Raw genomic sequence first — 115,343 nt, forward strand, 5'->3', positions numbered from 1 at the left:
GCCGCTTTTTTCGGAGCAACCTGCAGGGTGCAAGGCATATACTGATTCCGCTTGAGAAAGAAATCGAACATATTAGAGCTTATATAACGCTTGAGCAAGCTAGATTTCCAGAAAAATTCATGTTGCAGCTTGAGATAGAGCCGCGCTTGGAGCAGATACTAGTCCCGCCATTCCTGCTGCAGCCATTGGTGGAGAATAGTGTGAAGCATGGGTTTCGTGACACAGAAGCAAACGGAATAATCCTGGTCAGTATCAAAAGAAAAGAGGGTTATGTCAGCATTACTGTGAAGGATAATGGACGCGGAATCGAACAGGATAAGCTGAATCAAGCAGGTCAGCAGACTGTCGATTCGGTAACAGGAACAGGCACAGCACTGATTAATATACGTGAACGGCTGGAAGGTATTTATAATCACGAGGCAACTATGCTTATTACGAGTAAGCAGGAGGCAGGCACCTCGATTCGTATCCAGCTTCCAAATAATCAGAAAGGGGAGATACCATATGATGACAGCCTTTATCGTCGAGGATGAACCGCTCGCCCGGCAGGAGCTTGTCTTTCTTTTGGAAAACAGTGGGGAAGTCGAAGTTGTCGGGGAAGGATCTACGTTAACCAAAAGCTATGAAGCCATTCGTAACACAGCGCCAGATGTTGTCTTTTTGGATATAGAACTTGCTGAGGGAACTGGTCTGCAGCTGGCTGAGAAACTGCAAGAGCTGCCAAAATCACCATCCTTCGTCTTTGCTACAGCGTATGATGACTATGCTTTACAAGCATTTGAGCTGCACGCAGCGGATTACTTGCTCAAGCCGTTCGACGAACAGCGGATCAATCAATGCATTCACAAGCTTCAGCGTATGATCCCGGCTGTTCCAGAGCCTAAAACGCCAATTAAAAAGCTGCCAGTCATGGAGGATGAACGGATTTCCCTGCTGGACATCCAATCTATCCTATATATCACTACGCAAGGCGGTAAAACCCAGATTAAGACACTTCAGAAGCTCTTCCATTTGAATGAGCCGCTGGCATCTGTGGAAAAGAAGCTGACAGATTCAAGTTTTATGCGTGTCCATCGCAGTTACATCGTTCAGCTTGAACATGTCACTGCGCTAGAGCCATGGTTCAATTCCACTTATAATCTTGTGATGGAGGATGGCTCTAAAGTGCCAGTCAGCAGAACCTATGTTAGGGAAGTCAAGGAGCGATTTGGTCTATGAATGAGCTAACTGAGGCGATTAGTCTAAGAGAAGCAGGCAAGCTGACAGAAGCCAATGAAAGGTTGATTGAGTTGGCTTCTGCTTATCCGGATGATGCGGAAATACAGTACCAATGTGCGTGGAGCTTTGATGTGCTTGGAGAGGAAGCTAATGCTGTACCATATTATGAAAGAGCAATTGAAATTGGATTATCAAGTGAGAATGAAGAAGGAGCTTATTTAGGGTTAGGAAGTACATACCGAACACTCGGACATTATAAAAAAGCTGAGCAAATCTTGAAGGAAGCAATGAAGCTCTTCCCGAAAAATAATGCTTTTCCAGTTTTCTACGCCATGGTGAAATATAATCAGAAAGATCATGGTGTAGCAATGCAGATTCTCCTTCAATTGCTGGCGGATACCACCTCGGATCGTGACATCTTGGATTATCGGAAGGCAATTGCTTTTTATGCGGATAAGCTTGATATCGTATGGAGTTGAGAAGTAGTTAAAGCAAAAGAAAAGCCCCACTCACGATCAGGGAGAGGGGCTTTAAATATTATTGAGCTGTATAACCGCCATCAACAATCAAGCTGTTACCAGTCATGTAAGAAGAGTCGTCGGAAGCTAGGAATAAAACAGCTTTCGCCATTTCTTCCGCTTTACCAAGACGTTTCATTGGTGTCATCGTGGAAAGTGCCGCTTTGTCATCTTCTGGGATGATTGGTGTGTCGATGAAGCCTGGGCATAATGAGTTTACGCGGATGTTTTTGTCCGCATACTCAAGTGCAAGAGAACGTGTAAGGTTCACAACGCCGCCTTTAGCCGCATTATAAGCTGCAGATCCAGGTGAACCAACCCAGCCATACATGGATGCAGTGTTCACGATATTTCCGCCGCCGTTAAGAAGCATTACGCGAAGTGCTTCGCGGGCTACTAGGAAGACACCGTCCAAGTCCACGTTTACTGTAGTGCGCCATTCTGCATAATCCAATTCATGTGAAGGATGGACACGACCGATTCCGGCATTGTTGAATACAATATCAATCTTGCCATAAACAGAAACTGCTTGTTTGAATAAATCAGCTACTTCTTGTTCACTTGTAATATTTGTTTTGATGAAGACTGCTTCTGTACCAGCTGCTTTAAGCTCTTCCTCCACCATTTTTCCTTTTTCTTCGTTCAAGTCGACTAATACCAGCTTAGCGCCTTCTGCTGCGAAAAGCCGAGCTGTAGCAGCGCCAATTCCTGATGCTCCCCCTGTAATTAGTGCAACTTTATTTTGTAATTTCCCCATTTTTGTTTCCCCCAGTATAATAGAATTAAATCGGTTACAATTTAATTGTAATACTTTGGACACATTACTCAATCAGTAGCTGAAAAGCAGATGTTTATGTATTAGACAGAAATTCTTATACTGTCGGACTAAGGGGGGAGTTTATTATGGAACTGGAACAAGATTCGACATCAAAACGGCGTAATCGGACAAAAACGCATTTTCGTGAGGCATTAATCAAGCTGATTAAGAAAAAGGGATATCATGCTGTCACAGTGAAGGATATTGTCGAAGAAGCAGCATATAACCGCAGTACATTTTATTTTCATTACCAAGATAAGATTCAATTGGCAGAGGATTTGCTCGACAGAATGCTTGCAGGGTTAGAGCAGTCTGCAGGAATCACCTACACGCAAGGAAGAGAAACGTCGACAAAGGAACTGACTAATTCATCTTTCTCAATTATTGCTTACTTCTATGAAAACAAAAGCTTCTTTGATTTAATCAATTATGAGGACACGCTTCCAGGTTTGCACACACGTTTGCCAAATATGATTCGGAAAATTTATACAGAACAATTCGAATTCACTACTATAAATAATATGCAGGTGAATATGGACTATTTCAAAGTCTATGCAGCATTAGGTTTTTATGGCCTTATATGCGACTTGATTGCAGAGGACTTCCAAACACCAGAGGAACAGTTTGAAAAGGACGTTATTGAACTATCACAAACGCATATTCAATCAGTAAAATTTATCGGACTAAAATATGCCGATCATTAAAAAAAGCTCAGCCTCTACATATTAAAAGTGAGGCTGAGCTTTTCTGGGTGAATTGCCTGCGCGAGCGCTTATCAGACAGGTTTATTTTCATCTTGTTCTGTTTTCCACCATAGGGCATCCTCAGGATTTTCTACAGCCTCTTTATAATCAGACTTCGTAGCGACTGTTGGGTAAGATCCTTTTAAGGATTTCCCTGAAGTACTCTTGAACAAGAATAGAATCACTAGGAATCCAATGATACTCACGATTGTTAAATACCAGGCTGGTGCTAAATTATTCCCCGTTTGGTGGACGAGCCAGGTGGAAACTAATGGTGTCGTACCACCGAAAATGGAAACCGAGACATTAAACGTTACAGATAATGTCCGATATCGTATATCTGTGTAAAACAGCGTTGGCAATGATCCGGGGATAGACCCTTCATACGTTGCAAGCAGCACACCTAGAATGAGAATACCTATCGAAACATACACCAGCCCATTCAAGTTCACTAAATAAAAAGCAAACGCAGAAAGGAGTGTTAATCCGCCTAAACCAATTAAGAATACCGTTTTGTTTCCGATTTTATCACTGAGTCGGCCGAACAGTAATGTCAGTGGCACCATGATGATCATGACAAGTGTGATCAATACGGTACCTACTGTACTGGATAAGCCAATGATTTCATCTAAATAAGAAGGCATGTAAGATAACAGCATATAGTTTGTCACATTGAAGAATGCAACAGCTACGAAACAAACAATAATATCTTTTTTGTGGTTTTTCAGTATAGACAGGAAGCTTTCTTCCTCTTGTTCCTGTCCTTCATTACTCGAAAGTTCGTTTTCATAAATCGGCGATTCCTCTAAGCTCTTTCTCAAGTACAAACCGATAAGTCCTAACGGTAATCCGAGCAAGAACGGGATTCGCCATCCCCATGAGGCCATCTGTTCATCCGATAAAGCGATAAAGAGTATGCTGGCAACAAGTGAAGCCAATATATAACCTGTCAGTGTACCAATTTCCAATCCGCTTCCCAGGATATTACGCTTATTATCAGGAGAAGACTCGGCAATATAGACCATTGCACCAGCGTATTCACCACCAGTCGAGAAACCTTGGATGATTCTGGCGACTAATAACAATATCGGTGCTCAGATTCCAATTTGATCATAAGTAGGCAATAACCCGATGAGTAATGTAGAAAAGGCCATTAAAATAATCGTGGTTGTTAGAACGACTTTTCTTCCGGATCTATCACCGATTTTACCGAATATAATACCGCCTAAAGGGCGCATTAAGAAAGCAATTGCAAATGTCGCAAAGGTAAACACTAATTTTAACTCATCATTTTGTACAGCACTAAAAAAGTTTTGACTGATAATAACAGCCAAATAGGAATATAACCCAAAATCAAACCATTCCATCGCATTTCCTACTCCGGTAGCAAATACGCTTTTCTTCGCTGTTTGAATATCTACAACGTTGATTTTCTTCTTGTTAAATTTCATTTTTTTGTCAACTCCATGGTATACGGTTATACAAGGACAACAAATTCAGTTAAACTGGCATCAAAATCCTGCGTTTCGCTAAGGGCAACGGAAAGAACCAGCTAAGCTGTCATATGAGGAAAATGTATCTAACTGTTATCACCCATACTTCTTGATTTAAGGTTTAATCCATCGTTCTGCTTACATGTAACATATTGTGCGCAAAAGCTCTTTAACCATACTGAAATTTGATTTAAAAATGTAATCAAAAAAGCTTTCAAAGCGTATTTGAAAGGTTTTGGATCCAGTAAGTTGAATTGTATTAACCATAATAAATCAGCAAGTAAAGGGGAGTATATTCCTCCTTTCCTCTACACATATTTCCATCTATTCAGTGAATACACAGCCATAGTTATCATCCAACATAAGGATGATCCTTGTTATACACCGCTCTTATTTAACTCATATAAAATTACCCTGTTTGACTACAAACTAAACATAAAATTTTTGCAATGTACGATTTGCATGGTGAATTGATATATAACACGGTGTACTTCCCTGCATTTTTTCTATATAATACCGACATGAATTCATATACATGTCGCTACTTCGAGCAGAGACAATATAAGTGAAATTATAAGCAGTAAAGCAGACAGAAACAGAGGTGCCAGAAATGAAATTCAGTGAATTTGAAGCAGGACAGCGGTATGAAACGAAAAGCATCAAGCTTTCTAAAGAAGACATTATTGAATTTGCAAAAGTGTACGATCCCCAATATATGCATATAGACGAAGAAAAGGCCAAGCAAGGGCGCTTTGGTAATCTGATTGCGTCAGGAATGCAGACAATGAGTACATCCTTCAAGCTGTGGGTTGAGACTGGCGTTTACGGAGAGCATGTAGTCGCGGGGACCGGAATGAACAATATTCAATTCATAAAGCCGGTTTATCCAGATGATGAGCTTCGGGTTGTCGTTGAAGTGATCGAAACTGTCCCAAAACGTCGCGGCAATGGTATTGTGACGGTACAGTTAAGCACATATAATCAAGATGAAGTAAAAGTATTCCAAGCAGAGCTTAGCGCACTTATTGATAATTAGGCAAAAAGGAGGCATCTATAAAGATGCCTCCTTTTTGCTTCCGGTTATTTCATTTATAGCTTTTTCGAAGCAGATATTCACGGTCCGCTGGTTGGAACGGGTCCGATGCATAACACCAGCAGGGATTGTGAATAGGTCACCTGGCTGTAAGCTGACTGTCCTTTCAGCGAGGTCTATGTATAATTCGCCCTCGAGTACAAAGAACGCTTCATCACAATCATCATGCTTATGCCAATGATAGTCCCCTTCAATGACGGCTAGGCGTACGACATGATCATTCACTTCACTAACGATTTCATTCATATATGTCGAAGAGCTCTTTGTCAGGTTCAGCAAGCGCAGCAGCTCGAGCTGTCCGATTGGTTCAACTGCTGCGGAGGAACGAAATTCAGATTGAAGCAGACTGAAGAGAAGAACATCCTGAAACTTCCCATCCCATTTCCTTCCTTGACGAATGATGCCTTCCTGGCGGAAGCCTGCACGTCTGACCAAGCGCTGAGAAGGAATATTATCAGCATTGACCTTGACCTCGAGCCGATTCAGCTGCAATCTATCAAAGCCGATGTGCAAAAGTTCCTGGAGAGCTGCGGTCATGAAGCCTTGGCGCCAAAAGGTACTGCCGAGCTCGAATTCGATCTCCCCTGTTTCATGCAGGAAGTTCAAACGTTTGAATCCACAAGTGCCAATGACGGTCTGATCATCGTGCTGACGAATTGTGTACCGGCTAGTATGCTTCGTCTGTTCCAGCTGCTTGATACGGTTTTTCACTTCTGATAAAGATTGTAAAACAGGATAACGTGTCCATTTTGTTACTGCTGCGTCTGACCAGATCGGCAGCAATGCCTGGGCATCTTTTTCGGAAATCGGCTTTAGTAAGACTGAATTATGAGACATATGCTCCTCCTTATAATGATACTTCTGCCGTTTCTTGTTGTAATTTCCGTGGACTAGGATTGCAAAGCTAATTTGTAATAATAGATAGCCATATCGTCTTGTCCGGTTTCCGTAAAGTACGCTGCCAGTTCACTGGCATAAGTTCGGACATTGAACTTATCGCCTTGCTCTAAAAAGAAGTCAATTCCCTCTGTCCACACTGTTTCGAAATTTGCATGATCGACAAACTTCTTGTGCAGCATAGCAAATTCCCACTTGAATATATCATCTTTCTCCTCGATGCTAAGCTGGAATCCTTCCTGGTATGCATCCATTGCCTTGTCCTGCTGTCCAGTTTTCCAATAAGAATCTGCCAAGAGGAATAAGGTCTTCAAATAAGCAGGATATGTCCGATACTTCCGGGCAGCCATCAAATATGGGATAGCTGCTAATGGCATTTGCTGTGCAGCATATAAGTTCCCGATATTATGTTGAATTAATGCAGCCAAAGCACCTTCATTTTTGAAATCTGTATGAGAAAGGGCATCATTTAAAGCGTTCTCTGCTTGCGTGAATTCTTTTTGATCGATAAAGTTCAGTCCTCGCATTAAAAGACTGCGAGCAAGCAGATAGCGGTAAGCGGGGTGTTTTTCAAATACGTTCACTGCATATTCTGTATGGAAGACAGAAAGAGATGAAATGTCCAAGTAATAATACGTCATCGCTTTGCGGAAGTGGAAGTCGCCTTGCTCTACTTCATCATCAATAAACGGGAGATATTCCTCCGCCAGTTCAAAGGAAGCCAGTGCACACATATATTCCTTTTCCTCACCTAAGCGCATACCCTCAGCAAGATGATAATAATAATGTAATGCAGGAACAAAGGCATGCTTATACTTGCCTGCTTCCTCGTGATAATATTTACTTTTCTTCAAATCCGATACAAGCACATGAAACCTGCAGGAGAGCAGTAAAAAGACTATGTAAAGTGAATCCTCCTGTTTCAGTTTCTCTGCCCGGTTTGACAATTCATGATACATATCAGAGGCTTCTTGCCTTTTCCCAAGCCGGATATGCATATACCAATCCTCTAAAGCCGCTGTCAAATCTTGATCTAATACGAGCAAACTCCTATCCATATGCGTCCCCTTTATAGTCGTCTTTCGTTATATTTTACCATTTCCGTCGAAATTTGTAGATAAACATGCATAAATATGTAAGTTACAAGAAGATTACAGAATGTGCGAAGGGGGAAAGTATATACTATATCTCAGGAAGAGCGTGTATAATACTGCTATAGATAGAGAGGAAAAATTCACAGTAAGGTGATGAGGGACATAGCTAGTAAAGAAGAATTGCAGCAGGAAAATGAACAGCTGAAGAAGAAACTGGCAGAATATGAAGCAATGATCAAGGAATTATCCGCACCGATGATTCCATCCATCGTACCGAATACAATGCTCGTTCCGCTGACTGGTACATTTTCTGTAGAGCGTTTTACTCATATACAAGATAAAATCGTAGGCAGCGTCGTGGATGTTGATGCAGATACAGTCATCATTGATCTTACTGGCATCAACTACTTGGATATAGACACAATAGGCTACAGGGAGCTAAGTGCAAATATAAAGAATCTGACAGAGGCGCTGAAGCTGATGGGAGTCGAAACGATATTCGTCGGGTTTTCAGCTAAATTGGTTCAGAAGCTAGTCCTATCTAATTCTGGGTTCCAAGGATTCGAGTCGTATTCCACATTCCGCGCGGGACTCAAAAGCCTATTAAAGCGGAAGGGCATGGAAATTAGAAAAGTAGAAGAATAAGCAAATGGAAGCTCTCATTATGATGAGAGCTTTTTTACTATACTTTTCCATTATATTGACAGATTTCTTACAGTTGTCGTAAGGTGTTACCATTAGCGACATTACTGCTTACTTTCAATCTTGTTTTTTTGATATAATGCGAGGTAATCAAAGGTATTTATAAAGTTAGGTGATGATCATAAAAAAACTGAAGAACGTCCTATTCTTCCTGCTTGGAACCATCTTCTTAGGCTTCGGGATAGCAGGAATCGTTTTGCCGGTATTGCCAGGCGGCCCGTTCTTGATGATAGCTGCATTTTGTTATGCAAAAAGCTCCAAACGAATTGATGATTGGTTTAAAAGCACCACTTTCTATACTAAATATGTACTGGCTATCAAAGAAAAGAAAGGCATGACTCTGAAAGAAAAAATCCGAATCAACTTAATAGCGGATGCCTTCATTCTGTTTTCGGTATTTTATATTGATATATGGCTTGTGAAAATCGTATTAATTGTACTAGGTCTGATTAAGCATTATTATTTCATAAAGAAAATTAAAACAATAAAGCCCGAAGAAGTAAGCGGCGGCATTAAGAACCGTGCGTAATTTATATAGCTGTATATAAAGAAAGACCGTTTCCTGAATGGAACACGGTCTTTTCTTATGAGATCTTATGTCCCACAGCTATCCATCGGCTATCAATATCTTCAAAAACAAACTCCTTATTACCGTAGTCAGTAATCATTAATGGGCGGACGATAGTGATCCCTTTGTCTAAAAATTCCTGCTGCATTGCTGCCTGTTTGTCTGTAATGAAATACGCATCATATCCGTAGCCATACTGTATACGATTTGGGAAGATCTTATGAATTGCTGATTGTGTCAAAATCAGTTCGATAGTATCACGGTAGAGGCATATATGCGGCTCCATACTATTAAGATAAGGAACAGATCGGAATCCTATTTTTTTGTAAAAAGCTGCAGTTTTCTGTATATCTGGACATGGGAAAATCTGCAGGACATGGGAAAAGGATGCTTGTGTCATGAGGACGTACCGTTCAGGGCAGCAGTACACGCGAGCTGAGTATGAAATGATGTGAGATTGATATGTAAAGTGTTCATATTCTTTCCTCCTTCAATTATCTATACGCTTTTATCAGCTGATTTTCCTTCCTAGGGGACATAGGCTTCACATATACGTGATTCATCTACATAAAAGTAATATGGAGTTTAATCTCGATTAGCGACCTTTTCATCTATGCACGTAGTAAAAGAGCGATGGAAGAAAGATTGCTACGTTTAAAGGTCAGGAGAATTCTTATGATGGTAGGAGTACTTGTTTTACTTCTGGCGCTAATTTTACATGCTATACTTTAATGAGTTAGTTTAACAAATAATGGGATATTTGTGTAAGCATTATACTTCTGAAGCAGGGAAGGGGGCTGCGATTATGAACTTATTAAATAATTTCGTATTGCTGAAGGCTTCTATAACAGAAGAGGATTATGGAATAGGGAAAGTAGCGGCTTCCATTAGTGACTGGTTCGCGAGCTTTGAAGAATTTTTAGAAAGCCTTGTACGCATGTTTCTGCTTCTTAGCTCTGGCATTGTCTTGTGTATAGGTCTATTACTCTTTCTTGCCTTTTTCTGGTATGGTAACAAAAACGGCATTGTAAGGGGGAGTGGGATGAAAGTTTTTTCGCTTTGGCTGCGCATTGCTACCTTTGCTATCATAACTTTATGGCTAATAGCTCATTATTATCCGGAAATAAGCGCTCTGCGGTTTATGCAAAGCAGTTGGCTAGCTGCTGTTGCCGTTATTTTAGTAATTGGCGGAGCTTTGGCGGGGAGAAATTTGATTTATGATCTTATCTGTCTGGCAATCTTTCTCTTCTTTTTGACGGTGTTGAATATAGTAAGGCCTGCACAAGATACAGGATTTGGTTTCAATCAATTTTACTATTGGGGATTAACTTTCCTAATGATATGGCAAATGGTACTTATAAGAATTAGAAAAGCACGGCACGATGAAACAGCATGAAGAAGCACGGGCAGTCATTCTGTCCGTGCTTTTGTTTTCCATGAACAATAATAGCGGTAATATACTGCAGGGATGAAAGTACAAATACAAGGCCTAAGGCTAATATCGTCCAAGCCCCGGTGACAAATAGAAGATTGTATATATAGTTTCACATACACTTAGCATGACATTCCGAGTTAAATGGAAGCACAAATCATTTAAAGACTATTAACTTTTTGGTAGTCTATATTTCATAGCTCCTTTACCCTTCTCTTTTTTTACAATCGAAATAAAAAGGAACCCCCGATCTCAGGGATTCCTTCTACTAACTATTTTCACTACAATACAGGTCAGTACGCAGCAGTATGGGCATGGCGGTCTCTGATCACTTTATTATTGACATAACGATGGAAGAACCATTCGGCAATGCCAATTACCACTGTAGAAATCAAAGATGCCAACACAACATTATCATCAGGATTCAATAAAGCTTCCCCTAACGCCCAAAGAACGATGAAAGTCAGAACAGCATCGCTGATCGTAGCGATTGAATTTCGCTTTTTAAAATCGCCATCTGACTTATCACGATCACCTGCTTTTCTTAGAATCAGTAAGTCACCGATTACATACGCAGCGACTGTCAACACAACACTCATCAGCAGTGTATCACTGAATTCTGCGTCGAACATAAGGGTGAATACAATCCATAAAACAGCTAAAATCATGATGAATTTGATCAAAAGTGCTTTCACATGTTTCATTTATATCACTCCTTCTTTTTCATCTATATACCATTTGGAGTGGAGGGTTAAACCAATTCGTTTGTATTTTTCCATGATGTCAGACTATAGCATCTTCTGGTTCGGTTGAAGGTACTTTATTGTCAAGTTGGGTTCTTATTCTGTAAAAAGCAGATAGTGTCACAGCGGGATTATTGCATTTCAGCCTTCCAATCCTGCAATTCATCCGAAGATTTACGCTTTCTGTAATGTAAACGCTATCAATAGTTGGATTGTCCCGTATAGTGGAGGAGTAGATAACTTCTGCTTTGAGGGGGCGGAACAATATGAATGCGATTACAATGGTGATCGGGTCGATTTGTATTTTGATGATTGTGTACCGCTTATATGGAACATTCATGGCGGTAAAGGTGCTCAAGCTGGATGATTCAAAGAAAACACCAGCGCATGAGCTGGAGGATGGCAAGGATTATGTGCCGACAAACAAATGGGTGTCATTCGGACACCATTTCGCGGCAATTGCTGCGGCAGGTCCGCTTGTTGGACCGATTTTGGCAGCACAGTTCGGTTACTTGCCAGGTTTGTTATGGCTATTGATTGGTGCAGTTATCGGGGGAGCTGTCCATGATATGGTTGTCTTGTTTGCATCCATGCGGCAAAAGGGAGAGTCGGTTGCGGAAATTGCGAAACGGGAGCTTGGACCTGTTGCCGGGTTCTGTACAGGACTTGCCATGCTATTCATTATCACGATTACGATGGCGGGCTTATCCTTGGTTGTATTGCATGCTCTGGAAGAGAATCCGTGGGGGACATTCTCGGTTGGTATCACGATTCCGATTGCAATGGCTGTCGGTTTGTATCATCGTAAAACTGGTAATTTGAAGCTGGCTACTATCGTCGGTTTCGCGCTGATCATGGCTGGCGTATTTGTCGGACCGCTTATCGTTGATACGCCACTAGGGGACTTTTTAACATTAGATGTAAAGACATTATCCATTCTTTTACCGATTTACGCATTCTTTGCTGCTGCATTGCCGGTGTGGTTATTGCTGGCACCGCGTGATTATTTGAGCAGTTTCTTGAAGATTGGGGTATTCCTGGCATTGATTCTAGGGGTATTCGTTGTAAACCCAGCAATTCAGATGCCGGCATTCACCGAGTTCGTCAGTGGTGGAGGACCAGTAATGAATGGTCCCGTTTGGCCGTTCATCTCAATCACGATTGCCTGCGGGGCAATCTCAGGCTTCCACGCTTTTGTAGGTTCTGGTACAACACCTAAAATGATCAATCGCTGGAGTGACATCAAGCCGGTCGGTTTCGGCGCGATGCTTGTAGAGTGTGTAGTCGGAATCATGGCCTTGATTGCAGCAACAGCTCTTCATCCAGGAGACTATTTTGCGATCAACTCCACTCCAGCTGTTTTCCAGACGCTCAATATGAGTACAGTGAACCTGGCGAGTTTGAGCGAATCCATCGGACTTGATCTGGAAGGAAGGACAGGAGGAGCTGTTACGTTGGCGGTCGGGATGACGTTTATATTCACATCCATCTCCTGGTTCGACAATTTGGCATCGTTCTTCTTCCAATTTGTGATCATGTTCGAGGCATTGTTCATTCTGACAGCGATTGATTCCGGTACACGTGTCGCGCGCTACTTGATCCAGGATTTCGGCAGTGTCTTTTACAAGCCGCTTAAACGTGTCGACTGGCTGCCAGGTAATATTTTCGCCAGTGCGCTCGCCTGCTTCTTGTGGGGATACCTGCTGTTCTCCGGAGATATCAGCTCCGTTTGGGCATTGTTCGGTGTATCCAACCAGCTGATGGCTTCCATCGGATTGATTATTGGAGCGACCATCATACTGAAGATCGCAGATAAACGCCGCTATATGCTTACCTGCCTAATCCCGCTCGCGTATCTATACGTGACGGTCAACTACGCAGGGTATTGGATGGTAACGAATGTATACTTGAATGCAGAAGCAGCTGGCTACAACCTGCTTAACGGTATCCTATCGATTATCATGCTTGTCCTCGGACTTGTCATCATGGTGACAGCTATCCGCAATTGGATGCAGAACTGGAATCGACCGGATGTAGCGCTAAGAAGAGAGTCTGTATAAAAGGGGGAAAGACCGGTGCATTGTGCCGGTCTTTTGCGTTTAAAAAAAATAATGGGAATAACCTGTTGACAGGATAAATTAAACTGATATATAATTATCTCGAATTCGAGATAAAAAACTTCTTCTAGAATGCTCATATTTTTTTAGCCTAATATCTCGAATTCGAATTAAATGAAATTATATTTTTTTAATCATATATCTCGAATTCGAGGTAATGAGGAGATGAAGAAGAGATGGCAGATTTTATCGAGTTAGTAAATAAGCGGAGATCGGCAAGCAACTTTCTCCCGGACAAACCGATTACAAAAAAAGAACTTGATGAGATCTTCAATGTGGTGAAGCTAGGTCCATCAGCGTTCAACCTGCAGCACACGAATTACGTGGTTGTTTTAGATCCTGAAAAGAAACAAAAAATGAAAGATGCAGCAAATGGACAGTACAAGGTTGAGAGTTCTTCGGCAGTGATACTTGTACTAGGCGATAAACAAGCCTTCGAGCAAGCAGCCGACATTTATCAAGGCTTGAATTTATTAGGTGTCATCAATAAACAAGAATATGACCTTATGGTGACAGATACTGTTTCTTTCTATGAAGAACGAGGGCAGGAATTTCACCGGGACGAAGCAATCCGTAATGCGTCCCTTTCCGCTATGCTGTTCATGCTGGCGGCTAAGGAAAAAGGCTGGGACACTTGTCCGATGATCGGCTTTGACGCTGTCAAAGTTAAAGAGGAACTAAACATACCTGATCAATATGAAGCCGTGCTGATGATTACCATCGGCAAAGAAAAAACAGAAAGCAGAAAGCCAAGAGGATATCGCAGACCGACTAGTGAATTTGTTAGTTATCAATAAAAAAATAGGGAGTGAATAGACATGACAAAACAAACACAAGGAATTCACCATATAACCGCAATTGTAGGACATCCACAGGAAAACACTGATTTTTATGCTGGTGTATTAGGACTTCGTCTCGTGAAAAAGACTGTGAACTTCGATGACCCGGGCACATACCATCTTTACTTTGGAGATGAAAACGGTAAACCCGGCACGATAATCACCTTCTTCCCTTGGCCGAATGCGTATCAAGGGAGAATTGGTGACGGTCAAGTTGGCGTCACATCTTATGTGGTTCCAAAAGGTGCATTGACTTTCTGGGAGAACAGACTGGAAAAATTCAAAATTGCGTTTACGAAAGCAGAACGTTTCGGGGAGAAATACTTACAATTCGATGATGTACATGGACTGCATTTAGAAATCGTGGAAAGAGAAGCAGGCGAAACGAATACATGGACGTTTGGTGGTGTGACACCTGACGTTGCGATCAAAGGATTCGGGGGGGCGACACTTTACTCTAAGACTCCTGGTGCAACAGCAGAGCTGCTCGAGCAAATGGGATTGGCGAAAGTAGGAGAAGAGGGTGATTATGTCCGCTACCAAGCTATAGGCGATATTGGTAATATCATTGATATTAAACTCACAACGAGCGGAAAAAGCCAAATGGGCGTCGGTACTGTTCACCACATTGCATGGCGTGCAAGCGATGATCAGGATCAGCTGGATTGGAGTGAGTATGTGGATGGACTTGGCTATGGCGTCACACGCGTTCAAGATAGGAACTACTTCAATGCCATCTACTTCCGGGAGCACGGTGAAATTTTATTCGAAATCGCAACAGATCCTCCAGGATTTGCGATTGATGAATCACAGGAAACAATGGGTGAGAAATTGATGCTGCCAGCGCAGTATGAGCAGCATCGCAGTAAGATCGAAAATAATGTGTTGCCATTCGAGGTTAGAGTTTTAGATTGATGTCAGCGAAACATGTGGTTTTGTGCCAGCAACAGGGGAGAGCATCGCGGAGAGATGAGCAGGTAAATCTTTAGTAAGATCGGCGAAATCATCTACTGAATGGCCAAAAAAAGTCGCTATCTCATGGAGGAAGGATTGAGAAAAATGCTTCAAACAGCGGGAATCCACCATATCACCTCAATGGTTAATGACGCACAAAGAACAGTTGATTTTTATGCAGGTGTTCTTGGTTTAAGACTCGTGAAAAAAACGATCAACTTTGACAGGCCGGAGGTATACCATCTCTATTTTGGAAATGAGCTAGGCAGTCCCGGTACGATCATCACATTCTTTCCGTGGCCAAAACAGCTCAAGGGTCGTATTGGGAAAGGGCAAGTCGGCGTAACTAGCTACAGCATCCCAGATGGAGCTCTTCCGTTCTGGGAGCAGCGGCTGAAGCAATATGAGATAGTGACAGAATCTGCTGTTCGCTTCGGCGAAAGGTATCTGCACTTTGTTGATCCGGACGGTCTTCGCCTGGAGCTGGTGGAACGGATACAGGGGCCAGTGAACAGCTGGAGCTTTGGCAGCATCACATCAGCAGTTGCGATAAAAGGATTTGCCGGTGCGACATTGTATTCGGCGGCGCCTCATCAAACAACTGATATTCTGGAGAACGTTCTGGGGATGACCTGCATCGGCCAGGAAGGGGATTATCTCCGATTCCGGGCTGAATCTGACATTGGCAATACCCTCGATATTCAGCTCACACCTACAGCCCGTGGCTTAATGGGTGCTGGAACTGTTCACCATATTGCCTGGCGCGCAAAAAGCGATGAAGAGCAGAAGAAGTGGCGCGAGCTTTTGGAAGAGAAAGGTCATTATCCGACGGAGATAACCGATCGAAATTATTTCAATGCATTATATTTCCACGAACCTGGCGGTATCCTTTTCGAAATCGCGACAGATCAGCCAGGCTTTTCCGTGGATGAACAAACGGAACAGCTGGGAGAAAAACTGATGCTGCCAGCCTGGTTTGAATCCAAACGTGATGAATTGGAACAAACACTGCCGGACATCACAGTTAGAGTTTTGGAGGGAGATAAACAATGAAGCACTTTTATCATAAAGGAAAAGATAGCACCAAGCCGACCTTCCTGCTGCTGCACGGAACCGGCGGAAATGAATTAGATTTATTGCCGCTAGCGGGAAGAATCGATGGAGATGCTTCCGTACTGAGCGTGCGGGGAAACGTCTTGGAAAATGGCATGCCGCGCTTTTTCAGGCGTTTAGCGGAAGGTATTTTTGATGTGGAGGATCTTGTATACCGTACAGAGGAATTAAATAAGTTCCTTGATGAAGCAGCGGCTGAATATGATTTCGACCGGGATAACGTCATCGCAATCGGCTACTCAAATGGCGCCAATATCGCTGCAAGCCTGCTGTTCCATTATCAGAATAGCTTAAAAGGTGCCATTCTCCATCACCCTATGGTGCCAAGAAGAGGGATCGAGCTTCCGGATCTAACCGGCAAAAAAGTCTTTATTACCGCCGGGACGAATGATCCAATCTGTCCACCGGCGGAATCAACGGAACTGGTAAAGCTGTTGGAAGAAGCACATGCAGATGTTCAGCTTCATTGGGAAAACAACGGACATCAGCTAACAAACACAGAAGTGGAAGCAGCTCGCGAATGGTATGTTGACTAAACAGTTAAAAAATTGACAGCGCGAGTGTATATCAATAGATAGGGTTGATTCTAAGCAAGCATGAAAGCAATACATGACACATGAGGAGTGCTAACACAAATGGGATTTTTAGATAAATTATTCGGAAAAACAAAGGAGAATGAAACAATGGAAAACGTAAAATTAGCAGTAGTTTATTACAGCATGGGTGGCACGAACTATCAAATGGCGAAATGGGCTGAAGAAGCAGCAAAAGAAGCAGGCGCAGAAGTAAAAGTACTGCAAGTGCAGGAACTTGCACCGCAATCTGTCATTGATGCGAACCCAGCTTGGAAAGCACAAACAGAAGCAACAAAAGACGTACCTGTTGCGTCTTCTGCTGATTTGGAATGGGCTGATGCAATTATATTCAGCGTGCCAACACGTTTCGGTAACATGCCATCCCAAATGAAGCAATTCCTTGATCTCCAAGGCGGTCTATGGGCAACCGGCAAAACAATCAACAAAGTAGTCAGCGCCATGACATCTGCGCAAAACCCGCACGGCGGACAAGAAGCAACATTGCTTTCCCTTTACACATCCATGATGCACTGGGGTGCAATCATTGCAACACCAGGCTACACAGATCCAGTTCTATTCGCAGCTGGAGGCAATCCTTATGGTACGAGTGTAACAGTGGGTCAAGACGGTAAGATGATTGAAGATGTAGAAGCAGCTGTGAAGCACCAGGCAAAACGTACTGTGTCTGTTGCGGAATGGGTTAAGAAAGGAAATCAATAATAACTGTATTATATAGAACACTTCTCGCAGAGAAGTGTCCTTTTTTAGTTAGACCGAATTAAGTCAGTTAATTGGTACACCCATCTGTTTTCTCGCCTGATCAAGTATTTCCATGGTAATAATTGAATTTTCCCATGTATTGACCGAAGACTGCAGCGTATTCGTTTGGATGAGCTGGATGAACTCGGCTATTTCGTAGCACATCGGGTCATAATCCTGCAGTCTGCTAATGTCTTCACTCGTTCCGTCAGGATAATGTATTTCTGCACCTTTTGGACTGGAGATATGGTCAACTACAATCGTACCTTTTTCACCGATGATTTCCGTAGGAAGATAGGAGTTCGTGATGCAGGAGAACATGACACTCGCTTTGACTTCATCATAGTCAAGCAGCATATGCCCTTGTCCGTCGACGCCTGATTCCAAAAGGGTGCCCGTCGTTTGGATTGATGTTGGTCTGCCAAACAGTGCAACCAATGGTGCGATAGTGTAAACACCAAGATCCATTAAAGCTCCTCCAGACAAGGCTGGATTGAATAGGTTTGGCAGCGACCCGTTTTTTAAATCGTCATAGAATACAGAGTACCGGCAGCTGGAAGAAAAGTAAGATCGTACCGGGCCGATTTTATGCAGATGTTCTTTGACGGAAAGGAAGTTGGGCATGAATGTAGATTTCATAGCTTCCATGAGAACGACGCCTTCTTGTTCTGCTTTTTGGATCATTTGTGATACTTCCGTGCTGTTGGAGGCAAAAGGCTTTTCGCAAAGAACATGCTTGCCACTCTCCATAAACAATAAGGCTTGCTCCGCATGAAGGGCATTGGGACTGGCTATGTAGACGGCGTCTATTCCATCATGTTTAGCCATCTCGTTTATATTTGTAAAGGCGAATTGAAGCTGATGTTTCTTAGTAAATGCTTGTCCTTTTTCTTCCGATCTGGAAAAAACAGCTGTGACTTTAAAATCCCCATGCTGTCTGCCAGCTGCAATGAATCTCTCGGTAATCCAATTTGTTCCGACAACACCGAATCTAATCAACTTGCATCCACATCCTCTCTAGGGCGGTATACTATTTCACTTATAAGACAATATTACTCCATATCAGCGTTAAATAGCAGAGAGATCTTTGACTAGAGTAACGTTCGAACATATTTCTTAGGACCTTATTAAGAAATTAGATGAGAGGTTAGGGTGACTTTTTTGAAAATCATAGCTGCAGTTACACATGCGCAAGGAGAAGATTTCAAGATCGAGGAAGTGGATTTGCAGGAGCCAAAAGCAAATGAAGTATTAATCAAAGTCGTGGCTTCTGGTGTTTGTCATACAGATGCAGTTGCAAGGGATGCGGGGTTATCACCTTTTCCGGTAGTACTGGGGCATGAAGGGTCCGGTGTTATCGAGAAAACAGGCAGTGGTGTCCGCAATCTTGAAGCTGGTGATCATGTTGTTTTGTCGTTCGCATCCTGTGGAGAATGTGAAAATTGCTTATCTGCACACCCAGCAGCTTGTGTGCGTTTCAATGAATTGAACTTTGACGGCAAAATGGAGGATCATACACATCGACTTCATCAGCATGACCACGAGGTTTCTACATTTTTCGGACAATCCTCCTTTGGTACATATGCCATCGTGAATGAGCGTAATGTCGTGAAAGTGGACAAAGATGTTGATCTAGCATTGCTCGGACCGCTTGGCTGTGGAATTCAAACGGGCAGTGGTACTGTTCTGAATAAATTGAAACCAGAATTCGGTTCAACAATCGCTATTTATGGCTGCGGAGCAGTTGGCTTGAGTGCTATCATGGCTGCCAAAATTGCTGGCTGCGAGCGAATCATTGCTGTTGATGTACATGACAGAAGATTGGAGCTGGCGAAGGAATTAGGCGCTACAGATGTATTCAATGGTTCAAAGGTTGATGTAGTTAAGGAAATCAAGGCTATTACAAATGGCGGTACAAATTATGCAATTGATACAACGGGTGTACCTCCAGTTGTCCGCCAGTCCTTGCATGCACTTCGCCCGCTTGGAGTAGGTGCTATCGTAGGGGTGACGCCGACAATGGAAATCGATGTGCATAATGACATTATGGCCGAAGGCAAAGCCATGATTGGTGTTATTGAAGGAGACGCAGTACCGAAACTGTTCATTCCAAAACTCATTGATTATTACAAGAAGGGATTATTCCCATTCGACAGACTGGTGAAGTTCTATGATTTCGACCAGATTAACGAAGCCTTTGCTGATTCAAAGGCTGGAGTTGCATTGAAGCCAGTTTTGAAGATCAGCTAAGAAATGATAGCCTTGTATCCTCCTGGAAAAAGAAGTTCTCAAATGAGAAACGGACATCAGTATCATATGATGTCCGTTCTTTAATTTCGTAAAGTGTTTATTTATCCTTTAAGAGAAATACTGTACTGCCAAGATCGGTTGGCTTTTCTGTAATTCTATGATGATTTGCATATCCGACTAAGCTACTTATAACAATAGTACCTATCAGTACCAATGAAAAGATAACCTTCTTCAAACAAATCCTCCTCTTTTTATGTAAGAGTTAACAGATAGTATTTCATTGCAAGATCATGCTGATTGTTATCTGCATAGTATTGCGCTAGTTCTTTCGAAAAAAGCCTGACGTTATAATTATCTTCTACTCTTTGAAAATAATTTATCCCCTCCTGCCAGACAATCTCAAAATTCAGCCTGTCTTCATATTTTTTATGCAGCATTGCGAATTCCCATTTCTTTGTCATATCATTTTCTTCAATGCTTGCTTGAAATCCTTCTTTATAGCATGCTATCGCTTTAGAAGGTTGATTTGTTTTCCAATAACAATCAGTTAATAAGAATAAGATTTTTAATTCAATTCGTTTTTGTTTTCCTTGCAATGCTGCATTAAGATAGGGAATTGCCATAGCCGGCAAACCACGCTTCACATAAAGCACACCTAGATTAAGATTTGTAGAAGAGATAAAATTTTGATTTTCTTTTTCCTCGAAAATTGTTAAAGCTTTGAGAAGAGATTTTTCAGCTGAGTCGTAGTTGAGCTGATCTATGTAATTCAATCCCTGCAGCATGTGTGTCCGTGCAAGCAGGAATTCCAGTCTTTTCGTAGATTTGAATATTTTTGAAGCTCTTGCAGTGTGAAGAACAGACAGGTTGGTAATGTCGAGAAAATAATAGGTCATGGCTTTTCGAAGGTGGAATTCACCTATGCTTATAGGATCATCCAGGTGTTCGATGTAATGCTCAGCTTTCTCAAAATAATGAAGTGCAATTTGGTAATCTCCTTCATCATAGAAAAGAATACCTTCTGCTAAGTGCAAGAAATATCGGTGGGTATCATGGAAGTGGTCTTGGTGTGCTTTTGCATTATCAAGTGATACAACGCTATTTAAAGCGTCTTTTAATATCAAATAATAGCGGCTCTCAAAGAGGTGATATGTGATAAGCGTCTCGACATCAAACTCGTTGATATGTTTCCTAAGCTCTTGATGGATAGTTGCAGCAGTACCTTTTTTATCAAGCTGAATACTGACAGACCAATTATCCATCAAAGCCGCAATATCGAAGTGATTCGGGAGATTGCGTCCCATAGTGAAAGGCTCCTTTTATAAATATTATTATCAGATACAATTCTACCATTTTTTGTTGATTGTTGAATTGGAAAACTAGGGATTGGAAGGAGATATTAGTAAGATTAAAGTATTTCATATCCTGGAACAGAAATAAAGAATAATGAGACAGAGCTGATGATCTAAAATATACAAAGAAAAAGCTCTCCTTCTTAGGAGGGCTTTTAGTGTAGACGTGATCATTTTGTTTTTCCATGCAGCAGAAAATGCAGCACAATGAAAAATAAGCCGATTATCCCAGCAATAATGGGAAACCATAGGGAACCGGTTTGATAATACCCTTGCATCACATCTTCATCAGATAGCATTACTTCATGCGGAAAAGCCCTAGAAAACAAATCAACGAAAAAGAACATTACAATTGAAATGGCAATAAAAATGATTCCGGAAATAAAGTACATTGATCTCAATTCTCCTTTAAGTAATGATATAAATAATGAGCTTTGCAGCAGGATTCCATCAAATAAGCTGGCATCTAAAGCAGGATGCTATTATTTATGAAGGCTGTCATAATTTATAAATAAGATTTAGTAAATCAGGCATTTATTCCTTTAAGAAAATATTATATTTTTTTAATGTAAATATAAATCTCTATAACAGATAAACCTGCTTTTAGACAGGTTCTTATAAGATTCGGCGCCTATCCTATGGAAGGCGTCGTTTTGTGTTAGCCTAATTAATCAAATCTTTACAAGAAACGTGCTGAGAGAAAATCTATGTTTGTTACATTTATATTAGGGTACAAAGAAGTGAAATACTGCGATTGCGCTATTAATTATTTTAGAATATTTCCTTGGAAACTAAAATAACATGAGTTTGTTTAGAGTCATGAAAGAGATCAGATGGAAATGGATGAAGAAATAAACTATCAGACTATTATTCTAAGATGCGGGGTGTATTATGGTCAAAGATACGTTGGAAATTTTAAGTCAATTCATTTTCTTCATAGGATTATTATTTACATTGGTATTTGTTTATAAAGTAGTCTACATAATTGTTGCCTTTAAAGCGAGAAAAACCAAAGAATCAGGTGAGAAAGAAGTTCCTCTTCGTAAATACGCTTTCTTAATTCCGGCTCGAAATGAAGAGCTCGTTATCGGACAGTTGATCGAAAGTATAAAAAACCAGAATTATCCTAAGGAGTTATATGATATCTTCGTCATTGCTGACAACTGTACGGATAATACAGCCCACATTGCCCGGGAAGCAGGAGCGATTGTCGCGGAACGCTTCAATGATAAGCTGGTTGGGAAGGGATATGCGCTTAAGCATATACTTAATATCATTGAAATGGACTATTCATCTGAAAATTACGATGGATACTTTGTATTTGATGCGGATAATCTTCTTGATGAGAATTACATTCTTGAGATGAACAGAACCTTTAATAAAGGATACAGGGTTATAACGAGCTACAGGAACTCCAAAAACTATGATCAAAATTGGATTACATCTGGATATGCACTTTGGTTTTTGTATGAAGCAGAGTTCCTTAACCGTCCAAGGATGTTTCTTAAAACAAGTTGTGCCGTTTCAGGAACCGGATTCTTAGTGAATGCTGATGTTTTTAAAGAAAATGGCGGCTGGGTCCATCATCTTCTTACAGAAGACATCGAATTCACAGTCGCTCAGATTATTAAAGGTGAAAAGATTGGATATTGCAGCAGCGCAGTATTTTATGACGAACAGCCTTCAACATTCAGTCAATCCTGGAAACAGCGTTTGCGTTGGGCTAAGGGATTTTACCAGGTCTTCATGAAATACGGTAAAGAGCTATCTTATGGTATGTTGCGTGGAAAAGGCAATAGATTTTCATGCTTTGATATGATGATGACGGTGCTGCCTGTAGTGATTGTTTCTATTCTCTGCCTTATCGGTAATGTACTGATACTTTTACTAGTATCCTTAGAAGGAAAAGGACTGTTTGAGACCTATCTTATAGGCGGAGCTTTAGGGGTTCTGTGGATTTATGGATTGCTGTTTGTACTTGGGCTTATTACGACCATAATGGAGTGGAGTAAAATCCGTTGTCCAAACTGGAAGAAAATCTTTTATCTGTTCACTTTTCCGCTCTTTTTGTTTACCTATCTGCCAATCTCCATCGTGGCGTTGTTCAAGAAAATTGAATGGAAGCCGATTCCGCATACAGTTGTGAAATCGCTCGATGACCTGCGCCAACGATCTTGATTTGTTAATGTTCATTTAGCAGTACTGTAGATTAAATTAATATCTCAAACTTGAATGCTAACCTTGCTACTCGTCTTATTTTGTTATTGGATTCTAATGGAAGCAAAAATCCCCCTCTATCTTTAAAAGGAGGGGGATTTACGTTCTATAATCTATTTAATCGCTTTACTCACTCTTAACTTTTTCCCTTTGATAGTCGTATTTTCCATGGCTTGTAAGACAATTGAGCCCTTTCCATTCAGAATATCGACATATGACATTTGATCCTGGATAGTTATAATGCCGATATCTTCTGCTGAGACTCCAGGGATTTTTGCGATCGTTCCAACAAAATCAACAGCACGAATTTTCTTCTTTTTACCACCATTGAAATGGAGCTTCATAATATCTTGATTAATTCGGGCTGTTTTATTATTTCTTACAATGCGTTTGCTGCTGAGTTTTTCTTCAAAAGCGTCTTTTCCCTCAGCAACCTCAAGGCGATCGGGAGCTTCTGTAGTAGGTATGTCAAAGCCGATGTATCTTTCAATCGCTTTTATGAATCTTCCTTCATAAGGAGTCGAGAACGTGATGGCTTTTCCTTTATTTCCGGCACGGCCGGTTCTTCCAGTTCGGTGTACATAAGCTTCTTTTTCCATCGGAACGTCATAGTTGATGACAAGTTTCACATTATCAATGTCAATACCTCGGGCAGCTACATCGGTTGCCACCAGATATCGGAATTTTCCCGTTTTGAAGCCTTCCATAACAGCAAAACGGTCTTCTTGTTCTAGTCCCCCGTGGAGCCTCTCACAAGGATAACCAGCTTCACTCAGCTCATTATATACAGTATCTACGTGTTCTTTCGTTCGGCAGAAAATGAGGCAGCTGTCTGGATTTTCTACAACTGTGACGTCTTTGAGAAGTGAAATCTTATCTTCTTCTTTTGCTTCGATTAATAAATGTTCAATGGTATCGGCTGTGACTCCGGTAGATTCAATCTCAATACGCGCAGGGTCTTTCATATATTTAAGGCAAAGATTTTCAATATCTTTAGGGAAGGTAGCAGAAAAAACCATGGTTACTCGGTTAGAAGGCAGCTTTTTAATGATCGCTTCCACTTCATCAATGAAACCTCTATTTAGCATTTCATCAGCTTCATCTATGATAAGATACTTTATTTGATCCAAGACTAAGGTCTCGCGTTCAATATGATCCATGACCCTTCCAGGCGTGCCAACGACTACATGTGTTTTTTGTTGTAATTCATCCTTTTGCTTCTTAAAAGGTTCTTTTCCATAAACAGCTACTGCTTTAATACGTTTAAACCGACCGATATTCGTGATATCTTGACGGACTTGAACCGCAAGCTCCCTAGTTGGGGTAAGGACTAAGGCCTGTGGTTTCTTTTCCTCCCATGCCACCATATCGGAGACGGGAATACCAAAGGAGGCAGTCTTACCGCTTCCTGTTTGAGCTTTTACGAGAAGATCTTTATTTTCCAATGCTAATGGAATGACTTCACTTTGAACCTCTGTTGGAGTTTCGTATTTTAACACATCTAGTGCTCTTTTTATTTCTTCACCTACATGGTAATCCGCAAAACTACTTTTACTCATTTTTTAACCTCGTTTTTTGATTTCGTCATATATATAGTATTATTTCCAACAAATATTATATGCACTATCTGAATAGGCTTTATTATACTTGAAAAGTGAGGGGCATATCGGTTTTTATTTTAGATTGTAAAAGTATTCAAGGCATGTATCCGGTGATACCGGACAACATGCCCTAATTACATACATATCTAAACTTTGTTGGAGTTCTAGGATATTCCTTTAATATAATTTAATTGGATTTCTATTCTTCTTCAGGCGCAGTATGCTCGTAGTAGTACGTAAGAGCACGATTGGCAATATTATATGTTATTGGATACTGATTTCCGCCACTGATAATGCCTAGGTTTGGCACTACGATAGCGAATGCGATTTCAGGATTGTCTGCATCTGCATAGCCGATCAATGTCCAGTTTTCCAAGTCCGTACCATTTTTACTTGTTTGTGCAGTTCCTGTCTTACCAGCGATATTATAGCTTTTTGCCTTATCCGTAAGATGACGATAAGCAGTACCGTCCGTTGTTTGGAAGACCCTCTTAAAGCCAGTCTTCACTTGTTCAATTTGTTCATCAGTTGCAGTAATCTTGTTCAGTACTTCGGGAGACACTGTTTCTGTTAGCGGACCTAATTTGTCTTTTTCATTAGAGGGATCATGTATTTCACTAACGAAATGAGGCTTAATACGGTATCCCCCATTTGCGATCGTTGAGATATACTGAGCTAATTGCATGGTGGTATACGTGTCATACTGACCTATCGAAAAGTCCATCAGGTTACCAGCTAAACCTGCGTTCCCTACGTAACCGGTAGATTCAGAAGGCAAGTCTATACCGGTTTCCACACCTAATCCCACTTGATTATAATAGTTGCGCAATACCCGGAAAGAATCAGGATCAAATGACACACTTTGGTTGTATTTGTAATGGTATTCGCCGCCTAGGCGCAGTGCGATATTGAACATATATACGTTGGAAGATTTCTGTAAAGCCTGCAAGTCAGAGGTGGGACCCATATCTTTATAAGATCCTTTGGGCTCTGTACCTGCAATTTTCATTTTTTTATCGATGAATACATCTCCCATATTCACGACGCCCTCTTGATAACCGGCAAGCAAGGTCGCTCCCTTAACAGTTGACCCGACTGCGTTCGCGCTAAAGACAGTGTTCGTATCGGCAGATTCATACTTATTGTTTTCCCGGTTATAGTGCTGTCCGCTGGCAGCATAAATTTCGCCGGTGTTTGGGTTGAGCATGACTGCCATCGCATCTTCCACGTAACGGTTTAATCCCGGATGCCTATTGATAGCACCCTTCAGTTCATCCCGTACAATCTTATCCAATTCCTTTTGGAAATCCATATTGATAGATAACTGAAGATCCTGACCGCGCTGTCCTTCAGAAATTACTTCTTGGGAAACAATGTTGTTATTATTATCCGTTACATAACGTACGCGTTTTTTGTCACCTTTCAGGAGGCTTTCATATTCCATCTCCAGACCACTTGTGCCGATCCGGTCGTTCAATTGATAGTTACGTGATTGATAATAATCCTTTTCTCCTTCTGGGATACCAGTCTTGATACTGCCAAGAATACCTTGAAGAGAACCGTCATACGGATAATGACGTATCCAATCGATTGTCACATTGATACCGGACATGTCACCCATATTCTCAGCAATCGTCGCATATTCCCTTTCACTTACGTCCTTGTTCTTGATGACATGTGGAACAAGTTCGGTCGCACTATCCAGCTCACGCTTGATGGCAATGATCTGTTTCGCATTCTCATCATTTTCAAGCTCTTTATAATCTTTCTCTGTAATACGCTTAAGTGTTGTGTCGTACACTTCCGTATCATCTAGTGATGCTTTTTCAGAAGCGGTTATGCGTTTATTCGCTTCTTCTGTATTCAATAAGAACCAATATTCCTTGTATTCACGCTCAGAGATTTTTTCTGTGGATTTATCTTCCATTTTAATGATGCCGGCGAGTTTGGTGGCGATATCTAGCCGCTTGTCAGCAGGGTCTCCGTTCTTTGGCGGGGTGTATGTAATCGAATATACTGGTTCATTCCCTACTATTACATTTCCTCCACTGTCATATATCATACCGCGCGGAACTGAAATCTCAGCGATATCATTCGTTGTCTCTTCCAACACTGCCTGATGTTCTTCGCCATTGATGATTTGTACAACTCCAAGCTGCAGAACTAAGGCAGAGAATAGCAGGAAAACAATCCCGAATAAAATATTAAGACGGAAAGGAAGCAGTGCACGTCTTTTCTTCCTTTTTTTAGTCATATTGTTCTTCGTCTCCTTTTTTTCCATATAGATTCCATTATAGCATTGGCCTTGTATTGCTTCACCATAGTTTGAAGTACTTTTTGCATAAACTAGCATTGCATGTATAATTATCATTAGTAAAAGAATTGGGGGAGATCAAATGGTTCAGTCAATCAATACAAAAGTCGATCTAGTTGTTGATGCAACCTCACATAAAATGTCGGAATATGGGAAGATCATGATCGGAGATAAAGGATTTGAATTCTTTAATAATCGTGATGCGCGTAAGTTTATTCAGATTCCTTGGGAAGAAGTTGATCTTGTGATAGCTTCTGTTCTGTTGAAAGGGAAATGGATTCCGCGTTATGCCATCAAAACGAAACGTAACGGGACATATACATTTTCTTCTAAAGATCCAAAAAGAGTTTTCCGAGCGATTCGTGAATATGTCGATCCGAATCATATGGTGAAATCATTAGGATTCTTTGATGTCATCAAGCGTGGGATAAAAAGTAAAGTTAAAAAGTAACAATATCTAAAATTGTTATCTGGTCAGAATGAACTAAATTTTTGACTTAATAGTCTTGTAAGGGGAAAAATGGTGTGCTACAATATTTTTGGAAGCTCACTAAAGAACTCAAGTGCTTTATTTTTTTAATGCATAATTAAAGCGCTTGCAAGATAAAATTAAATAGCTATCGCAATTATTTTTTACGTGTTACTGATTCGATCAGGCATGAGTAAAAAAGCATGGATTAAAACGAAGTAAAGGGTCCTTCTATACCTACATCTTCCATTAATCTGCTTTTTACTCATGCCTTTTTTATCGTTTTCCATCGAATAAGTGATCGCTTTAGGCGAGCTGAACCATGTGTATTCCAGCTTTAACAATAATGCTAATAGGAGGTAAAAAGATGGTAGGGATTATCATTGCCACGCATGGTGAATTTGCTACTGGTATCTTGCAATCCGGGACGATGATCTTCGGAGAACAGAAAAATGTGGAAGCTGTTACATTGATGCCAAGCGAAGGACCTGCTGATGTAAAGTTAAAAATGGAAAAAGCAATCGCCTCTTTCGACAACAAGGATCAAGTATTATTTTTAGTCGATCTTTGGGGTGGAACTCCTTTCAACCAAGCCAACAGCTTGATTGAGGGGAACGAGGACAAATGGGCGATTGTAGCTGGCTTAAACCTGGCAATGCTGATTGAAGCTTTTGCATCGCGCTTCTCCATGGAGACGGCGCATGAGATTGCTTCGAAAATTCTTAGCACTGCGAAAGAAGCGGTTCAAGTGAAACCGGAAGCATTAGAGCCAGCAGCTCCTGCTGCAGCTGCTGCGGCAGGACCATCCAATGCGGGTGCCCCTGGTACATTCGATTACGTATTGGCCCGGATCGATACTCGTTTGCTTCACGGTCAGGTAGCAACTGCTTGGACGAAGAATACAAATCCTACACGCATCATCGTCGTCTCTGATGAGGTAGCAAAGGATGATCTTCGTAAGAAGTTGATCCAGCAGGCTGCTCCATCAGGTGTAAAAGCACACGTTGTTCCAGTCAATAAGATGATCGAACTTGCAAAGGATGATCAGCACTTTGGCGGTCAGCGCGCACTGCTTCTCTTCGAGAACCCGCAGGATGCGCTCAGAGCAGTAGAAGGCGGCGTACCACTCGAAACAATCAATGTTGGTTCGATGGCCCACTCACCTGGTAAAGTGCAGCCTAATAAGGTACTTGCCTTCAGCCAGGACGATATCGATACGTTCGCGAAGCTGAAAGAAAAGGGTCTCAAATTCGATGTACGTAAAGTGCCTGGCGATTCCAAAGGCAATATGGACGAGATTTTGAGAAGGGCTCAAGCAGAGTTAAACAAACAAAGGTAATCCTGACAATCAGATAAAAAGGAGGATGAATGATCATGGATTTGACGATGATTCAAATCATATTAGTTGTTATCGTGGCATTTTTAGCCGGTGTCGAAGGAATCTTAGATGAATTCCACTTCCACCAGCCAATCATTGCCTGTACGTTAATCGGCTTAGTTACAGGAGAAGTAGTTCCATGTCTTATACTGGGCGGAACCCTTCAGCTGATCGCTTTAGGCTGGGCAAACATTGGGGCAGCTGTAGCACCGGATGCTGCATTGGCCTCGGTTGCATCTGCAATTATTTTAGTTTTGGGTGGTCAAGGTGAAGAAGGTGTTACTTCTGCAATCGCGATTGCAGTTCCACTTGCAGTTGCAGGTTTGCTTTTGACAATCATCGTTCGAACGCTGGCAACAGGTATTGTGCATCTGATGGATGCAGCAGCGAAGGAAGGGAACTTCAGAAAAATTGATATGTGGCATATCATCGCAATCATCATGCAGGGTCTGCGTATTGCGATCCCGGCTGCATTGATTGTAGCGATTGGCGCAGCGCCGGTTAGAGACTTGCTTACAGCGATGCCAGCATGGCTGACAGACGGCTTGGCAGTCGGCGGTGGAATGGTAGTAGCGGTTGGTTATGCAATGGTTATCAACATGATGGCAACAAGAGAAGTATGGCCATTCTTCGCGATTGGTTTTGTATTAGCTACAATCCCGTCCATCACACTTTTGGGTCTTGGCGGTATCGGTGTAGCACTTGCACTTATTTATCTAGCACTTACGAAACAAGGCGGTTCAGGTGGTGGCGGAAACGGAAACACTGGAGATCCGTTAGGCAAGATCATCGATGACTATTAAAAAGGAGGAGGAGAAAAAATGGCTGAACAATTGAAGTTATCCAAAAAAGATCGCGTTGCTATTTGGTGGCGTTCCACTTTCATTCAAGGCTCCTGGAACTACGAGCGTATGCAAAACGGCGGCTGGGCATTTTCCATGATTCCCGCAATCAAAAGATTATATAAAACGAAAGAAGACCGTGCTGCAGCATTGCAGCGTCACTTGGAATTTTTCAATACACATCCATATGTTGCTTCACCGATCATCGGAGTAACGTTAGCGCTTGAAGAAGAACGCGCTAATGGTGCCCCAGTTGACGATAAGGCTATTCAAGGTGTTAAAGTCGGAATGATGGGACCATTGGCAGGTATCGGGGATCCAACCTTCTGGTTCACGGTGAAACCGATTCTTGGTGCATTGGCTGCTTCTCTTGCTTTGACTGGTAACATTCTCGGCCCAATTCTTTACTTTGTTTTATGGAACCTCATTCGTATGGGATTCACTTGGTATACACAGGAACTTGGCTACAAAGCTGGTTCCAAAATCACCGAAGACTTATCTGGCGGCTTGCTGCAGGATATAACCAAGGGCGCCTCGATACTCGGGATGTTCATATTAGGGTCCCTCGTAAACAGGTGGGTATCCGTTGCATTCGCGCCAACTGTATCTGAAGTTCAGCTCGACGAAGGTGCTTATATCGATTGGGATGAATTACCGGAAGGCTCGGAAGGCATCAGGACGGCTCTGGAACAGCAAGCTGCCGGCCGATCGTTAAGCGAGACCAGTGTAACGACTTTACAAGATAACTTGGACAGCTTGATCCCTGGTTTGGCAGGTCTATTGATCACACTGCTTTGCATGTGGCTGCTTAGGAAGAAAGTTTCTCCGATTGTCATGATCCTTGGATTGTTCGCAATCGGTATTGGCTTCCATGCTATCGGCTTGATGTAATAAGTAATTCTATATGAATTGAGAAGTACCTCCTGGTATGATGAACTTATCCATCCTAGGAGGTATTTTTTCATACGACAATATGGAAATCTAGGACAAATCAATAAAAAAGTACATATATTCATTTTAGGAGGATGCTCATGCTTACTATCGGTTATATCGGAAACGGGAAAAGCACAAACAGATATCATCTGCCATTCGTTCTGCAAAGAGAGAACATCAAGGTCAAAACAATATATAGAAGAAATCCAGATCGTGATAATTGGGATAAGATTGCAGGAGTAACCTACACTTCTGATTTGGATGAACTATTGCATGACAAGGACATCCAGCTTATTGTGATTTGTACAAAACATGACAGCCACTTTGAGTACGCCAAACAAGTATTGGAACATAATAAACACTGCTTGGTCGAAAAGCCATTTATGGAAACCTCCGAACAGGCGAAAGAAATATTTGCACTGGCAAAACAAAAAGGATTAGTTGTACAGGCATATCAAAACAGACGGTTTGACAGTGATTTCTTAACCGTTCAAAAGGTAATTGAAGAGGGTAAACTAGGGGAATTGCTTGAAGTGGAAATGCATTATGACTATTTCCGTCCTGAAGTACCCGAGTCCGCACACTCCTTCGATCCTGCAGAATCCTATTTGTATGGACATGGCTGCCATACACTAGATCAGGTTATCGGCTATTTTGGCAAGCCAGATCATGTCCACTATGATGTACGGCAATTATTGGGACAAGGAAGAATGAATGATTATTTTGATTTGGATTTATATTACGGCACGCTAAAGGTATCGGTGAAATCCAGTTACTTCAGACTGAAAGAAAGACCAAGCTTTGTTCTGTATGGCAAAAAGGGAAGCTTTGTCAAGCAAACGAAAGATCGTCAGGAAGAACATTTGAAGCAATTTTATATGCCTGAAAACAAGGACTTTGGAGTCGATACATTAGACCATTATGGTGTACTGACTTACATTGATGAAGACGGTACAATCCACGAAGAAAAAGTGAAATCTGTAGATGGGGATTATGGCAGGGTCTATGACGACTTATATGAAGCTGTCATAAATGGTAAAGATAAGACCATTACGGATGAACAGACTGTGCTGCAGATGGAAATGCTGGAGACTGGGGTTAAGAACTTAAAGTAAAATGAAGTACTTATAATGTGCTTAAAAGGAGTTAGCATCAGCTAACTCCTTTTAATTATGTATTGAACGGCTCCTTCACATCCTCGAAGAATCTTTTCCGCATATAAGCAGATAATAACTCCATACATCACGACTTTGAGGAGAAAATCATGGAGAAAAAAGGTAAAGGTTTGTCTGCTACACAGTTAACGATGATGGCGTTGGGGAGCGTGATAGGGGGTTCCTTTTTCCTTGGTTCGTCGGTAGCCATCCGGGCAGCGGGACCTTCCATTATAATTGCTTATATTTTGGCGGGTGTGCTGGTTTACTTTATCTTGTATGCTCTGTCAGAGATGACGGTGGCCAATCCTTCTATGGGGTCATTCAGCACCTTTGCAGCCCAGAACCTGGGGCAAGGGGCAGGGTTTGTAGTTGGCTGGCTTTATTGGACAGGCACCATATTGTCTATGTCCAGTGAAGCTACTGCCATTAGTATTTTGTTCCGGCAGTGGTTCCCGAATATCTCGATTGCGTTGCTCGGGGGATCCGTTATTATTGGCGTGACGCTTATTAATTTATTGGGTGCTGATAAGCTTGGAAAACTGGAGAGTGCGCTTTCTGGTGTGAAAATATTTGCCATCATCTTCTTTATCGTTACAGCTGTCGTGTTGATCTTTGGATGGCTTCCGGGATCAGGACCAGTTGGGGCAGGGGCGCTGGCGGATGAACCACTGATGGCAGGCGGACTTCGAGGACTTGCCGGAAGTATGCTGCTGATCGTTTTTGCTTATGCAGGTTTTGAAATTATCGGGCTAGCTGCCTCAGAAGCAGAGAATCCACGTGAAACAATTCCCAAAGCGATCCGCTATACAGTTTTTTCGCTGGTTGGTCTTTATGTCCTCTATGCTGCTGTATTGCTGCCGCTTATTCCAACTGCATCACTGAATGAAAACACCAGTCCAATGGTCGCTTCCCTTAATCGCTGGGGCATAGGCTGGGCAGGGACTGCAATAAACATTGTTCTAATTTCGGCCATTTTATCAGCGATGCTGGCTGCCATCTTTGGACTAGGCAGAATGATTCGATCCCTGACCGATGAGAGACATGCGCCGAGCTGGTTGAGAGACAAGGGGGATGTTCCTTATCGCGGGATTCTGTTTTCCGGACTCGCCATGCTGCTGGGACTGGGATTCGGCCTTCTATTTCCAAGAGCATATTTGGTGTTGATCAGCACCGGGGGATTTGCATTGATCTTCACTTACGCCGTCATTATGGCGAGCCATATCCGCCACCGCAAAAAGCATGGCTGTCCGCCGAATGGCATTTGCCAAATGCCGGGATTTCCCTATAATTCCTGGATTGCTTTAATAAGTATGATTATCGTTTTACTTTGCATGCCTTTTGTTCCAGGACAGGAAACCGGCTTGATTTCAGGAATTGTCATGGTTGTATTCTATACACTCATCTACTTGGCTGTAAAATCCCGCAATCGAAGGAAAGCAGCATTTGGTCCGCCTCTTCAAAACCTGGTAACGGAATTTTCGGAGGAATTGACCACAAGTGAAGAAGGAAAAGAAAAGAAATAAATGGAATTAAAAGAAGCTGCCGTATCCTAATAGATACGGCAGCTTCTTGCCTTAATATAGTCAAAAATAGACCATTAAAGCTAGCGATACAAGAATACGTTTATATTTTCATTTTTATCAGTTGTGGCAAGTAATACATCTTTCACTTCAGTCTGATACGTATTGCTTAGATAGGACACAACCCACGCTTCATCCTTTGTGGTTTCTGCCAGTTCTTCATAAATAATTTCCCCATCTTTTATAATCGTTCGCGGCAAGTAAAAAGGCTGCATATTTATCTGCATCGTCTCTGGTGTGACAGGTTCATATTTAGGATCTAAAAAGAAAGATATTCTTCCTTCCGCTTCCCAAAGCGCTAAAGCCACTTTTTTTACGTCCACTACTTTTCCTTTTCGTAACTCTTCTAATAGAACATCAATCGATATTCTGGCATGGCGCAAGCCTTTATAGAGAATTTCTCCATCCCGGACAACTGGGATAGGCTTATGATTGATTAACTTCCGAAACCAAGGCCACTTCAGAATAAGGAAGATTCCTGAAAGGTATAAGAGCACCAATACAATAGTTGTGATGAGGGAGCCTTTCAGACCGAGTTCTTCGTCAGATAATGGATGGGCAATAATATTCCCAATAACTAAAGCAATAACAAAATCAAGAAGCCTTAGCTGTGAAATAGAGCGCTGTCCCAGCACTTTAGCGACTATCAATAAGAAGGCAAAAGCAACAACTGCTCGAAGAACCCATTCAATAGAAGTAAGTGTTTGCTGGCTATGAAAAAAATCCAAATAAGGCACATCCTTTGTATAAGTGGAATATCTAGGTAGTAATTTGTTTTCAATCGTTATTACTATTATTTCCCAAACAAACCTTTGGTATCCTTTAAAGGATACATATTCGCAACTATTCTATACACTATTCATTAACTGAAGAGATCATAGCTATACCATGATATCAAGGTCTGCAAAGAGGTTTTTTGACTAGCGTACTTCACGCCATAGTAGCCTTAACGCAATTCTTAATTTGATTTCCTAAATCAAGAAACCTACTAGTGAAAACTATCAATTCAGCTGACTTTTTAAGGATATTATTCCCAATATATTATTTTACAAATAGTGGTAAAGTGGTTGTATAATAAATAGTAAGGGAGGTTTGTATATGGAGCGTCTTGATGTAGCAGGTCATCTGGATAATTGGTCAGTGAGTATTCGACTCAACAAAATAGAAGCTGCACGCAGCATTTACGAAGAGTTGAGTAAACACACGATTGATTATGATTCAGAAACATTTATCACATTTTCATTAATGGAAAGCCGTTACCATTCTATGCTTGAAGATTTTCAGGAAAGTAAGCATTCGTTAGCGAAAGCCCGAGAGCACGAAGAGAATTTCACAGAGCTACATAAATACCAGCTTTTCTTTGCTGAAGGGATCATCCACTATTATGAAGAGCAGTTTCAAGATGCACTAGTTAGTTTGGAGCAAGCCGAAAAATATATTACCCCCTCCATGGAACCAGCAGTAGTAGGAGAATTTCATCTTATTAAGGCGATGGTCTATTATTTCCTCGATATTACAACTCTATCTGCTGTACATGCAGCAACGGCAGTAGAAAAGCTAAAGTCAATTGAAGCATTTAATTTCCTGCTGGCTCGATCAGAATTAATCCAAGGCATGAACTACTTGGATTTGTCTGATTTCGAAATGGCGGAAGAATATCTGCACAAAGCATTATCAACTTGTAAAAGAATTGAAAATCAAAGTCTTTTAGCTTCCACAAACCTGAATCTAGGACTCTTGTATGTCACACGTGAACTGCCCGCAACTGCTATTCGCTATCTGGAAGATGCATTAGCGGGAAAACAAGAGCGTATCGAATTGAAAGTTTTATATCTGTTAGCCGACTCTTATTGGAAAACCAATCAAACCACGAAGGCTATGCACGCATATAAAAATGGATTTGATAAGAGTATTGATAGTGATAATACTAATATGAAATGGGAATTTGCCATGCTGCACAAGAAATATGAGGATAGAATTAATTTCGAGAGTGTTTGGCAAGAAGGTATAGAATATTTTCGAAAAATTAACGATTTATTCAATGTTAGGCACTATTCAAGGGAACTAGCTCAGTACTATACTGATAGTAAGCAATATGAGCTTGCGACGAAGTACTATATCTTGACTCTAAAATAAGGAGACGATTTCATGAAAAAAGTTGTATTTTCAGTAATACTAATTGGGACAATCGTTATCAGTGGTTTAGTCGGGTATGGTAATCAAGAGGGCTTAGCAAGTAAAAAAGGTGATTTTGGCAGCGTTATATCTTCTTTGAATTTACTAGATAAATAATGGACAAACCTTCCTTTGAGGAAGGTTTGTTTTTTTTCAGATTCTCTCTTCAAATACACATACGACACCTTCCTAGAAACTAATTAACATGCTTTTATCAAGAAGTAATCTCTCTTGATGATTTTTAGCTAGATAAAAAAATGTTGACGCTTACATTTTTGTGTTTTATACTGAAGTCAGTTAAATAAAACCATTAGACATGTGACTGGTAATGCAGGCAGGATCTAATACGGCAAGTTTTCTTCATTTGCCGTATTGGGTCCTTTTTTGTTTTCTTTCTACCCGTCGCATCGAGGAAGAGAGGGTTAGGAATGGATTACAAACAAGTCGCAACAGACGTTTTGCAGCATATTGGGGGCAAGGAGAATATCGCGCATCTTGGACACTGCTCGACGCGTCTGCGTTTCTCACTCGTCGATAACAAGAAGGTCGATATCAAAGCGCTGGAAAGTACGCCAGGTGTCATCGCTGTCCGCATGACAGCACAGTGCCAGGTTGTTATCGGGAATGATGTTGTCGAGGTGTATGAGGAGCTGCAGAAGCTTGTTGGAGACGTTGGCCGGGAAGAAGCAGCTGATCAGCCAAAAGAGAAGAAAAAGATCGGCGCTACCATTCTTGATTTCATTGTCGGTGTGTTCCAGCCGCTAGTACCAGCCATCGCCGGCGGCGGTATCCTGAAGTCACTATTACTCTTGCTTGCTTTGATAGGGGTCTTGGATAACGAAGGCCAGACGTATCAGATCTTGAACATGGTCGGGGATGCACCATTGTACTTCCTGCCATTGCTAGTAGCCGTCACAACGGCTAACAAACTGAAAGTTAATCCTCTTGTAGCGTTATCAGCAGTTGGTGCTCTTATTTTACCTAACATGACAACGATGCTAACAGAAGGTGCACAGCTGTTTTCATTCAATTTGCAAAATATCGCGTATGCATATCAAGTATTCCCGGCAATTCTTACAGTCTTGTTCTACGCACAGATGGAAAAGCTGTTCACGCGCTTCTCGCCGAAGCCGATTCGGATATTCTTCGTACCGATGATGTCACTAGTAATAACGGTGCCGATTGCGCTGCTATTGCTCGGTCCTGCAGGTTTCACATTTGGTCAAGGCTTCGCAGCTGTCATTCTATGGGTGTATGAATATGTTGGCTGGCTTGCGGTTGCGTTACTAGCCTGTGTGCTGCCATTCATGGTTGCAATGGGAATGCACAAAGCGTTGCTGCCTTACGCATTAACAACTTTGAGTGGCACTGGTCGTGAAGCACTTTATATGCCAGCTTCTCTTGCGCATAACATCGCAGAAAGCGGCGCCTGCTTTGCCATTGCATTGCGCACGAAAGATAAACGACTTCGTACAACTGCTGTATCTGCCGGTATCTCTGCATTCTTTGGAATTACAGAGCCTGCATTGTACGGTGTTACATTACAAAACAAAAAGGTGCTCGCGAGTGTTATGATAGGGGCATTCGTAGGCGGTACATTTGTTGGTATCGTTGGTTTGCAGGCATTCGTTATCGTTGGTCCAGGACTTGCCAGCATGAGTATGTTCCTGTCCGAAGATCTGCCACGTAACATGCTGTATGCAGCAGTTGGATTTGTCCTATCGTTTGTTGTCGCATTTGTCGCTGCTTTCATCCTTGGTAAAGACAAAGAACAAGTGCAGCCAGAGGAAGAGAAATTTTCTGAGAAAATCGGGAGAGGTGAAACTTTCACCAGTCCAGTAGCCGGAAAAATGATACCGCTATCACAAGTGCAGGATGAAGTTTTCTCTTCCAAAGCAATGGGGGATGGAATCGCAGTTGTCCCATCTAAAGGAGAGCTATACGCACCGGTAGACGGCGAAATCTCGATGATATTTGAAACAAGCCATGCACTTGGCATGAAAACAGAGACAGGGGCTGAAATATTGTTCCACGTGGGACTAAATACAGTTCAGCTAGGCGGCGAGCACTTCACTCCACAGGTCAAAGTTGGAGATCAAGTAAAAGAAGGCGATGTGCTGCTAACATTCGATCTTGAGAAAATCAAAGCAGCCGGCTTTGATCCTGTCACACTCGCAATCATTACCAATACCGACAAATATGATGTTCAAATCAACAAGCAAGAAAACGTTACCCGTCAGGATAAGCTGATGGTCATTACCCAACTAGGAGGCTGAAACAGATGACATTTTCTAAAGATTTCTTATGGGGCGGCGCTATTGCCGCCAATCAGGCAGAGGGTGCTTGGAATGTAGACGGAAGAGGCATGAGCGTAGCGGATGTAGCGAGCTACCGTTCCGACCTGAGTCTTGATGATTATGAAGGCCACGTAGCAATCAGCTCAGAAATTGTTCAAAAAGCAATGGATGATCCGACTGATAAATATTATCCGAAGCGCCGCGGTATCGATTTCTATCATCATTACAAAGAGGATTTGGCACTATTCGCTGAAATGGGCTTTAAAGCACTGCGTGTCTCCATCGCCTGGAGCCGTATCTTCCCAACAGGAGAAGAGCAAGAGCCGAACGAAAAAGGTCTGGAGTTCTATGACAACCTGTTTAAAGAAATGAAAAAGTACAATATTGAGCCGATAGTAACACTATCTCACTATGAAATGCCGTTGGCACTCAGTGTGAAGTATAACGGCTGGGTCGAGCGCAAAGTGATTGATGACTTTGTCCGCTTCTCCAATGTGTGCTTCAACCGCTATAAAGATTACGTGAAGTACTGGCTTACTTTCAACGAAATCGACAGCATCAATCGTCATCCGTTCACAACTGCAGGCATTATTCCAGACCGCTGCCCGGAAGGTAAGGAAGAAGAACAGGTATATCAGGCGCTGCATCACCAGTTCGTCGCATCTGCTCTAGTTACAAAAGACTGCCACGAGATCATCCCTGGCAGTCAGGTCGGCTGTATGCTGACAAAGCTTACGACATATCCCAACACTTGTAAGCCAGAAGATGTGGAAATCACGCTTAAGAAGAACCTGCAGAACTACTTCTATGCTGATGTACAGGTATTCGGAGAGTATCCGCGCCTGACATTGAAGAAGCTGGAGCGTAAAGGTATCCACATTCAAATGGAAGAAGGCGACTTGGAGATTCTGAAAGAAAACACAGTCGACTATTTATCCTTCAGCTACTACATGTCCTTAACAGAATCGGTAGAAGATGGTCTGGAAAAGACAGCTGGCAACACTGTAAGAGGAGTTAAAAACCCATATCTTCCGGCTACTGACTGGGGCTGGCAGATTGATCCGATCGGGTTGAAAATCAGCTTGCTGGAACTTTATGATCGTTATAGATTACCACTGATAATCGTTGAAAACGGCATGGGTGCCAAGGATGAAGTCGAAAGCGATGGCAGTATCCATGATGATTACCGGGTCAACTACTTCCGTGAGCATTTCCGTCAAATGAAGGAAGCTGTCGAAGAAGGTGTTGAGCTGTTTGGTTATACAAGCTGGGGGCCGATTGATATCATCAGTGCCGGCACATCCCAAATGTCGAAGCGATATGGCTTCATCTACGTAGATCAAGATGACGAAGGCAATGGCACGCTCGAACGTAAGCGCAAAGACTCCTTCTATTGGTACAAAAAAGTGATTGAAAGCAATGGGGAAGACCTCGACTGATAGATACACCGCAGAGGATAGGTGAGGCCGATGATTAAGATCAAAAAAGTGCTCAATTCCAGCGTCGTGCTGGTAGAGGGCGAAGAAAGACAAGAATATATCCTATTCGGCAAAGGAATCGGCTATGGGCAAAAAGCTGGCAGCATCATCAAAGAGGACCAAGCTGACCAGACTTTCATGCCGATAGAAAACGCCAAAGCCAAAGAGTTCCTGCGCCTGCTGGACTCCATCCCGCAAGCATTTATCGACCTGACACAGCAAATTGTCCAGCATGCCGAGCAGCAGCTCGGCACAAAGCTGAACACAGGTATCTATTTCACGCTAATGGACCATTTGCATTTCGCGGTCGAACGCTATAAAAAGAATATCAATATCACAAATAGGGTGTTCTGGGAAATCAAGAATTTCTATCAAGAGGAATTTGATATCGGTACGTACGCCCTGAAGCTGATCAACAAACAATTCCAAATCGAGCTGCCGAAAGAGGAAGCAGCCAATATCGCCTTCCACTTGATCAATGCCCAAGGCGAAAAGCAGGAATCAAACGACGGGATGAAATATGCAAAAATGATCGGCGGCATCGTCAACCTTGTCCGCTACGCCCTGCAAATCAAAATGGACACCGACAACATCCATTACGGCCGCTTCATCACGCATGTGAAATTCTTTGTCGAACGCTTCTACGCCGACAGCATGCTCGACGACCCGGAAAATCTATTGTTCGAACAAATCGCCAACCTGTACCCGCAAGCCATGGACATCGCCTTTAAGATTGAGAACTACATCTCACAAGTCCACGGTACAATGCTGCCGAAGGAAGAGCTTGCGTATCTGGCAGTGCATATTCATCGGTTGGCGTCTTATCAGCAGTTGAAATAAATAAGAACAGTAAACCAGAAACCCGATCTAATGCAAATCTGCCCATACAGATTTGTAACATAGGTCGGGTTTTCTTTTTGTTGGAATGCTTTTATCCCAGTCTCTTTTCGATGAAAAGTAAACATAATCCACGACACATCCATAGAATATAATACAGCTTATTTAATCAGTGTGTGCGATAGCAGAGATCTCGATCAACTGCTCCGGAAATGCCAGGTAGGTGACGCCGATGAGGCTGCCTGCTGGACGATGAGTATCTAGATATTCCTTGAAAAGGGTAATAACGGACTCAGTATGCTCCTGGGGATTAGTCAAATAGACTTCCACATAAGCAAGGTTGGACTTTGTGACATCAAATTCCTTTAGTACACGATCAAGGTTTTCGAGTGTTTGTCGCGTCTGTGCTTCAATATTATCCTCGCCAATGAATGTGCCTTCTTCATTATGTGAAAATTGGCCTGAAACGTAAATCGTACCGTTCACGCTGTAGCCTTGACTGATACCATGATCCCAAAGGTCATGGTTATATGTTTTGATATCCTTCATGTTTTTCTCTCCTTTTATTTGAATTAAGGTAAGTATAAAATGAATAGAAAGAGGAAAATAGTACGCACTTTTTTGATAGATACTACCGGAAAGGATAGTGTTCATATGGGGATGGCTGATTATAAAGGGAAGGGGAATGTCCGGGAGACGCCTTTTGGTTATACACTTTCCGTTGTTGGAGGTAAGTGGAAAATGCTCATCCTTTACCTATTGGCAGAAAATCAACCCGTTCGTTTTAATGAAATGAAAAGAAAGCTAGAGCCAATCACTTTTAAGATGTTGAGTTCCCAGCTTAAAGAATTAGAAGCAGATGGGATGGTCAGACGAAAAGAATATCCTCAAATTCCTCCTAAAGTCGAGTACAGTCTTACCCCTAAAGCGGAAACGCTATTACCTGTTTTGGAGCAATTATGTGAATGGGGAGAAAAAAATCGTCATAATTAAGTCCATTCTGCATAGCTGTACAGGTATTGTTTTAAAAGATTGAGTGAAGCTGATAAAAAAGTAGCAAACCACATCCTATAGAAAGAGAACAGCCCCTTCTGTGAGAGCAGAAGGGGCTGTTTGTTGACTGACGGCAGGGAATATAATGTAGCCTTTACCTTAGAAAAAGACTTTGCTGCCTGTATGATTAAAAGGGAGCCCTCTACAATTACCATCGAAGCAATGGAAGACAGGACAGTTATTCAAATACCCTATGTGTTACTGCAGAGTAACCATTGAATCTTCAACTTATAATTCTGAACACCAGATCTTTGTTGTTCCTAATATACAAAGGAACAATAGAAAAAAGTTTTTGTTTAGTAAGCATTTTTCTCTCTATCATTATTTTGTTCAATAATATCTGATATAAAAGTATATATATTCGGAGGATACTCAGCAATCCGATGAACTAAATACAAATACCACTCACTGCCGTATGTTACGTAAACTTTAGCCTGGATATTATCCTCTTTTAATGATTTTAAAAGGTCAGACTGAACCCCATCCAGCATCTCTACTTCAACATTCGGACTATAAAGAAAACCCTTCGCTTTTAGGTCCATCAATAAACTTTCATCATGTGTAGCAATAGACAATGGATGATTACTATCGATACACTTGGATACAAATTCTGAATACCGTGTATTTAACTCCTCGGATCTTGGTATATATATACCTTCCGGCTCTTGATAAGCTCCCTTTACTAAACGTATTCTGCCTGTCGTTTTCAGTAGGTTATTAAGGTCATTGTATGAACGCTTCAAATGAACTTGTAATGTTATCCCAACATTTGAGAAAATTTTCGATATCCTTTTATATAGTGATAAAATCGTATCTGTTTTTTGCGATTCTTCCATACTTATCATAAGTTGAATATTACGCTTTTGTGCTTCATTTGCTAACTCTTCTAAATTAGCAAATGCAATCTTCTCAGAAATCATCATCCCGATATGAGATAGATCTAATGATACGGTAGCCGCCAGTTGATTATTTCCTAGATCTTTTATTAATTCTATAAATTCATTTTTGGCAATCATACATTCTTTTTTAGACGTTGTGTTTTCGCCGATAAACTCCAATGAAACCTGATAGCCTTTATTATAAAGGCTTATGACACGGCTCATTCCTTCCCTGCGTGTTTCTCCAGCTACAAAACGGTCTGCACCTTTAATGAGAAAGGGATAAAGCACTTCTGAATTTTGAAGATAGGCTTTTATTTCTTGGTCTCTAGCAATCGACTTGAGAGCTTTTGAAAAGCGAATCTCTTCACTAGACATAAAACATTCACTCCTTGTTTTCTCAGTTTACTTTTTAATTTTTTTATAGCGGATTATCTGTCATTCGGAATAAAAATATTCCTGTATTGACCGGGCGTTAATCCAATATAAGCTAAAAAGGAATTGCTAAAATGACTCTGATCTGCAAAACCTGTCTCTATTGCGGTATCTACTGGTTTTACTCCTTGTTCCAATCGTTTTTTTGCTTCATTAATACGAACTGTTTGCAAGTAACGATGTGGGGTTATACCTCTAAATCTAGTAAAGGAACGTAATAAAGAATATTTGTTCATATTCGCTATTTTTGCTAAATCTTTTAATGCAATATGTTCCGCATAATGTTCTTCCAGATAGCGACAGATATTTTCGATTTCTTGTTTCATAGCTTTTGGTTCATTATCTTCAATGGCTTTGGTATATTCTTCAATAAGCTGTTGGATCAGAAAATAAAAAGTTTCTTCTTTCTCAAAATCTGATATTTCGTCCATGATCATTTGGTGGAGGTTATGTAATAATTTTGCTTTTTCACTCTGGTAGGTAACAGGAGAAATAAAGTTTGGGAGATAATCCTGCCCTGTAATCTCTTTTGTCACTTTTTGCATGATTTCAGGTGTGATATTCAAGCAGCGATAGTCTAGAGTTTGGTTATCAATTGATTCACAGGCATGATTGTCAAAGGGGTTGAAAAATATAATATCACCGGCACCTATTACATATTCTTTCTTCTTACATAACAGTCGTCGTTGCCCCTTCTCTATAAAACCAATCACATAATATTCATGGAAGTGGTTCGGGAATTTCTGCATGATTCCTTTAAAACGATATGCTTCTATTTTTAAATCGTGGTCAAAGCGTACCGTTCTTTCCTCTTGACCCATAAGAAAAACCTCCTAGTGATCTCTAATATTTAATGTAACACATGAGGTTAGGGCTCTCTTGTAGAATATTGACTTTATAGAGAACTTCTAAAAGGTGTTTATTAATTTATGAAGGTGGTAAGTGTAAAAGGCACCTTTCGACTTTTACATATATAATGTAAGATTTCATTGTTTGATGTAAAACACTCTTCCAGCAAAGAAATACTTTTAACACAGGTGGGATAATATGAAAAAGTTAATTATGGCAGGCGCTAGCCTTGCAGTCATTCCGGCTTTATTGTTAGCGGGCTGTTCGCAGGAAGCAAATACACAAGACCAAGAGCCGAAGTCAAAAGAAAAGTCAGAGGTGAGCTCGGATGAGCAGGCAGCAAAATCTCCGGAACCTGCGTCTCAGCCAAGCTACCAAGCTATTGAACCTTCTGAGGCAGCTCAATCGCTGAAAAGTCATTACACAGAAACACAACTGGCGGAAATGCCAAAAACAGAGGCGCACGGGGATGACACGGAAAGAAGTGTTCCTTTAGGTCAAACGTTGGAAAAAGGAATGGAAGATAAGACAGAAGGACCGCTTCAGAAAAATAGAATCGTTTCTTATTATGGTCATCCTGATTCTACTAGCATGGGGATTCTGGGAGAGTACAAACCAGAGGAATTAATGAAGAAATTGAAGGACCAAACCAAGGCTTATTCCGAACTGGATCCTGAGAGACCGGCTATCCCGGCTATTGAATTAATCGCAACGGTTGCCCAGCGAAATCCTGGAGAGGACGGGCTTTATATGCATGCGACAGCTGACGAGGATATTGAAAGATATGCAAAGTTAGCCGAAGAGAATAATGCGCTGCTTATCTTGGATGTTCAATTGGGTCAAGATACTATTATGAATCAAGTAAAATCATTGGAGAAATATTTGAAATTGCCTTATGTCCATTTAGCCATTGATACGGAATTTCATGTGAAAGAGGGACAAGTTCCTGGAGAAGATTTGGGACATGTCGATGGCGAGAATGTCCAAGAAGCTATTGATTATGTATCAAATCTAGCATCTGAGAATGGGCTTCCTGATAAGGTTGTCGTCGTCCACCAATTTGCAGACATCATCATCAACAATAAAGAAGCAATCCAGCCCACAGAAAATGTGGAAGTGGTGCTGAACAATGATGGCCACGGCATTGCAGCTTTAAAACGATCTGGGTATCATCAGCTTGTACATAATCAGCCTATCCAATATGGAGGATTCAAGGTGTTTTATAAGAAAGACGAACCTGTCATGACACCGGAAGAGGTTCTGGAACTAGATCCTGCACCAGCGTTTGTTAATTACCAATAAGGTTGAGATAATACTATTGAAACAAAGCAAGCCATATCATAGGTAAGGTGGATATACATATGCTTAAAGAAGTCTGTGTAGAGAATTTTACGAATGTCCCCGAAGTTATCGCTAAAGGTGCTGACAGGGTTGAACTTTGCGACAACCTTGCAGCTGGGGGGACAACCGTAAGTCACGGTGTAGCGGAAGTGACTATAAATTATTGCCATGGTAAAGACATTAAGGTTATGAGTATGATTAGACCAAGAGGCGGAAATTTTGTTTTTAGTAAAGAGGAAGTGGACATGATGAAGCGAGATCTTGTCCATTTAAGGGAATTAGGAACAGATGGCGTAGTACTGGGTTGTTTAAATGATACTGGCTGGATTGATGAAGACGCCATGGTCCCTTTATTGGATGTAGCAAAAGGACTGGAGATAACCTTTCACATGGCGTTTGACCATATAAGCCCTGAAAATCAGCTTAAAGCGATTGATTGGCTGGTGGAACACGGGGTACACCGAATCCTAACCCATGGAGGCCCGTTAGATACGAGAGTCGAAGATAATCTAGCCAGGTTGAAGGAATATATTGAGCATGCAAATGACAGGATCATTATCCTTCCTGGTGGAGGAATTTCTAGTAAAAACCTTAACTTTATCACTTCTGAACTGAATGTTAGAGAAGTTCATGGGACAAAAATAGTTGATTGAGAGCGACACGAGACTCTCAGAATGATACCTCTAAAAGATAAAATAATATAATCAGAGTTTATGAGCCTTTTCTGTGAAAGCAGAAGGGGCTCTGTTTCATATGAAGTGAAATCACCAAGCATATAGACATACCCGCCTTCTTCGTTTCTGCTTAGATTTGGAGATTGGATACATAAACAAAGAGGACGTAAACCTACGTCCTCTCAACTATCCACTTATGAAAATAATCCAAAAATAAAATCCCAAAGCCCAAGCACATCTAAAAAGACAATAATAATAGCGATTGGCGTGACATATTTTAATAAATAATACCAGACATTAAAGAAGCTCCTGCCAACATTCGATCCAAGAGCCAATTCTTCAAAAAGCTCGCTTTTCTTTATTTTTAGCGGGACAAAGAGTGAAATAAGCAATGCTCCCAAGGGCATTAATATATTGCTGACTGTATAATCGAACAAGTCAAATATTGTCTTGTCGAATATAAGGAAGTCAGACAGCACGCCATATGACAGACAGGACGGAATTCCGACCAAGAAAATCAACATGCCGAGCTGCCATGATCGTTTTGTGCGCTTGGTGTTGTCTTTTTTTGTCGTGGCAGCCACAAAGATCTCCAGCATTGAGAAGGCGGAGGTTAAAGCGGCAAACAAGAATAATACCAGGAAGAAGATGAAGAATAGGGTACCGAATTGCATGTTGCTGAATACTGCTGGCAAAACTGCAAATATCAGTACCGGCCCTGCATCAGGTTCCATCCCGAAGGAGAAGACTCCTGGGAAAATAGCCAAACCTGCTAAAAGCGCTACAAAAATATTAATAATAATGATAGAAAAAGCCGCTTGCGGTAGATGCTGCGTCTTTGGCAAGTAGGAAGCATAAGTAACCATGACGGATACACCGACGGATAGGGTGAAAAATGCTTGCCCAAGTGCGAATAATACGGACTCAGAAGTCAGATTAGAAAAATCAGGAACCAGCAGGAACTTAATTCCTTCCATTGAGCCATCCAGGCTGACAGAGCGAATGACTAAGATAAGGAATAAAAGAAACAGCGCCGGCATCATGATTTTACTTGTTACTTCAATCCCTTTTTGCACCCCTTTAGCAACCACAAGGATGGCAATCAGCATAAAAAGAAACTGAGCGAAGAGTGTCGGGCCAGGGTTAGAGATGATGTCATTAAATAACGTGCCATAACCATCCTGTGAGAGCCCATTGAGGCTGCCGCGGATTGCTTCAAATAGATAAATAATAATCCAGCCGCCAACAACGCTGTAAAAGGATAATAAAATAAAGCATGTGACGACACCCAGTCTGCCGATGACAGTCCAGAATGACCCAGGTGCAATCTTTTGATAAGCAGATACAGCATCAAGCTTTGTTCTGCGGCCAATGATAAACTCCCCTAACAAAAGCGGCGCGCCAAGTATTACAGTAAAAAGTAAAAAGATTAGGAAGAAAGCGCCGCCTCCGCCAGTACCTGCGATATAAGGGAATTTCCAGATGGCTCCCAATCCGATAGCGGAACCAGCAGCTGCCAAGATAAAACCTAATTTGGATTTCCAGTGTTCTTGTGACATTATGCAACTCCTATTCAAATCAAAAATATTAATAGGAGAATAGTAGCACAATTATCTAGTGAATGGACAGATAATTTTAAAAAATATCATAATAACAAAGAGACAACTGAATAGAGAGTATATGTACAAGTAAAAGCCCCTCCTGGATAGCAGGAGGAGCTTTATCTGTTAATAACATCTCTGTCCAAACTTTATAGTTCTACAACGAATTTTAAACTGCTCCAATAATAACTCGCACCGCTTCTTCCAAATCCTTCACTGACCAAGAAGGCAGCTTAGGGTTGCTCAATGCCAATTCATGATGTGCTGGTATATGCACGAATCCTGACATCATATCGAGCTTATTTGTTTCGATATGATGTCTGACTGTGTACATTGTTTGGTTGCACAAATAAGTACCGGCGGTGTTAGAAATCTTCGCTGGCAGATTATGTTCCAGCAGTTTCGCCACCATATCTTTAATAGACAAGGTCGAGAAGTAGGCATCAGGTGCATCCTCAAATATCTTTTGCCCGTCATACTGATTTCCAGCATTGTCTGCTTCTCCGTCCATACAGTTTATCGCAATTCTTTCCGGGGTGATTCTATTTCTGCCAGCTGCCAGTCCTAAAGAAATGACAGCAGAAGGCTGGTATTCGTCGATATGTTCTATGATAACGCTGGACGTTTTCTTGAAATCTACAGGGAGCACCTTGCCGATTATCCTTTTCCCATTTATCGTTTCTCCGTCCAAGCTGCGTACAATCACTTCTGTAGGATTTGATGTCATCCCTAAAAAAGCTTCAAATCCTGTGAGTAAGATGTTCAAATCTAATTCTCCTTTTTATTTCAAATACTGATCGAACCAGTTCGTTATTTCAGTAAGACGAATAATGCGCAAACCTGGATCTCCGCTTCGGGACAGCTCATGATTTGATTCTGGGAAACGTACAAAACGTGTAGGTTTCTTTTGCTGTTTTAATGAGATATACAATTGTTCGGCTTGTTCAATCGGGCAGCGATAATCGTTTTCGCTATGCAAAATAAGCAGTGGTGTTTCCACATCTTTTACATAACGGAGCGGAGAGATTCTCCACAGCTCCTCGGGGTCTTTCATCACAGTTGTTTTGTGTTCCCATTCGGTGAAGTAGTAGCCGATATCACTCACGCCATAGAAGCTGAGCCAATTACTGATCGAACGCTGTGTAACTGCCGCTTTAAACTTATTTGTATGGCCGACGATCCAATTCGTCATGAAGCCGCCATAGCTTCCGCCAGTTACACCTAAGCGGGAAGGGTCAATCCAATCATAATTCTCCAAAGCATAATCTACAGCGACCATCACGTCATCATAGTCAATACCGCCATAGTCACCGCGCACTGCATCGACAAACTGCTGCCCATAGCCATGACTTCCTCTTGGGTTCATGAACAGGACACCATAGCCTTTACCAGCAAGCACCTGGAACTCGTGCATGAAAGCATGACTGTACATCGCATGCGGACCGCCATGAATTTCTAGGACAAGTGGATACGTTTCGCCATCCTTGAAGCCTGTTGGTTTCATGATCCAGCCTTGCAGCTCGGTTCCATCAGTCGCTTTGAAGCGGAAGTCCTCCGGAATTGATATTTCTTTCGTTTCAAGAAACTGCTCATTGATTGCTGTTAAACGATGCTCTTCCCTTCCAGAAAAGGTTGATACAAAAAGATCGCCAGGAATACCAGTCTGACTTACCGCATATACAAGTCGGTCTTGTTCCTTATCTATACTAAATGCATAAACCTGACGTTTCCCGCCAACAACGTTGGTGATTTGTTTATCTAATGTTACTTTGTATAGGTTAGTTGAGCCTAGTTCACTTGCTAAGAAGTATAGGGCAGCGTTTGTTTTGCTCCAGATGGCGCCATCACCAGCAGTTCCTGTGCCCATATCATTGATAGCGACATCATTGCACTCTACATCCCATTCACTCGTTAAACAGGTGAGTTCTTTTGTCGCAAGATCCAGGGTCCAGACTCTAGTGAGCGTTGCTCCTGTGTATTCCATATCATCACCCAATAAGGAGAGCTTTGTTCCATCAGGTGAGTAGTTTGGCGTATAGAATCGTTTGTCGCTGTTCGTAAGTTTTTCTGTATCATTTGTAGTTAAATCTAACTGATAGATATCTGAGAAAAATGTCTGTTCCGGATCCTCTGAACGGTTGGCGCTATATGCAACATGCAAGCCATCTGGAGAAAATGCCGGCGAATGATGGTTATATTGCCCATCTGTTAGTAAGGAGGCTGTACCAGTTTCCAACTCTATTAATACGAGATGATCGAAGGTTTCGTCTGAAAAGCCTTTTGCATCCGACTTGTAAACCAAGTTCGTGGTGATATATGGCTTTAGTTTTTCCTCCGTCTTTTCCTCTTTCGTTTCCTTGTCTTCCAAATTGTCTGATGCGGTCAGCGGTACGGTAACGATAAGCTTCTTCCCGTCTGGTGACAAAACGGGCTGAGATGCACCTCGTTTAAAAGTGGTAACCTGACTTGCCTCACCACCGTTAAAAGCAATATTCCATATTTGCTGCTTCTTGGAGCGATTAGACACAAATAATATGTACCGTCCATCAGGTGACCATCTCGGCTGCACATCTGAGAAATCACCTTGGGTAAATTGTGTAATTTCCTTTGAGTCCACATGCATCAGGAATAGATTTGATTGATATTTTTCTTTCTCGTTGATTACTCGCTTCACAAAAACAACCCAATTGCCATCTGGTGATAGCTGAGGATCCGATAAGAAGGAGAATTCGAATAGATCTTGTGCTGAAAGACCGTTTGTTGTCATAGTTTGCTGCCTCCTGTCATGGGACATCTATTTATTTGTCATGATATGGGGCAAGTTTCTCCATATAAGCCTGGTCTATTAAGAAACCTGCCGTGCATTCTTATACTAATTCGCCGTTTATATAGGTTTGCACTGCTTTGTTCCTCAAATCAAATGGGTTGCCGGTCCAGAGGACAAAGTCAGCATCCTTGCCAGCTTCAACAGAACCGACTCTATCATCTACGCCTAGATGCTTCGCCGCATTTAGTGTAATGGCTTTAAGAGCCTCTTCTTCCGACAAGCCGTATTTAACAGCTAAAATCGCACTTGTCATTAAATGCTCAATCGCAATGACAGGATGATCGGTCGTGATGGAGAATGGGACAGACTCTTCCGCCAGGGCCAGCAGTGTGTTCCAGCCTTTATCGGCAAGCTCTATTTTGGAGCGAGGTGTCATTGTCGGTCCTACCGATACACGAATAGCTTGTTTGGCGATGAACGGTGCGATTTGATGTCCTTCGGTACAATGCTCAATCGTCAAATCAATATCAAATTCCTTTTTCAAGCGTAAAACAGTGACGATATCATCCGCGCGGTGGGCATGAACGCGGAGAGGTATTTCTTTATTTAATACTTTGACGATATGCTCTAAGCCTAGGTTTCTGGCTGCTTTTCCAGCTTCACGATCTTCCAGATAGGTTTGCGCCTCAATAAATTTCTCGCGAAGAATGGCCGCGATACCCATTCTAGTCGTCGGCATTCTTCCTTTATCACCGTGGAAACGTTTTGGATTTTCTCCTGTTGCAGCTTTCAGACCGGAAGGATTGCGGATGACCATATCATCCACGATTGTCCCTGTTGTTTTTAACACACACATTTCCCCACCAATGACATTGGCACTTCCAGGCATAACCTGGACTGTCGTAACACCAGAACGCCTGGCATCCTCAAATCCTCGATCTTGCGGGTTTATTCCATCGATTGCGCGCACCTGTGGCGTGGCTGCGGCGCTTGTTTCATTAAAATCGTGACCTTCTTTTCCTATGCCTTCTTCATGCACACCCAAATGGGTGTGTACATCAATTAATCCAGGGGTGAAGTATGTGCCGCTAGCATCAATGATTTCATAACCTTCAGGAATGCTGGATGCGTCGATAGAAGTGAACTTTCCGTCCTTGATTAAAATAGTTGTATCTCTAAATGTGTTTCCTGTTCCGTCTACGCCAGATACATTTGTTATGGCCTTCATACAATAACCTCCATAAATATCTAAATTATCATTGATTTCTGAAGACTTATCCAATATAATACCCTCTATACCTAATTCCTAATTACGATAGTAAATCAATATTTGAATATTGTAAATGTTCTTCAATGTAAGGTTATGTATCAAAAAGGGGAGTATAATAGTAGAAAAGTCCGAAAGTAGGAAGATTAGTGGAGTATCAAATCGATGAGCTGGACCGCGGTATTATCCGAATGTTATCCAAGGATGGCCGCTTGGCATTTTCAGAAATAGCAAGTGAATTAAAAGTGACGGAGAAAACAATCAGACTTCGTTATAAAAACTTAGTACAGCACAACATCATTGAAGTAGTAGGCGTAGTGAATCCAATCGCACTTGGTTTGAAAGCTGGAGCGATTATTCAAATAAAAACAAAGCAAGGAACGATCACAAAGGTAAGGGAAGCACTCAGCAGGATAAAAGAAGTTCGCTATATCACGATGACTAGCGGTAGCTATCAGCTGCTGATTCAAATCAATGTCCGGAGCCAGGAGGACATAAAGGACTGTATGCTCAAGCTTGACGGCATCGAAGGAATCACGGAGATCAATACGATCATTCAATTGGAAAACTACAAGAATACATTCGAATATCTCTAGGAAGGAGCTGCTCGCTTGATTGAATTAGTAAAGAAGCTGACCAGCCTGCAGGGCCCAAGCGGCTACGAGCAGGAGGTTAGTTATTTTCTAAAGGATTATCTAACCAGTAAGACAGATGAAGTGATAATAGATCCTATTGGCAATGTCATCGCCAAGAAAAAAGGGGCGAAGCCAGGACCAGCCATTCTGTTAACAGCTCATATGGATGAAGTCGGCTTTATTGTGAAAAAGATAGAAGCAAACGGATTTCTTCGCTTTGAAAAGCTGGGCGGCAACGATGACCGCAATCTTATTGCCCAGCCGGTAAAGGTGCTAGGCGAGGAAGGGCATATCAATGGCGTAATCGGAACGCTTTCGGCACACTTTGCTAAATTTGATGACGCGCAAAAGGTGAGAAAGCATAGTCAGCTATACATAGATGTTGGTGCAAGCTCTTATCAAGAAGCAGTGGAAATGGGCATAGAGGTAGGAACTCCTGTCACTTGGGGTTCTGAACTGCAGATTCTCGGGACTTCTGAAAAACCTAAAATCCGCGCCAAGTCACTGGATGATCGGGCAGGGTGTGCTGTGATCCTGCAAGTTTTAGAAGAAATAGAGCAGGATTTCGCAGGCGAGCTCATTTGCTTGTTCACAGTTCAGGAAGAAGTCGGATTGAGAGGGGCAAAAACAGCCTCCGAACATATTGATGCAGACGTCGCTATCGCAATCGATACAACGGCAGTGAGTGATACGTTTGAGCAAACAATGGATCAGACCCTCAGCTTAGGGAAAGGGACAGGCATTAAAGTAATGGATGCTAGTTTGATTGTGCCAAACACGATGAAGAAGCTGCTAGTCCAGCTAGCTAAGGAGCAGGACATCCCCTATCAGCTGGAAGTATTCACTGGGATTGGGACAGACGGCGGTGCAGTCACATACGCCAACAAAGGCATTCCGACAGGTGTATTATCGATTCCTTCCCGTTATACACATTCCAGCATTGAACTTGTAGACGTGGGCGACTTGATCGCAACAAAGGATCTAGTAAAAGCCTTTGTGAAGAGTGTCGATGAACAATCAACGTTTCCTTTCTGAGCACGCTTTTTTTTAAGTTAATTAGTTAGAAAATTTATAATTATCATTCAAAGGTGGGTCATGATGAAAATATTTATTTCGGCAGATATGGAAGGTATATCAGGTGTTGCAACCAATCAGCAGTTAAAAACGAATTCCGAATACCAGCGTTTCAGGAAGCTGATGACAGCAGATGTGAATGCAGCTATTGAAGGAGCCTATAATGGCGGAGCAAAAGAGGTTGTCGTCGCCGATGGGCATGGCAATATGTCCAACATACTGGTAGAAGAGCTGGATCCGCGTGCAAGGCTGGTGTCTGGTAATAACCGCGTCATGTGCCAGCTGGAAGGCTTGGATGATACCTTCGATGGCATTATGTTCGTTGGACATCACGGACGTGAAGCTGGATCAGAACGTACAGTCATTAGCCATACACTTGCAGGCATCTGTGTGAATGAAATGAAGATCAATGACAGAGTTGTCGGCGAGACGGAAATGAACACGCTAGTTGCAGGCGGCTTTAATGTTCCGGCGATTTTCATCAGCGGTGATGATGCGTATGTAAAAGAGGTGCAAGAAACATTGCCCGATGTAAAAGGCGCTGTGACAAAACGTGCTGTTGACCGGTTTGCAGCCGAGCTGCTTCACCCAGAGGTTGCCCGCAAAGAGATCCGTGAAAAAGCAGAGCTAGCGGTGAAAGACATCAAGAGCTTTAAGCCGCAAACAGTAGAAGGGCCTGTCACCTTTAACATCGAGTTCAAAGGACCGCAGCAGGCCATGATGACGACAACACTTCCTACAGTGGAGCTGACTGGTCCGCGAAGCATCCGCTTTACGTGTGATGATATTGTCACAGCATACAAGCATATGTGGGGCTGTGTGATTATCGCAATGACAGCAACAAATGGTGTGCTGGGCAGTGTGAATGCGTAAGTGTAACAGCTAGAAAAATAGTGGAGGTGAATCCGTGTATATTGTAAAACGATTGCTTATCATGCTGCTGACAATCTGGGTCATTGCGAGTTTGACATTTTTGATCATGAAGTTCATTCCAGGTGATCCATTTGCTTCAGACGCTGACGTGCTTCCGGAAGAAGTATTGCAAAATATCAGGGCGAAATACAACTTGGATGAGCCAATAGCCGTGCAGTATGTGCTGTATATGAGGGATTTGGTGACATTCGATTTAGGATTCTCCATTCAATCCGAAACAAGATCAGTGAATTCCATCATCGCTGATGGTGCACCAGCATCCGCCTTACTAGGCTTACAGGCTTTGGTCATCGCCTTGGCTCTAGGATTGCTGTTAGGGATCGTAGCAGCTTTGAATCATAACAAAGTGCTCGATTACGCATCGATGTTCATCGCGATAATCGGTATATCTGTTCCGAGCTTTATCCTGGCTCCGCTGCTAATCAAGTATTTTGCGGTAGAGTGGGGCATGCTGCCTGTTGCTTCATGGGGAACATGGCAGCATTCCATCTTGCCAACGTTAGCATTAGCTGCTACACCGCTTGCTGTTATCGCCCGCTTTATGCGTTCCAGCATGCTTGAAGTGACAAACCAGAACTATATCAAGACAGCAGACGCCAAAGGATTATCAAAAACACAGCTAGTCATCAGGCACGGTATCCGAAATGCTATCCTGCCGGTTATTTCCTTCATTGGTCCTTTATTTGTGTCCTTAATTACCGGAACATTCGTTATTGAGAAAATATTCGCAATTCCGGGCATCGGCCGATACTTCGTAGATAGTATTTTCAACCGGGACTATCCAGTCATCATGGGAACAACGATTTTCTTCAGTGTATTGCTGGTCGTGACATTATTCATCATCGATTTATCTTACCGCTATATTGACCCAAGAATAAAACTAACGAGTGGAGGGGAGTAAGATGGAAGCAAAACGCGTGGATGATTCCCTTTTTCGCCCCTTATCACCTGAAAAAAGAGGACATGACCCTATCCAGCGCCCGAGCATGAGCGTGTGGAAGGAAACAATCCTTTCGGTACTAAAAAACAAGATGGCAGTGCTTGGGTTCACCCTGCTGCTCGTGATTGGATTTCTGGCAATAGCCGGCCCGCATATGGTTCCATTCGATCCGGCCAAACAGGATCTGGTCAACACCAACGTGGCACCAAACAGTGAGCATTGGTTCGGAACCGATGACTTAGGACGGGATGTCTGGTCGAGAACGTGGTATGGCGCCCGGGTTTCGTTAACCATCGGGCTCATTGCCGCAGCGATTGATATCATCCTCGGGGTAACAATCGGAGGTATCTCTGGTTACATGGCCGGCCGAAGCAAGTTCGGTGACCGGATTGATAGTATCTTAATGCGAATCGTTGAAATTCTGTACGGTATTCCTTACCTGCTGATTGTCATCCTGCTGATGGTGATCATGGAGCCAGGTATTACATCGATCATCATTGCGCTGTCGGTTACCGGCTGGGTAGGGATGGCGAGGATTATACGCGGTCAGATACTCCAGCTGAAGTCACAGGAATATGTGCTGGCTGCCCAAAAGATGGGGACCTCCCACCCTAAAATCATTTGGCGGCATTTGATTCCAAACACAGCAGGTATCATCATCGTGAACCTAACCTTTACGATACCATCCGCGATCTTTGCAGAATCATTTTTAAGCTTCTTAGGATTAGGAGTTCAAGCCCCATTTGCCAGCTGGGGAACGATGGCGAACGATTCCTTAGGCGTTATTCTCAGCGGGCAGTGGTGGCGACTCTTCTTCCCAGGCTTCATGATTGCCCTCACCATGTTTGCGTTTAACGCATTCGGGGACGGCCTGCAAGACGCACTTGATCCGAAAGCAACTAAATAGGAGGTGGGATGTTGGAACGCTTACTGGAAGTGAACAATTTGGAAGTGAGTTTTAAGACATATGGAGGAGAAGTACAAGCTGTCAGGGATGTTTCCTTTCATGTCGATAAAGGAGAAATCCTAGCCATAGTCGGGGAAAGCGGCAGCGGGAAAAGTGTTACCGTGCAATCCATCATGGGCCTGATCCCAACTCCGCCAGGCAAAATAAAAAACGGAGAAGTGCTTTTAGAAGGTCAGGATCTCTTAAAGCTATCCAAGCGGGATATGCAAAAGGTGAAAGGCTCAAAAATCAGTATGGTCTTTCAGGATCCGATGACTTCCTTGAACCCTACGATGAAGGTCGGTAAACAAATCGCAGAAAGTATTACGGCTCATCAAAACATCAAGGGACAGGAAGCGAAGGAACGCGCGATCGACATGATCCGGCGTGTCGGCATTTCAAACCCAGCCGAACGCTATGAGCAGTATCCGCATGAATTCAGCGGCGGGATGCGCCAGCGGATCATGATTGCCATCGCGCTGGCTTGTCATCCGAAGGTACTTCTTGCGGATGAACCGACGACAGCATTGGATGTAACTATCCAAGCACAGGTACTGGATTTAATGAAAAATCTAAAAGACGAAATGGATACTTCTATTATATTGATTACCCATGATCTTGGCGTGGTAGCCGAGACTGCGGAACGGGTTGCTGTCATGTACGGCGGCATGATTGTCGAAACAGCTCCGGTAAATGAATTATTCCATAATCCAAAGCACCCATACACATGGGGTCTGCTGGAGTCGATTCCAGATATAGATGCTGCGGATAAAAAGCGCCTAGTACCAATCGAAGGTGCACCGCCGGATTTATTTTCCCCTCCGAAGGGCTGTCCATTTGCGCCACGTTGTAAATATGCAATGGATGTGTGTGTAGCAGAAATGCCTCCTGCTTTTTCTATCGATAGCGGACATGAAGCGAAATGTTGGCTGAACGATTCCAGATCACCAGCCCTTAAAGAACTGGTTGCAGCAGGGAGGCAGTTGTCATGACAGAAACGATCATCCAGATCGAGCAAATGAAGAAATACTTTCCGATTGGCAAAGAGAAGACCGTTAAATCTGTCGATGATATCTCCATTGAAATCAAACGCGGCGAAACATTCGGGCTGGTAGGAGAAAGCGGCAGCGGGAAATCAACGCTCGGCAAAACGATAGTCGGCTTGGAAGACCCGACATCAGGCAAGATCGTCTACAATGACCTGGATTTGAGTCAGTTAAATAAGAAGCAAAAGAGGCAGATAAACCGGGAAATTCAAGTCATCTTCCAGGATCCGCACGCCTCATTGAATCCGCGGATGCGTGTTGGCGACATTATTGCTGAAGGGATTGATGCGCATAAATTAGCGACAGGCAAAAACCGGCAGGATCGTGTGTATGAGCTATTAGAAAGAGTTGGATTGCAGCCAGAGCATGCCAAACGCTACCCGCATGAATTCAGCGGCGGGCAGCGGCAGCGGATTGGGATTGCCCGGGCGCTGGCGGTTGAACCGAAATTCATCGTAGCCGATGAACCGATATCAGCACTGGATGTATCAATTCAGGCACAGGTAATCAATCTGCTAGAAGATCTAAAGGAACAAGAGGATCTGACATACTTATTCATTGCCCATGATCTAGGCATGGTCAAACACATCAGTGACCGCATTGGTGTCATGTACTTAGGGAAAATGATGGAGCTATCCGACAGCGACGAGCTGTTTCACGATCCGCTTCATCCGTATACAAAAGCGCTATTATCTGCTATTCCTATCGCAAATCCCGAGGCTGAAAGACGTGAAAGAATAGTGTTGGACGGCGATCCGCCAAGCCCAGTGGATCCGCCAAGCGGCTGTCGTTTCCGGACACGATGTCCATTTGCGATGGATGTATGTGCCAAGGAAGTGCCAGAGTGGCGCGAAGTGAAAGAAAAGCACTGGACTGCGTGTCATCTTTACAATAAGTAAAATTTGAAGGGGGAAGATGTTATGAAAAAATGGCTAGTAGGTATGCTGATACTTGTAATCGTTGCTGCAGGCTGCAGTAATGGCAGCTCAGGAGGAAGCGCAGCAGACATTCCGCAGGAAATCACAGTCAATGCAATGAGTGAGCCGCCTGATTTGGATCCGGCACTTGCAACAGATACAACATCCGGCTGGGTCCTTGATCACGTATTTGAAGGTCTTTATACAAAAGATGAAAACGGAAATCCAGTTCTAGGGGCAGCTGAAAATGTAGATGTCTCCGAAGACGGAAAAACATACACATTCACACTTCGTGACGATGCAAAATGGTCCGATGGCAGCAATGTAACAGCACAGGACTTCGAGTACGGCTGGAAACGCGTTTTGAATCCGGACACAGGCAGCTCCTTCGCGTTCTACATGTACTATATCAAAGGTGCAGAAGCTTATAACAAAGGTGATGGCGCGGTAGAAGAGGTTGGTATCACAGCACAAGACGATAAGACACTTGTAGTAGAACTAGGCGCACCGCTTGGTTACTTTGACGAGTTACTAACAATGTGGACATTCTATCCAGTAAAACAAGAGCTGGTAGAAGAAAATAACGCATGGTCAGCAGAAGCAGATACGTATGTAAGTAACGGACCATTCAAGCTGACAAAATGGGCGCATGACAGTGAAGTTGTCATCGAGAAGAATGAAAACTATTGGGATAACAGTGTCGTAAAACTCGACAAAGTAACCTACAAAATTGTAAACGATGCAACAACGTACTATCAAATGTTCAAGACAGGTGAGCTGGATCTGATTCAAACATTGCCATCTGATGTGATTGAACAGGAAAAGGAATCAGAAGAATATAGCGAAGTACCATACTTCGGTACGTACATGTACATGTTTAATGTAGAAAAAGAACCATTCACAAATGAGAAAATCAGAAGAGCATTCACGCTTGCAGTGGATCGCGAAACACTGACACAAAACGTGACCAAATCAGGTGAAACACCAGCATATGCATTTGTACCACCAGGTGTGGAAACGCCAGAAGGAGATTTCCGTGAAGCTGGTGGCGAATACTTCGAAGAAGACGCAGCAGAAGCGAAACGACTTCTAGAAGAAGGTATGGAAGAAGAAGGCTGGACAGAGCTTCCGGAAGTATCTATCTCTTATAACACAGCTGAAAACAACAAAAAGATAGCTGAAGCAGTACAAGCTATGTACAAAGACAATCTTGGCGTTGATGTGAAGCTTGAAAACCAAGAGTGGAAAACATATCTGGATACAACACAGCAAGGTAACTTCCAAATGGCTCGTATGGGCTGGATTGGCGTCCTTGTAGATCCAGTTGTTATCTTGGATTACTATCTAGGTGACAGCCCGAATAACCGTACAAACTGGGTGAATGAAGAGTACGACCAGCTTATGGCCGATGCCAAAGTAGAACAAGACCCAGACAAACGTTACGAATTATTGCACCAAGCAGAAGCTGTATTAATGGAAGATCTGCCGTTCAACCCAATCTACCATTATACAAACAACTACCTGACTTCCCAGAACTTCGAAAACATTGTCTATCCGGTAAACCGCTATCCTTACCTGAAATGGGCAGAAAAAGTATCGGAGTAACACACTGAAATGATGGAAAGCGGGATCTCTGCAAATCTCGCTTTCTGTTACATATGAAAGGAGCACGTATAATGAAGTGGAAAGTCTCTTTATTCTTCTTAACTATCCTCGGCTGGTACATCGCAACAGTTGCCGCCACATTTTCGTTAGCAGATGTATCTAATATCGCATTCTTAATTGGCCTCATCCTAATCATAATCGCCGCAATAGCACTCATACTGCATACTGGATTCCTGACTCCATTGATCCAAGGCTTCCAATTAATCGGTGAACGAATGGTTCGCAAATCACGCTCTGCAGAAGAGGCGGACAGCCAATTAAGAAATGATCCTAACATGAAGGCTTTCAAAGCTAGTTTAGCTGCTCGTATAACGCAAAGTACTTTTATAGTAGGGACTAGCTCTATACTTACTTCGGTCATTATTGTATTGATGCTATAGGAAGAGAAGAGAAGCTTATAAGAACAGCTTCTTCTGTGCGAGCAGGAGGGGCTGTTTTTGATGGAACTTTAGGGCATTGTGACCTGGTTTTCCACTATCTTATTTGTCATAAGTATGGTCGTATATGGCAGAGAAGTGAATAATTATAGGAAGAAATAATACTGAAATGGGAAGACCATCCTCAACATACACGAAATCTACTCTGTCATTCTTCATAAAACACTGTGTAAACTCCGCCAATCAGCTATATAATGACAGATAGAGACAAATTGGACGGAAAGAAGGCAAACAAATGAAAATCACCATCGTGAGCGTCGGCAAACTAAAGGAAAAATATCTCAAGCAAGGCATTGAAGAATATACCAAACGCCTCGGCGCCTACGCCAAAGTCGACCTAATCGAAGTACCAGACGAAAAAGCCCCAGAGAACCTGAGCGAAGCCGACATGCAAATCGTCAAACAAAAAGAAGGCGACCGCATCCTGTCGAAAATCGGCCCCGACGACTACGTCATTTCCCTGGAAATAAAAGGCCAAATGATCACATCCGAACAACTCGCGTCGAAAATTGACAGCCTCGCTACATATGGAAAGAGTAAGATAGTATTTGTAATTGGCGGGTCTTTAGGATTGAGTGAGGAAGTTATGCAGCGGAGTGATTATGCGCTGTCGTTTTCAAAGATGACATTTCCGCATCAGTTGATGAAGCTGGTGTTGGTGGAGCAGGTTTATCGTGCTTTTCGGATTATTAAGGGGGAACCGTATCATAAGTAAATGAGGTTTTTTCTAAAAATAATAATATAGCACCATTCCGCTATTAGTGAAAGGTGCTATTTTTAGTTCTCATTTTATAGATTTGAACGATATTCAACTTCAGTATTTGGTTCGTTTCTGTGAATTTCTGTAATGCAAAATTGTGATTCGAAATCTCTTGTTAAAGAATATCGTTTAGTTACTAAACAAACATTTGTTGCATGAAAGCTTGTTTTTCTATCTGAAATAAATTTAAGCGATTTTCCTCGAAAGTAATTTTTTTATCGAACATAGATAAAAAGTTAGCTATTTTATTTTGTTCTGCTAATGATGGAATATCAAAAGCTTCCTTCATGATATTATTTGATGTGATACCTAATTGTGCTGAACCAGTAACTAATCTTTTTAACTTTTTTCTGAAATATTGAGAATGGAATTGGTAATGTGCAAATAACGGATTACAGATATTTACATTCATTTTTATTAAATATACATGATCTCCTAATATATATTTGTTATCCTGATTGATATATGCTGTAAGTCCAATTATTTTTCCGCCTCCAATATCATCTTTTGGCATAATTAAATCGCCTTTTTCTAATAAGTCTTTATTTGTATCAGTTTTCTTTGATGCTATAATTTTTCCTTCTGTTGATACTGATCCCATATCCATAATAAGAAAATTCCCTTTTTCTTCTATAACATCATTTTTACTTTTTCCTGTAAAGAAATTAGAGAATTCACTTAAAGGGATAGAATTCCATTCTGGAAATAGTTGCCCATGTTCATCTTTAAATCTCAACTCTTGCTTAAATATTTTTTGTATAAAACCTCTCCTTTGATGTTTTAGCAAGTGAATTTTTTCTTGTTGAAGTTGTATTCTTTTGTTTAGTAAAATGAAGAAATCAGAAATCTTTTTTTGTTCTATAAGACTAGGTATTTTCAATTCAGTATTTCTTAAGGTATGAAGGCTTAAATTTTTAATTGTAGAACCAGTTGTTACACTTTCAAAAAATCTTCTTACTTTTTTTGTTTGAAGAAGGTAATAAATAAAATTTTTCGAAAAAATGTCTTGTACATTTATGTAACCTAAACTTTTTCCTAACAGGATTTTCTCACCATTATATAAGCCAAATCTTCCCCAAGTAGCTCCATTTAGTGAAACTAGAATTGAGTTTTGAGACAATTTGCTTTTATATTTTAAGAATTCTTCATAGTTAATCGTTTTAGTATTTTCATCAAATTTTAACACACCATTTTGTATATTAGAGCCATTTGCAAAAAAGTAGCTTCCATTATTATCATAACTTGGTGTTGCGTGTAAACCATCACCAATAGCAGAAGTAATTTCACTCAACTTTTTATTATTCCACTCATCACTAAACTCATTAAATCTTAATTTAGGTGCTTTCATTGTCTACACCCCCAACTCTTTAAAGTACTTCTCTAACTCACTATCGACTTTTATGATTTCCTCATCAATTTCTTTCAGGCGTTTTGCTACAGCTTGCAGGTCTATCGGTTCTTCTACTTCAAATGTATCGACATAGCGAGGGATGTTTAAGTTATAGTCGTTCTCTTTGATTTCCCCTAATGTAGCTGCAAAGGAATACTTATCGATTGTTTCACGATCTAAGAATGTCTTAATAATTTTTTCAACGTGTTCATCGGATAAGTTGTTTTGATTTTTTCCTTTTTCAAATTCATTTGATGCATCGATAAATAATACATTGTCGTCATCCTTACGGCATTTTTTGAAAACTAGTATACACGTTGGGATACTTGTACCGTAGAAAATATTTGCTGGTAAACCAATCACAGCATCTAAGTAATTTTTTTCTTCGATCAGGTATTTACGGATTGTTACTTCTGCTGCGCCACGAAATAGCACACCATGAGGTAATACAACAGCCATTGTCCCATTATCATCTAATTGGTGAATAAAGTGCTGAATGAAGGCAAAGTCCGCTTTTGATTTTGGCGCAAGTTTTGCATAAGCGCTAAAGCGTTCATCATCTTTAAACTTATCATCTGCACTCCATTTTGCTGAGTATGGAGGATTGGCAACGATTGCTTCAAAGCGTTGTTCGATATGTTGTGGATCTTCTAATGTATCAGCATTTTGAATATCAAAACGTTGGTAGGGCACATCATGTAGCAACATATTCATACGAGCTAAGTTGTAAGTTGTTGATACTTTTTCCTGTCCGTAATATTTGTGTACTTTCGCTTCTTTACCTACACGAAGTAGCAAAGAACCCGAACCACAAGCACCATCATAAACATCACGAATTTCTGATTTTCCAGCAGTCACAATCTTCGCTAAAATCTTAGATACTTGTTGAGGTGTATAGAATTCGCCAGCTTTCTTCCCTGCGTTTGCTGCGAATTGAGAAATCATGTATTCGTAAGCGTCTCCTAAAATATCAATCTCTACATCATCTTGTAGGAATGGAATACTAGCAATGTTAACAATTACTTTACTGATTAGATTTGTACGATCCTTTACTGTCCGTCCTAAGCGTGAAGAAGCTAAATCCATATCATCGAAAAGATTTTGGAAGTCGTCTTGACTTTCCGTACCTAAAGTAGATGACTCGATTGCCTTTACACCATTCTGTAGCATCTCTACATCAAACTTACCATTTGCGCCTTTTTCGATTTCTTCAAGGAAACGTGAAAATAGAAATTGAGGCTCTACTACATAACCTAACTCATCAATAAGGTATTCAGCTAAGTCCTCACGGTACTGGTCGCTTTCCCATGCTTTTGCATAAGAAATATTATCGTCTTTTAGTAACTTTTCTGCACGTGCTTCTACTTTCTCGGATAAGTAACGATAGAAAATTAATCCTAGGATATAATCCTTGAATTCGTTGGCATCCATTTGACCTCGTAGGTCATTTGCCATTGCCCATAATTTTTTATGTAATTCAGCTTGTTGTTGACGTTGTTTTTCACTTGTCGTCATAATAAATTCCTCCTTAAATTTGATTAATTCAGATTAATACTTTTAATTAATTTCTGTTGAATGTATAACTCTTGTAATTCTCGTTTTTCTGCCAGTAATGAATTCTTCACCTTTTTCAATTGTGCAATTTTCCCAATAGTTTTTTGCTTTTGAAGAGATGGTAAGTTAATTTCTAAATCCTTTAAATGAGAAAGCTTTAGCAATGAAGTACTTGTTCCTTCACTTAACACAGACAATTGTTTTTGAATGGATGGATGCTCATTAAAGTACCATTCAAAGAAGGCTAAATCTACATCGCTTGTTAATTGAATTTTAATAAAGTTATTAGTTAATAGTAACCCACTATATTTCTCAGGTAACAAAGCAACTTTTTGGGTATGTGCGTGTAAAACTAAACTATTTGTATCTGTTAGTAGTTGAGGTAATAATTTTTCTTTTGGTACAGTTAATTCAGCATTTTTCTCATTAGATATCCTATAAGTCAGTCCAAGAGTTTCGTTAAATTGTTTGAGTGAAAACTGTCTTACTTTTAATGTTTCGATGTTGTCAGACAATGTTTCTAAACGATTCACAAAAGCCCCTTGTGTGAATTGTGCTTTTTCATAAAGTTTCACAACAGCCCTCCTTTGATATTTTTTAATATATCAAAACTCCCATTGATTAATATAAACGATATTTTAAAAAATATCAACAAATTTTAATTGATATTTTTTAAAATATCAATAAATGAAGAGCGCTTGTTATGCGCTCTTCATTTATTGATATATTTAGTTTTAGCAAAGGCCTTTACGCACCATATTTTTCTGTAAAGTCACGGATAAATGATGTGATGTGTTTAATCGCTTTGTTTTTCTTCAAGAACGATCCCGATAAAGAGTCCATAATAGCATTCTTTTCAATTAAGTTCGAGTATTCATAGGAAGATACTTGTTCACGTAATACGCTATCTTCAATGTCTACTTCTTTTGCAAAAGATGTGAGTTCCTGTTCACTAATTTCTTCTTCATATCGGTTATATGCATCAATTACAGATTCATTAGGTGCTAAAGTAGGTGCAACTTTATCTAAGAAGCCTTTAATTAGTTCAATTTTTAGACGTAGCTTCGGATCAGATGCATGGTCTAATTCTTGCTTGATGAAACTGATTTCTTTCTCACGTTCTTTTTGGTCTTCAGTGTTCAAATTCGCAACCAGGTTCAAAATGTAGCTGACATTGATTCGATCTGTATGCATCAGCTCTAACTCAAAGTCGATATCATGCAGAATGGACTCTTTTTGCACTTCACTACGCTTAAACTCTTCATAAACTTTAAAGTATTTGCTTTTGTAATCTTCATAAGACTGCTGTGAAATCTTTAGTTCTGTTTCATCAAATTCGAAATCAGAAAATGACTGCAAACGTTGGAGCATTTTTGTGACATTTTTGAATGCTACGATGAATTTTCTTTTATCTTCTTCACGTTCAAGCTCATCTACTTCTTCAGGAATAACTGCAATTTCTCTTAACTTTCCTAATGCTTCTTTAAAAGCTTTAAGGTATTCATCGTAACTGGCCATTAATACTGTATCAACATTATCTGTTCGAGAGAATAGCTTAATGGCATCATCTGTTTTTTCTTTTAGATTTCTGTAGCAAACGATGTTACCATATGGCTTTGTAGATTTCTCAACACGATTGGTACGACTATATGCTTGAAGTAAGTCATGATACACCATGTTTTTGTCTACATATAAAGTGTTAAGTGGCTTGCTATCAAAACCAGTTAGGAACATCTTCACGACAAGTAAAATATCGATTTGTGCACGCTTTACTTTCTTAGAAACATCGGAAAAGTAGCGATCCCATGTGTCAGTAGAAAAGTCAGTGTTGTACATCTTATTATAGTCTACAATCATGCGGTCTAAGGCTTCACGAGAATGTTCGACAGTACCATCGCTTTCCTCATTTTGTCCATACGAGTAAATCCCAGCAATCTTTAATTTGTGGTCCTTCTTTTTGAAAATATCATAGTACTTAATAAGAGTTGGAATGGAGTCTACTGCAAACATAGCACAATAACCTTTACTCTTTGAACGTCGAATATGATTATCTACTATATGGTCTGCTATTAGATTGAGACGTCGCTCATCATGCCATACTTCATCCGTATTAATCGCTTGTACTTTTGTATCATCATCTTCATTAATATTTGCATTAAAAGTGCGAATGTACTCGACAGAGAAACCAAGTACGTTGCCATCTCGAATTGCATCTTTAATTAGATAATGGTGTAGACACTTCTCAAATAGGTCAGCGGTTGTACGTCCATCTTGACTTTTATTCTCGACAAAGCGAGGTGTCCCTGTAAAGCCAAAGTATTGAGCGTTTTGAAAATGACGGTCAATTTCTTTTCTCATATCACCAAATTGACTGCGGTGACACTCATCTATAATAAAGATTACACGCTCTTGCTTATATGGAGCCATTATTTCTGCATATTTAGGGTTTTTTACAGCATTATTCATCTTATCAATAGTTGTAACTATAAAAGATCTCATTGGATCTTTTATTTGCTCAATAAGTATGTCCGTTTTTTCAGTTCGGTCAACGGAACCTTTTTGAAACTTATTAAATTCTTGTATTGTCTGACTATCTAAATCTCGTCGATCTACAAGGAAAAATACTTTTTTGATACTCTCTTCGTCAGCTAGAATTTGCCCAGCCTTAAAAGAGGTTAATGTTTTACCAGAGCCTGTAGTGTGCCAAATGTATCCATTATTCTTTGTTTCAGTAGCACGCTTTACAAGTGCTTCAACTGCATAAACTTGGTATGGACGCATGACCATTAACGCTTTATCTGTATCATTAATGACCATGTAACGACTAACCATTTTTGCTAGATGGCACGGTTGTAAGAAAGCTCGACTGAACTCTTGCAAATTTGTGATTAATTCATTCTTCTCATCTGACCAAAAGAATGTAAAGCCAAATTGAATGTCGTAATCGGAGTTCGAAAAGTATTTCGTATCAACACCATTACTTACAACAAAGATTTGAAGGAAGCGATACAAACCAGTAAATGTATGACGACGATAACGCTGGATCTGATTAAAAGCTTCCTTAAAATCTAAACCACGACGTTTTAATTCTATTTGAACAAGAGGTAAACCATTAATAAGAACAGTTACATCATAACGATTTGTGTAGATGCCTTTTACGGTTGTTTGTGTGGTAACTTGAAATAAGTTCTTACACCAATCTTTTGTATTTAGAAGTTCTACATATAATTGTGTACCATCTTCACGTTCAATCAGCAGCTTATCACGTAAGATTTTTGCGGAGTCATAAATGCTTTTTCCTTCAATTAACGTAAGTATTCTTTTAAATTCTATATCTGACAATGGTTGCCCATTTAGTTTATGTTCATTAAATAAATTTAGTTGCTGTTTAAAATTGGCTAATAATGCGTCATAGTCTGCAATCTTAACCGCTTTGTAACCTTGATTTACTAGTTGTTTATGTAAATTTTTTTCTAGTTCTGCCTCAGACTGATATGCCATGTTGTAACCCCCTTAATCCCATCTCCTTCTATTATACTTAAAAATATATAGCTCGGTTTCATTTTTATATAATTTTCCATAAATGGGTTGCAATTAGTACTCCTTTATTAATACGGTTATCAGCTTACAGTATCCGTTTTTAATCAAAAGTTGAATATATATTATTAACTTGAATACAAAATAGGAGGTACTAAAATGCAACCAGCTAAACGAGTAAATATTGTTTCATTAAAATTAGTAAAAGAGTCAAGCCTTCTCTACAAAGAACGAGCAGTAAGGTCTCCAGAAGATGGATACAAATTATTAAAACAGTTTTTAGAAGATGCAGACCGTGAGCATTTTATTGTAGTTTCTCTGGACACAAAGAACCAACCAGTTTCAATTAATATTTGTCATATTGGTAGCTTAAATGCAAGCATAGTCCATCCTAGGGAGGTTATGAAATCTGCAATACTATCAAATGCAGCTTCAATAATTGTTGGACATAATCACCCATCAGGAAAGGTGGAACCAAGCAAGAAGGATATTGAAGTGACTAAGAGATTAGCAGAGGCAGGGAAAATTATAGGCATAGATGTTCTTGACCACATAATCGTTAGCGATGACACCTTTACCTCATTAAAAGAGAAAGGCATAATCTGAATGGAGTAAAAAACGGTGAAAACAATAAAAAGCACGTTAAAAACAGAAGTCACTTATGATGATGAAATGAAAAACAAGTATCTTATTAGGAAAGAGTGGGACAAGAACAAGAAAAAGGCACTTATCATCATGAAAAACGCAGGTCAGGCAGATGAAATTGTGCAAGACTAAACAACGATGTACGTCATTAATAACCTTTCTAAATTAGAATATGGTGTAGTAGAAATTGTAAATTTATTTCCATCTATTGAAGGAGATGAAGAGAAGGAATCTGCTATTAAAAATTTGAAATGTATTCAAGAAGCTATCGCAAGAGTAGATGATGTCATTATTGCGGTTGGAAAAGGTGTAGAGACAAATAAGAAAGCTGTAGAACGATTAAACATGATTTTAGCCATATTGCTAGACAAGAAAGCAAACATTCTTCAAATAGAGGCGAATTTTGGTCGGAAAGGTTTCCATCCTCTCTACCCAGCTCTGAAACATCAGTGGAAGTTAGTACCGTATGACATTAGTCATAATGTGAACTAAAAACATTATCCTTGAAAGGAGTAACTTTATGTTTAGTATTGAGCAATTGATAGATTTTATGGAAGAGGAATTCGGCGTAGCAGTTGAATCAAATGAGGTAGGAGAGGAAACGGTACTTTTATATCATGAGGAACTGGACGAGCAAATCATTTCAGAAGATGTGTTGCAAATATTGCCGAATCCAGTTTTGTTTCACACATATATATACATTGAAAAATCAGAGTGGATTATTGGAATTGCTTTAGAAGCAAAGACCAATAATCCATTTTATTTATTTTGCTTGAAAGATGGGGAAAGGGTGTATCAGAAATTACTAAATGAGGGTGAATGTAAAAATGACTACACAACATAAACCTCGGTATGTGACTAGAGCAATTAATGAAAAATTAAATATAGAAATAAAAGTTCTTCTGTGGAAGCTATTAGACTCAATTGAAGTTAAAAGGAAAGATAAAATGGATTATTTGCAGGTTTTTGAAATTGTTAATCAAGGTAATAATATAAAAATAATTAATCGACAGGAACAGCCCGCCATGACGGAAGAGTTAATGAAAATGAAACAAGGTTCAATGAATATTGAGGATACTATTGTGTGGATTATTGATGATCTTGAATATCGTACAATGTTGTTTCCAAAAGATTATTAATTTAATCACCGCTGTTAATTTCCTTTAAGGAATTGATTATAATATTAATAGATAGGTGGCTATAGAGGCCACCCTTCTTATTTTTTTTGCAAGGAGATGTAGAATGGAGAAAAAATACCCAACTAATATCCTTTTTATCTGCGCCATGAAAGATATGGGGGCAAATAGTAATGTTGTTGGTTTAATGAAAAGTATGTTGAAGCAAAGCTTGAAACTTCTTTCAACAGTAATTAATACCATTTCTTCTGACCAAAGTCTTTCCGTTGAAGCAAAGGGCTATCTTAACAGATTTGCAAATATAAAAAAATTTAATGGGAAAATGCCACCATTAAATTCAAAGGAAATTTGGAGTATAGAGGAATTTACAATACTCATAATAATGCTGCGTTGCATAACACGTAAAAGGTATAGCTCAATGAATGATACAATTCTGACTTATATGGAAAAAGGTGAATCACCATCAGATAAAGTTATAAAAGAAAACCAAAAGTGGTTACTGGAATCATACAAATGTTTAGGGGTTTTAAAGCATTACAATTGGAGTAAAAAAATTGATGAAGATTTGCTTCCCACTTTAGTTGGCAGTGATTTAAATATTAAAGATGCTAGGAAAAATATACAGGATATTGAAAAAAGTATTAAAAAGTCTGGTGTATTAGATGGAGAAATGGACTCAGGTATTGGTCAAATACTAGCAAAATGTGCTTACCCGGAACTTTTAAAGGCGAACAAAAGAAGCTCAGCCGCTAAGCTAATGGATGCAATAGCTGAAGTTATATTTGCCTTGGAAAAAGTCGAAGGAGTTATGCCGCAAGAAATAGCGATTATTGAGTCAATCAAAAAGCTAAATAAACTGAAAGAGGATATTGAGTTTAGTTTTGACACTAGCAAATACTATACGGAAACATATTGGGAGCATGTAATGAGGGATGATAAAAATGAAACGGATTTATTATTAATTAAGAAACGGCTGATGGAGAAATATGCTGTAGAAATGGATACTATAGAAAAAAATACACTCTAAATCAATGGTTGAATATGATTTTTTTAATCCCGATTCAACCATTTTTTATTTGGTTTAATGCGTTAGTATAACAACAGATTCATAAACAAGGAGGAAACAAATATGACACTAAATATAATAGCCAAGAAGTATTATAAAGGGAATTTATCCTTTTTTGATGATTCAAAAGCAAGATACGAAAATTTTTACGATACATTAGGTTGGGAACTCAGATATACAGAAGAAGAACCTTTAAGTGAGAAAGCAGAAAAAATTTATGGAAAGGAGTTTGCGAAGCTCTTTGATATTAATCCTCTTAAAAATATTATGCTTTTTGCAGAAATAAACCGCTATAGAGGAATGCTTTTGAAGGATATTGATGGTGAGGAAAGGATTAAGGTAAATCAACTTATAATTGATCATCTTGATCAGTTCCATATTAAACCTATTGGATATGAAGTGAAAACAGATGTGGTTGTACTTGCATGGTATCTAGAAGATGTTATGCGACCATTTAACTTATCCGAAAACTTGCCTGCAATTCAAATCCAACTTAATAATGAAGTGGTTCGGCACTTCACAAAACAAGGAGAAGAGAAATCGTCTAATGAAGATGATTTCTCTTCTCCTTTTTCTATTTTAATCAACTTATAGAAAGGAACGAACAAGATATGAGCGTTATTAAGGTATTTAGGTGCTACATGGAGGAGCACCACCCACATCTAGTTTGGAAAGATTGGAAAGTAGATGTTAGAGTCCTATCAGCGGACGATATCAGGAATGAAGAGGTTAAGGCTAGTTTTCCGAATGAATTTAAGGGAGAACTAACATGTTGGGTATTCTTCTATGATGGCGGTGCATCGAATGTTGTTTACTTGTTACAGGATAAACAGGGATTGCAGGATTTAGGAATTGGTTTATTGAAAAGTGGTGAACTTATTAAGCCTATAAGCTTCGTGTGAAGTTACTGGCAGGTGAATAAACAGGACAACTTAAAATGACAAAAGGTTAGAGAGGTTTGCTCTTAAAGAGTTATCGTCTCTTTTTTCGTGTGTGATTTTACAGTCAAGGGAGGTGAGCACATGTCACCAATTAATTTATTTAAGGCAGGAGTTATGTTTGGATTAACTATTTATGCTCTAGCTAAAAAGGGATTCAATGATGAAAGGTCTCAAGCTTAAAAGATTTTAAGTATAAGGGATTAAAAGAGTGGAGGAAGGTGATTATATTGCCATATTTCTTATTAGGAACTGTGGTTGGAATTGTAGTCTGTATGGTAACAGAACATACAAAAAAGTAATAGGGGGCTAATATTATATGAAAAAAATTAGATGTTTATCAGAGTTATTAGAGCTGAAAAAAAAGATACAAAAGGATTTTGGGGAGTACTTGGAAGAAGAATTTTACGGTCTTTATGAATATTTAAGCACTGGTGAAAAGGTGGATGAATTTGTACTTGCACCTTATCAAGCTATGATATTATTGGAAGAAAAAGGAGAACTGAATAAACTTATAAGCAATCCTTTAGAGTTGGAATTTCAGGAGGAAGTTAACCTGAAGAATTCCAGGGTTTTAAGAATTGGAGTACTTCGTGCTGAAGATATACAGCTTTGTTATACATCGGAATATAAATAGCATAATAGTATTTAGAATAATATATTTATTTTGACACAGGTAGAATTTACCGGTAAAATTGGTACAGAATACGCCTCATAAAAGTAGTTATGAGGGAAATTGGTGAATTTCTGTCAAGCTTTATCTCAATTGTAATCACAAGGCTTACCCAGCTAATTACAATCGATAACGCTTCTGAATAACTTGGCATTTGGATACCTCCAATCGTCATAATCAACCAATTCAATATACTAATTATAGTATAAGCTATTAGTGCATTTAGTAGCCTCTTTATAGGTTAGCAATGGTCTATAATTTGAAAGGAGAGTATGCTTGCAAGGGTTTCTTTGAAAGAGTAATAGGCTACGATTACATACCCTTGCTAGCTCTGCCAAATATGAATAAAAAAAAGTATCGTGTGAAGGGTTATAAGCACCTAGATAATAAGAAATCAATTGAAAAAGTTAAGGGTAAAATTCAGAATCCACAATGGGTTGCTAAACATGGATTTTATCCGTTTATGCATTTTGAAATTAAGTTTCAAAAATATAGCAGGAAAGAAAAGCAACCAAAAGAAAAAGTTCGTAAAATTTTTTATGCTTCTCACCTCGATAGCTATATATATAAGTATTATGGTGATAAGCTAAATAACTACTATAATTCTGTTGTAGATGAACTGGGCATTAATGAAGTTGCAACTGCATATAGAAATAACTTATCTGGAAAAAGCAATATCAATTTCGCTAAAGAAGTTATTGACTTTATAAAGGAACAGAAAAGTGCATATATTTTTGTTGCTGACTTCACTAATTTCTTTGATACATTGGATCATAGATATCTTAAAGAGAAAATCCGCTATGTTCTAAAAAAGGATACATTACCTGACGATTATTATAATGTCTTCAAAAATATAACAAGATTTAGTTACTTTATTAAAGATACTATAGAAGCAGAACTAAAGACTAAGTACACTGAAAGTGAAATTAAAAATAGTTATAAATATTTCACAGAAGAGGAATTCAGATCCTTTAAGCATAAAAATATATACAAGAATTCTAAGCACTATGGAATTCCTCAAGGTGCAGGTATCAGTTCAATCTGTTCTAATATTTATTTGCTAGATTTTGATGAAAAAATACAAAAATATGTTAAAGACCAAAAGGGACTATATAGAAGATATTGTGATGATTTAATTATAGTTATTCCTATTGCAGGAGACGTCCAAGACTATAACTATCAAATTCATCAAAAAATTGTAGATGATATAAAAGAACAGATTCCAAATTTAGAAATTCAACCTGAAAAGACAGGGAATTATTTTTATACTGATAATCAGATTTTTGATTTAGACTTTAAGGAGACAATATTAGACTATCTAGGATTCAGTTTTAATGGTAAAGAAGTTCGAATTAGAGAAAAAAGTCTTTTTAAGTATTATACGAGAACATATCGTAAAGTAAGGATATGCAATCGTAAATCAAAAGAATTCGGTCGTAAATCATATAGGAGAGAATTATATAAGAACTACTCGCACTTGGGGAAAAGTAAGAAAGGACATGGGAATTTTATTAGTTACGCTGAAAGATCACAGAAGATATTTGATGAAGATTCAAAAACTATAAATCTTATGGAAACACAAGTGAAGAAACACTGGAAAAACATTCAATCACGATTAGAAAAACCAGAATAATATAGACAAGCCCATTTTTCATTAATTAAAATTTGGCTTGTCTTTTTATATGCTTATTACAATCTTAATCAGATAAACAAGTGAAGTTGGAGTGATTTATATGGGAAGGATAAAGGCATTTTTAGTAGGAGTTAGTGATTATTCAAGTATCGGTGCACCTGACTTACCATTTTGTAAAACAGACATAATTAATGTTAATAAAGCGTTAAGAGAAGGATTTCAGCTGGATGATATGGATATTTTTCAAATGGGTATTACAAATAACGGTCATGTAGAAACCGTGGATTTTGTACATGCTCTTGAGCTTTTTATTGGCAATTTACAAAAAGAAGATATATTTATTTTTTATTTCTCAGGTCATGGGACTTCTAGTGAAATTCATAATATTGTTTTTAGTGATGGATTATTAAATACTCAAGACATAATTAATAAAATAGGCGAATCATTAGCTAAAAGCAAAGTATTACTTATAGACTGCTGCTATTCAGGTAATTTTAGAGTTGAAGGTACAAAAAGTACTAATTTAGAAGAATCTATAGAATCTTTTCAAGGTAGCGGTTATGCAGTATTAAGTGGTAGTAACGCTATGGAACCTTCTTATGGAGGGAGCAATGGAAGTATATTTACAAATGTTTTATGCGATGGACTGACGAATAAATCTTTAATAAAAAAAGGAGAACTTTCACTTTATGATTTGCAGTTGTGGGTAAAGAGGTTACTTGAGATTCATACTTTAAATAATCCGGATAAACCTCAGCACGCTATATATAGAGCTAATATAGGAGGTACAATTTATTTTAAAATTTCAGAGTATATTCCTTATGAAAAAGGTAATATTTACTTTGAAAACGAAGATTACATTATTAAGAGTGTGGAACCTGTCCATCATGGTTCTAAAAAAAGGTACGCGGCAAAAATACTTCTTAAGAAACCATTCTCGGATGCAGAAATAGCGGACGTCTCTACAAAAATTAAAAAAAGATTACTGTTTTGTGATGTATATAATAACAAAATACAAGAAGATAGATATAAAGGCTCTCCATCAGATATAATATGGATTTATTTCACTTTTTATGATAGTGATATTTTACGAGGAAATTATTATTGTAAAACTACTTGGGTAAACGATAATCAAGATAAGACTTATTGGTATAGTTTGAAAGGCTCCAATAAACGTTTAATAAAAGATGTTCATTTTGAGTTTTATCCCCAGTATAAGATAATTAGTAATTTTATTTTTGAAAATACCAAGTCTAACGATGAAGTACTATATAAAGTCAAAGAAATTAGGTATCAAATGATAACATATGCTGAATCTATAATTTCATTATTTAATGAGTATCAAAATAAGACTATTTCTGAAGATGAGTTATTTGCAAGCGTAACACCTTATTCGTCAGTATTGGATAGATTATTTTTTGAATCAAATGACTTACCTTTTTCTGATGAGACATTATTAGAATGGGTACAAGCTAACATATCCTTATTTAGCACAATACATGATTTTACCCTGTTTTATAATGAGAAATTCCGTAACATTAGAGACTCTGCCAATAGAAAATTAGTAATGCAAAGTACGGTGTTAAGGTATTATGAAGACTTAAAGGTTTTAAAAGAACTAGAACAAAAGAGATGAAAAAACCTCATTTAGATACACCACGGTGAGCCTTATCATAAGTAAATGAGGTAGAATTAGAAGATAGTCGCTTTTATTTACTAGAGAAATAATAAGGAGAAAAAGATGAAGAAAAATATTTATGTAGTAGGAGCAGTAATAAAACGTGACAACAAGATATTATGTGCGCAACGAGGAACTGAAAAATCCTTACCTCTTAAATGGGAGTTCCCAGGTGGCAAGATCGAAAAAGACGAGACTCCTCAAGAAGCTTTGAAAAGAGAAATTACTGAAGAGATGCACTGCACTATATCTATAGGGGAAGCAATAGAAGATACGACATATGAATACGATTTTGGAATCGTAAACTTAAAGACTTATTACTGTGACCTAGTTGAAGGAGAACCAACCCTAACAGAGCATGTAGCAATAAAATGGTTATCTCCAGAAGAGTTATCTACCTTAGACTGGGCACCCGCGGATATTCCAGCAATCGAGAAAATCCAATTTGATCATAAACAAGTATAATTTACTAATTATCCATTTACACACACCGATAAATAACATTACAATTAAACTATTAATTGGTAATGAATGGTGGAGTAAATGGATAATTTTATTAACAGCTTGAAAGATTCATTGCATAACGGATTTATTGATCATACATATAGTAACCAAAAGAATTTTAACCCACAGTTATTAGTAAATAATCATCAAGAGAATACAACAGTCCTACAATCCTTATTAGAGGAATTGGAAGTTTGTCAGGGCTTTATTTTCTCTGTTGCTTTTATTACAGAAAGTGGATTAGCTACATTAAAGACACATCTCTATGATTTGGCGCGTAAAGGAATAAATGGGCGTATCTTAACGTCTACTTTCTTACAGTTTAATTCGCCGAAAGCTTTTAGAGAATTGTTGAAAATATCAAATGTTGAAGTGAGACTTACCGATTTACCTGGCTTCCATGCTAAAGGCTATATTTTTCATCATAACACGCATCACACTTTAGTCATTGGCAGTTCAAACTTGACGGCGCAAGCACTTCAAGTGAATTATGAGTGGAATGTGAAGCTGAATTCTCATGAGAATGGTGAAATTATTCGGCACTTTTCTAATCAATTTGATGATGTATGGAATCAGGCATCTCCTTTAACGGAAGAGTGGATAAACCAGTACTCTACAATATATGAGGAAAATAAAGAGAAGCGCGCTATTGAAAAGGTTATTGAGTTACCTGCTAATTATCAAATAAATTCTATTCAAGATGCTTTAAGTATTGAACCGAATAAAATGCAAGAAGCAGCATTAGAACAGATTAAGGCAGTGAGAGATGCTGGTCATCGAAAGGGCTTAGTAATATCTGCTACCGGGACAGGAAAAACTTTTCTGTCTGCTTTTGATATACGTAATGTGCAACCGGAACGCATGCTTTTTATTGTTCATAGGGAACAGATTCTACATAAAGCCATGGCGGATTATAAGAAGATCTTAGGTGGCCACGATGAGCAATTCGGTATTCTATCGGGGGCGTCTAGAGAGATTGATAGAAAGTATGTATTTGCTACGATACAAACATTGTCTAAGCCTGATAACCTTGCTTTATTTGATAAAAAGGCATTTGATTATGTGCTTATTGATGAGGTTCATAAAGCCGGAGCAAGATCCTATCAAAGAGTAATCGATTACTTTGAGCCTGCATTCTTGTTAGGAATGACGGCAACGCCGGAGCGGATGGATGACTTTAATATTTATGAGCTATTCGACTATAATATTGCCTATGAGATTCGCTTACAAGAAGCTTTAGAGGAGGATATGCTGTCTCCATTCCATTACTACGGAGTTACTGATATTGAGTATAATGGCGAATTGATAAGTGAAACAGCCTTGCTATCCCATTTGGTGACGGAAGAGCGGATTAACCATATTATTGAGAAGGTCAATTATTATGGATATTCCGGAAAATCGGTAAAAGGTCTAATCTTCTGCAGTAGGAAAGAGGAGACACATCAGCTTGCAAGTGCATTAAATGAAAGAGGTTATCGAACCTGTGCATTAACCGGTGATGACTCTCAAGAAGAGCGTTTAATAAGAGTTGAGCAACTTGAGAATGGAGAACTTGATTACATCTTGACGGTGGATATCTTTAATGAAGGTATAGATATACCGAGTATTAACCAAGTTGTGATGTTGCGTCAAACACAATCCAGTATCATCTTTATACAGCAGCTAGGACGAGGTCTGCGGAAGCACGATTCAAAGGAATATGTGACGATCATCGATTTTATCGGAAATTACAAAAATAACTACCTAATCCCGGTAGCGCTCTCCGGCGAAAGCTCTCAAAACAAGGATGCGATCCGTCGCCGGATGAAGAACACTGACTATATTAAGGGAATCTCGACTGTTAATTTTGAAGATATTGCTAAGAAACAGATTTATAAATCTATTAGTGATAGCAAACTGACAGCAATGAAGACATTAAAAGATGCTTATACTGCTTTAAGAAATCGATTGGGTAGGGTTCCTTATTTGCAGGATTTTATTTTGCACCACTCCATAGATCCAGATGTACTTATTAAAGCTAAGGATAATTATCATCAATTCTTGATTGCTGTAAAAGAAGAAGTACCTCAAATCACGGATTATGAAAACAAAGTTTTAACAATGGTCTCTCAGGAGTTACTAAATGGAAAAAGGCTCCATGAAGTAGTCTTATTAGAGATGTTAAGTGAGCGCTCAGAAGTTTCCTTTGAGGAGTATCGAAGTTCACTTGCTGAAAAAGGATTATCATGTGATGATGCTACCATTACCTCCGTGCTGCGTATACTGGATCTATCTTTCTTTAGTCAAACGAACCGTAAAAAATATGGTGAATGGCCACTTGTTGAATTAGAGAGCCATATTCTGAAGATAAGGAAGGAAGTAAAAGAAAGTATTAACACGAATAATACTTTTGCTAAACTTCTTAAGGATGTCCTATTAACTTCTATAGAGAAGAGTAAACAATATGACAACAATATACTCACACGCTACGAAAAATACACACGTAAAGATGCATGTCGTCTGTTGAATTGGGATAGCGATGAAAGCTCCACAATCTATGGTTATAAAACAAAACATCAAACATGTCCTATTTTTGTGACGTATCACAAAGACGAAGACGTAGAGTCCAGTGTTGCCTACGAAGATACCTTTTTAAATGAACAAACATTTAAATGGTATACCAGAAGCAAACGTACTATCGCTTCTAAAGAAGTAGCAGAAATCATAAATGCGGATGATAATAACATCGATATTCATTTGTTTGTGAAAAAAGATGATGATGAAGGATTAGGTTTTTATTATTTAGGTCAGGTTCATCCAGATAAACAAACTGTTCAGCAGGAAGAGATGAGAAGCGGAGAAGATAAAGTTATTCCTGTAGTGACAATGAATATGATTTTGGAAGAGCCGGTGGATAAGAAGATTTATCGGTATATTGTAGAGTAATAAAGGAATTAAGACTGTATCTTAAATGCACCTCAGCCGATTATTCTCGGCTGAGGTATTTTAGTGGGAGCAATGTCCTTTCAACTTAGACAAGGCTATAGATCTATTATCTTAACCTAGAGTTATTTATTAACCTCCTTCATCAACGAAGAATGATAATGCAACAAATTAATAATCCTCCGCGCCATCTCTGAAGGCGTTGCGTCATACCCTGCCCTAATCCATTCCAATATCCAGCCATAAATACCATAAGCTCTATAATGAGTAAAATAGTCCGCATTAATCTCAGATGCCTTATCTCCTATAAAGGAGAATTTATTTTGGAAGATATCCTTTAGCACCTCTAACAAAGCTTCGCGGATTCCTGGTATCGGATCTTGGATAACAAGTAAGTCATAGTAATGGTTGTTATCCTTCATATACTGAAACACATCTGTTTCATTTGGATTCATCTTCGTTAAGTCGAGGATGGGGTTATCGCGAACTGGTTTGCAGAATTCATAACAAAAACGCTCCATTTCCAGTTCGATCATTTCCTTTGCTAATTGCTCTTTGCCGTCGTAATGTACGTAGAAGGTTGTACGGTTGTAATTTGCTTCCTCTACAATATCTTTTACTTTGACTTTGGAATAGCCTCTTTCTAAGACTAGTTTTTGAAACGTTGCTATTAGCGTGGCTTTTGTTCGCTCAATTCTTCGGTCTGTTTTCGGCATGATTTTCCCTCACTGTTACTTTCGTTGAAATATATTACTTTTAGACATTTTATTTTTTTTGTCTAAAAACGATACACTGTTAAATTATGTGTTGAAAACCCATACATTTTCGTTTTTTCAATGATTGATACGTTCTTAACTGATTCTTTATACTTAGGTTAATTATATTATAAATCTTTTTAATATAATTGAAAAATGTATAACTGGGGGAATTAGGATGGAAATCCAAGCAATGTTAACTACGGAAGAAAGCGATTTCAACAAACAGACACTGCAGTTGGATGAGCCAAAAGCTGATGAGGTGTTGGTACGGATTGTTGCTTCGGGTGTTTGTCATACAGATGCAACTGTTCTTGATGGCTCGCTGCCAGTACCATATCCGGCTGTACTAGGACATGAAGGTTCAGGGATTGTAGAAAGAGTAGGCAGCAATGTTACTACTGTTGAACCAGGGGATCATGTCGTACTAGGATTCAGTTATTGCGGTCATTGTGATAACTGCCTGGAAGGTAATGCAGGCGGCTGTGAAAACATGATGGAGCTTAACTTTGCAGGTAAAAACAAATATGGTGTATCACCAATTCATAAAGATGAGCAGGAAGTGTCACAGTTCTTCGGCCAATCTTCTTTCGCTACGTACAGCACAGTAGATGAGAAGAACGTGGTGAAAATCGATAAAGAGGCTGACCTTCGTCTATTGGGACCACTTGGCTGCGGTCTTATGACAGGCAGTGGTACTGTCTTGAACTCCCTGGCTCCAGAAGCTGGTACAAGCTTTGTTGTATTCGGTACAGGAGCTGTAGGTCTATCTGGTATGATGGCTGCGAAAATCGCTGGCTGCTACCCAATCATCGCGGTTGATATCCATGACAGCCGTTTGGAATTAGCGAAAGAGCTTGGCGCAACACATACAATCAACAGCAAAAACGAAGATGCTGCGGAGAAAATCAAAGAAATTACTGGTAAAGGTGCACATTATTCCTTGGAAACAACAGGTGTTCCAGAAGTTACACTAGCCGCAATCCGCTGCCTACGTGTGAAAGGCGAATGTGCGACAGTTGCCGTCGGTAAACGTGACCTGACAATCAACGTTACGAATGAAATCATGACAAAAGCTGTAACACTGAAAGGTGTTGTAGAAGGCGATGCTGTACCGCAATTGATCATTCCGAAACTAGTGAAGTTCTACCAAAACGGTCAATTCCCATTCGATAAATTGGTGAAATTCTATGAAATGGATGATATCCAGCAGGCATTTGAGGATTCAGCGAATGGATCTACTATTAAACCGATTTTAATTATTGATAAAGAATACCAAGCTTGATTAACGTAATTCTATTCCAATTAAGAATGCTCAGCGGCTATGTCGCTGAGCATCTTTTTGTGAATGTGCTAAATTAAAATATTTTACCGGGTCCGCCATATCCGAGAATCTGTTTCGTAACTGTTTGTGTATACCCATCTGCAGAGAATACATGCTTATACCGAATTACAGCATATACAAAAAGACGAGAGTTAATCTCTCGTCCCTTAACTAGGTAAACTAATTACATAATTCAGTTTCTATTTGCGATATTATGCCTTGTAACCAATCAATAGGTTCCTATCCAAGTGCAGGAAAGTAAATTCCATCGGCACTTTCTTCAATAAAACTATTTTTCTCTTCTTTAGTTAGTGTGCTATTGATAAACTCCTTAAGAAATAAAACGGCATCCTTAAGATATACTATTTGTTTCCCTTAAAAATTCCTCAAAGGCATGTTCAGGTGATTCTATATCCTGATGAAAGGTACCTCCAAGGAATTCAAAAACATCTTCATTTTGTTCATTTTCATGATAAGCCACACTCGAGAAGACTTAAATAGTTAATCTAAGGGGCATTGATTACTGCTTTCCTTGTATTTAATAAATATCTATTCTTTGACATTCAAAAGTTATGAAGTCATCTTCAAGTATATCACCGGGTATCGTATCATTATCTAATTCTATAAGTAAATTCCCTAACATGACTTGCAGATTTTCTTTATCATGTAGTTTACAAGTTAATCTGTAAGAAAAGTGGTCATTAAGTTTCTCTATATAAGGAATGTTATCTTTGGATTTAACTAACTCTGTAACATTGAAACAATATAAGGACCCATCCAATTCGTCCCCAATTTCACATTGGAATGGTTGTGAAAAGCACATTATATTGTGGGCACCATCTGATACAATTACCTCTGCCTCTAGGGCTTCTTGGGATAACCAAATTATATTAATAATTTGCATTGGTTGTTTTACCTTTTTGTTTTTTATCTTGAAAAATTTTTTACTTTGTATCAAACCTCTATTTCTTCTCATAATTCACGGATAGTTTTATTTTCTATTCGTCCTTTTCTAAATAAATCCCCTGAAGTTTTGAATGTTTGGGAGGAACTATCTTGAACTCTCGTTAAATAAAAACCTTCATTATTTCTGCTAATCCAATAACCTTCGTTTTTGTAGTAAAATTGAAACTCTTCACCCATTGCTACTCTTTGGGCGAATTCATCAAAATTCATATTATATTTGATGATATAATCTCCCTTTTATTACTTTTCATAAAAGAATTATGATTTTATTATCGATGGTATTTTAAGCAAGAGAACTATAAAAGAATTAAATCTGTAACCTTTGTTCTATCGCTTTCACTTCATCTCTTACTTCGTGCTCATTAATATACATTCGGTATTTCGAAATCCTCTTCATAAGGAGAGAATCTTGCAGTAATAGAACTTAATTCTGAGAAGAGGCTGTTTTCAAGTTTACTTAGATCTTCATAGTCAATTTCTACGTCATATATGCGAGTGAATTCATTGCAAAATGTAATGGTATTATATTTGCCATATGTATATTATTTGATATTTAAACAAGGTATTCTCTGTTTAATCGTGCAACTTAAAATATCTCGATAGGTTATTCAGATATATATCATAATCCTCGTCTTTACATTTGTTCATAATATTATCTAGAGATAATTGCACGTTTCTAATATTAAAATCTTTCATCAAAAGATAGCCATGTCCTATTTCTATATCAATTTTATCCAATACTTTATTTAATCTTTTTGGGCTTATAACACTAAAGGTAAGCATATCTGACGCTGCTGGTATATCCTGTTCTCCTACGTCAATTTCAAAAGAAACGATGAAATCGTCCGCGTCCTCACCCCAATCTTCAATATCTTTAACTATAGATTTGATTTCTAACATCTTTTTTTCCACCTTTTTAGTCTAATATATCAACATGCACATTTCTCAATTCTGTCTTTGAACCTACTACTGTTTTTTCGTTTTCAGTAAAATTTGCTCTCCACATCTTCTCTTTGGGTTTATACTGAAGTCTAAAAGCTTTCATTTTATCCTTACTTTTATAACCAATGAAGTTTCCGGAAGTATCATGTATTGCCTCTGCATCCTTTCCAGCCCAGTTTTTACCTGCATCTAATGCATTATTTCTGGTCGTACTTCCTAGTGTTGATAAACCTTTAGGGGATTTTTTGACTCCAAGTAAAGTTTGACTGCTGCTAAGATTATCAACGTAACCTTGATGCCACCATTTACTTTTTCTATTCTCCTCATCTCGATTTTTTAAGCTGTTTTTTGAAGTTTTTCTATCCTCAAGGTCACTCAGCTTATTTTTCACCTTACCACCATCTGCCTTCTTAGCAAGAAATCCACCATTCTTCAACAAGACCGGCTTAATATATTTCTCTCCAAACTGAAAGGCTTGTTGTCCGGGATTAGGAGGAGTTAGAAGAGAGAGGCCAGCTTTAAATCTTTTCGATTTAGGGGCTTTTGAATTTAATATTGTACGAATATCATCAAGGCCTTTTTTAACTCCAAATTTAAATTCCGATTTTATGCCTTTTCCCCAAGGAATTATAAATGCTGCTGCTAATCCCCTTTGCCACCAAGAAGATTCTGGATCAAATAGGGTAACGAAATCTTCTGTGAAATAGTTCACAGTGTCTTTCCATGCGGGACCTAGTATATCCATTACGATATTTGTTTCATCAGACGGCTGACTTGCTCTAGGGTTAGGGATTTTACCAACGAATTCAAAACGGGGACCATCTTGAGTAGGGTACTCTCGGATAATCCTGCCGTCTTTTAGTGTATGATAACTTCCATTCCACTCGTTATAGTAATCCATAACAGATTCTGTAGTTTTGACAAATGGAAACAAAGAGTTGAATTCGTCTTGTGTAATTTCAGCCTTCTCACCAGTCGCAAGAGCATTTCTGCCTCTTGCCATCATTTTAAACTCGTTATGATAAGAGGAAAAAACACTATTAAATTGGCTTACATTGAAATTGTCTACAGTAATATTATTCTTGTCAATCGCACTCTTCAGCTTAGACACATACGTTTTCAGCTGCTGTATATCGTCCTCAGACTTATCCAGCTTGCTGGTAGCATTCGAGTCCATTTCGTACATATTATCTACTGTCTTGTTAATTCTCTTTTTTGCCTCAGCAACTGAATCTAGGAATGTGTCATCTTTTACATGTGATACGGATGCAAGATCACTTACACTATTAAGCTGTTGATTAATCATGTTAGTTGTAGCAGATAGACTTTCCTGTGCCTTCTGCATTTTATTAGTCAGTTCGTCTTCTAAGAATTCCTGGCGGATAAAGCCACTTTCATTTGGTTCGAAGGAGAGAACTTGCTCATTAACGGTGCCTAATGCTTCTTCATATTGTACCAAAAAGCTTTCCATAAATTCGAGGAAGGGTTTGTGCGTTTCCTCAAAAAAGGAGCGGATGGAATCGGCTGTATTGCCTTCAAATCCATCGTGAAGAGTCGTAACACCATTGAGGGCTTGTTTGACCTGTTCTACACTTTCCTTTGTTTGTCTGATAAATTTCTTTGTGCTTTCAATCTGCTGCTGGATGTCCTGTACATCTAAATTTTTAATTTTCTTCACCGCCTGATATATCCGGAGCTGTTCTTTACTTGTAATTATAATAAAGGAAAATTTTGGTGAAAGGGGAAATAGCAAAAACACTTCCTTTTTACCAGAACTAAAGAGTCGTTTTTTGGAAAAACACTACAGAAGTCTTAGGGGCTATAAGATGGTTATATATTGGTGATAAAGCTAAGAGAAAGGATCAATCTGGAAAGACTTCTTATTACTAGGGGTTTAATAAAAAATTAGCCATCCTCTAGTAGGAGGATGGCTAATTCTATTAAGATATCTGCTCCTTAGCATCTACTTTCTTCTCACCACTGCCCATTTTCGCAAAAATATTAGCCAGAATGGAACCTGAGATATTATGCCAGACACTGAAGATAGCGCTTGGTACAGCGGCCAGCGGGGAGAAGTGTGCTGTTGCAAGCTGGGCGCCTAATCCTGAGTTTTGCATGCCTACCTCGATGGATGTTGTTTTGACTTTGGGCAAATCCATTCGCAGGAGCTTGGCGAAGGCGAATCCGAGTAGGTAGCCGAGCACGTTATGCAGCACGACGACACCGAAGATTGCTAGTCCGGTTTGTGCGATTTGTTCTTGGCTATTGGATACGACGGCTGCTACGATCCCCATAATTGCGACAGCGGAGACTAGCGGCAGTACTTTTACGCTTGCTTGTGCTTGTCTATTGAAGAAGCGTTTCACTAATAACCCCAAGACAATCGGGATGATGACAACATTCACTATAGAAATAAATAAGGAGACAGGACTGACTTCAATCCATTCGCTCGCAAATAAAAGAATGAGTGCAGGTGTTACGATTGGTGCGAGAACGGTTGTGACTGCTGTGGCCGTAACGGATAATGGCACATCACCTTTGGCTAGGAAGGTCATGACGTTAGAAGACGTTCCGCCAGGGCAGCATCCTACGAGAATGACGCCGACAGCAACTTCTGGAGGTAATTGCAGCCCTTTTGCCAAAGCAAAGGCAAGCAGCGGCATGATCAAGAACTGTGCGACCACGACTGCCATAACTTCAAATGGACGTTTTACCACGCCTTTAAAATCACTTGCTGACAAAGTCAAACCCATACCAAACATAATGATTCCGAGCAGCGGGGTAATAAGCGGGACAATCCATGTAAATCCTGCCGGCAGCATAAAAGCTATTACCGCAAACAAAATGACCCAATACGCGAAGGTACTTCCGACAAACTGACTAAATCGCTCTAACGTTTTCATCATCCACCTCTTCATTCACTGTTTGTGAGATTGTATAACACATCATAATAAATTTCAATATTTAAATTTTTCAGATATATATGGGGGTATCAACTGTTAAACCATTGGTAGTCAAGGCATTGGTATAAGGGGGATACATGCCAGTACAAATATCGGGATTTCTAATAACTATTTTTTGTTTAAGTCATTCTATCTTTTCAAAGTATGAACTCCTCATTTGTACACCAAATTAATCCAAGGTAAAGTATTCCAAATAGGTTTTTCCTTACTAACAGTAGTAGTTAAATGGAAGACCTCTGGTATAATATGTGGGTATAAGTATCCATTGGGTATGAAGGAATTTATGATAATAGTAGCAATGAGTTATGGGTTATAAATCCTATAACAAAAGGTGTAATAATTTATACATAGTCTGGAATAGTACATGATGCTGAACCTCCAAATGGTGCGGTGAAAGCAGCTATTACAATACATGGACATGGTTGAAATAACACACAAAATACAATCCATGATGTGGGTTTTAGCAGTTAGGAGTTTAGTTGGTATGATTATTGGTATATTAATATGTGCCATCGGTTTACTGCCGTTGTTTTTAGCATGGAGCATAGGCAAAGTTTACAATGAAACAAAGTTATCGGTGGGGATGATCATATCTATGATCTTAATCACGATCTGGCAGTTAGATATAGGAGTTCTGTATTTTAAGGATGTGCTGTCAGAGGATATTACATTATTCCTGTTCAAGCTGTTTCGTGCAGGGCCGATGTTCACCCTTCCCATGGTATTGTATATGGCTTATTGGATTATCAACAATCAGCCATCCGTCACGGAAAAAACGAATAGGCTTACGAAAATGTCCTATGCTCTTTTTACAAAAAAAGCACTAATTGGCTTCACTATATGGAGTCTGGTTGTTTATTTCATAAGCTGGACGAACTTGGGAGTAACTGGGTTGGTCGTTGCCAATGAAGGATTCACTGGTACTCACTATTTTCCTGAGTACGGACCGCTTTTATGGGTCTATTTCCTGCACATGGCTGGTATTGTATTTTTCTTGTTAGTGGTATGTGTATTATCATTAAGAATTCGAAACTCATACTTTAAGAACCTCCTTATGGGTTTTTCATTCAACGCATTGCTGCTAATTGTATCAGGATCTCTAAACAACATTCTTCTAACTGGCCTTCTAGCAAGCAGTATTGGTGTCATTATATTTTCAGTGGGAGGCCTGCACGTCTTCATTAAGTTCAATGTAGACTTGAAAAACCACTCATATAAATTAATGGTAAAACAGAAAAAACTAGACTATACAGGTCAGCTGACTGGCAGCTTGATTCATGAAGTGAAAAACACAAACTCCATTATTAAAAGTTTTTCGAGTATGCTGGAAAAAAGTGATGATCTAAATGAGAGGGATAAGCGGACATTGGAGATGATAGGTAAATCATCCGAACATCTAGATCAACTGACAGATAATTATAGTGCATATATGAAGGACTCTGCATTAGCCTTTAAAACAGAGGATCTAGCGGAGATTATCCAAGAGTCTATTGATTTTTCAGCAGGGATGCTTCAAGAAAATAAGGTCGAGCTGGAATTCATCCATAACTATTCGCCACTGAGTGTTTATCTGAATAAGACAAACTTAAAACAAGTCTTTATCAATCTCATAAAGAATAGCGTCGAGGCAATGTCGGAAGACAGGCCGGAAAAGAAGATATCTATTAGAACAGACATTAATGATAAAAATATCATCATACACTTTATCGACACTGGTAAGGGCATGCCCCAAGAGAACTGGGTAAGTGTATTTGATCCGTTTATCTCCTTGGGAAATAAAAAGCGAGGAATGGGATTGGGTCTTCCCTTTGTGAAGAAAATGATGATTGAACACTTAGGAGATATAACGATAGTCGAAAGTTCGCCAAGTGGTACGCATTTCAAGCTTGAAATACCGCAAGAAGGAATGCTGCATGGTTGTAACTATCAAAAACAAATCAGATAATATCGATTCGATATCCCTTAGATATGGAGGATACTCCAGTCTGAAATTAGGAGAGAAAAGCGCTCAGCCTCGTAGTGTTGAGCGCTTTTATTTTCGTTTGCACGTGAATATTCGTTAATGTAAGGTCTCGAGCATCGAACTGAGTCTGCCGCAACTGAACGGAATACATCTGATATAATGTACAGGCATAAGTTATAAAGGGATATATGAGAATAGGCAGCTGAAATTATGGTTTAATAGCTCCTAATTCGCGTAATGGAATCCACATTACTTTCGTACAAAAGAACATAGTCAAATCCATGATGTGGATTTCAGCAGTTAGGGGTTAGCAGGTATGATTATTGGTATATTAATATGTGCCATTGGTTTACTGCCATTGTTTTTAGCGTTGAGCATAGGCAAAGTTTACAATGAAACAAAGCTGTCGACAGGAATGATCATATATATGATCCTGATCACCATTTGGCAGCTGGATATCGGAGTTCTTTATTTTAAGGATGTTCTGTCGGAAGATATGATTCTATTTCTATTCAAGCTGTTTCGTGCGGGGCCGACATTCGGGCTCCCTATTGTATTATATGTAGCTTACCGGATTATCAAAGACCAGCCATCAATGGTGAAAAAGAGGAATTGGCTGACGAATGTTTCGTATGCTTTTTTCACCAAAAAAGCACTGATTGGCTTCACGATATGGAGTGCTATCGTGTATGTGATAAATTGGACGGACTTAGGAATAAAAGGATTGACTGTTACCCAGGAGAGGTATACTGGTGTTTACTATTTTCCTGATTATGGGCCGCTATTTTGGGTGTTCTTCATACACATGGCTATCATTGTGATTTTCTTAGTAGTTATGCCTGTATTGTCGAAGAGAATTCGGAATTCACACTTCAAGAACTTCCTTATGGGTTTTTCATTCAATGCATTGCTGCTGGTCATACCAGGAATTCTGAACTTTTTTCCTTTAACCGGCGTTCTTACTAGCAGCATTGGTGTAATACTATTTTCGGTTGCGAGCATGCATATTTTTGTAAAGCTGAATGTAGATTTGAAGGCTCATTCTCATGAATTATTGGAAAAACAGAAAAAACTAGACTACACGGGTCATTTGACTGGCAGTTTGATTCATGAAGTGAGGAACACAAACTCTATTATTAAAGGTTTCTCAAGTATAATGGACAAAAATGGTTCCCTGGATGAAAGTGATAAACGGAAACTGAAAATGATAGGTGATGCATCTGACCATTTAGAGCAGCTTACAGATAATTATAGTGCGTACATGAGGTCGTCAGCATTGATCTATAAAACAGATGATCTTGCGAAGATAATCCAAGAATCCATTGCATTTACAGACGGAATGCTGCAAGAGAACAAAGTTGAGTTGGAGTTCATAAATATCTATTCACCACTGAATGTTTATCTGAATAGTGCAAACTTAAAACAAGTATTTATAAATTTGATCAAAAATAGCGTGGAAGCAATGCCGGAAAACAGGACAGAAAAGAAGATAACAATCAGCACAGAGATTGATGATAGGAATATCATCATACACTTTATCGACACTGGGGTGGGTATACATCCTGAGAACTGGTTGAGTGTATTTGATCCCTTTATTTCGCTGGGAGATAAAGAGCAAGGAATGGGATTAGGTCTGGCGTTTGTGAAGAAGATGATGACTGAACACTTAGGGGATATAAGTATAGTCGACAGTTCATCGACTGGCACGCATTTCAAGCTTGAAATACCACAAGAAGGCATGCTGAATGGTGGTAAATAAAATCCTTGGATTCATGAAGCATTTGATAATATGAAAAAGGAAGCTCAACATTTAGCGTTGAGCTTCTTTTTGTTTCAACTACATCTGAATATGCGAAACCCCAACTTATCTTTATTTCGCTGCATGATTTCCTTGTGTTTTTCCAATATCTCTAACAATGCATCATCGATAGATTCTGATAGGGAGTAATCAGCAGCGTTCTGTTCATCAACCTGATCCAATGTTGGTTGGTATTTCGTTATATCAACTTGCTGAAATCCAGCTTTTCTAAAGGCTGTCAGCCATTCATCCTCCGTTAATAATTGTGGGAAGCGATAAAAATCCACAATAGAAGACCGTTCTTCTTCTGAAATTGTTTGCTCCAATACAGTTTCGATTGCGAATAATCTTCCGTTCGGCTTCAGCACTCTTTTGAGCTCACGAATAGCGGAGGCAACATTGGTAAAGGAAAGGACGGATTCGGAGAGGGCCATATCAAAATGCTTATCCGGGTAGGGGAGATTTTCAGTGTCTCCGTGTTTGGCTTCAATCGGTAGATTTAAACTTGAGAACCTTTGCTGGGCTTTCTCCACCATTATGCTGCTGTTGTCTAAGGCACTAACACTGGAGCCGAATTGCTGAGCTAGGTAAGCAGCAGTTTGCCCCGTGCCGCATCCTGCGTCCAGAAGTATTGTATCACTACTGATTTTCTCCTCATCCAAGATTTTCTTCGTTAATTGTAATCCGCCGGGATGGGCGCCACCCACTCCAAATAATGCGAGACAATCAAGATATGTGTAATTCAAACGTAACCCCTGCCTTTATATGACATCATTGCAATATGCTATGAATACAGAAAAGTTTTGTGCCAATAGTCTTCATACTGAATAAATTGGTGGTGTTAGGGGGGAGGAAATGAGCGTAATCAGAACGGATGAATGGCTGCTTGAAAATTATGAAGATCCACTCGCACTTTGCGAGAAGCTAACTGCACTTTTTGCTGACGCTTCTGCAGCTGAAATATATGATTACTTCATACGGCATGGCATGTACCGTCCGATAAGGAAAAAGCGTAAACAGCTGGATCAAAAGGTGTGGGAGATCGTGCGGCAGGACGAGGCATTTCTGCAAAAGGAGTGGGAAGGTCCGGATATACCTATCTATATCTTCCCTTCAGATGCCCGTAATAAATGGCTGCAAAAGCAATTGGGCGGTAAATCCGGTTTAGCATTCAAGGATAAGCTCTTTTTATTTTTATCACCAGAAAATACAGAAGAGGAGATAAAAGCAATATTCACGCATGAGTATAATCATGTTTGCCGACTGAATCGCTTTGATAAGAGCGAAGAGATGTACACTTTGCTGGATGCGATTGTATTAGAGGGGATAGCTGAAAATGCTGTTACGGAAAGATTGGGAGAGGAACTGACTGCCAGGTGGGCATCGTTTTATCCGGATAAGAAAATCGAGAAAATGTGGTCTGATTATATTGTTCCGAAGCAGGAGCTTTTGCCGAAGGATGATGAATATCAAGCTATTTTATTTGGTCATCGCAGGTATCCAAAGATGCTAGGGTATTGTGTTGGTTATCATGTAGTCAAAAATTATATGGAAAGATACAGCTTATCCAGTGAAGACTTGCTGTCTGTCGAAGCCAGTGTAATTGCCGGAGATATGTAAGGGTTTATGGAGCTTATGCTTACATATCCTGTGAGAACTCCGGAGACATGGACATGAAGAAAGCCCGGCTGCACCAATTCCAGGCTTTTTCATGCTGTCATACGGTAATCAAATTTATATGGAATACGGCTATATAGTCAGATCCAGAATAGAGAAAGCAAGGCTATTCCTGCGATGGCTCCAAAAGCTACTCCAAAACCAAAGCCAAAGCCGCGCCCAAAACCACCGCCATAACCGCCGCCATACCCATTTCCGTAGCCTCCGTAACCGAAGCCTCCTAGATTTCTGGAGCGGCCCATAGGCTGCAAATATACACGATCCCGGTCTACCCGCTGGATGATTCCTCTATGGACTTTTCCGTCATGGCAACGGATTTCAACAGCTTTACCGGTATACTTTTGGCATAATGAACGATATTGTCCAACTGACATATCTTCACCTCCATTATTTTAGGATACAGGGTATTATATGTCCTTGATAAAATATTGAAGGGTACAAGTATCTTAGGGGTTTAGCGGAATCTTGGTGAACAGCACATAAAATGCTGAAATGCTGGTGTTAGTAGAAATGACGAGCCCGGAGACGAAATTAGGATTTGACAAAAAATCTAACAAGGAATAGAATAATGACTATTCAACAGAATCTAAATAACTTAATAATAGAGCTATGAATGCTATGGATCACACTATAGCAGGAGCAGCTTCTGGAGAGACCGCCATTTGCGCGGCGCCGAAGGGTTCACAATCTCAGGCAAAAGGACAGAAGAGTATCGGATATGTATTTGTGTTGTGCTGCGCGCGTATGACCAATAGTATTTGTTATTCTTGTGATCAAGAGATTGGAGAGCCTCCAATCTCTTTTTTTATTGGGTTGAAATGAAGGAGGAGCTAGAGTTGGCACAACAAGAGTTAAAGAGGGACTTATCCAATAGACATGTACAGCTTATCGCTATTGGCGGTACGATTGGTACCGGATTATTTTTAGGATCTGGAAAAGCAATACAGCTGGCAGGTCCCTCTATCATCTTTGCTTATTTGATCGTAGGTATAGCGCTGTTTTTCGTGATGCGAGCACTAGGGGAACTGCTGTTATCGCAAGCAGGCTATCAATCTATTACAGACATTGCCGAAGACTATCTCGGACCTTGGGCATCGTTTTTGACGGGATGGACGTATTGGTTTTGCTGGATCATGACAGCGATGGCAGACGTAATAGCTGTCGGGGTGTATGTGAACTATTGGTTTGATATCCCGCAATGGATACCTGCACTTATCTGTGTAGTCGTTTTATTAGGGCTTAATCTATTAACGGTAAAGCTATTCGGGGAATTGGAGTTTTGGTTTGCCTTGATCAAGGTAGTGACGATTCTTGCGCTAATTGGAATAGGTATTTTTCTGTTGGTGATTGGATTCCAGACAGATGCAGGAACCGTATCGGTTACAAATTTGTGGGAGCATGGCGGACTGTTTCCAAATGGAATCTCCGGCTTCTTGCTAGCCTTCCAGATGGTAGTCTTTGCATATGTCGGAGTGGAACTGATTGGGGTATCAGCAGCCGAAACAGCCAACCCAGCTAAGAACATCCCATCTGCGATCAATAAGATACCATTACGAATTCTATTTTTCTATGTTGGAGCACTACTCGTTTTATTAATGATAAACCCATGGACAGAGCTGAATGCAGCAGAGAGTCCGTTCGTAAAAACATTTAGTTTGGTTGGTATCCCAATCGCTGCAGGTATCATCAATTTCGTCGTCTTAACATCCGCAGCATCAGCCGGGAATAGCGGCATGTTTTCCACAAGCCGCACCTTATATAATTTAAGCAAGCAAGACCAGGGGCCATCCCAGCTTGCTAAACTGAATAAAAAGCACGTCCCAGCGAATGCCTTATGGCTATCAGCGATTGTCGTATCAGTAGGAGCGCTCTTAAGCAAACTCATCCCAGAACAAGCCTTTGGAATTGTCACAAGCATTAGTGCTATCTGTTTTATCTGGGTTTGGAGCATCATTCTTATCTGTCATATTAAATATAAGAAAACACGTCCGAAATTGCAGAAGAAATCAACATTTAAGGCACCATTTACGCCGTTTGTGAACTATGCTGTGCTGGCGTTGTTTGCAGGGGTTCTTGTTATTATGTTGGTTGCTGATGAGACACGGCCCGCGTTGTTGCTGACGCCGGTGTGGTTTGTTTTGTTGTTTGGGTTGTATTGGGGGAGAGTAAATAAAGAATAAAAAAATTATATAGTAAGTAAAGTGAGAAATGATATCTAGCTGAATTAGTTTGATATCTAACAAACATAGATAGAATTACCAACCCAAGGATCGGTGATTCTATCTAACTATAAGTTAAGTTTATTTAACGAATGACCACAGCATAACGTAAGAGTAGTATCTCAGAGTACCAGTTTTAAGGCATCAACTAACATCGCATCGAAGGATTCGAATGATTGAATGTGCGTGCCGGAGGGCTTATCAAGTTCTACATATCTGGTTTCTTTTGTGTCATAAGCGTACCACGCGGTATCAGAGTCACCAAAAAATATATACTGCTTCTGCCAGTCATTTTCATACCACAATTCGTTTGTTTCTATAAAGCCATGAACATCTTCAGTTACTGGATTATCCAGAAAAGATTCATCTACCCCATAAATTACAAGACCATTAAAGTCTAAGCCATTTACATTTTGTAAAAAATCTAGATAACTGTCAGGTATAAACACTTGATCTAATTTCTCTTTTAGACTATTGATCATTTTTGTGATTTCACCCTTTGTTGCAGGTTCACTGAGTGTACTGTCATATTCTTTTTCTATACTTGCTATTTTATTCAGTAATTCTTTCCATCTAGTCATAAAATCTTCCTTTCTGTTATTTAAATTGTTCAGGTGGATAAATTTCATTTTTAAACATAGGCCAGTTTATTTTCTTGCTTTGTGACGGTAGTAAGTCTCTTGTCAAAGAGTTTTGCTCATTGGTTACTACTTTGTGATATGGATCATTTTTTATTAATACAAGGTTTGAAAAATCATTAGTACCTCCATCATCTAATGGAAGGTTATGATGTACTTGCCACCCTTTGGGGTTAAGCCCGTTCTTCATTCTAGCTATATCATTCTCATTTAGACCTGCTTTTTTAAGGTATTCTACTCTTACTGGATCTGTTGAAAATTCTTTTAGGTAGTTCTTTCTTATTGAGCTATTAAATTTCCTTCTCAGCATAGCTGTCTCTTCGGGCAGTCTCTTGGTATAAGTAATCTCTTCTACTTTTACATCTTTTAGATGTATTTTTTCTCCTTTTAATGTACCAATAAACGAGTCATCTTGTTTAGCTCCACTAGCACTTTTTATTTTATTATCCGTACCTTCTTTTACTTCTTTGGATCCTTTTTTAACAGCAGACTTACTATCCCCAAGCTCATCAATGTACTTAGCAAAGTCGGAAATCCCTTCGCCGCCCTTTTTAAGAACCTTCGCCCCTTTACCCCAAGGTGTAAGCATCCCTAGTGCAAGCAATCGTTCCCCTTTAGTTGCATTTGAATCAAAAACTGTGAAAAAATCTTCGGTGAAGAAATCCCATGTACCCTTTGCGAATTTATCGAACCCGGATGGAGGTGCAGAACGCGGATCGGGAATCTTATCAACAAATTCAAAGGATACGCCATCATCGTGCTTGTATTCACGGACAATTCTTCCGTCTTTAAGCGTGTAATAAGTTCCATGCCATTCAAAATGACCATCTGAAACATATTCTTCGTTCTTCTTATAAGGAAACAGCTTTTCAAATTCTTCAGCCGTTATCTCCGCTTTCTCACCAGTCGCAAGAGCATTTCTGCCTTTTGCCATCAGCTTAAACTCGTTATGATATGAGAAAAACTCACTGTTGAATTGGGTTATATTAAACTTATCTACAGTAATACTATTCTTATCAATCGCACTCCTCAGTTTAGACACATAGGTCTTCATCTGCTTCATATCATCTTCGGAGTTATCCAGCTTACTGGTAGCATTCGAGTCCATTTCGTACATATTATCAACGTTTTTAGTGATTCTCTTTTTTGCATCGGCAATGGAATCTAGAAAAACATCATCCTTCACATGTGATACGGATGCTAGATCACTGACACTATTAAGCTGCTGATTGATTGCGTCAGTTGTAGCTGATAGGCTGTCCTGTGCTTTCTGCATTTTACTGGTCAGTTCTCCTTCCAAAAACTCCTGGCGGATAAAGCCGCTTTCGTTCGGTTCGAAGGAGAGGACTTGCTCATTGACGGTGCTTAGTGCTTCTTCATATTGTACCAAAAAGCTTTCCATGAATTCGAGGAAGGGCTTGTGTGCTTCTTCATAGAAGGAGCGGATGGAATCTGCGGTGTTTCCTGCGAATCCGTCATGAAGGGTTGTAATGCCGTTAAGAGCTTGCTTGACTTGTTCGACGCTTTCTTTTGTTTTGCTGATGAAATCCTTGGTACTGTCAACTTGCTGCTTAATGTCTCGAACATCTAGATTTTTAATGTTGTTCACCACCTGATTTTTCCGTTAGCTATTGTCCTAGTTTGATTATAATAAAGGAAAATTTTGGTGTAAGGGAAAACAGGAAAAACACATCTATATTACCAGTAATCTAAAGAGTTTTTGGGTAATGAGTCCTTGGGAAGCACTTTTGCAATGAATACTATGTAAAGGACACGTAAAAAACACGTTGATGTTGTAGCTTATATAAAAATAAGCTATTAAATTAAAGAGAGGTTCTACTAATCACTATTATGTTTAGTCTAGAGAAAAACGACATGAATAAGATGTTTATAGAACTTGCAATAATGAATTCCAATCCGGAATACAATCTAGTAACTAGAAATAGAAAATCAATTACTATAGCAGATATAAAAACGTCATTTGCTAAGGCGCAATCCTATAAAATGAGACGTATGCTCATCAAAAATGACCACGAGTATATTGGGATCGTCGATTTTACGATGAAAAATCCTTTAGATAATACACCTTGGATAGAGTCATTTGTCATTCATAAGAAGTTTCAGGGCTCGAATACCTCAAAGCAAGCTTATGATTATTTTGAAAGTTTGTTGCGCCGGCAAACGAATACGTGTCGGCTTGCGGTATATAAAAGGAATAAATCAGCTGTTTGTTTTTGGGGAAGGATGGGCTATACGCCGTATGAAATGAAAGTGCGCGAAGGCAAGGTATGTCTTCTCATGGAGAAACGATACTAATCCCCAGCCATTATGAACGGTGAAGTATAAAAATGGATTGATCACTTGGATCAATCCATTTTTATTTTAGAAATCAATATGCCCGAGCAAACCAAACTGTATGTTTTGCTTCCTTGCCGCAATGCAGGCAAGTGTTTTTAGTTGCTGGCGGGTCAAACGGAATGTTCCGTGTAGTGAATTTCGTTTCTTCTTTTACGCCTTCCTCGCAAGCATCATCTCCGCACCAGCCTGCTAGAACCCAGCCGGGAATTTGACCGTTCTGTTCGGACTCTGCCAGATGCTGCTTCAGTTGTTCCATTGTATTGATGTGCGTATGGGAATGCTCTGCGCGGAATGCTTTTGCTTTCTCGAATAGTCGAGTTTGCATCGTTTCAAGTTCTTTTTGAATGTTCTCGACTACAGATTCTAAAGCTACGGCTGCTTTTTCACCTGCATCGCGAGCTTTCATCAAAGCTTGGTTATTCTCTAAATCACGTGGTCCTAGTTCGATGCGAACAGGGACACCTTTTAGCTCCCATTCATTGAACTTAAAGCCAGGAGATTGATCTGAATCATCAAGACGAACGCGGATACCCTGTGCTTTTAGAGCTGCAAAGATTTCGTCTAGCTTCTCCATAATCGCAGGGTTCTTCTTCCATGGACCAACTGGAATCAACACAACTTGCGTCGGTGCGATTCTCGGCGGCAAAACAAGTCCTTGCTCGTCGCCATGGACCATGATGACGGAACCAATCAGACGTGTGGATGTACCCCATGATGTTGTATGCACGTGCGTGTGCTTGTTCTCTTTGTTCAGATATTTGATATCAAAAGCTTCCGCAAATTTTGTTCCTAAGTAGTGGGAGGTACCAGCTTGTACGGCTTTTCCATCCTTCATCATTGCTTCGATAGAGAAGGTGTCGACTGCCCCGGCAAAGCGTTCAGATGGCGTTTTTTGTCCATCGTAAACAGGAATTGCGAGCAATTCTTCCACGACTTGTTTGTAGATGCTGAGCATTTGCATCGTTTCTTTACGTGCATCTTCTTCATCTACGTGAGCCGTATGACCTTCCTGCCATAGGAATTCAGATGTGCGGATGAATGGTAGAGTTTTCTTCTCCCAGCGGAATACATTCGCCCACTGGTTGATTAGTACAGGAAGATCACGATAGCTCTTAATCCAGTTAGAGTATAAATGGCCAATCATCGTTTCCGATGTCGGACGCAATGCCAGACGCTCTTCTAACTGTTCACCAGCAGCTTCAGTCACCCAAGGAAGCTCCGGAGAGAAGCCTTCAATATGATCCTTTTCCTTTTGGAAGAAAGATTCAGGAATTAGCATAGGGAAGTAGGCATTACGGTGACCAGTTTCTTTGAACCGCTTATCCATTTCTTCTTTAATATGCTCCCAGATTTCATAGCCATCCGGCTTGAATGCGATACTGCCGCGGACCGGCGTGTAATCAATTAAATCAGCTTTTTGAATCGTATCAATATACCACTTTGTAAAATCGTTTGTCTTTTGGGACATTGTTTTTCCTCCTTAAAATATAAAAAGCATAGAGAGTCCAGAAAGGACGTCTCTATGCTTAACAGACGTGGTACCACCTTAGTTCAACTTAATATAAGATATTAAGTCCTCTACGTTTGTAACGAAACGACTCGGTTAGTTTTTATCTAACATCTCCGTGGCAGGTTTCAATAAGAAGGGGTGATATAGCTCTCAGCCAATGCTATATTTTCTGTTTCACAATCCTTATTTACTTGGTCACATCATTGATTGGTTATTTATAATTTAATATAGCAAGTTGTTCGGTGGAATTCAATAACATATACCATCCTAAAAATATAGCTTAGTAGTTACATAAGGAGATAATAGGAAAAACACATACATTTTACCAGGATTAAACGAGTTTTTGCGAAAAAAAACAAGGCAGAAGCCTTAGTGATTTTATATAGCGAATCCTATACTGTGAAGTTGAGTATGCTTAAAAAAGGAGTCCATTATGTCACTATTTAAAAGAAAAGCCACTATTAATGAAGAGACATTAATAAAGCTCATACGGAAACTTGAGAAGACTTTCGTCGCAAAGGACATAGACAAGCTAACTGATATGTTTCATCCAGACCACAGGGATATGTCATTTTTGAACCATTTCAGCTTAATGATGACCTTCCAGATTTATAATGTCGAATCACAGTTACTTAACTTTGAAATCTTGGAACAATCGGAGCAGGAAGCCGCATTTACTTATACGCGTAAGCATATGTACACGTGTGTCAATGAAGCGGATGAGAATGGGGATAATCCGAATAATATAACCAGTTTCTATGTACAGGTGCAGGCAGAAGGGAGGAATATCTGGGTCACAAGATATCAGAAGTATAGTGAGGTATTCCTTGATGGAAAAGGCGATAGGCTGCCAGATGCAAAGTCAGTTGTACCGGCTCGAGCTGATTACTTTGAAAACATGGAGCGTTTCCTTCCGGCATTTACATTGGAAAACTTACTTCCTGTTACTTATACAATGTACAACGGTAGTGAAATGCTTATGTACACCTCAGCTGAGGAAATATACGCATATAACACAAAAGAAACATTCACGATCGATTATTATGAAGAAATGGAAGCACCGTCTATAGCAGATCATACGGCGACCTATCTTCAATCCAATGAGATAGAGTTTGGGGAAGTGTTAGCGCAGGAAAAGAATTATTGCATTGTAGAAACGAAAGTTAGAAAAAAAGGATGTCTGCAGCATGAGATCGTGCTTAGTATTTCTGCTGCAGATGGATTCTATATGATGCGGTATGTAAAGGATGATAATGATAATCTGATTGAACCAAATAGACGTAAAGAGTGGGTGAAACAGATGCTGGCTGCTACATCATATATTTAATTAAGTATCTAAGATGAAAGTTGTTAAGTGTCGTAACGATTCAACTAATGGGTATTTAATCGTTCCAGAAAAAAACGAAAGACCTTTATAGATGCAGATAAACAAGCACCCAGCTTCCAATAACGAATACACTGTAAACGTTAAAGGATATAAGTATGGGGGAGAAGTTCATGTATTATTTCAATAGAGAATTTCCTAATCAGGTTCCAAATCACAACACTTATATAACACCAGAGGATACATATCTCAGACAAAATTACAATCCATCCTATGGATATGTGCAACACAACAATCAGCCAAAGGAATGTTATACACAAAGAGAAGTTGAATTGATGCGTAATGAACGGAGCCTTTGGGAAGAGCATGTTGCTTGGACGCGAATGGCTATCATCAGTCTTACTTTCAATTTGCCAGATGTGAATTTTGTTTTAGCGCGTCTCTTGAAAAATGCGGAGGATATGGGGAATATGTTCCGCCCGATTTATGGAGATAATGCTGCCAACATGTACGCAGCACTAATTAAAGAGCATCTCTTGGTGGCAGCAGATCTGGTGAAGGCTGCGATCGCGGGCAATACTCAGGCTGCAAATGAAGCAGAAAGAAAATGGTATGAAAATGCGGAAAAAATAGCTGTTTTCCTTAACAGTGTAAACAGGTTTCTGCCAGTGGAGCAGGTGAGAGGAATGTTTTATCAGCATTTGGCCCTAACGAAGCAGGAAGCTGTATACATGATCAATAAGGATTACGAAAAGGACATTGCAGTATATGATCAAATTGAAAAACAAGCAAGAGAAATGGCTGACATGATTTCGGACGCTATGATAAAACTATATCCGGATTTGAGAGGCTGAGCTGGAATTCCAATTGGTACTGAAGTGGCTGAATTACAGCCGCTTTTTTTGTTTTTCTCTATAAGGAAATCATCCTTATCTCAAATTGAAATTATTTTTCTGTCAATCCCACATTTTACTTGTTTAAATTTGAAAAATATAGCCGATATATGTTAAGCCACTGTAAACGGGAAACGCATCATTATTACATTCGAGCTAATTTCACGGCGGTAGTGGTTAGAAAACTTCAGGAGGGTGACTAATGAGAGTCATCAATCGTCTTAAGCTTGGCACAAAAATTAATTTACTTGTGTTAACAGTAGTCCTACTATTCGCTGGAATTATCTCGTATGTGGTAATGAATAATATGACGCATGGAATGAAAGGAATTGCATTAGAAAAAGCTAAATCGGATTTGCAGCTTGCCGAAGAATATATTGATGCAGTTCATCCCGGTTCCTGGGAAATCAGGGATGGTGCCTTGTACAAAGGTGAAACCAAAATGAACGACAACTTTGATCTTGTTGATCGAATAGGGGAATTGACAGGGGATACCGTAACGATCTTTCAACAGGATACTCGTGTTGCTACGAATGTAATGACAGATGGGGAACGCGCTGTCGGAACACAGGTTTCAAATGCAGTTAAACAAGCTGTTATTGAGAAGGAAGAAAACTATTATGGGGAAGCTGAGGTAGTCGGGAACAGTTACCAGACAGCTTATTCACCAATAAAAAATGACCAGGGAGAAGTTGTTGGCATATGGTATGTCGGGGCTTCGGATAGCATGGTTGCATCAAGTATTGCTGATTTCACAAAAATATTCCTTGCAGTCTTGGTCATCGTGGTGATTGTAGCCATCGTGGTGGTACTGTTCTTCACCCGAGGTATTAAGAAAAGACTGGGTCGCATCTCTCAGGCGATGCACAATGCAGGTAAAGGTGATTTTTCTGATGTTGTTGAGGATTCTTCAAACGATGAAATTGGACAGCTGACAATGAATCTAAGCGAGATGCGAGAGAATCTGTCAGATATTATGAAAACAATCGCTGAGACATCTGATCAAGTTGCGGCTTCATCTGAAGAATTGACGGCTAGTGCAGAAGAAAGCTCTAAATCTGCAGAACTCATAGCCGCGGCAACTCAGACAGCAGCTAATGGTACAGAGCTCACCATGCATCATGTGGAAGAAGTAGTAGCGTCTGTTGAGCATATGCAGACACGTGTAAAAGAGGCACAAACGAACAGCCAATCGATCATGTCATTATCAAATACTGCATCCCGCAATTCGCAGGATGGAACTGAAGCTGTGCTTGCTGTTGTAAAACAGATGAGTGAAATCAATAACTCTGTTACCGAAATTGGTTTATTCGTTAATGGGCTAGATAAAAAATCAAAAGAAATCGGGACAATTGTCAATTTGATCAGTGATATTTCAAATCAAACGAATCTACTGGCGTTGAATGCGGCAATTGAAGCCGCCAGAGCTGGTGAGCAAGGCAAAGGCTTTGCTGTAGTTGCGGATGAAGTAAGAAAACTAGCTGAGCAATCGGCTAATTCCACACAGCTGATTGCTTCTCTCATTTCGGATATCCAAATAGAAACAGATAAAGCTGTTTCAGCCATGCAGCACGGTGCAGAAAATGTGGAAGAAGGCATCCGAAAAACAGAAAACGTAAATGATTCATTCCAGTCTATCAAACAGGCTATTGATCAAGTGACAAACAACGTCCAAGAAGTCTCTCAAACAATTAAAGGAGTCTCAGCCGGAAGTAAAAGCATTGTAGGAGTAATGGACAAAGTCAAGATGACTGCACGTGAAAATGCTGAATCCAATGAAACGAATGCAGCTGCATCACAGCAGCAATCTGCCGCTATGGAAGAGATTTCTGCTTCGTCAGAAGCTCTTTCGGGAATGGCGATGGATTTACAAGCAGCATTGGCGAAATTTAAATTCTAAAGGAACAGCCTCCTGTATATAGGAGGCTGTTTTTTATTTGGGGACCATGTCAAAGATCAGAAATAAAACAAAATCAGCTCTAGTTTTCCCGTATACTGTACGTATATAAAATGTGATACCTCGAGAGAAAGAAGTGAAAAAATGAATGAATCGATACTGCTAGTTGAGGACGATACACAAATTAATGAGATGGTCGCCACTCATTTAAAGAAGGAAGGATATACGGTTTTCTCCGCATTTGACGGGCAGGCGGCGTTGAATCTGTTTGCGCAGGAAAGTGTAGATCTAATTATTCTTGATTTGATGCTGCCTGCTTATAACGGGCTGGATATTGTGCAGCTGATCAGGCGTGAGAGCATGCTGCCGATACTTATCATGTCTGCGAAGGATAGTGATGTGGATAAGGCGCTGGGTCTTGGATTTGGTGCAGATGATTACATAGGAAAGCCATTTTCGCTCATTGAATTAACCGCGAGGGTGAAGGCGGCGCTGCGGCGGTCGAAGCAGTATAGTCAGCCATACGAAGAGAAGGAGCAAGTCGTGAGTGTGCATGATTTACGTATTGATTTGAATAACTTCTCTGTCAGCAAAAAAGGGGAGCCTGTTAATCTGACAGCAAAGGAATTCCAGATTTTACGCTTGCTTGCAACAAGTCCAAATCAAGTATTCACAAAAGGACAGCTGTTTGAAAGTGTGTGGAAGGAAGCCTATTACGGGGATGATAATGTCATTAATGTCCATATCCGCAGATTGCGGGAGAAGGTTGAGGATGATGCATCTGCTCCTAAGTATATAAAAACGATATGGGGCATTGGTTACAAGATGGAGATAAACACATGATTTATGTTGTTGCCTTTTTGGTAGTGTGCATAGGTATTTTGCTGTTTCTGCACTTTCGGACAAAGAAGAAAATGAGCAGGCAACTGCAGTATATGACCGAGAAACTCAAAGCTATCACTGCAACGGATTCCGCTGAGCGGTTATTGCTCGTGACGGAAGATCAGCGTTTGCGCGATTTGCTGAACGAGATTAATAATTTGCTGGATTTTCACCAGGAATCCATGGCAGATCTGGCGCGCCTCCGGATATCCACCAATCGGATGCTCTCGAATGTTTCGCATGATTTGAAAACACCGCTCACTGTTATTTCTGGATATATAGAGACGATTCAGCATGACAAGCAGTTTAGTGCGCAAGAGAGAGAAGTGCTTCTGGGCAAGGTTCAAGTAAAGGTTATGGAGGTTGCGGGATTGATCAATACCTTCTTTGACCTGGCGAAGCTCGAATCAGAGGATTGGCAGCTGGAAATGGAACGGATTCAGCTGAACGAGATTTGCCGCAAAGCGATACTTGGCTATTACGATACGTTAACAAGTAAGGGATTTGCCGTACATATTGATTTGCCAGAGGAGTCGATTTATATAGAAGCAGATCCGGCTGCGCTGACACGTATTTTGGAAAATCTATTGTCCAATAGCATTCGCTACGGGAAGGATGGAAAAACCGTTGGGATGACCTTGCGTCAGGACGAGGAGAACGTCTATATAGAGGTGTGGGATAAAGGAAGAGGAATTCAGGAAACTGATAAAGATCGGATTTTCGAGCGGCTTTACACAGGGGAGGATGCGAGAACCTCCACAGCGCAGGGCAGCGGTCTTGGGCTGATGATCGCCAAGCGCTTGACGGAGCAAATGCAGGGGAAGATCCATTTCACCAGTATACCAAATACGAAAACCACCTTTACACTTACATTCCCGAAGCCCAAAATAAACGATTACAGCAAACTTAAGAAAGTCGTAAGGATTCCGTAAGTGGAATGACAGTTTCCTTTGGTAAAGTGAAGGAAATCAACGAAAAGGGGTTAGCTTATGACATATGCTATCAGAACGCATCAGCTGACAAAGGGATATCGCGGGAAGGACGTTGTTTCCAATGTCAGTATGAATGTGAAGCGCGGCGAAATATATGGATTCCTCGGTCCGAATGGAGCGGGGAAAACGACCATCATGAAAATGATGACCAGCCTCATCAAACCAACTGCTGGGGACATAGAGGTGCTCGGGACGAGGCTGCAAGCCAATTCTCATGAAGTACTTAAACGAATAGGCTGTATCATTGAATATCCTATTTTTTACGATAAACTATCTGCCGGAAAGAATCTGGAGATCTATTGTGAATATATGGGCTACTACAAGAAGGATGCTATCTCGGAAGCGTTGGCATTAGTGAATCTGAAGAATGTGAAAGACATTCCGGTCAGAGAATTTTCGCTTGGAATGAAACAGAGATTGGGAATTGCGAGAGCAATCGTGACAAAGCCAGAGCTATTGATTTTAGATGAGCCGGTGAATGGCTTGGATCCGATCGGCATGCAGGAGCTGCGGGACTTGTTTTACAAGCTCAGCAGACAGTACGGTATCACGCTTTTGATCTCCAGTCACATTCTTGGAGAAATCGAGCAAATTGCCGATACAATCGGGATTATCCGTGAAGGCAAGTTGATTGAAGAAACATCCATGGCAGAAATACGAGGCAATCACACAGAGCATATCGAGCTTTCGGTATCCGACTATCCAAAAGCAGCTTATGTATTGGAGCATGAGCTTCAAGCGAAAAACTTCCAAGTGAAAGAAGAAGAGGATCTGATCAACGTCTACGATCCTGCTATCTCCCAGAACGATATTATACTGGCGATGGTTCGTAATGGCGTCGAAATCGGGAAGATCAACAATAAAAATTTATCACTGGAAGGCTATTTCATGCAGCGGATGGAAGGGAGCAAAAAACATGCTTAATCTGATGAGGTTAGAAATGAAGAGAATGAACTTCCTAACAGTAGGTGTGACATTCCTTTCAATAAACGCTGGAATACTTGGTATCCTTCTATTGCTTGGAGTTGATACGGAAATAACCGCTGATTCTATTGCCAGCGCAGATGAAATTATGATGTTTATTGAGGTTATGGCGGTAGCTGCATTTGTCATTTATGCCTCGGTTCTGCTATCGAACATGGTTATTGAGGAGTTTAAGAGTAAAACGATAACAGTCCTGTTCACGACACCTGTTAGTCGGAAGCAATTGCTCATGGCTAAAGTGATTGTCATAAGCTTATTAACATTTGTATTGTTTCTAGTATCGGTATTTCTGCTATCGATTATTTTCGGTCTGCTGAATAACATATACGGAATCTTGTGGTTTTCATTCCCGATCAATCTACTATGGGAAAACACGGGGCATCTGTTGGTCACTGGGATTTCAGTGGCGGGAATGTCGCTTATTCCATTGTTTTTCGGAATGAGGAAATATTCTGTACCTGCTACGATCACATCCTCAATTTTGATTATTGTTATTTTATCTTCTTCGATTAATAGCGATGGCACGAATTTATTCTCTTTCACTGCTGTGCCGGTAGTGCTTGGTATCATAGGGTTCATCATTGCTTATCTTGTTATTGGTAAGGCAGTGAAGAAAGACTTCTAGGTATGGCAGATTTTTGTATGGTAGGAAGAGCAGATATGAGATATAAACGGCATCCAGATAAGGGGATGCCGTTTTTGTATGGGCGATACCTTGAATCATGAATAATACAAGTTCACGTTTATATCCTGATCATGGTTGCCGAACCCCTGACCAAATAACGTCAGTCCCCCAACATGCTTAGCATCAGGCTCAACTGCAAGCTTAATTTCTATAAGATGATGCGATTCAAGTCCTAGATCCTCAATAGTCACGTCAGACAAAAACTCTCCGTCAATATGAGTAGACCCATGATTGATTCGCAGATGCTTCAGCAAACCGTATTGACTGTTTGTATCCTCCCACCAGTCTGGTGTATAAAAACCTCTTACATCCGAGAAGTTCCCTGGACATGTCCACGTGCCTACTTTGATGTTATTGATATAAAAGCTGATATCGCTCGGCCAGACATTATTGGAACCGGGGAATTCAGATGCTATTTCCAAGCTGATTTCAAGCATCTCTGGTTTTTCACTTTTCTTTAATAGATTCGGCACTTTATATACCACATAGCCCGAAGAGAGCCACAGTAAAGAAGCATCCATACGTCCGCCGTCCATGAAATATTTCGGATCATCAAGTCTGCCAATTATCTTTTCAGTGCTTGCTAGTCCGCAGGTTGGCTGGACGGAATAATCCGTATAGTGGCCAAGTTTTAGATGGGTCATCCTGTTTTCAAATTTCGAATAGATTTTCTTTGGCAGCTTGATTTCGATATTATCCACATTCAGCTGGATTATCTTCTGCTGGCCGGATTTTCCGATTGCCTTGGAAGAAGTAACTAATTGAGCTTGCTCTAGTTTTTGGATATGTCGGGTAACAATCGCATTGCTGATTTCGAGTTTGGCAGCAAGCTGACTGATATTCAGGTCCTCGACAGAAAGCAATTCAAGTATTTTCAAGCGTGTTTCGCTCGCTAAACACTCATAAACATTTAATGATTTTTGACTAAGATCAAGCTGCATGCTGTTACCTCCGGCTGTTTTTTTCTAATTGTCCCGCTTGTTGCGTGAAAAGACAATTGGAGTTTTTATATTTTATTTATTTCCAGTTAACGAAAGACTTCCTGAGGGTTGTCGTAATAGCTTTTTTTATTGATTAAGTTTTGTCATTGCGTGTTATTAACTGAAAAGACAATTAAATTGTGTGTTGACAACAAAGGTTTTGTAATCAATAATACAAATTGTAAGCACTTTCATTATAACTTAATTAACCAATTAGTTAAAGTGTAAAGGGGGTGATAAAGATTTATCAGTAGCCTTCCGCTTTCATCTTTAATGCATATTCTCTGAATGGAACAAGAGTTGGTTAAAGATGGTTTCTCGTGATCGTTCATATTGATAACGCTTACATTCTTAATCTGCTTGAATCAAGGGGAGATCAAAATCAGAAAACGAATCAGCGCAAAGATATTGGTGATTGCAATAGCAGCTGCTGTTATTTCAGTCATAGGGATAAGGAGCGTTCTTTCGATGATACAAGAAAAGAAAATGGCTTATACCAACCCAGTAGAAGGGATAACGAATATCGGTGATCCGTTTGTGTTAAAGGATGAGGATTCAGATAAGTATTACATGTATGCTACCTCGGCTGCTTCTATAGGTTTTCGGGTTTGGGAGTCGGATAATATGGTCGACTGGGAAGAAGAAGGGCTGGCATTTGATAGTACGGAGCAGGAGAAGCAATGGGCAACCGGTGACTTTTGGGCACCTGAGGTTATCAAGCACGGTGACCAGTATATGATGACGTACAGTGCCCGCAATAAGGATGGCAGCTTGCGAATCGCTGTAGCTTCCAGCTCCGATCCGCTAGGTCCGTTTACAGATATGAATGCGGATATCATTCAAGAACAAGGCTCTTATATAGATGGTCATATTTTTATCGATGATGGAATTCCGTATTTATATTATGTGAAAGACTGCTCGGAAAACATCATAGACGGAAATCATGTAAGTCAAATATTCGTACAGGAGATGACGGAGGATCTGACAGCGTTAAAAGGAGACCCTCAATTATTGTTGCAGCCGGATCAAGAATGGGAAGGACTCCAGGATGACTATCAATGGAATGAAGGGCCGTTTGTGCTGAAGGAAGAGGATAAATATTATCTCATGTACTCGTCGAATTACTTTGCAAGTGCTGATTATGCTGTCGGATATGCAGTTGCGGATAATCCAAGGGGTCCTTTTAAAAAGGCGGAAGAAAATCCGGTTCTGGCTAAGGACTTGGAGAACGGAATATCTGGTCCAGGGCATAACAGCGTGACTATCGGTCCTGACGGAGAGACTTTGTATGCTGTATATCACACGCATACATACCCCGAAGCTCCAAGCGGAGACCGGCGGATGAGTATCGATAAGCTGCATTTTGAGGATGGGAAATTGATCATTGAAGGACCTTCTTATAAAGAACAGAAAATAAGTCTAGGGAGAGAATAGGATGAAGAATTTTAAATTGATCCTTATGTTGATTGTGACAGCTTCTTTGTTTCTGAGTGCCTGCAGCAGCAGTGAGGAGTCATCAGGAAGCAGTTCTAATGAGATCCTTCTATGGAGCAGCACTACTGGACCTGATGGTGACCTTATCAAAAAGAATATCGATCAATACAACGAGACAGATCCGGAATTTAAAGTGAAGCTTGTTTCTATGGAGGGCGGCGTATTTAATAACAAACTATCGACAGTCACCCGCTCTGGTAAGGGGGTTCCGGATATTGCACTGATTGCATCGGAATCGGTATCGACCTTCCAATCGCAGGAAATGCTCGAACCTTGGAATCAATATATTGACGGAACGGACGTAAAACAAGAAAACTACTTAGAGGAAGCTTGGAATGTTGGAAATGTCGATGGAGATCAATTCGGCCTTCCGGCGACAATGGGCAGTTGGGTTATGTACTATAACAAAGATTTGGTTGATGAGTATGCCCCGGGTGCAGTTGATGACGGCATCGTGACATACGAAGAAATCGAAGAAGCAGGTGCGGCAGCGAAAGCAGATGGCATCTACTCTTATGGTTTCTCGTGGGCTATGCAGAACTTCAGCAATCTGTACTATCAGATGGGCGGGAAGTTCTCTGAAAATGGCGAGCCGACCATTAACAATGACACAGCTGTTGCAGCAATGGAACAGTTCAAAAGTCTGCATGATGAAGGCTATATGCCGAAAAATGGTGAGGACGTAAACAAACTCTTCAATAACGGCAAATTGATCTTCCTTCCAGAGGGTACATGGATGTTGTCACAAATGGAAAAGATTACAGATTTTGAATGGGGTCAGACATTTACACCGCAATATGATGCGAACAATGTTATCCAAGGAAGCGGTGCTGATCAGTTCGCTATGTTCAAAAGCAAAGAACGTTCCGAAGAGAAAATTGCAGGTACTGTAGCATTCATTGAATGGCTGCAGACGAATCAGCTGGAATGGATCAAATCAGGGGCAAATCCGACAGCACTAGGTATGCTTGAAAATGAAGAATATCTTGAAATGCCACAATCCTTCCTGTTGAAAACACCAGAAGCCCGCGATGCTGTCACTATTATTACAGAGCCTGGTACATCTTATATCTTCACAGAAATTGATAATTCCGGCTGGGATATGATTCAGGGCAAGGTAGAAATTGAAGACCAGTTAGAAAAGATACAACAAATAGTTAATGACAAGATGAGTCAATAAGCAAACATTGGAGCGGAAGAAGATAAGAATTCTCCGCTCCTCTCTATATCGGGGTGAAAACACATGGCAACTGTAGCGGAGAGAAAGATTGGCAAAGAGCAGACGGTAAAGAAGAAGAAGCTGAATCTCTGGCCGGCACTATTCGTCGGACCCCATATGCTCATTTTTATTATTTTCTTTCTGATTCCTTCTGTTTTTGGCGTTTATATTTCATTTACCAAATGGGATTTATTTTCGAGTCCTGAGTTTGTTGGCTTAGAAAACTATAAGACGATCTTATTCGATGCGGAGTCGAGCTTTTCTGCACAGTTTTACAACGGCTTGGAAAATACATTTATCTTTGTGCTTCTCACTGTCCCATTTTGTATCATTGTTCCGTTACTGATTTCGCTGGCCTTATCCGCGCGTCCGAGATTGAACAAGATGTTTCAGTCGCTGTTTTATCTGCCTTCGCTATTCGCTATTTCAGCTGTGATGATTATCTGGCAGTTCCTCTTCAGTGTGACCTATGGTCCTCTTGCAAACTATTTAAATATAACGACGAATATGCTCGATAATCAACCGAATGCTTGGATTGCTTTGGTGCTCGTCACTGTCTGGTGGACAATCGGCGGAAATATGGTCATTTACTTAGCGGCGCTGAATGGGGTGCCCAAGGATTTAATGGAAGCTGCGGATTTGGATGGAGCGAGTGCATTCAAGAAGTTCATCAAAGTGACCTTGCCGAGCATAAAATATCAGATTTTATTTACGCTGGTGATGACGACTATTGCGCAATTCAATGTATACGGACAGCCATTGATGCTGACAGGCGGAGGTCCAAGTGATTCTACACACGTCCTGCTTATGTACATTCAGCAAAATGCATTTGGCTCCGGTATGTCGATTGCTGGTATCTCCTCGGCGATGGCAGTACTGCTCGGCGTTTGTATCATGGTTGTTTCTGCTGTTCAATTCTATCTGCTTAGAGATCGGGATTAGAGGTGCGTACACATGAAAGGAAATAATAAGACTAAAATCATCGCGTTCATCTTTTTATTAGTGATGGCTGTGCTGTGGGTGTTTCCGTTAATCTGGGCTGTGTTCACTTCTTTCAAATCTGAAGCAGAGATCACGAATGCGGCGGTAAGCTTTTTGCCGATCCATTGGACTGTGAGCAACTACAGCGAATTACTCTTTAATAATGCTTCTACACCGGTAATGAAATGGTTCCTGAACTCACTGATTATCGCAGTCGGACATACCTTGCTGGTGCTGGTGGTTGTTTCGCTTGCGGCATATGGATACACAAGGCTTCAGTTCAAGGGACGGGATCTGTTATTCGGGATGCTGCTGGCATCGATGATGTTTCCTGCTGTTGTGAATCTGATTCCTTTGTACAGCATTGTCGACTCCATCGGGTGGGTGAACAACTTGCTGGCTGTCATTGTCCCAGGGGCAGCCGGGGTATTTAATATCTTCCTTGTACGGCAATTTGTCTTAGGGATACCTAAAACATTCGATGAATCCGCCAAGATAGACGGTGCCAGTGAATTCCAGATTTTCTGGCTGATCATCCTGCCGCTCCTACGACCTGTATTAACCGTTGTGGCATTGTTCAGTTTCACAGGAGCCTGGAATGATTTTCTATGGCCGTCCATTGTATTGAACGATATCGATAAGCTTCCAATTACACCAGGGCTGCAGCTGCTGCAAGGGCAATACATGACATATCCGGGGATCGGAACAGCGGGTGCATTGATTGCTTTGGTTCCGACCTTTCTGCTGTACCTGTTTGCGCAGCGGTATTTCATGCAGTCTATGTCTCTGTCATCAGGTGTGAAAGGATAATGTAATAGGAGGGGAAGCAATGAGCAGGTCGATGGAAAGAAAATTACTCTATGCTGTCAGCGGGTGGCAATTGCTCACAGGGTTCATCACCATTTTCTTTTACGCCTTCTATTGGAAAATGCAGGGAGCAGATACGGGATTGGAGCAGAACGGATTCCAATCCTGGTTCGATAACCTTTATATTTTCTCGGTTACATATGGTCTCTTTTTTGTAGTGATTGCTGTGTTGAATATTATTTTCGCTAGGAAGCTGTTGGGTGATAATACGCTTCAATATAAACTGCCAGTCTATTGGATCGGATTAGCTGCTGTATGCTACTTTTTGTCTGATTACATCAGCTTGATGCTTCTGCTGGTAGTTGCTGTAATGGCTTTGGCCAAAAACAAACCTATTAAACTGCAGACAGATAAATAAATCTTGGATGAGTGAAGGGGAGCAGAAAGAATGAACAGAACAGAATATCCCAGACCGCAATTACAAAGAAAAGAATGGATGAACTTAAACGGTGAATGGGATTTTGCATTTGATGATAGGAATGCAGGGTTGAAGGAAAGGTGGTTCCAAGCAGGGCACGCATTTGACCGAAAGATCAATGTGCCCTTTGCTTATCAGACGGAATTGAGCGGTATTGGGGATATAGCTTTTCATGATCATGTCTGGTATAGACGCGATTTTACCCTTCCTGAAAACTGGGATGGCAAGCGAGTCATTCTTCACTTTGGAGCAGTGGATTACCGAGCTTGGATATATATTAATGGACAGTATGCCGGATTCCATGAAGGCGGTCATGTTTCTTTTTCATTGGATATTACCGAGAACTTAACATGGGAAAAGGAGACAGTTGTTGTACGTGTGGAGGACCCCTCAATGGATGAGACAATCCCGAGAGGTAAGCAATTTTGGCAGGAACAATCAGATGCTATTTGGTACACGCGTACAACTGGTATTTGGCAAACTGTATGGCTTGAGCCTGTTGATGTAACGCGTATATCTAAACTGCGTATGACACCGGACATCGACCGCGGCGATATTATTGTGGAGTACGATGTGACGGGTGAATATGTGCAGAAGAAGGTAGAGATTGAGATTTCTTATAAAGGTGAAAGGATAGCCAAAGATACAGTCGAGCTGATTGATGCTTATAATAAGCGCGCAATCAATCTTTATAACCAGCGTATATTCCGAACTAATTTCCATCATATCGGCTGGAACTGGTCTCCGGAAAACCCTAACTTATTCGATATCCGCATCATCTTGAAAGATGACAATCATGTATTAGATGAAATAGATTCCTACTTCGGTATGCGGAAGGTGCATCAGGAAAATGGTATGGTTTATCTCAACAATAAACCTTATTACCAAAAGCTCGTGCTTGATCAAGGATATTGGCCGGAGGGGCTGCTGACGGCGCCTAGTGATGAGCACTTGAAAAGGGATATAGAATTAGCTTTGGAGATGGGGTTTAATGGCTGTCGAAAGCATCAAAAAGTAGAAGATCCGCGTTTCTTGTATTGGGCGGATAAGTTAGGATTCCTTGTTTGGGGAGAGTGTGCAGCCTTCCCGTCTTACAGTGAAGAAGCTGCGGGTAGGCTATCAAAGGAATGGATTGAAATCATAGAGCGTGATTATAATCATCCGTCTATCGTGGCTTGGGTTCCCGTTAACGAAAGCTGGGGTGTGCCTTTCATCAAGAGCAACAAGCAACAGCAGCATCACTCGTTGGCGATGTATCATCTTATTCATTCCTTGGATCCAACTCGATTGGTTATTTCCAATGACGGCTGGGAGCTGACAAGGTCCGATATCTGTGCAATTCATAACTATAATCACGGTTCCAATGAGGAAAAGGCAAAATATCAGCTATTTAAAAACTCTTTGGCGACGAAGGAATCTATACTGCATGCACAACCAGCTCTTCGCGGTATCTATGCTGATGGTTTCGAGCATGAAGGGGAACCGATTCTGCTGACCGAATTTGGTGGTATTGGATACAAAGTTGGTGAAGACAACGGCTGGGGATATACATCTGTAAAGAATGAAAAAGAGTTTGTAGAAGATTACAGACGAATAATGGAAGCTGTTTATAGTTCCGATATCCTGCATGGGTATTGTTATACACAATTGACAGATGTAGAGCAGGAAATCAATGGATTGTTGACATATAATCGAGAGCCGAAATGTGATCTGAAAGTTATTAAAGAAATTAATGACACTTGGCACGATGTTGTGGTGAAAGTCTAAAGCTGATGTAGAGACTGCTGGCATTTACTAGAGTCAGATTGAGAGAAGTTGTTGACTTTCCTAAAAATTATTGTAATAATATCTTTAATTTGATACTGGTACCTTTAATTCAGTCCCGTGAGGCTGACAAGGACATTCGGAAACTATGCGGAATATTAGGGATAGCTATACCCTTATATCCTCATGTTTAAAGAGGCTTCCTGTCAGTGATGGCAGGAAGCCTCTTTTCTTTTTTCCTCGGTACCAGTTTTAGTCTAACTAAAACAGGAGGAATAACAATGGAACAGAAAAAGATAGATCATGATTTTTCACTTCAGGCAGTACCGCAATCACACCGCAATGGTTTTTGGAAGATGCTGATGGTGATGCTTGGGTTTACATTTTTCTCGGCTAGCATGGTGTCGGGAGGAACTTTAGGTTTAGGTTTGTCCATGACACAATTCATTTTAATAGTTTTAGCAGGTAACTTGATTCTAGGAGCTTATACTGGAGCGCTTGCTTATATCTCAGCGAAGACCGGGCTATCCACGCACTTATTGACACGCTATGCCTTTGGTGAAAAAGGGTCTTACTTATCTTCCTTCTTGCTGAGTGCAACACAAGTAGGTTGGTTCGGAGTTGGAGCGGCTATGTTCGCTTTACCGGTTCATAAGGTGACAGGAATAGACACCTACGTACTGATTGTTATCTTAGGATTATGTATGACGGCATCAGCTTTCTTCGGAATGAAAGCATTGACGATTCTCAGCTTTATCGCAGTACCTTCGATTATAGCTCTAGGTGGGTTTTCGGTACTCGAAGCGGTTGATACACTTGGGGGATTCGGTGCCCTTATGCAGCATGAACCAGCTGAGACAATCAGTGTTGCAGCAGCATTGACGATCTGTGTGGGATCCTTTATCAGTGGTGGGACATTGACTCCCGACTTCACAAGATTCGCGAATAAACCGAAAAACGGCGTTATTACAACAGTCATCGCATTCTTTATCGGAAATTCCTTGATGTTCCTGTTTGGTGCAATTGGAGCCATCGTAACAGGTCAATCGGACATCTCAGAAGTGATGTTCCTGCAAGGGCTTATCATTCCGGCGATTATCGTGTTAGGCCTGAATATCTGGACGACAAATGATAATGCGATTTATGCGTCTGGACTGGGAATCTCCAATATTACGAAAATCAAAAAGAATAAAGTGGTCATTTTCAATGGTATTGTCGGAACTATCCTTGCGATGTGGCTGTATAACAACTTTGTAGGATTCTTGACAACGCTTGGTTCGGTACTGCCGCCTATCGGTGCCATCTTGATTGCAGACTACTTCATTGTATGCCGCGGGAAGTATCCAGCGTTTGAAACGATGACATTCAAAGCAGTGAACTGGAATGCAATGATCGCCTGGGCGATCGGAGCTGGTGCAGCGAAGTTTCTGCCTGGTATTCCGCCATTGAACGGATTGATTGGTGCGGCGGCAGTATATGTGGTTCTTTCAATCATTACAGCAAAAGCAGCTGAAGCGAAACTAAATCTTAATGTGGAAAAGGTGACAGAATCATGATTATTACAAATGCGAAACTAAGAAATAAAGATGGCCTCTGGCAAATACAAATCACAGAAGGAAAGATTGAAAGAATCGCTCCATCGATCGAAGCAAGCCGAGACGAGCAAATCATGGATGTGCAGGGGAACCTAGTACTGCCGCCATTTATTGAACCGCATATCCACCTGGATACGACGCTGACAGCAGGCGAGCCAAACTGGAATGAAAGCGGGACGTTGTTTGAAGGGATTCAGCGCTGGGCAGAGCGGAAAGAGCTGCTCACGCTGGAGGATGTAAAAACACGGGCGAAGCAAGCATTGAAATGGCAGATTGCACAAGGTATCCAGCATGTGCGTACGCATGTCGATGTGACAGATCCAGAATTAACAGCTTTAAAGGCATTGCTTGAAGTAAAAGAAGAGATGGCATCTTATGTTGATTTACAGCTTGTTGCATTCCCGCAGGAAGGAATTTTATCGTATCCAAATGGGGAGGAACTGCTGGAAGAATCACTTCGCATGGGAGCAGATGTTGTCGGCGGCATCCCGCATTACGAGTTTACGAGAGAGTACGGCGTGGAGTCCTTGCAGACAGCATTTAAATTAGCCGAAAAATACGATCGTCTCGTTGATATCCATTGTGATGAAATCGACGATGAACAATCCCGTTTTGTCGAGGTAGTAGCAGCAGAAGCGCATCGCTACGGCATGGGCGAACGAGTGACAGCCAGCCATACAACAGCTATGGGCTCCTATAACGATGCCTACACTTCAAAACTATTCCGTCTTTTGAAGCTATCCAATATCAACATGGTAGCTAATCCATTAGTCAACATCCATCTTCAAGGACGCTTTGACACATAT

Annotated in this window: 109 protein-coding genes, 2 pseudogenes, 1 riboswitch and 1 other annotated feature (2 of these 113 running past the window's edge); of the genes and pseudogenes, 74 read left to right on the forward strand and 37 right to left on the reverse strand. The window is 40.3% G+C overall.

Going from position 1 to position 115,343, the window contains the following annotated elements; genetic code table 11:
* The 3 genes in view from ACH6C1_RS01170 to ACH6C1_RS01180 are tightly spaced (each overlapping or abutting the next) and all read left to right on the forward strand, a layout consistent with a single transcriptional unit that may run on beyond the window.
* Positions 1-533 carry the 3' portion of a LytS/YhcK type 5TM receptor domain-containing protein gene (locus ACH6C1_RS01170; RefSeq protein ID WP_374073878.1) on the forward strand. The gene continues 1,249 nt to the left of window position 1, outside the view, so only the last 533 of its 1,782 coding nucleotides appear in the window; the start codon falls outside the window, past its left edge; it ends in the stop codon at positions 531-533.
* Positions 505-1,218: a LytR/AlgR family response regulator transcription factor gene (locus ACH6C1_RS01175; RefSeq protein ID WP_374073880.1), complete on the forward strand. Its 714-nt coding sequence runs from the start codon at positions 505-507 to the stop codon at positions 1,216-1,218. Before ACH6C1_RS01170 ends, ACH6C1_RS01175 begins: the two co-directional genes overlap by 29 nt.
* Positions 1,215-1,697, forward strand: a complete 483-nt coding sequence (locus tag ACH6C1_RS01180) for a tetratricopeptide repeat protein (RefSeq protein WP_374073882.1) — start codon at positions 1,215-1,217, stop codon at positions 1,695-1,697. Before ACH6C1_RS01175 ends, ACH6C1_RS01180 begins: the two co-directional genes overlap by 4 nt.
* Positions 1,698-1,755: 58 nt before the next feature.
* Here ACH6C1_RS01180 and ACH6C1_RS01185 read toward each other — a convergent pair whose 3' ends face one another.
* Entirely contained in the window at positions 1,756-2,493 is a 738-nt protein-coding gene (locus ACH6C1_RS01185; protein WP_095221744.1) for an SDR family NAD(P)-dependent oxidoreductase, read from the reverse strand.
* Positions 2,494-2,639: 146 nt separating this feature from the next.
* On the opposite strand from ACH6C1_RS01185, the gene ACH6C1_RS01190 reads away from it, so the two are divergent.
* On the forward strand, positions 2,640-3,257 hold the full coding sequence (locus ACH6C1_RS01190; RefSeq protein WP_374073885.1) for a TetR/AcrR family transcriptional regulator: 618 nt from the start codon (positions 2,640-2,642) through the stop codon (positions 3,255-3,257).
* Between the two features lie 71 nt (positions 3,258-3,328).
* Here ACH6C1_RS01190 and ACH6C1_RS01195 read toward each other — a convergent pair.
* Positions 3,329-4,747: pseudogene (locus ACH6C1_RS01195) on the reverse strand (MFS transporter).
* A 652-nt stretch (positions 4,748-5,399) separates the two neighbouring features.
* Between ACH6C1_RS01195 and ACH6C1_RS01200 the strand changes: the two are divergent.
* Positions 5,400-5,825, forward strand: a complete 426-nt coding sequence (locus ACH6C1_RS01200; RefSeq protein WP_366248185.1) for a MaoC family dehydratase — start codon at positions 5,400-5,402, stop codon at positions 5,823-5,825.
* A 15-nt stretch (positions 5,826-5,840) separates the two neighbouring features.
* Here ACH6C1_RS01200 and ACH6C1_RS01205 read toward each other — a convergent pair whose 3' ends face one another.
* Entirely contained in the window at positions 5,841-6,719 is an 879-nt protein-coding gene (locus ACH6C1_RS01205; protein ID WP_374073887.1) for a GNAT family N-acetyltransferase, read from the reverse strand.
* Positions 6,720-6,772: 53 nt separating this feature from the next.
* Positions 6,773-7,837, reverse strand: coding sequence for a response regulator aspartate phosphatase (locus ACH6C1_RS01210; RefSeq protein WP_374073889.1), 1,065 nt, complete (start codon positions 7,835-7,837; stop codon positions 6,773-6,775).
* Positions 7,838-8,026: 189 nt separating this feature from the next.
* On the opposite strand from ACH6C1_RS01210, the gene ACH6C1_RS01215 reads away from it, so the two are divergent.
* Together ACH6C1_RS01215 and ACH6C1_RS01220 are read left to right on the forward strand one after the other, a co-directional pair.
* Entirely contained in the window at positions 8,027-8,518 is a 492-nt protein-coding gene (locus tag ACH6C1_RS01215) for an STAS domain-containing protein (protein ID WP_366249969.1), read from the forward strand.
* A gap of 172 nt (positions 8,519-8,690) precedes the next feature.
* On the forward strand, positions 8,691-9,104 hold the full coding sequence (locus tag ACH6C1_RS01220) for a YbaN family protein (protein WP_374075529.1): 414 nt from the start codon (positions 8,691-8,693) through the stop codon (positions 9,102-9,104).
* 55 nt (positions 9,105-9,159) lie between these two features.
* On the opposite strand, the gene ACH6C1_RS01225 is transcribed toward ACH6C1_RS01220, so the two are convergent.
* Positions 9,160-9,543, reverse strand: a complete 384-nt coding sequence (locus ACH6C1_RS01225) for a VOC family protein (protein WP_374073891.1) — start codon at positions 9,541-9,543, stop codon at positions 9,160-9,162.
* A 405-nt stretch (positions 9,544-9,948) separates the two neighbouring features.
* On the opposite strand from ACH6C1_RS01225, the gene ACH6C1_RS01230 reads away from it, so the two are divergent.
* Complete coding sequence (locus ACH6C1_RS01230; RefSeq protein WP_374073893.1) at positions 9,949-10,539, forward strand: hypothetical protein; 591 nt, start codon at positions 9,949-9,951, stop codon at positions 10,537-10,539.
* A 329-nt stretch (positions 10,540-10,868) separates the two neighbouring features.
* Here the strand turns inward: ACH6C1_RS01230 and ACH6C1_RS01235 are convergent, their stop codons facing one another.
* The gene (locus ACH6C1_RS01235) at positions 10,869-11,279 is read right to left on the reverse strand and encodes a YndM family protein (RefSeq protein ID WP_374073895.1); all 411 of its coding nucleotides are present in this window, start codon (positions 11,277-11,279) and stop codon (positions 10,869-10,871) included.
* Positions 11,280-11,584: 305 nt separating this feature from the next.
* Here ACH6C1_RS01235 and cstA point away from each other — a divergent pair, with 305 nt between their 5' ends.
* The 6 genes from cstA to wrbA all read left to right on the forward strand — a co-directional run bounded on the left by cstA (position 11,585) and on the right by wrbA (position 17,636).
* Positions 11,585-13,378 (forward strand): carbon starvation protein CstA, encoded by a 1,794-nt coding sequence (cstA, locus tag ACH6C1_RS01240; protein WP_374073897.1) that lies wholly within the window; start codon positions 11,585-11,587, stop codon positions 13,376-13,378.
* Positions 13,379-13,611: 233 nt separating this feature from the next.
* On the forward strand, positions 13,612-14,232 hold the full coding sequence (locus ACH6C1_RS01245; RefSeq protein ID WP_366248177.1) for a nitroreductase family protein: 621 nt from the start codon (positions 13,612-13,614) through the stop codon (positions 14,230-14,232).
* Positions 14,233-14,253: 21 nt separating this feature from the next.
* Positions 14,254-15,189, forward strand: coding sequence for a ring-cleaving dioxygenase (locus ACH6C1_RS01250; protein WP_374073899.1), 936 nt, complete (start codon positions 14,254-14,256; stop codon positions 15,187-15,189).
* Positions 15,190-15,333: 144 nt separating this feature from the next.
* Positions 15,334-16,281, forward strand: a complete 948-nt coding sequence (locus tag ACH6C1_RS01255) for a ring-cleaving dioxygenase (RefSeq protein WP_374075531.1) — start codon at positions 15,334-15,336, stop codon at positions 16,279-16,281.
* Positions 16,278-16,877 carry an alpha/beta hydrolase gene (locus tag ACH6C1_RS01260; RefSeq protein WP_374073901.1) on the forward strand — a complete coding sequence of 200 codons (600 nt, stop codon included), beginning with the start codon at positions 16,278-16,280 and terminating at the stop codon, positions 16,875-16,877. Before ACH6C1_RS01255 ends, ACH6C1_RS01260 begins: the two co-directional genes overlap by 4 nt.
* A 147-nt stretch (positions 16,878-17,024) precedes the next feature.
* The gene (gene wrbA, locus ACH6C1_RS01265) at positions 17,025-17,636 is read left to right on the forward strand and encodes an NAD(P)H:quinone oxidoreductase (RefSeq protein WP_366248175.1); all 612 of its coding nucleotides are present in this window, start codon (positions 17,025-17,027) and stop codon (positions 17,634-17,636) included.
* 63 nt (positions 17,637-17,699) lie between these two features.
* Here the strand turns inward: wrbA and ACH6C1_RS01270 are convergent, their stop codons facing one another.
* Positions 17,700-18,674 carry a Gfo/Idh/MocA family protein gene (locus tag ACH6C1_RS01270; RefSeq protein WP_374073903.1) on the reverse strand — a complete coding sequence of 325 codons (975 nt, stop codon included), beginning with the start codon at positions 18,672-18,674 and terminating at the stop codon, positions 17,700-17,702.
* Positions 18,675-18,836: 162 nt separating this feature from the next.
* Between ACH6C1_RS01270 and ACH6C1_RS01275 the strand changes: the two genes are divergently transcribed.
* Positions 18,837-19,925 (forward strand): NAD(P)-dependent alcohol dehydrogenase, encoded by a 1,089-nt coding sequence (locus ACH6C1_RS01275; RefSeq protein WP_374073905.1) that lies wholly within the window; start codon positions 18,837-18,839, stop codon positions 19,923-19,925.
* Between the two features lie 97 nt (positions 19,926-20,022).
* Here ACH6C1_RS01275 and ACH6C1_RS01280 read toward each other — a convergent pair whose 3' ends face one another.
* The 3 genes from ACH6C1_RS01280 to ACH6C1_RS01290 form a co-directional block, all read right to left on the reverse strand.
* Positions 20,023-20,160, reverse strand: coding sequence for a hypothetical protein (locus tag ACH6C1_RS01280; protein WP_176466457.1), 138 nt, complete (start codon positions 20,158-20,160; stop codon positions 20,023-20,025).
* 16 nt (positions 20,161-20,176) lie between these two features.
* The gene (locus ACH6C1_RS01285) at positions 20,177-21,229 is read right to left on the reverse strand and encodes a tetratricopeptide repeat protein (RefSeq protein ID WP_374073908.1); all 1,053 of its coding nucleotides are present in this window, start codon (positions 21,227-21,229) and stop codon (positions 20,177-20,179) included.
* A gap of 218 nt (positions 21,230-21,447) precedes the next feature.
* Complete coding sequence (locus tag ACH6C1_RS01290) at positions 21,448-21,669, reverse strand: hypothetical protein (RefSeq protein WP_366248172.1); 222 nt, start codon at positions 21,667-21,669, stop codon at positions 21,448-21,450.
* Between the two features lie 499 nt (positions 21,670-22,168).
* Between ACH6C1_RS01290 and ACH6C1_RS01295 the strand changes: the two genes are divergently transcribed.
* Entirely contained in the window at positions 22,169-23,455 is a 1,287-nt protein-coding gene (locus tag ACH6C1_RS01295; protein ID WP_366248171.1) for a glycosyltransferase family 2 protein, read from the forward strand.
* 152 nt (positions 23,456-23,607) lie between these two features.
* Here the strand turns inward: ACH6C1_RS01295 and ACH6C1_RS01300 are convergent, their stop codons facing one another.
* The gene (locus ACH6C1_RS01300; RefSeq protein WP_374073911.1) at positions 23,608-25,053 is read right to left on the reverse strand and encodes a DEAD/DEAH box helicase; all 1,446 of its coding nucleotides are present in this window, start codon (positions 25,051-25,053) and stop codon (positions 23,608-23,610) included.
* A 241-nt stretch (positions 25,054-25,294) separates the two neighbouring features.
* Positions 25,295-27,349: a peptidoglycan D,D-transpeptidase FtsI family protein gene (locus tag ACH6C1_RS01305; RefSeq protein ID WP_374073913.1), complete on the reverse strand. Its 2,055-nt coding sequence runs from the start codon at positions 27,347-27,349 to the stop codon at positions 25,295-25,297.
* Positions 27,350-27,491: 142 nt separating this feature from the next.
* Here ACH6C1_RS01305 and ACH6C1_RS01310 point away from each other — a divergent pair, with 142 nt between their 5' ends.
* The 6 genes from ACH6C1_RS01310 (at position 27,492) to ACH6C1_RS01335 (ending at position 33,711) form a co-directional block, all read left to right on the forward strand.
* A complete protein-coding gene (locus tag ACH6C1_RS01310) occupies positions 27,492-27,860 on the forward strand; it encodes a DUF956 family protein (protein ID WP_095221710.1) in 369 nt (122 codons plus the stop codon).
* 385 nt (positions 27,861-28,245) lie between these two features.
* The gene (locus tag ACH6C1_RS01315) at positions 28,246-29,217 is read left to right on the forward strand and encodes a mannose/fructose/sorbose PTS transporter subunit IIA (RefSeq protein WP_366248168.1); all 972 of its coding nucleotides are present in this window, start codon (positions 28,246-28,248) and stop codon (positions 29,215-29,217) included.
* Positions 29,218-29,258: 41 nt separating this feature from the next.
* Positions 29,259-30,059: a PTS mannose/fructose/sorbose transporter subunit IIC gene (locus ACH6C1_RS01320; protein WP_245840394.1), complete on the forward strand. Its 801-nt coding sequence runs from the start codon at positions 29,259-29,261 to the stop codon at positions 30,057-30,059.
* Between the two features lie 18 nt (positions 30,060-30,077).
* Positions 30,078-30,989, forward strand: coding sequence for a PTS system mannose/fructose/sorbose family transporter subunit IID (locus tag ACH6C1_RS01325; RefSeq protein ID WP_095221706.1), 912 nt, complete (start codon positions 30,078-30,080; stop codon positions 30,987-30,989).
* A gap of 140 nt (positions 30,990-31,129) precedes the next feature.
* Positions 31,130-32,146, forward strand: a complete 1,017-nt coding sequence (locus tag ACH6C1_RS01330; protein WP_374073917.1) for an oxidoreductase — start codon at positions 31,130-31,132, stop codon at positions 32,144-32,146.
* A gap of 149 nt (positions 32,147-32,295) precedes the next feature.
* Positions 32,296-33,711, forward strand: coding sequence for an amino acid permease (locus tag ACH6C1_RS01335; protein ID WP_374073919.1), 1,416 nt, complete (start codon positions 32,296-32,298; stop codon positions 33,709-33,711).
* Positions 33,712-33,791: 80 nt separating this feature from the next.
* Here ACH6C1_RS01335 and ACH6C1_RS01340 read toward each other — a convergent pair whose 3' ends face one another.
* Positions 33,792-34,496: a DUF421 domain-containing protein gene (locus ACH6C1_RS01340; RefSeq protein WP_374073921.1), complete on the reverse strand. Its 705-nt coding sequence runs from the start codon at positions 34,494-34,496 to the stop codon at positions 33,792-33,794.
* Positions 34,497-34,866: 370 nt separating this feature from the next.
* Between ACH6C1_RS01340 and ACH6C1_RS01345 the strand changes: the two genes are divergently transcribed.
* The 5 genes from ACH6C1_RS01345 (at position 34,867) to ACH6C1_RS01365 (ending at position 40,558) form a co-directional block, all read left to right on the forward strand.
* Positions 34,867-35,904, forward strand: coding sequence for a tetratricopeptide repeat protein (locus ACH6C1_RS01345; RefSeq protein ID WP_095269390.1), 1,038 nt, complete (start codon positions 34,867-34,869; stop codon positions 35,902-35,904).
* A gap of 12 nt (positions 35,905-35,916) precedes the next feature.
* On the forward strand, positions 35,917-36,060 hold the full coding sequence (locus ACH6C1_RS01350) for a hypothetical protein (protein WP_175073889.1): 144 nt from the start codon (positions 35,917-35,919) through the stop codon (positions 36,058-36,060).
* 311 nt (positions 36,061-36,371) lie between these two features.
* Positions 36,372-38,219 carry a beta-glucoside-specific PTS transporter subunit IIABC gene (locus ACH6C1_RS01355; RefSeq protein ID WP_374073924.1) on the forward strand — a complete coding sequence of 616 codons (1,848 nt, stop codon included), beginning with the start codon at positions 36,372-36,374 and terminating at the stop codon, positions 38,217-38,219.
* Between the two features lie 5 nt (positions 38,220-38,224).
* Entirely contained in the window at positions 38,225-39,679 is a 1,455-nt protein-coding gene (locus ACH6C1_RS01360) for a glycoside hydrolase family 1 protein (RefSeq protein ID WP_374073925.1), read from the forward strand.
* 30 nt (positions 39,680-39,709) lie between these two features.
* A complete protein-coding gene (locus ACH6C1_RS01365) occupies positions 39,710-40,558 on the forward strand; it encodes a BglG family transcription antiterminator (RefSeq protein ID WP_374073927.1) in 849 nt (282 codons plus the stop codon).
* 162 nt (positions 40,559-40,720) lie between these two features.
* Here ACH6C1_RS01365 and ACH6C1_RS01370 read toward each other — a convergent pair whose 3' ends face one another.
* Entirely contained in the window at positions 40,721-41,104 is a 384-nt protein-coding gene (locus tag ACH6C1_RS01370; RefSeq protein ID WP_374073929.1) for a RidA family protein, read from the reverse strand.
* A 105-nt stretch (positions 41,105-41,209) separates the two neighbouring features.
* Between ACH6C1_RS01370 and ACH6C1_RS01375 the strand changes: the two genes are divergently transcribed.
* Positions 41,210-41,548, forward strand: coding sequence for a winged helix-turn-helix transcriptional regulator (locus ACH6C1_RS01375; RefSeq protein WP_374073931.1), 339 nt, complete (start codon positions 41,210-41,212; stop codon positions 41,546-41,548).
* A 356-nt stretch (positions 41,549-41,904) separates the two neighbouring features.
* Here ACH6C1_RS01375 and ACH6C1_RS01380 read toward each other — a convergent pair whose 3' ends face one another.
* Both ACH6C1_RS01380 and ACH6C1_RS01385 read right to left on the reverse strand, forming a co-directional pair.
* Positions 41,905-42,864 (reverse strand): proline dehydrogenase family protein, encoded by a 960-nt coding sequence (locus ACH6C1_RS01380; protein WP_374073934.1) that lies wholly within the window; start codon positions 42,862-42,864, stop codon positions 41,905-41,907.
* Positions 42,865-42,917: 53 nt separating this feature from the next.
* The gene (locus tag ACH6C1_RS01385; protein WP_374073936.1) at positions 42,918-43,742 is read right to left on the reverse strand and encodes an AraC family ligand binding domain-containing protein; all 825 of its coding nucleotides are present in this window, start codon (positions 43,740-43,742) and stop codon (positions 42,918-42,920) included.
* 226 nt (positions 43,743-43,968) lie between these two features.
* On the opposite strand from ACH6C1_RS01385, the gene ACH6C1_RS01390 reads away from it, so the two are divergent.
* Positions 43,969-45,072 carry a hypothetical protein gene (locus ACH6C1_RS01390; protein ID WP_374073938.1) on the forward strand — a complete coding sequence of 368 codons (1,104 nt, stop codon included), beginning with the start codon at positions 43,969-43,971 and terminating at the stop codon, positions 45,070-45,072.
* Positions 45,073-45,131: 59 nt separating this feature from the next.
* Positions 45,132-45,764 (forward strand): copper homeostasis protein CutC, encoded by a 633-nt coding sequence (locus ACH6C1_RS01395; RefSeq protein ID WP_374073941.1) that lies wholly within the window; start codon positions 45,132-45,134, stop codon positions 45,762-45,764.
* Between the two features lie 215 nt (positions 45,765-45,979).
* Here the strand turns inward: ACH6C1_RS01395 and ACH6C1_RS01400 are convergent, their stop codons facing one another.
* From ACH6C1_RS01400 to ACH6C1_RS01415, 4 genes are all read right to left on the reverse strand, one after another.
* On the reverse strand, positions 45,980-47,344 hold the full coding sequence (locus tag ACH6C1_RS01400; RefSeq protein WP_374073943.1) for a sodium-dependent transporter: 1,365 nt from the start codon (positions 47,342-47,344) through the stop codon (positions 45,980-45,982).
* Positions 47,345-47,555: 211 nt separating this feature from the next.
* Entirely contained in the window at positions 47,556-48,152 is a 597-nt protein-coding gene (locus ACH6C1_RS01405; RefSeq protein ID WP_374073945.1) for a pyroglutamyl-peptidase I, read from the reverse strand.
* A 15-nt stretch (positions 48,153-48,167) separates the two neighbouring features.
* Positions 48,168-50,153: a S9 family peptidase gene (locus tag ACH6C1_RS01410; RefSeq protein ID WP_374073947.1), complete on the reverse strand. Its 1,986-nt coding sequence runs from the start codon at positions 50,151-50,153 to the stop codon at positions 48,168-48,170.
* 100 nt (positions 50,154-50,253) lie between these two features.
* Positions 50,254-51,381: an amidohydrolase gene (locus tag ACH6C1_RS01415; RefSeq protein ID WP_366248150.1), complete on the reverse strand. Its 1,128-nt coding sequence runs from the start codon at positions 51,379-51,381 to the stop codon at positions 50,254-50,256.
* Between the two features lie 188 nt (positions 51,382-51,569).
* Between ACH6C1_RS01415 and ACH6C1_RS01420 the strand changes: the two genes are divergently transcribed.
* The 10 genes from ACH6C1_RS01420 to rlmH all read left to right on the forward strand — a co-directional run bounded on the left by ACH6C1_RS01420 (position 51,570) and on the right by rlmH (position 60,728).
* Positions 51,570-52,016: an Lrp/AsnC family transcriptional regulator gene (locus ACH6C1_RS01420; protein WP_366248149.1), complete on the forward strand. Its 447-nt coding sequence runs from the start codon at positions 51,570-51,572 to the stop codon at positions 52,014-52,016.
* A 15-nt stretch (positions 52,017-52,031) separates the two neighbouring features.
* Positions 52,032-53,090: a M42 family metallopeptidase gene (locus ACH6C1_RS01425; protein ID WP_366248148.1), complete on the forward strand. Its 1,059-nt coding sequence runs from the start codon at positions 52,032-52,034 to the stop codon at positions 53,088-53,090.
* A gap of 63 nt (positions 53,091-53,153) precedes the next feature.
* On the forward strand, positions 53,154-54,002 hold the full coding sequence (locus ACH6C1_RS01430; RefSeq protein ID WP_374073951.1) for a M55 family metallopeptidase: 849 nt from the start codon (positions 53,154-53,156) through the stop codon (positions 54,000-54,002).
* Positions 54,003-54,036: 34 nt separating this feature from the next.
* A complete protein-coding gene (locus ACH6C1_RS01435; RefSeq protein WP_093726102.1) occupies positions 54,037-54,963 on the forward strand; it encodes an ABC transporter permease in 927 nt (308 codons plus the stop codon).
* Position 54,964: 1 nt separating this feature from the next.
* The gene (locus ACH6C1_RS01440) at positions 54,965-55,909 is read left to right on the forward strand and encodes an ABC transporter permease (RefSeq protein ID WP_093726101.1); all 945 of its coding nucleotides are present in this window, start codon (positions 54,965-54,967) and stop codon (positions 55,907-55,909) included.
* Between the two features lie 8 nt (positions 55,910-55,917).
* Complete coding sequence (locus ACH6C1_RS01445) at positions 55,918-56,940, forward strand: ABC transporter ATP-binding protein (RefSeq protein ID WP_374073954.1); 1,023 nt, start codon at positions 55,918-55,920, stop codon at positions 56,938-56,940.
* Complete coding sequence (locus tag ACH6C1_RS01450; RefSeq protein ID WP_374073957.1) at positions 56,937-57,893, forward strand: ABC transporter ATP-binding protein; 957 nt, start codon at positions 56,937-56,939, stop codon at positions 57,891-57,893. Before ACH6C1_RS01445 ends, ACH6C1_RS01450 begins: the two co-directional genes overlap by 4 nt.
* A gap of 21 nt (positions 57,894-57,914) precedes the next feature.
* Positions 57,915-59,516 (forward strand): peptide ABC transporter substrate-binding protein, encoded by a 1,602-nt coding sequence (locus ACH6C1_RS01455; protein WP_374073960.1) that lies wholly within the window; start codon positions 57,915-57,917, stop codon positions 59,514-59,516.
* 71 nt (positions 59,517-59,587) lie between these two features.
* Positions 59,588-59,956, forward strand: a complete 369-nt coding sequence (locus ACH6C1_RS01460; RefSeq protein ID WP_374073962.1) for a DUF3899 domain-containing protein — start codon at positions 59,588-59,590, stop codon at positions 59,954-59,956.
* Between the two features lie 292 nt (positions 59,957-60,248).
* Positions 60,249-60,728, forward strand: a complete 480-nt coding sequence (rlmH, locus tag ACH6C1_RS01465) for a 23S rRNA (pseudouridine(1915)-N(3))-methyltransferase RlmH (RefSeq protein WP_374073964.1) — start codon at positions 60,249-60,251, stop codon at positions 60,726-60,728.
* Positions 60,729-60,909: 181 nt separating this feature from the next.
* Here the strand turns inward: rlmH and ACH6C1_RS01470 are convergent, their stop codons facing one another.
* The 4 genes from ACH6C1_RS01470 to ACH6C1_RS01485 form a co-directional block, all read right to left on the reverse strand.
* On the reverse strand, positions 60,910-62,121 hold the full coding sequence (locus ACH6C1_RS01470) for a restriction endonuclease subunit S (RefSeq protein ID WP_374073966.1): 1,212 nt from the start codon (positions 62,119-62,121) through the stop codon (positions 60,910-60,912).
* A gap of 3 nt (positions 62,122-62,124) precedes the next feature.
* Positions 62,125-63,678, reverse strand: coding sequence for a type I restriction-modification system subunit M (locus tag ACH6C1_RS01475; RefSeq protein WP_374073968.1), 1,554 nt, complete (start codon positions 63,676-63,678; stop codon positions 62,125-62,127).
* Positions 63,679-63,701: 23 nt separating this feature from the next.
* On the reverse strand, positions 63,702-64,292 hold the full coding sequence (locus ACH6C1_RS01480; protein ID WP_374073970.1) for a restriction endonuclease subunit S: 591 nt from the start codon (positions 64,290-64,292) through the stop codon (positions 63,702-63,704).
* 172 nt (positions 64,293-64,464) lie between these two features.
* Complete coding sequence (locus tag ACH6C1_RS01485) at positions 64,465-67,218, reverse strand: type I restriction endonuclease subunit R (RefSeq protein WP_374073972.1); 2,754 nt, start codon at positions 67,216-67,218, stop codon at positions 64,465-64,467.
* Between the two features lie 180 nt (positions 67,219-67,398).
* Between ACH6C1_RS01485 and radC the strand changes: the two genes are divergently transcribed.
* The 13 genes from radC to ACH6C1_RS01550 all read left to right on the forward strand — a co-directional run bounded on the left by radC (position 67,399) and on the right by ACH6C1_RS01550 (position 78,452).
* Positions 67,399-67,860: a RadC family protein gene (radC, locus tag ACH6C1_RS01490; protein ID WP_374075533.1), complete on the forward strand. Its 462-nt coding sequence runs from the start codon at positions 67,399-67,401 to the stop codon at positions 67,858-67,860.
* A gap of 15 nt (positions 67,861-67,875) precedes the next feature.
* Positions 67,876-68,031, forward strand: coding sequence for a DUF1643 domain-containing protein (locus tag ACH6C1_RS01495; RefSeq protein ID WP_374073974.1), 156 nt, complete (start codon positions 67,876-67,878; stop codon positions 68,029-68,031).
* A gap of 6 nt (positions 68,032-68,037) precedes the next feature.
* Positions 68,038-68,391: a DUF1643 domain-containing protein gene (locus ACH6C1_RS01500; RefSeq protein ID WP_374073976.1), complete on the forward strand. Its 354-nt coding sequence runs from the start codon at positions 68,038-68,040 to the stop codon at positions 68,389-68,391.
* Positions 68,392-68,419: 28 nt separating this feature from the next.
* On the forward strand, positions 68,420-68,743 hold the full coding sequence (locus tag ACH6C1_RS01505) for a hypothetical protein (RefSeq protein WP_374073978.1): 324 nt from the start codon (positions 68,420-68,422) through the stop codon (positions 68,741-68,743).
* Positions 68,727-69,038: a DUF960 family protein gene (locus tag ACH6C1_RS01510; RefSeq protein ID WP_374073980.1), complete on the forward strand. Its 312-nt coding sequence runs from the start codon at positions 68,727-68,729 to the stop codon at positions 69,036-69,038. The genes ACH6C1_RS01505 and ACH6C1_RS01510 overlap by 17 nt, the downstream gene beginning before the upstream one ends.
* A 103-nt stretch (positions 69,039-69,141) precedes the next feature.
* Positions 69,142-70,062, forward strand: a complete 921-nt coding sequence (locus tag ACH6C1_RS01515; protein ID WP_374073982.1) for a hypothetical protein — start codon at positions 69,142-69,144, stop codon at positions 70,060-70,062.
* 102 nt (positions 70,063-70,164) lie between these two features.
* A complete protein-coding gene (locus ACH6C1_RS01520) occupies positions 70,165-70,695 on the forward strand; it encodes a hypothetical protein (protein ID WP_374073984.1) in 531 nt (176 codons plus the stop codon).
* A gap of 17 nt (positions 70,696-70,712) precedes the next feature.
* On the forward strand, positions 70,713-71,003 hold the full coding sequence (locus tag ACH6C1_RS01525) for a hypothetical protein (RefSeq protein ID WP_374073986.1): 291 nt from the start codon (positions 70,713-70,715) through the stop codon (positions 71,001-71,003).
* Between the two features lie 355 nt (positions 71,004-71,358).
* Positions 71,359-71,676, forward strand: coding sequence for a hypothetical protein (locus ACH6C1_RS01530; RefSeq protein ID WP_374073988.1), 318 nt, complete (start codon positions 71,359-71,361; stop codon positions 71,674-71,676).
* A 283-nt stretch (positions 71,677-71,959) separates the two neighbouring features.
* Positions 71,960-73,345 (forward strand): reverse transcriptase domain-containing protein, encoded by a 1,386-nt coding sequence (locus tag ACH6C1_RS01535; protein WP_374073990.1) that lies wholly within the window; start codon positions 71,960-71,962, stop codon positions 73,343-73,345.
* Between the two features lie 100 nt (positions 73,346-73,445).
* Positions 73,446-74,981, forward strand: a complete 1,536-nt coding sequence (locus ACH6C1_RS01540; RefSeq protein WP_374073992.1) for a caspase family protein — start codon at positions 73,446-73,448, stop codon at positions 74,979-74,981.
* A gap of 105 nt (positions 74,982-75,086) precedes the next feature.
* Positions 75,087-75,488, forward strand: a complete 402-nt coding sequence (locus ACH6C1_RS01545; RefSeq protein WP_374073994.1) for a (deoxy)nucleoside triphosphate pyrophosphohydrolase — start codon at positions 75,087-75,089, stop codon at positions 75,486-75,488.
* A gap of 78 nt (positions 75,489-75,566) precedes the next feature.
* On the forward strand, positions 75,567-78,452 hold the full coding sequence (locus ACH6C1_RS01550) for a DEAD/DEAH box helicase (RefSeq protein WP_374073996.1): 2,886 nt from the start codon (positions 75,567-75,569) through the stop codon (positions 78,450-78,452).
* A gap of 122 nt (positions 78,453-78,574) precedes the next feature.
* Here ACH6C1_RS01550 and ACH6C1_RS01555 read toward each other — a convergent pair whose 3' ends face one another.
* Complete coding sequence (locus ACH6C1_RS01555) at positions 78,575-79,165, reverse strand: TetR/AcrR family transcriptional regulator (RefSeq protein ID WP_374073998.1); 591 nt, start codon at positions 79,163-79,165, stop codon at positions 78,575-78,577.
* Between the two features lie 217 nt (positions 79,166-79,382).
* Between ACH6C1_RS01555 and ACH6C1_RS01560 the strand changes: the two genes are divergently transcribed.
* Positions 79,383-80,489 (forward strand): NAD(P)-dependent alcohol dehydrogenase, encoded by a 1,107-nt coding sequence (locus ACH6C1_RS01560; RefSeq protein WP_374074000.1) that lies wholly within the window; start codon positions 79,383-79,385, stop codon positions 80,487-80,489.
* A gap of 282 nt (positions 80,490-80,771) precedes the next feature.
* On the opposite strand, the pseudogene ACH6C1_RS01565 reads toward ACH6C1_RS01560, so the two are convergent.
* From ACH6C1_RS01565 to ACH6C1_RS01590, 6 genes and pseudogenes are all read right to left on the reverse strand, one after another.
* A pseudogene (locus ACH6C1_RS01565) lies at positions 80,772-81,009 on the reverse strand (contact-dependent growth inhibition system immunity protein); the annotation flags it as partial.
* A 57-nt stretch (positions 81,010-81,066) separates the two neighbouring features.
* Positions 81,067-81,486, reverse strand: a complete 420-nt coding sequence (locus ACH6C1_RS01570; RefSeq protein WP_374074002.1) for a hypothetical protein — start codon at positions 81,484-81,486, stop codon at positions 81,067-81,069.
* A gap of 14 nt (positions 81,487-81,500) precedes the next feature.
* The gene (locus ACH6C1_RS01575) at positions 81,501-81,671 is read right to left on the reverse strand and encodes a hypothetical protein (RefSeq protein WP_374074004.1); all 171 of its coding nucleotides are present in this window, start codon (positions 81,669-81,671) and stop codon (positions 81,501-81,503) included.
* Positions 81,672-82,067: 396 nt separating this feature from the next.
* Positions 82,068-82,394, reverse strand: a complete 327-nt coding sequence (locus ACH6C1_RS01580; protein ID WP_374074006.1) for an Imm8 family immunity protein — start codon at positions 82,392-82,394, stop codon at positions 82,068-82,070.
* Positions 82,395-82,410: 16 nt separating this feature from the next.
* Complete coding sequence (locus tag ACH6C1_RS01585) at positions 82,411-84,114, reverse strand: ribonuclease YeeF family protein (RefSeq protein WP_374074009.1); 1,704 nt, start codon at positions 84,112-84,114, stop codon at positions 82,411-82,413.
* Positions 84,115-84,376: 262 nt separating this feature from the next.
* On the reverse strand, positions 84,377-85,339 hold the full coding sequence (locus tag ACH6C1_RS01590; RefSeq protein WP_374075535.1) for a bile acid:sodium symporter family protein: 963 nt from the start codon (positions 85,337-85,339) through the stop codon (positions 84,377-84,379).
* 544 nt (positions 85,340-85,883) lie between these two features.
* Here ACH6C1_RS01590 and ACH6C1_RS01595 point away from each other — a divergent pair.
* Positions 85,884-87,344 (forward strand): sensor histidine kinase, encoded by a 1,461-nt coding sequence (locus ACH6C1_RS01595; RefSeq protein ID WP_374074011.1) that lies wholly within the window; start codon positions 85,884-85,886, stop codon positions 87,342-87,344.
* Positions 87,345-87,678: 334 nt separating this feature from the next.
* Entirely contained in the window at positions 87,679-89,121 is a 1,443-nt protein-coding gene (locus tag ACH6C1_RS01600) for a sensor histidine kinase (RefSeq protein WP_374074013.1), read from the forward strand.
* Positions 89,122-89,195: 74 nt separating this feature from the next.
* On the opposite strand, the gene ACH6C1_RS01605 is transcribed toward ACH6C1_RS01600, so the two are convergent.
* Positions 89,196-89,906, reverse strand: a complete 711-nt coding sequence (locus tag ACH6C1_RS01605; RefSeq protein ID WP_374074015.1) for a class I SAM-dependent methyltransferase — start codon at positions 89,904-89,906, stop codon at positions 89,196-89,198.
* 109 nt (positions 89,907-90,015) lie between these two features.
* Here ACH6C1_RS01605 and ACH6C1_RS01610 point away from each other — a divergent pair, with 109 nt between their 5' ends.
* On the forward strand, positions 90,016-90,780 hold the full coding sequence (locus ACH6C1_RS01610; protein WP_374074017.1) for a DUF2268 domain-containing putative Zn-dependent protease: 765 nt from the start codon (positions 90,016-90,018) through the stop codon (positions 90,778-90,780).
* 137 nt (positions 90,781-90,917) lie between these two features.
* On the opposite strand, the gene ACH6C1_RS01615 is transcribed toward ACH6C1_RS01610, so the two are convergent.
* A complete protein-coding gene (locus ACH6C1_RS01615) occupies positions 90,918-91,211 on the reverse strand; it encodes an LSm family protein (protein WP_374074019.1) in 294 nt (97 codons plus the stop codon).
* A 262-nt stretch (positions 91,212-91,473) separates the two neighbouring features.
* A riboswitch (glycine riboswitch) is annotated at positions 91,474-91,552 on the forward strand.
* A 121-nt stretch (positions 91,553-91,673) separates the two neighbouring features.
* On the opposite strand from ACH6C1_RS01615, the gene ACH6C1_RS01620 reads away from it, so the two are divergent.
* Positions 91,674-93,017 carry an amino acid permease gene (locus ACH6C1_RS01620; RefSeq protein ID WP_374074021.1) on the forward strand — a complete coding sequence of 448 codons (1,344 nt, stop codon included), beginning with the start codon at positions 91,674-91,676 and terminating at the stop codon, positions 93,015-93,017.
* 161 nt (positions 93,018-93,178) lie between these two features.
* On the opposite strand, the gene ACH6C1_RS01625 is transcribed toward ACH6C1_RS01620, so the two are convergent.
* Both ACH6C1_RS01625 and ACH6C1_RS01630 read right to left on the reverse strand, forming a co-directional pair.
* Positions 93,179-93,637: a YrhA family protein gene (locus ACH6C1_RS01625; protein ID WP_374074023.1), complete on the reverse strand. Its 459-nt coding sequence runs from the start codon at positions 93,635-93,637 to the stop codon at positions 93,179-93,181.
* A 16-nt stretch (positions 93,638-93,653) separates the two neighbouring features.
* Complete coding sequence (locus tag ACH6C1_RS01630) at positions 93,654-95,303, reverse strand: T7SS effector LXG polymorphic toxin (RefSeq protein ID WP_374074025.1); 1,650 nt, start codon at positions 95,301-95,303, stop codon at positions 93,654-93,656.
* Positions 95,304-95,569: 266 nt separating this feature from the next.
* Here ACH6C1_RS01630 and ACH6C1_RS01635 point away from each other — a divergent pair, with 266 nt between their 5' ends.
* Positions 95,570-96,010, forward strand: coding sequence for a GNAT family N-acetyltransferase (locus tag ACH6C1_RS01635; protein WP_374074027.1), 441 nt, complete (start codon positions 95,570-95,572; stop codon positions 96,008-96,010).
* Positions 96,011-96,083: 73 nt separating this feature from the next.
* Here the strand turns inward: ACH6C1_RS01635 and proS are convergent, their stop codons facing one another.
* The gene (gene proS / locus ACH6C1_RS01640) at positions 96,084-97,520 is read right to left on the reverse strand and encodes a proline--tRNA ligase (RefSeq protein WP_374074029.1); all 1,437 of its coding nucleotides are present in this window, start codon (positions 97,518-97,520) and stop codon (positions 96,084-96,086) included.
* A 39-nt stretch (positions 97,521-97,559) separates the two neighbouring features.
* Positions 97,560-97,775: a binding site (T-box leader), on the reverse strand.
* Between the two features lie 220 nt (positions 97,776-97,995).
* Here proS and ACH6C1_RS01645 point away from each other — a divergent pair.
* The 7 genes from ACH6C1_RS01645 to ACH6C1_RS01675 all read left to right on the forward strand — a co-directional run bounded on the left by ACH6C1_RS01645 (position 97,996) and on the right by ACH6C1_RS01675 (position 105,159).
* On the forward strand, positions 97,996-98,889 hold the full coding sequence (locus ACH6C1_RS01645; RefSeq protein WP_374074031.1) for a hypothetical protein: 894 nt from the start codon (positions 97,996-97,998) through the stop codon (positions 98,887-98,889).
* Positions 98,890-99,221: 332 nt separating this feature from the next.
* Positions 99,222-99,740: an acetylglutamate kinase gene (locus ACH6C1_RS01650; RefSeq protein ID WP_374074033.1), complete on the forward strand. Its 519-nt coding sequence runs from the start codon at positions 99,222-99,224 to the stop codon at positions 99,738-99,740.
* Between the two features lie 241 nt (positions 99,741-99,981).
* Positions 99,982-101,679 (forward strand): methyl-accepting chemotaxis protein, encoded by a 1,698-nt coding sequence (locus ACH6C1_RS01655; RefSeq protein WP_374074035.1) that lies wholly within the window; start codon positions 99,982-99,984, stop codon positions 101,677-101,679.
* 141 nt (positions 101,680-101,820) lie between these two features.
* Positions 101,821-102,519 carry a response regulator transcription factor gene (locus ACH6C1_RS01660; RefSeq protein ID WP_374074037.1) on the forward strand — a complete coding sequence of 233 codons (699 nt, stop codon included), beginning with the start codon at positions 101,821-101,823 and terminating at the stop codon, positions 102,517-102,519.
* Positions 102,516-103,490, forward strand: a complete 975-nt coding sequence (locus ACH6C1_RS01665; protein WP_374074040.1) for an ATP-binding protein — start codon at positions 102,516-102,518, stop codon at positions 103,488-103,490. The genes ACH6C1_RS01660 and ACH6C1_RS01665 overlap by 4 nt, the downstream gene beginning before the upstream one ends.
* 57 nt (positions 103,491-103,547) lie before the next feature.
* A complete protein-coding gene (locus tag ACH6C1_RS01670; protein WP_374074043.1) occupies positions 103,548-104,474 on the forward strand; it encodes an ABC transporter ATP-binding protein in 927 nt (308 codons plus the stop codon).
* A 16-nt stretch (positions 104,475-104,490) separates the two neighbouring features.
* Complete coding sequence (locus tag ACH6C1_RS01675) at positions 104,491-105,159, forward strand: ABC transporter permease (RefSeq protein ID WP_176465635.1); 669 nt, start codon at positions 104,491-104,493, stop codon at positions 105,157-105,159.
* 95 nt (positions 105,160-105,254) lie between these two features.
* Here ACH6C1_RS01675 and ACH6C1_RS01680 read toward each other — a convergent pair whose 3' ends face one another.
* Positions 105,255-106,160 (reverse strand): ArsR/SmtB family transcription factor, encoded by a 906-nt coding sequence (locus ACH6C1_RS01680; protein ID WP_374074046.1) that lies wholly within the window; start codon positions 106,158-106,160, stop codon positions 105,255-105,257.
* 507 nt (positions 106,161-106,667) lie between these two features.
* Between ACH6C1_RS01680 and ACH6C1_RS01685 the strand changes: the two genes are divergently transcribed.
* From ACH6C1_RS01685 to ACH6C1_RS01720, 8 genes are all read left to right on the forward strand, one after another.
* Positions 106,668-107,633, forward strand: a complete 966-nt coding sequence (locus ACH6C1_RS01685; RefSeq protein WP_374074048.1) for a glycoside hydrolase family 43 protein — start codon at positions 106,668-106,670, stop codon at positions 107,631-107,633.
* Between the two features lies 1 nt (position 107,634).
* Positions 107,635-108,873 (forward strand): ABC transporter substrate-binding protein, encoded by a 1,239-nt coding sequence (locus tag ACH6C1_RS01690; protein WP_374074050.1) that lies wholly within the window; start codon positions 107,635-107,637, stop codon positions 108,871-108,873.
* A 63-nt stretch (positions 108,874-108,936) separates the two neighbouring features.
* Entirely contained in the window at positions 108,937-109,854 is a 918-nt protein-coding gene (locus ACH6C1_RS01695) for a carbohydrate ABC transporter permease (protein WP_374074052.1), read from the forward strand.
* Positions 109,855-109,866: 12 nt separating this feature from the next.
* On the forward strand, positions 109,867-110,703 hold the full coding sequence (locus ACH6C1_RS01700; RefSeq protein ID WP_374074054.1) for a carbohydrate ABC transporter permease: 837 nt from the start codon (positions 109,867-109,869) through the stop codon (positions 110,701-110,703).
* A gap of 19 nt (positions 110,704-110,722) precedes the next feature.
* Entirely contained in the window at positions 110,723-111,118 is a 396-nt protein-coding gene (locus ACH6C1_RS01705) for a hypothetical protein (RefSeq protein ID WP_374074057.1), read from the forward strand.
* A gap of 30 nt (positions 111,119-111,148) precedes the next feature.
* A complete protein-coding gene (locus tag ACH6C1_RS01710; protein WP_374074059.1) occupies positions 111,149-112,945 on the forward strand; it encodes a glycoside hydrolase family 2 protein in 1,797 nt (598 codons plus the stop codon).
* 278 nt (positions 112,946-113,223) lie between these two features.
* On the forward strand, positions 113,224-114,498 hold the full coding sequence (codB, locus tag ACH6C1_RS01715; protein ID WP_374074062.1) for a cytosine permease: 1,275 nt from the start codon (positions 113,224-113,226) through the stop codon (positions 114,496-114,498).
* Positions 114,495-115,343: the 5' portion of a cytosine deaminase gene (locus tag ACH6C1_RS01720; protein ID WP_374074064.1), read on the forward strand. 420 nt of this gene lie beyond the right edge of the window; 849 of the gene's 1,269 nt are visible here — the first part of the coding sequence; the start codon lies at positions 114,495-114,497; its stop codon lies off the right edge, out of view. The genes codB and ACH6C1_RS01720 overlap by 4 nt, the downstream gene beginning before the upstream one ends.

The sequence above is a fragment of the Terribacillus sp. JSM ZJ617 genome (genome assembly GCF_044383785.1).
Taxonomy (GTDB): domain Bacteria; phylum Bacillota; class Bacilli; order Bacillales; family Amphibacillaceae; genus Terribacillus.

Excerpts from the sequence above, each read along its gene's own strand:
- ACH6C1_RS01175 (WP_374073880.1), top strand. The coding sequence starts at position 505 with ATGATGACAGCCTTTATCGTCGAGGATGAACCGCTCGCCCGGCAGGAG.
- ACH6C1_RS01180 (WP_374073882.1), top strand. The coding sequence starts at position 1,215 with ATGAATGAGCTAACTGAGGCGATTAGTCTAAGAGAAGCAGGCAAGCTG.
- ACH6C1_RS01185 (WP_095221744.1), bottom strand. The coding sequence starts at position 2,493 with ATGGGGAAATTACAAAATAAAGTTGCACTAATTACAGGGGGAGCATCA.
- ACH6C1_RS01190 (WP_374073885.1), top strand. The coding sequence starts at position 2,640 with ATGGAACTGGAACAAGATTCGACATCAAAACGGCGTAATCGGACAAAA.
- ACH6C1_RS01200 (WP_366248185.1), top strand. The coding sequence starts at position 5,400 with ATGAAATTCAGTGAATTTGAAGCAGGACAGCGGTATGAAACGAAAAGC.
- ACH6C1_RS01205 (WP_374073887.1), bottom strand. The coding sequence starts at position 6,719 with ATGTCTCATAATTCAGTCTTACTAAAGCCGATTTCCGAAAAAGATGCC.
- ACH6C1_RS01210 (WP_374073889.1), bottom strand. The coding sequence starts at position 7,837 with ATGGATAGGAGTTTGCTCGTATTAGATCAAGATTTGACAGCGGCTTTA.
- ACH6C1_RS01215 (WP_366249969.1), top strand. The coding sequence starts at position 8,027 with ATGAGGGACATAGCTAGTAAAGAAGAATTGCAGCAGGAAAATGAACAG.
- ACH6C1_RS01220 (WP_374075529.1), top strand. The coding sequence starts at position 8,691 with ATGATCATAAAAAAACTGAAGAACGTCCTATTCTTCCTGCTTGGAACC.
- ACH6C1_RS01225 (WP_374073891.1), bottom strand. The coding sequence starts at position 9,543 with ATGACACAAGCATCCTTTTCCCATGTCCTGCAGATTTTCCCATGTCCA.
- ACH6C1_RS01230 (WP_374073893.1), top strand. The coding sequence starts at position 9,949 with ATGAACTTATTAAATAATTTCGTATTGCTGAAGGCTTCTATAACAGAA.
- ACH6C1_RS01235 (WP_374073895.1), bottom strand. The coding sequence starts at position 11,279 with ATGAAACATGTGAAAGCACTTTTGATCAAATTCATCATGATTTTAGCT.
- cstA (WP_374073897.1), top strand. The coding sequence starts at position 11,585 with ATGAATGCGATTACAATGGTGATCGGGTCGATTTGTATTTTGATGATT.
- ACH6C1_RS01245 (WP_366248177.1), top strand. The coding sequence starts at position 13,612 with ATGGCAGATTTTATCGAGTTAGTAAATAAGCGGAGATCGGCAAGCAAC.
- ACH6C1_RS01250 (WP_374073899.1), top strand. The coding sequence starts at position 14,254 with ATGACAAAACAAACACAAGGAATTCACCATATAACCGCAATTGTAGGA.
- ACH6C1_RS01255 (WP_374075531.1), top strand. The coding sequence starts at position 15,334 with ATGCTTCAAACAGCGGGAATCCACCATATCACCTCAATGGTTAATGAC.
- ACH6C1_RS01260 (WP_374073901.1), top strand. The coding sequence starts at position 16,278 with ATGAAGCACTTTTATCATAAAGGAAAAGATAGCACCAAGCCGACCTTC.
- wrbA (WP_366248175.1), top strand. The coding sequence starts at position 17,025 with ATGGAAAACGTAAAATTAGCAGTAGTTTATTACAGCATGGGTGGCACG.
- ACH6C1_RS01285 (WP_374073908.1), bottom strand. The coding sequence starts at position 21,229 with ATGGGACGCAATCTCCCGAATCACTTCGATATTGCGGCTTTGATGGAT.
- ACH6C1_RS01290 (WP_366248172.1), bottom strand. The coding sequence starts at position 21,669 with ATGTACTTTATTTCCGGAATCATTTTTATTGCCATTTCAATTGTAATG.
- ACH6C1_RS01295 (WP_366248171.1), top strand. The coding sequence starts at position 22,169 with ATGGTCAAAGATACGTTGGAAATTTTAAGTCAATTCATTTTCTTCATA.
- ACH6C1_RS01300 (WP_374073911.1), bottom strand. The coding sequence starts at position 25,053 with ATGAGTAAAAGTAGTTTTGCGGATTACCATGTAGGTGAAGAAATAAAA.
- ACH6C1_RS01305 (WP_374073913.1), bottom strand. The coding sequence starts at position 27,349 with ATGACTAAAAAAAGGAAGAAAAGACGTGCACTGCTTCCTTTCCGTCTT.
- ACH6C1_RS01310 (WP_095221710.1), top strand. The coding sequence starts at position 27,492 with ATGGTTCAGTCAATCAATACAAAAGTCGATCTAGTTGTTGATGCAACC.
- ACH6C1_RS01315 (WP_366248168.1), top strand. The coding sequence starts at position 28,246 with ATGGTAGGGATTATCATTGCCACGCATGGTGAATTTGCTACTGGTATC.
- ACH6C1_RS01325 (WP_095221706.1), top strand. The coding sequence starts at position 30,078 with ATGGCTGAACAATTGAAGTTATCCAAAAAAGATCGCGTTGCTATTTGG.
- ACH6C1_RS01330 (WP_374073917.1), top strand. The coding sequence starts at position 31,130 with ATGCTTACTATCGGTTATATCGGAAACGGGAAAAGCACAAACAGATAT.
- ACH6C1_RS01335 (WP_374073919.1), top strand. The coding sequence starts at position 32,296 with ATGGAGAAAAAAGGTAAAGGTTTGTCTGCTACACAGTTAACGATGATG.
- ACH6C1_RS01345 (WP_095269390.1), top strand. The coding sequence starts at position 34,867 with ATGGAGCGTCTTGATGTAGCAGGTCATCTGGATAATTGGTCAGTGAGT.
- ACH6C1_RS01350 (WP_175073889.1), top strand. The coding sequence starts at position 35,917 with ATGAAAAAAGTTGTATTTTCAGTAATACTAATTGGGACAATCGTTATC.
- ACH6C1_RS01355 (WP_374073924.1), top strand. The coding sequence starts at position 36,372 with ATGGATTACAAACAAGTCGCAACAGACGTTTTGCAGCATATTGGGGGC.
- ACH6C1_RS01360 (WP_374073925.1), top strand. The coding sequence starts at position 38,225 with ATGACATTTTCTAAAGATTTCTTATGGGGCGGCGCTATTGCCGCCAAT.
- ACH6C1_RS01365 (WP_374073927.1), top strand. The coding sequence starts at position 39,710 with ATGATTAAGATCAAAAAAGTGCTCAATTCCAGCGTCGTGCTGGTAGAG.
- ACH6C1_RS01370 (WP_374073929.1), bottom strand. The coding sequence starts at position 41,104 with ATGAAGGATATCAAAACATATAACCATGACCTTTGGGATCATGGTATC.
- ACH6C1_RS01375 (WP_374073931.1), top strand. The coding sequence starts at position 41,210 with ATGGGGATGGCTGATTATAAAGGGAAGGGGAATGTCCGGGAGACGCCT.
- ACH6C1_RS01380 (WP_374073934.1), bottom strand. The coding sequence starts at position 42,864 with ATGTCTAGTGAAGAGATTCGCTTTTCAAAAGCTCTCAAGTCGATTGCT.
- ACH6C1_RS01385 (WP_374073936.1), bottom strand. The coding sequence starts at position 43,742 with ATGGGTCAAGAGGAAAGAACGGTACGCTTTGACCACGATTTAAAAATA.
- ACH6C1_RS01390 (WP_374073938.1), top strand. The coding sequence starts at position 43,969 with ATGAAAAAGTTAATTATGGCAGGCGCTAGCCTTGCAGTCATTCCGGCT.
- ACH6C1_RS01395 (WP_374073941.1), top strand. The coding sequence starts at position 45,132 with ATGCTTAAAGAAGTCTGTGTAGAGAATTTTACGAATGTCCCCGAAGTT.
- ACH6C1_RS01400 (WP_374073943.1), bottom strand. The coding sequence starts at position 47,344 with ATGTCACAAGAACACTGGAAATCCAAATTAGGTTTTATCTTGGCAGCT.
- ACH6C1_RS01410 (WP_374073947.1), bottom strand. The coding sequence starts at position 50,153 with ATGACAACAAACGGTCTTTCAGCACAAGATCTATTCGAATTCTCCTTC.
- ACH6C1_RS01415 (WP_366248150.1), bottom strand. The coding sequence starts at position 51,381 with ATGAAGGCCATAACAAATGTATCTGGCGTAGACGGAACAGGAAACACA.
- ACH6C1_RS01430 (WP_374073951.1), top strand. The coding sequence starts at position 53,154 with ATGAAAATATTTATTTCGGCAGATATGGAAGGTATATCAGGTGTTGCA.
- ACH6C1_RS01440 (WP_093726101.1), top strand. The coding sequence starts at position 54,965 with ATGGAAGCAAAACGCGTGGATGATTCCCTTTTTCGCCCCTTATCACCT.
- ACH6C1_RS01445 (WP_374073954.1), top strand. The coding sequence starts at position 55,918 with ATGTTGGAACGCTTACTGGAAGTGAACAATTTGGAAGTGAGTTTTAAG.
- ACH6C1_RS01450 (WP_374073957.1), top strand. The coding sequence starts at position 56,937 with ATGACAGAAACGATCATCCAGATCGAGCAAATGAAGAAATACTTTCCG.
- ACH6C1_RS01455 (WP_374073960.1), top strand. The coding sequence starts at position 57,915 with ATGAAAAAATGGCTAGTAGGTATGCTGATACTTGTAATCGTTGCTGCA.
- ACH6C1_RS01460 (WP_374073962.1), top strand. The coding sequence starts at position 59,588 with ATGAAGTGGAAAGTCTCTTTATTCTTCTTAACTATCCTCGGCTGGTAC.
- rlmH (WP_374073964.1), top strand. The coding sequence starts at position 60,249 with ATGAAAATCACCATCGTGAGCGTCGGCAAACTAAAGGAAAAATATCTC.
- ACH6C1_RS01470 (WP_374073966.1), bottom strand. The coding sequence starts at position 62,121 with ATGAAAGCACCTAAATTAAGATTTAATGAGTTTAGTGATGAGTGGAAT.
- ACH6C1_RS01475 (WP_374073968.1), bottom strand. The coding sequence starts at position 63,678 with ATGACGACAAGTGAAAAACAACGTCAACAACAAGCTGAATTACATAAA.
- ACH6C1_RS01485 (WP_374073972.1), bottom strand. The coding sequence starts at position 67,218 with ATGGCATATCAGTCTGAGGCAGAACTAGAAAAAAATTTACATAAACAA.
- ACH6C1_RS01500 (WP_374073976.1), top strand. The coding sequence starts at position 68,038 with ATGTACGTCATTAATAACCTTTCTAAATTAGAATATGGTGTAGTAGAA.
- ACH6C1_RS01505 (WP_374073978.1), top strand. The coding sequence starts at position 68,420 with ATGTTTAGTATTGAGCAATTGATAGATTTTATGGAAGAGGAATTCGGC.
- ACH6C1_RS01510 (WP_374073980.1), top strand. The coding sequence starts at position 68,727 with ATGACTACACAACATAAACCTCGGTATGTGACTAGAGCAATTAATGAA.
- ACH6C1_RS01515 (WP_374073982.1), top strand. The coding sequence starts at position 69,142 with ATGGAGAAAAAATACCCAACTAATATCCTTTTTATCTGCGCCATGAAA.
- ACH6C1_RS01520 (WP_374073984.1), top strand. The coding sequence starts at position 70,165 with ATGACACTAAATATAATAGCCAAGAAGTATTATAAAGGGAATTTATCC.
- ACH6C1_RS01525 (WP_374073986.1), top strand. The coding sequence starts at position 70,713 with ATGAGCGTTATTAAGGTATTTAGGTGCTACATGGAGGAGCACCACCCA.
- ACH6C1_RS01530 (WP_374073988.1), top strand. The coding sequence starts at position 71,359 with ATGAAAAAAATTAGATGTTTATCAGAGTTATTAGAGCTGAAAAAAAAG.
- ACH6C1_RS01535 (WP_374073990.1), top strand. The coding sequence starts at position 71,960 with ATGGTCTATAATTTGAAAGGAGAGTATGCTTGCAAGGGTTTCTTTGAA.
- ACH6C1_RS01540 (WP_374073992.1), top strand. The coding sequence starts at position 73,446 with ATGGGAAGGATAAAGGCATTTTTAGTAGGAGTTAGTGATTATTCAAGT.
- ACH6C1_RS01545 (WP_374073994.1), top strand. The coding sequence starts at position 75,087 with ATGAAGAAAAATATTTATGTAGTAGGAGCAGTAATAAAACGTGACAAC.
- ACH6C1_RS01550 (WP_374073996.1), top strand. The coding sequence starts at position 75,567 with ATGGATAATTTTATTAACAGCTTGAAAGATTCATTGCATAACGGATTT.
- ACH6C1_RS01555 (WP_374073998.1), bottom strand. The coding sequence starts at position 79,165 with ATGCCGAAAACAGACCGAAGAATTGAGCGAACAAAAGCCACGCTAATA.
- ACH6C1_RS01560 (WP_374074000.1), top strand. The coding sequence starts at position 79,383 with ATGGAAATCCAAGCAATGTTAACTACGGAAGAAAGCGATTTCAACAAA.
- ACH6C1_RS01575 (WP_374074004.1), bottom strand. The coding sequence starts at position 81,671 with ATGGGTGAAGAGTTTCAATTTTACTACAAAAACGAAGGTTATTGGATT.
- ACH6C1_RS01580 (WP_374074006.1), bottom strand. The coding sequence starts at position 82,394 with ATGTTAGAAATCAAATCTATAGTTAAAGATATTGAAGATTGGGGTGAG.
- ACH6C1_RS01590 (WP_374075535.1), bottom strand. The coding sequence starts at position 85,339 with ATGAAAACGTTAGAGCGATTTAGTCAGTTTGTCGGAAGTACCTTCGCG.
- ACH6C1_RS01595 (WP_374074011.1), top strand. The coding sequence starts at position 85,884 with ATGATTATTGGTATATTAATATGTGCCATCGGTTTACTGCCGTTGTTT.
- ACH6C1_RS01600 (WP_374074013.1), top strand. The coding sequence starts at position 87,679 with ATGATTATTGGTATATTAATATGTGCCATTGGTTTACTGCCATTGTTT.
- ACH6C1_RS01610 (WP_374074017.1), top strand. The coding sequence starts at position 90,016 with ATGAGCGTAATCAGAACGGATGAATGGCTGCTTGAAAATTATGAAGAT.
- ACH6C1_RS01615 (WP_374074019.1), bottom strand. The coding sequence starts at position 91,211 with ATGTCAGTTGGACAATATCGTTCATTATGCCAAAAGTATACCGGTAAA.
- ACH6C1_RS01625 (WP_374074023.1), bottom strand. The coding sequence starts at position 93,637 with ATGACTAGATGGAAAGAATTACTGAATAAAATAGCAAGTATAGAAAAA.
- ACH6C1_RS01635 (WP_374074027.1), top strand. The coding sequence starts at position 95,570 with ATGAATAAGATGTTTATAGAACTTGCAATAATGAATTCCAATCCGGAA.
- proS (WP_374074029.1), bottom strand. The coding sequence starts at position 97,520 with ATGTCCCAAAAGACAAACGATTTTACAAAGTGGTATATTGATACGATT.
- ACH6C1_RS01645 (WP_374074031.1), top strand. The coding sequence starts at position 97,996 with ATGTCACTATTTAAAAGAAAAGCCACTATTAATGAAGAGACATTAATA.
- ACH6C1_RS01650 (WP_374074033.1), top strand. The coding sequence starts at position 99,222 with ATGCGTAATGAACGGAGCCTTTGGGAAGAGCATGTTGCTTGGACGCGA.
- ACH6C1_RS01655 (WP_374074035.1), top strand. The coding sequence starts at position 99,982 with ATGAGAGTCATCAATCGTCTTAAGCTTGGCACAAAAATTAATTTACTT.
- ACH6C1_RS01660 (WP_374074037.1), top strand. The coding sequence starts at position 101,821 with ATGAATGAATCGATACTGCTAGTTGAGGACGATACACAAATTAATGAG.
- ACH6C1_RS01665 (WP_374074040.1), top strand. The coding sequence starts at position 102,516 with ATGATTTATGTTGTTGCCTTTTTGGTAGTGTGCATAGGTATTTTGCTG.
- ACH6C1_RS01670 (WP_374074043.1), top strand. The coding sequence starts at position 103,548 with ATGACATATGCTATCAGAACGCATCAGCTGACAAAGGGATATCGCGGG.
- ACH6C1_RS01675 (WP_176465635.1), top strand. The coding sequence starts at position 104,491 with ATGAAGAGAATGAACTTCCTAACAGTAGGTGTGACATTCCTTTCAATA.
- ACH6C1_RS01680 (WP_374074046.1), bottom strand. The coding sequence starts at position 106,160 with ATGCAGCTTGATCTTAGTCAAAAATCATTAAATGTTTATGAGTGTTTA.
- ACH6C1_RS01685 (WP_374074048.1), top strand. The coding sequence starts at position 106,668 with ATGATACAAGAAAAGAAAATGGCTTATACCAACCCAGTAGAAGGGATA.
- ACH6C1_RS01690 (WP_374074050.1), top strand. The coding sequence starts at position 107,635 with ATGAAGAATTTTAAATTGATCCTTATGTTGATTGTGACAGCTTCTTTG.
- ACH6C1_RS01695 (WP_374074052.1), top strand. The coding sequence starts at position 108,937 with ATGGCAACTGTAGCGGAGAGAAAGATTGGCAAAGAGCAGACGGTAAAG.
- ACH6C1_RS01700 (WP_374074054.1), top strand. The coding sequence starts at position 109,867 with ATGAAAGGAAATAATAAGACTAAAATCATCGCGTTCATCTTTTTATTA.
- ACH6C1_RS01705 (WP_374074057.1), top strand. The coding sequence starts at position 110,723 with ATGAGCAGGTCGATGGAAAGAAAATTACTCTATGCTGTCAGCGGGTGG.
- ACH6C1_RS01710 (WP_374074059.1), top strand. The coding sequence starts at position 111,149 with ATGAACAGAACAGAATATCCCAGACCGCAATTACAAAGAAAAGAATGG.
- codB (WP_374074062.1), top strand. The coding sequence starts at position 113,224 with ATGGAACAGAAAAAGATAGATCATGATTTTTCACTTCAGGCAGTACCG.